Origin of the sequence: Streptomyces sp. NPDC002779, assembly GCF_042888685.1 — a bacterium.
GTDB lineage: Bacteria > Actinomycetota > Actinomycetes > Streptomycetales > Streptomycetaceae > Streptomyces.
On record NZ_JBIAQC010000012.1, the window covers coordinates 56437 to 166723 of the forward strand.

A 110287-nucleotide genomic window follows, 5' to 3' on the forward strand; every position below is an offset into this window, starting at 1 on the left:
CCGCCGCCGGGCAGCAGGTCCTCGACCCAGCCCGTGACGCGCGCGGTGCCATTGTCGACGCACAGGGATATCTCGCCGCGGCCGAAGTTCCGCGTGTCGCTCTCGGTGACGCAGGAGGCCGGTGCGGCTGCGCCGGCCTGCGGCGCCGCGGCGAGACCCGCCACGGCGACGGCTCCCGCGACGCACGCCGTGCGCAGGGCTCGGCGTGCGGTGTGGATACGGTTCATGTCCGTTGTCCCTTCTGATGAAGCGCCAGGTGTCAGGTGCGCTGCGCTTCCCACGGCTCGGGGATGCGGGCTCGCCCGGCCGCGCCGAACCGGAGGGTCTCGCGCAGCCGTTCGGGGCGGGTGGTGTCGCCGGAGCGGGCGATCTCCCGCAACTCGCGGGCCAGGAGTCCGGCCTCGGCGGCCCAGCCGTCCAACTGATCGGCGACGGGACCGGCGTTGGCGGTGAGGATCTCCGTCCACAGGTCCGGGTTGCCGTCCGCGATCCGGGTGACATCGCGCAGGTCCTGCCCGGCCAGCCGTACAGCGGACTCGTCGCCGTCGAGCAGCCGGGCCGCGGCGAGCGAGGCGATCAGGTGCGGGGCGTGCGAGACGAGGGCGACGGCCCGGTCGTGGGCCTCGGGGTCGAGCAGCACTGAGACGGCTCCGCACAACGCGACCAGTTCCAGGGCGCAGTTGAGGGCGAGGATGTCGGTGGCGTCGGTCGGTGTCAGCGCCCAGGGGCGCCCCTCGAAGAGATCCGCGCGGGCCTCCCTCGGCCCGGAGCCGCCCGCGCTCACGACGGGGTGCCCGCCCACCAGCGAGGTCAGATCACAGCCATGCGCCCGCGCCTCGTCGTACAGCCGGACCTTGACGCCGGAGACCTCGGTGTAGACGCGGGCCGTGCCCAGCTTCTGGTGCTCGGCCAGCACGGGCGCGCCCCTGCCGGGCGGCGCCACGATCACCGCGATGTCGGCCGGCTGCGGCGGCGCCCCGGCGATGCCCGCGCCGCGCTGCTCGGCCCTGTGCGCGGCGTCGGGGTCCGCGTCGATCAGGTAGGTGGCTACGCCGTGCCGGCGCAGTGCGAGCCCGACGGAGCAGCCGATCGGCCCGGCGCCCACGATGGCGGCGGTGCGCATGCCGTCGTCCTTTCTCGGCCGGAGGGACCGGCCCGGGGGCCGGTCCGCGGCGGGGCTCAGCCGAAGATCTTCACGGCCTGGTAGTAGGTCCAGGCGGTGCTGTTGCAGTTCGTCTGCTTCTCACCGGTGTAGGCGACGCACACGCGCTTCATGTCCTCGTAGAAGGCGCTGTCCAGGCGGCTCTTGTTGGCCTCGAAGGTGCCGGCCGCCTTGTAGTTGCGGTAGCCGAAGTCGTGCCGGACACAGGACAGTTCGAAGGGGAAGCCGAACGGGTTGTTGGGCGCCTGGGTGCAGCCGTCGTTGGACCAGTCGAACTCGTAGGCCGCCCACGCGGCCTGGTTCTGGCGGGCGGCGTTCCAGGCGTTGTAGCTCGCCACGTCGGTCTGTGTGAAGGAGGCGAGGACCTGCGGCTTGTCGGCGGGCGCGGCCTGGGCCGGTGCGGCGGCGACGCCGACGGCGAGGGCACAGCCGGCCAGGGTCACGGACACGGTGGTGCGGCGACGCATGCGGGAACCTCCGAGGAAGCGGACAGCAAGTGCTCCCAATGTCGCCACGGCCGATATGGGGGACGTATCACGCGGTTATCACCGGTCACGCGAACGACGTCGGCCTGCGGACCGTGGGACGGTCCGGAGGCCGACGTCGGGGGGGTACCGCGGGCCGGTGGACGGGGGTGGCCACCGGCCCGCGGAGCGGTCAGGCGTCGCGGCGGCGCAGCACGGCGTAGCCGCCCACGACCGCGGCGAGCGCCCACAGGATCAGCACCACGAGCGCGGTGCCGCCGCTGTAGGGGTCGGTCTCCTGCGTCATCAGCACGGTGCCCGCCTCGCTGGGCATGTAGTCGCTGGCGGTCTCCAGCCACTTGGCGCCGACGACACCCATGAGCTGAGGCAGCGCCAGCAGCATCATGATGAGCGTGGTGATGGTGCCGGCGGCGCTGCGCAGCACCGTGCCCACGCCGATGCACATGGTCGCCAGCAGGGCGAGGTAGGCCGCCGCGCCGAAGGCGGTGCCGATCAGCTCACCGCCGGTGTACTCGCCGTACTCCCCCATGAAGGCGGCGGCGGCCACGCTGGCCAGAACGCTGAGGACGAAGCCCACCACGGCCACGACCGAGGTGACCACGAGCGTCTTGGACAGCAGCATCCGGCTCCGCCTGGGCACGCTCTGCAGGGTGGTGCGCATCGAGCCGCTGGAGTACTCGCTGGTCAGCGCGAGCGTGGCGAGCACTACCACGGTCAGTTGGGAGATCAGGAACGCCTGGGAGGCGTGGTGCGGGGCGGGCATGGTGACGTCCACGCCCTTCTTGGCGCTCGCGTCGGCGGACATGCCGACGATCACTGCGAACCCCACCGTGAGCACCAGCGCGACGAGCAGGTTCCACCACGTCGCGCGCACGCTCCACAGCTTCGTCCACTCGAAGGAAAGGGCGCCTTTGAATCCACCGCCGGAGACGGGTCCGACGAGCCTGGGGGCCGTTGTCGCTGTCATGTCTGCTTACGCTTCCTGGTGATCCGCTGCTTGGTTTACGTGTGCCTCGGCGGCGTGGGAGAGGGAGGGCGAGCCGTACTCCACGCTGGCGGCGGTGAGTTCCATGTACGCCTGCTCCAGGCTGGCCTTGCGCAGGCTCAGTTCGTGGACCGGGACGCGGTGCTGGAAGGCCAGGTCGCCGATCTCCTCCAGGGTGCCGCCGACGACGATGAGTTCCTCGGGGGCACCGTCGGTGCCGCGCTCCACGCTCATGCCGAGGCTGAGCAGTTCGCGCCGCAGCACGTCCGGCTGGGGGGTGCGCACCCGGACGGCGTTCAGTGAACTGCCCGCGATGACCTCCTCGATCGGAGCGTCGGCGATGACCTTGCCGCGGCCGATGACCACCAGATGGTCGGCGGTCTCCTGCATCTCGCTCATCAGATGGCTGGAGACGAACACCGTGCGGCCCTCCGCGGCCAGCTCCCGCATCAGCTCACGCACCCAGCGCACACCGTCGGGGTCCAGGCCGTTGACGGGCTCGTCGAACAACAGCACCTTGGGGTCGCCGAGCAGCGCCCCGGCGATGCCGAGCCGCTGGCCCATGCCGAGCGAGAACGATCCGATCCGCTTCTTGGCCACCTCGCCGAGGCCGACGGTCTCCAGCACCTGCTTCACCCGCGAGGCCGGGATGCCGTTGCTGCGCGCCATGCCGAGCAGATGGTGGTAGGCGGAGCGGCCCGGATGCCCGGCCCGTGCGTCGAGCAGGGCACCCACCTCCCGCAAGGGGTGCTTCAGTTGCGCATACGGCTTGCCGCCGACGAGTGCGCGGCCCTCCGTCGGCTCGTCAAGACCGACGATCATGCGCATGGTCGTCGACTTGCCCGCCCCGTTCGGTCCGAGGAAACCCGTCACCTTTCCGGGATTGATCCCGAACGAGAGGTCGGACACGGCCGTCTTGTCCCCATACCTCTTGGTCAGTCGGTCCACAGTGATCATTACCCGCCTGCTCCTTCCGCAGTCACACCACACAAACTAGGAGCGGCGGCCCCTGGGAACATCTGGCGTTCGGCAACGACTGACTCGACTTTCGGCAGGTTCGTGGCCCGCACCGGCTCTTGTAACGTGCAGGAATGCACCTGTTACAGGCCGTCCGACGGCGAGCGGACCCCGTGCTGCACAGCCTCGGCGCCGAGCGGCCCTTCACCCGGCGCGGCGACCTGCTGCTGCTCGCCGTACTGCTGGCCCCTTCCGCCATCAACGTCGAAGGGCTCGCCGCCTCACCGGTCAGCTGGTCGGCCGTCGCCCTGCTGATCACGGCCGCGGTCGCGGTGCGCCGGGCCCTGCCCGTGCTGTCGCTGGCGCTGGCCGGGTCGATCGTGCTGTTCTACGTCGCCCTCGGCTCGAACCTGTGGACGGCCGGGGCGACGGTGGTGCTGAGCTTCGTGGCGGGCCGCCGGGTCACCCGGCTCTGGCACGCGCACTTGGTGTTCCTCGGGGTGGCGGCCGCCGGGATACTGCTGGTGAATCTGTTCGCCGAGCCCAAGGACTGGCTGAGCCTGCTCCTCACCGAGTTCTTCACCTGCGTCCTGCCCTGGTGGGCGGGCAACTGGTGGCGCCAGCGCTCCGATCTGACCCGGGCCGGCTGGGAACGCGCCGAACAACTGGAGTGGAAAGGCCGCTTCGTCGCCGAACAGGCCCGGCTGAGGGAACGGGCCAGGATCGCCCAGGACATCCATGACTCACTGGGCCATGAGCTGAGCGTGATGGCGCTGCTGGCCGGAGGGCTGGAGCTGGCCCGGGGCCTGACGGACGAGCAGCGGCAGACCATGAAGCAACTGCGGGAGCGGTGCACCATGGCCACCGAGCGGCTGCACGAGGTCATCGGGCTGCTGCGGGAGGACCCCATGCCCTCGCTGCGGCCCGCCCACGAGTCGATCGCCGACCTGGTGCGGCGCTTCGAGCGGTCCGGGATGCCGGTGCGGTTCATTGAGGACGGCGGGGGCCTGCGGCGACCGCCGCTGCTGGCCGAACTCGCCGCGTACCGCGTGGTGCAGGAGGCGCTGACCAACGCGACCAAGCATGCCGCGGGAGCGCCGATCACCGTACGGTTGAGCCACCGGGCGGACGACACGGTGGTGTCCGTGTTCAACGAACCGCCCTCCGGCGGGGGCGAGCCCGCGGCGCCCGGCAGCCGGATGGGACTGATCGGTCTCGACGAACGCGTCCGGCTGGCCGGCGGCACCCTGCGGGCCGGCCCCCGCAGGGGCGGCTTCGAGGTCCGCGCGGAACTCCCGCACGAGCCGTCCGCTCGCGCACTTCCGGTGGAGGAGGCGCACGGTGAGGACGCCGGAGGGACCGGCCCGGACGCGACAGGGCCGGATGCCGACGGCACACGGGGCGGCCCGGACCCCCTCGGTCCGGAGGAGGAAGAGCTCCTCGACTCCCCTGCGAAGGGTGCGCGGTCGCGGCGCAGTGCCTCGCGGACGGCGCTCGCGCGGGCAAGGGCGCGGGTGCGGCGCAACGCGCGGCGGGCCGCACTGCTGCCGGTGCTGCTCGGTGCGGCGCTCGTGCTGGCGCTGACCGGCCTCTACGTCTTCACATCGGCGATGACCTCGCTCTCCCCCGAGGACTACTCCCGCCTGCGGCTGGGCGAATCACGCCAGGACCTGGCCTCGGTCCTCCCCGAGCGGCGCATCCGCAAGCCGCCGCCGGTCGTCACCGAACCCCCCGCGCCCCTGGGGACCGCGTGTGAGTACTACCGGGCGGCCGACAGCGTCCTGAGCTTCACGGACACGCTGTACCGCCTGTGCTTCAAGGACGATGTTCTGGTGGCCAAGGACACCCTGTGAAAAACGGAGTTGGGATGATTCGCGTACTGCTCGCCGACGACGAGACCATTATCAGGGCCGGGGTCCGCTCCATCCTGACCACCGAACCGGACATCGAGGTCGTGGCCGAGGCCGCGGACGGCCGTGAGGCGGTGGAGCTGTCCCGCAAGCACCGGCCGGACGTGGTCCTGCTCGACATCCGCATGCCGGAGATGGACGGTCTGGCGGCCGCCGCGGAGCTCAGGGCCACCAACCCGGACAGCGCCGTGGTCATCCTGACCACCTTCGGTGAGGACAAATACATCGAGCGCGCCCTCGACCACGGGGTGGCCGGCTTTCTGCTGAAGGCCTCGGACCCGCGCGACCTGATCTCCGGGGTGCGGGCCGTGGCCTCGGGCGGCGCCTGTCTGTCCCCGCTGGTGGCGCGGCGGCTGATGACGGAGCTGCGCCGGGCCCCCACGCCGCGCGCGGAGGCCTCCGGGGACCGCACCATGCTGCTGACCAAGCGGGAGCAGGAGGTGCTGGCGATGCTCGGCGCCGGCCTGTCGAACGCGCAGATCGCCGAGCGTCTGCATCTGGTCGAGGGGACGATCAAGACGTACGTCAGCGCCATCCTCAACCAGCTCGGGGTCCGCAACCGGGTGCAGGCGGCGATCATCGCCTATGAGGCGGGGCTGGTGAACAAGGACGACCTGGAGTAACCGGTCCGGGCGGGCCGCCGCGCCGTCAAGTGCGGTGCGACGGGCCGCCGTTCACCCCTGGCCGAGGGCTTGCGTGTGGTCCTTGACGAAGCGGGCGAGCCGGGTCGCGCCCTCGGCGGCCTGCTCGACGGTGACGCCGCTGCACGACAGCCGGATACGGCGGTCGCCCGCGTCGTCCAGGTGGAAGTAGCGCATCGGCGTCCAGATGACGCCGTAGGTCTCCGCCGACCGGCGCAGTGCCGCCTCGTCGGCGGCGAAGGGGACGTCGAGGGTGAGGAAGAAGCCGCCGTCGGGGTCGTTCCAGTGCACCCCGGCCGACTCGGGCTCGCCGGGCGGCAGTTCACGGGCGAGGGTCTCGCGCAGGACGCCCATGGTGGCCTGGTAGTGCCGGGCGGCGGGCTCGTTGGCGGCCCGCAGGCCTCCGCCGGCGCGCAGCAGGAGTCCGGCGACGGCGGCCTGGCTGAGGCTGGAGGTGTTGACCGTGACCATGCTCTTGACCTTGGCCAGTTCGTCGGCGAGGAGGCCCGGCGCCCCGCCGTCGGCGCTCTGGACCGGCTGGTCGGCGACGACGAACCCCACCCGGGCGCCCGGGAAGGCGGTCTTGGCGAAGGAGCCGAGGTAGATGACGCGACGCGCGGTGTCCAGCGCCTTCAAGGTCGGCCGCCGGACGGTGCTGAAGACCCCGTACGGGTTGTCCTCGAGCAGCAGCAGCCCGAGCCGCTGCGCCGCGGCCAGCAGCGCCGTGCGGTCCTCCGCCCGCATGCTGACGCCGCTGGGATTGGAGCAGTCGGGCACGACGTACAGGGCCTTGGCCCGGCGGCCCTGCCGCTGCAGTTCCAGCACGGCGTCTTCGAGGCCGTCGAGACCGGGTCCGTGCGGGGTGCCGGGCACCGGGACGACGTCGATGCCGAGCAGGCCGGCCGCTCCGGTGATGCCGACGTAGCAGGGGCTGTCGACCAGCAGCACGTCCTCGGGCCCGGTGAACAGGGCGCGCAGGGTGAGCAGGACGGCTTCCTGGCAGCCGACGGTCACCACCACGGAGGCGGGGTCGACGCTCATGTCCTCGTCCACCCGCAGCATGTCGGCGACGAGTTCGCGGATCTGTCCGGCTGTCTCGCCGTACTGGTAGAGCGCGGTGCGTACGCGGTCCTCGGACAGGCCGCGCCCGCGCAGGTGGTCGAGGTAGGTCTCGATGAGCGTGGGCACGTCCGCGACGTCGAAGTCCCCCTCGTAGGGGCGGCCGGGGGCGAAGGAGATGGCCTGCGGGTAGCGCAGGGTGACCTCATTGAGGAAGTTCATCGTGTCGAGCAGCGGCTCGGACAGGCTGTGGTGCAGGGCGGCCCGGGGCAGTGCCGCCGCCTGGTTCGCGGTGTCCGCGGTGATCGTCATCCCTGGCTCCAGTCTGGGTACGGCCGGCGCGGCGGCAGGAGGGTGTCCGGGCCGATGGTGTCCGCCGTGGCATGACCGGTGAGCACCATCGTCTCGGCGAACTCCTCGGTCAGCAGGGCGAGCATCCGGCGTACTCCGGCGGCTCCGTCGACGGCCAGGGCGTAGAGCGCGGGCCGGCCGACGAGGACGGCGCGGGCGCCGAGGGCCAGCGCGACGAGGATGTCGGCGCCGGTGCGGATGCCGCCGTCCAGCAGGACCGGGCAGCGGCCGCGCGCGGCGGCCACCACCTCGGGCAGCGCCTCCAGGGTGGCCGGGGCGCCGTCGAGCTGGCGGCCGCCGTGGTTGGACACGACGATCCCGGCGACACCGGCGTCCACGGCCGCCTCGGCGTCGCGTGCGGTGAGGACGCCCTTGGCGAGCACGGGCAGTCCGCTCTCGGCGCGCAGCCTTCCTACGGCGGACCAGTCCAGGGAGCGGTCGAAGGCGAGCCTGCTGTGCGCGCCCGGTGCCGCCGCTCCGGTGGCCGCGGTTCCGCTGAGGTTGGCCGGGGTGATGTGGTCGGGGATCCGGAAGCCGTTGCGCAGATCGCGCAGTCTGCGGCCGGTGAAGGGGGTGTCGGTGGTGAGCACGAGGGCCTGGTAGCCGCTCGCGCCCGCCCGGCGGGCCAGGTCGAGCGTGGTCGCGTGGTCGCGGAAGCAGTACAGCTGGAACCAGAGCGGGGCGGCGGCGGCCGCGGCCACCTCCTCGAGGCGGCGGCTGGAGAAGGTGCTGACGACCATGGGCAGGCCGAGGCTTCCGGCGGCCCGTGCGGTGGCCGGCTCGCCGTCGGGGTGGGCGAGTTCGTGGTATGCGACCGGGGCGATGCCGAGGGGGGCCTCCCAGCGGGAGCCGAGCAGCTCCACGGAGGTCTCGGCCTCCTCGATGCCGGGCAGGGCCCGGGGACGCAGCCGTACCGCCTCGAAGGCCGCCTCGTTGGCGACCAGGGTCCGCTCCCGGCCGGCCCCGCCGGCAATGAAGTCCCATACGTCGGCGTGGAGTTCGCCCCGTGCGCGGTCCGCAAAGTCGGCCAGGGTGAGGAGCTGGGCCGCGGCGGGCGCGCCCCGGTGCCGGGGCACGGACGCGGTCGTCATCGGCCGGCCACTTCCCGCTCCCGCTCGACGGCCTCGTACAGCGCCTTGATGTTGGAACTGCCGAAACCCCGGGCGCCGTGGCGCTGGATGTACTCGTAGAACAGCGTGCTGCGCGGGTAGGGCGAGCGGGTGAAGATCTGCAGCAGGTAGCCCCACTCGTCGCGGTCCACCAGGACGTTGGTCTCGCGCAGGTCGGCGATGCGGTCGGCCATCCCGCTGACGCGTTCGGTCAGCAGGTCGTAGTAGGTGCCGGGGGTGCGCAGGAAGGCGACGCCGCGGTCACCGAGGGAGCGGACGGCGCCCACGATGTCGTCGACGAGGAAGGCCAGGTGCTGGACGCCGGGGCCGTTGTGGGATTCCAGGAAGCGGTTGATCTGGCCGGGCAGCCGGGTGTCGTCCGGCTCGATGAGGGTGAAGGTGATGCCGCCATCGGCGTTGCGCACGACGATGGAGTCCATGGCCTGGCCGCCCACCTCGATGTACTCGGAGGAGTAGTAGGGCGTGTCGAAGGCGGCCTCGTAGAAGTCGGCGGTCTTGCGCAGGGTGCCGGGCTCCAGGCAAACGGCGACATGGTCGAGGGCGGGGCGCGGTCCGCCGGCTTCGGCGGCGGCCGGCAGCAGGGCCCAGACGCGGTCGGGCGGCAGCAGCGGGAGGCCCTCACCGGCCGCGACCAGGGTGTGGCGGATGTCGCCGAAGCCGGAGACCGTGGCGTACTGGGAGTCGCCGCCGGTCAGGGCCGGGGTCGGCGCGCGCAGCGCGGTGGCGCCGGCCAGAACGGCCCGGTCGTAGGCGGAGCGGACGTCGGCACAGCTGAAGGCGAGGTCGGCGATGGAGTCGCCGTGCGCCTCGACGAAGCGGGCCACGGCAGTGCCCTCGCCCAGCGCCTGGGTGACGACCAGGATCACCTCGCCGCTGCGCAGCGCCGTGGAGCGGCGGTCGGGTGTGCCGGTGGCAGGGCCCGCCGCGGCCACCGGCACGAAGCCGAGGTTGTCGGTGAGGAATCCTGCGGCCTCCCGGTCGTCCGCGACGTACAGCTCGGCGTAGGCGATGGCGTGGGGCGGCATGGGGCTCTCCAATACAAGAACGGGAGAATCACGGAAGCACCATCGGGAATACAATTCCCGGAGTCACGTTCAGGGAATGCCGACGGATAGCTGGTAACGACAGTCGGGAACACTCTACAAACGCCCCGTATAACCTCGCTATCGGCTCGATATCAGGCCTCTGAGCTGTGGTTATCCATCACCGATAACCATGTTGACCGTCTCTTGGAAACCTTGCTAGCGTCCCCGTTCGTCTTTGTTTTGACGACGTCTCACCAGCGCCTCGATGACTTTCCGCGCGGCGCGGCACGGAAAAGGCCGGGGTTTTCCGGCGGATGATTGTGAGGAGACAGGTGTCCGAGCTCCCGACCCTTCGGCACGAGCTGACGGCCGCCCAGCGCGAGGTGTGGCTGGGCCAGCAGCTGGACCCCGAGGGCACCAGCTACAAGACCGGTTCCTGCCTGGAGATCGACGGCCCGCTGGACCACGCCGTGCTGACCGAGGCGCTGCGGCGCACGCTGGCCGAGACGGAGACGCTGTGCTCCCGCTTCCTCACCGACGAGCAGGGGGAGCCGTACCGGGAGCACTGCCCGGACACCCCGGTGCGGCTGCCGCACTTCGATCTGACCGGGCACGCGGACCCCGAGGCGGAGGCGATCGCCTGGATGGAGCGCGACCGGGCCACGCCGGTCGCGCTGGACCAGCCGGACATCAGCCGCCACGCGCTGTTCACGCTGGCGCCCGGCCGGCACATGTACTACCTGGGCGTCCATCACATCGTGCTGGACGGCACCAGCATGACGCTGTTCTACGAGCGGCTCGCCGAGGTCTACCGGGCGCTGACGCGAGGTGATCAGGTCCCGGAGCACTCCTTCGGCAGCATGGACCGGATGGCCGCCGACGAGGTGGCCTACCAGGAGTCGGCGCGGCACGAGCGCGACCGGGCGTACTGGACCGGGCTGTTCGCCGACCGTCCCGAGCCGGTCCGGCTCACCGGGCGCGTGAGCCCGCACGCCCTGGCCGGGACGCTGGCCAGCGTGCGGCTGGGGCCGGAGCGCACCGGGGTGCTGGAGGAGACGGCGCAGGCGGCCGGCTCCTCCTGGGCTCGGGTGGTGATCGCGTCGGTGGCGGCGTTCCTGCACCGGATGACGGGCGCCCGGGACGTCGTGGTGTCGGTCCCGGTCACCGGCCGGTACGGCGCCAACGCCCGGACGACGCCGAACATGGTCTCCAACCAGCTGCCGTTGCGTCTGACCGTCGACCCGGAGGCGAGCTTCGCCACCCTGCTCGACGAGGTCTCCGCGGCCCTGCGCGGCCTGATGGCGCACAGCCGCTATCGGGGCGAGGAGCTGGGCCGCGAACTCGGAGTGCGGGGCGGCGCCGGGGTGTTCGGGCCGACCGTGAACGTCCTGCCGTACACCCGGCCGGTCGACTTCGGCGGTCCCCTCGGCCTGATGCGCAGCCTCGGGTCCGGCCCCACCACGGACCTGAACTTCGTGCTGACCGGCACCCCCGAGTCGGGCCTCCGGGTCGACTTCGAGGGCAATCCGCAGGTGTACGGCCACCCAGAACTGGCGGATCTTCAGGACCGCTTCGTCCGGCTGATGGAGGACCTCGCCGGCCACCCCGAGCGGCCGGTCGGCCGGTCCGCGGTGCTCACCGCCGAGGAGCGGCGCCGCGTCCTTGAGGAGTGGAACGACACCGGCCGGGAGATACCGGACGACACCCTCACCGCGCTGCTGGACCGGCAGGCGGCCCGCACCCCGAACGCGGAGGCCCTGACGTACGAGGGGACCTCCCTGACCTACGCCGAACTGCACGCCCGCGCCGACCAGCTCGCCGCGAAGCTGGCCGAACGCGGCGCGGGGCCCGAGACGTTCGTGGCCGTCGCGCTGCCCCGCTCGGTGGAACTGGTCGTCGCCCTGCTCGCCGTACTCAAGGCGGGCGCCGCGTACGTGCCCGTGGACCCGGGGTACCCGGCGGACCGTATCGCCACCGTCCTGCACGACGCGGACGCGATGCTGGTGCTGACCGGCCGGGACACCGAGGACCGGCTGCCCGCGGACGGCACTCCGCGGCTGCTGCTGGACGGACCGGACGCGCCCGGCACGCCCGCCGTCGCTCCGGCCCCGGACCTCGACCCGCGCCACCCCGCGTACGCCATCTTCACCTCGGGCTCCACCGGCCGCCCCAAGGGCGTGGTCGTCCCTCACCGGGCGATCGTGAACCGGCTGGCCTGGATGCAGGACACCTACCGGCTCGGCCCCGACGACCGGGTGCTGCAGAAGACCCCGTCGGGCTTCGACGTGTCGGTGTGGGAGTTCTTCTGGCCGCTGCTGACGGGCGCCACGCTGGTGGTCGCCCGGCCCGACGGCCACCTCGACCCGGCCTATCTGGCCGAGACGATCCGGCGCGAGCGGATCACCACCGCGCACTTCGTGCCCTCGATGCTCGACGTGTTCCTGCGCGAGCCGTCCGCCGGAGCGCTGTCCGGGATGCGCCGCGTGTTCTCCAGCGGTGAGGCGCTCCCTGCCGAACTTCGTGCGCGTTTCCAGGCGTTGACCGACGTTCCGCTGCACAACCTGTACGGTCCGACGGAGGCCGCCGTCGACGTCACCTACTGGCCGTGCGCCGAGGACACCGGCTCGCGGCCGGTGCCGATCGGCCGCCCGGTGTGGAACACCCGGATGTACGTGCTGGACTCCGCCCTGCGCCCGGTGCCCTCCGGGGTGCCCGGCGAGCTGTACATCGCCGGTGTCCAGCTCGCCCGCGGCTACCTGGGCCGCCCCGGCCTGAGCGCCGAGCGGTTCACCGCCGACCCGCACGGCACGCCCGGCAGCCGCATGTACCGCACCGGAGACCTGGCGCGCTGGAACCGCGACGGCAGCCTCGACTACCTCGGCCGCGCCGACCAGCAGGTCAAGCTGCGCGGCTTCCGCATCGAACTCGGCGAGATCGAGGCGGCCCTGACCCGGCAGCCGGAGGTCGCCCAGGCCGCCGTGCTCCTGCGCGAGGACCGGCCCGGCGACCAGCGCCTGGTCGCCTATGTCGTCCCGGCCGGGGAAGAGGGACCCGACGCGGACTCCCTGGCGGCGCGGCTGCGCGAGCTGCTCACCGACTACATGATCCCCTCGGCGTTCCTCACGCTCCCGGACCTGCCGGTGACCCCGAACGGCAAGCTGGACCGCAGGGCCCTGCCCGTCCCCGAGGCCCCCGAGCGCGGCGCGGGCCGGGCACCGCGCACCCCGCGCGAGGAGCTGCTGTGTACGCTCTTCGCCGAGGTCCTCGGCGTCGAGGCGGTCGGCATCGACGACAGTTTCTTCGACCTGGGCGGCCACTCGCTGCTCGCCACCCGGCTGATCAGCCGCATCCGCACCGCCCTGGGCGTCGAGGTGTCGATCCAGCGGGTGTTCGAGTCTCCGACGGTGGCGACCCTGTCCCGCGCCCTGGACGGCGAGGGCCGGGCGCGTACGGCCGTGACGGCCCAGCGGCGTCCCGAGCGGCTGCCGCTGTCCTTCGCGCAGCAACGGCTGTGGTTCCTGCACCAGTTCGAGGGGCCGTCACCGCTGTACAACATCCCGGCCGCGCTGCGGCTGACCGGTCCGGTGGACGCCGTAGCGCTCGAAACGGCGCTCGGGGACGTGGTCGCCCGGCACGAGAGCCTGCGCACCGTCTACGCCGAAGATGAGCACGGCCCTCACCAGGTCGTCCTGCCCGCGTCCGCCGCGGCGGTCCGCCTGGAGCGCACCGACACCGACGCCGCGCACCTGGACAAGGAGATCTCCCGGGTCGCCCGCACCGCGTTCGACCTCGCCCGTGACCTCCCGCTGCGCGCCGCCCTGCTGCGCACGGCCCCGGACGAGCACGTGCTGATGCTGGTGCTGCACCACATCGCCGGCGACGGCTGGTCCCTCGCGCCGCTCGCCCGCGACCTGGGCACCGCCTACGGCGCCCGGCTGGCGGGGGCGACGCCCGACTGGGCCCCGCTGCCGGTGCAGTACGCGGACTACACCCTGTGGCAGCAGACGCTCCTGGGCGCCGACGGGGACCCGGAGAGCGAGGGCGCCCGGCAGCTCGCGCACTGGCGGCGGGTCCTGGGCGGGCTCCCGGAGCGGCTGGAGCTGCCCGCCGACCGGCCGCACCCGGCCCGCCGCGACAACACCGGCGACCGGATCGACCTCACAGTGCCCGCCGAACTGCACCGGCAGCTCGCCGAGTTGGCCGCCGAGAGCCGCGCCAGCGTGTTCATGGTGCTCCAGGCCGCGCTGGCCGCGCTGCTGACCCGGCTCGGCGCCGGTGAGGACGTGCCGCTCGGCTCCACCATCGCCGGACGCACCGACGCGGCCGTGGAGAACCTCGTCGGCTTCTTCGTCAACACGCTGGTGCTGCGCACCGACACCAGCGGCGACCCGGCCTTCCGCACCCTGCTCGACCGGGTCCGCGACACCGACCTGGCCGCCTACGCGCACCAGGACCTGCCGTTCGAGCGGCTGGTGGAGGCCGTCAACCCGGACCGGGGCGCCGGGCACCATCCGCTGTTCCAGGTCATGCTGACCTTCGACACCACCCAGCAGGACGCCCTGGGCGAGCTGGGCCGGCTGCCCGGTCTGCGCACCGAACTGGTCCCCGTGCACACCGGACTGTCCAAGTTCGACCTGGCGTTCGCCTTCGACGAGCGCCGGGACGCCGACGGCGGTCCCGCGGGCATCGACCTCGCCGTGGAGTTCAGCACGGAGCTGTTCGACGCCACCACCGCGCGCTCGACGGCCGAGCGGCTGCTGCGGCTGCTCGCGCAGGCCGTCGCCGACCCGGGCCGGCGGCTGGGCGACCTGGACGTGCTGGTGCCGGGCGAGCACCGGACGCTGCTGGTGGACACCAACCGGCCGGACGCCCGGACCCCGGCGCCGCGGGCGACGCTGCCGGAGCTCTTCGAACAGCAGGCGGCCCGGCACCCGGACCGCCCGGCGCTCACCTTCGAGGGCACCTCGCTGACCTACGCCCGGCTCAACGCGCAGGCCAATCAGCTGGCCCGGCTGCTCGTCGAGCGCGGTGTCGGCCCCGACGACCTGGTCGCGCTGGCGCTGCCGCGCTCGGCGGAGCTGGTCGTCGCACTGCTCGCGGTGGTCAAGTCCGGTGCCGCCTATGTACCGCTCGACCCCGGCTACCCGGCCGACCGGCTGGCCCACGCCCTGTCCGACGCGGCTCCCGTCATGCTGCTGACCACCGAGGAGGCGGCGGCCCGGCTGCCCGCCCACGAGGTGCCGACGATCGTTCTGGGCGCGGGCGAGGCGGACGGGTACGCCCCGGACGACCTCCGGGAGGGCGAGCGCGTCCGGCCGCTCGACGAGCAGGACACCGCGTACGTCATCTACACCTCGGGCTCCACCGGGCGGCCCAAGGGCGTCGCCGTGCCGCACCGCAATGTCGTGCGGCTGTTCTCGGCCACCGATCACTGGTTCGGCTTCGACGAGCGGGACGTGTGGACGCTCTTTCACAGCTACGCCTTCGACTTCTCCGTCTGGGAGCTGTGGGGCGCGCTGCTGCACGGCGGCCGGCTGGTCGTCGTACCGCACTCCGTGAGCCGCGACCCGGCCGCGTTCCTCGCCCTGCTGGAGCGCGAGCGGGTCACCGTGCTCAACCAGACGCCGTCGGCGTTCCACCAGCTGGCCGCCGCCGACCGCGAGCACACCCGCGAACTCGCCCTGCGCTACGTGGTGTTCGGCGGCGAGGCACTGGATCTGACGCGGCTCGCCGACTGGTACGAGCGGCACGCCGACGACGCCCCGGTGCTGGTCAACATGTACGGCATCACCGAGACCACCGTGCACGTCTCCCACTTCCCGCTGGATCGGGCCACGGCCGCGGCCGCCTCGGCGAGCACCATCGGCGTCAACATCCCCGATCTGCGGGTGTACGTCCTGGACGCCCGGCTGCAGCCCGCGCCGCCGGGCGTCACCGGCGAGATGTACGTCGCCGGGGCGGGTCTCGCCCGCGGCTATCTGGGCCGCCCGGGGCTGACCGCCGACCGCTTCCCCGCCGACCCGTACGCCGCCCTGTTCGGCGAGCCGGGCGCCCGGATGTACCGCACCGGCGACCTGGCCCGGCGGCGCGCCGACGGCGGCCTGGACTACCTCGGCCGCGCCGACCACCAGGTCAAGATCCGCGGCTTCCGGATCGAACTCGGCGAGGTCGAGGCGGTGCTCGCCGCCCACCCCGCCGTCCGGGACGTCGCCGTGCGGCTGCGCGAGGACACCCCCGGCGACCGGCGGCTCGTCGCCTACGTGGTCACCGACGGGCACATGGCCGACCGGGCACTGCTCGACCACGCGGCGACCCGGCTGCCCGAGCACATGCTGCCCTCCGCGTTCGTCGCGCTGGACGCGCTGCCGCTGACGCCCAACGGCAAGCTGGACACCCGGGCGCTGCCCGCCCCCACCTACACGGCGGCGGTCGCCGGACGCGCTCCCCGCGGCCCGCGCGAAGAGCTGCTGTGCGCCTTGTTCGCCGAGGTCCTCGCGGTCCCGCGGGTCACCGTCGACGACGGCTTCTTCGACCTGGGCGGCCACTCGCTGCTGGCCACCCGGCTCGCCGCCCGCATCCGCGCCGCGCTCGGTGTGGAGCTGTCGGTTCGACAGCTGTTCGACACGCCTACGGTGGCCGGTCTGTCAGCCGCCCTGGACGGTGCCGAGCACGCCCGGGAGCCGCTCACGGCCGGACCGCGCCCGGAGCGGCTGCCGCTGTCGTACGCCCAGCAGCGGCTGTGGTTCCTGCACCAGCTCGAGGGCCCCTCACCGACGTACAACATCACCGGAGCGCTGCGGCTGACCGGCGCGCTCGACACCGACGCGCTGCGGCGCGCCTTCGTCGATGTGATCGCCCGGCACGAGAGCCTGCGCACGGTCTTCGCGCAGGACGAGCGGGGTGCCCGGCAGATCGTGCTGGACGCCGCGGGCGTCCGCTTCCCGCTGCCGGTCGTCGAGACCACCGAGGCGGAGGTGGCGGACCGGCTGGAGCGGGCCGCCCGCCACTGCTTCGACCTGGAGCGCGACCTGCCCGTGCGGGCCGAGCTGTTCCGGGTGTCCGAGGCCGAGCACGTTCTGCTGCTGATGGTCCATCACATCGCGGGGGACGGCTGGTCGCTGGGCCCCCTGATGCGCGACCTGGCGACCGCGTACACCGCCCGGGCCGAGGGCACGCGGCCCGCCTGGGCTCCGCTGCCCGCGCAGTACGCCGACTTCGCGCTGTGGCAGCGCGCCTCGCTCGGCGACGCGGCGGACGCCACGACGCTCGCCGGGCGGCAACTCGCCCACTGGAAGCAGGCGTTGGACGGCCTTCCCGAACGGCTGGAGCTGCCCACCGACCGGCCCCGGCCGGCCGTCGCCACGCACCGGGGCGGCCGGATGCCGCTGGCCGTGCCCCCGGCGGTCCACCAGGCCGCCGTCGCCCTGGCAGGGGAGTCGCGGACCAGCCTGTTCATGGTCCTTCAGGCGGCCCTCGCCGCCCTGCTGTCCCGGATGGGCGCGGGTGACGACATCCCCGTCGGCACGCCGGTGGCGGGCCGCACCGACGACGCCCTCGACCAGCTGGTCGGCTTCTTCGTCAACACGCTGGTGCTGCGCACCGACACATCGGGCAACCCCACCTTCCGTGAACTCCTGGACCGCGTCCGGGAGACCGACCTGACCGCCTACGCCCATCAGGACCTGCCCTTCGAGCACCTCGTGGACGTGCTCGCGCCGGCCCGGTCGCTGTCCCACAACCCGCTGTTCCAGGTGCTGCTCAGCCTGGACACCACCCAGCAGAACGCCCTGGGCGCGCTGGCCGCGACCGGCCTCGGCGCGACCCCGCTGACGGTGGAGACCGGCGTCGCCAAGCTCGACCTGGCTCTGGAGCTCGCCGAGCACCGGGACGCCGACGGGACCCCGGCGGGCCTCGTGGGCGCCGCCGAGTACAGCGCCGACCTGTTCGACGAGGAGACGGTCGGCGCCCTGGCCGACCGGTTCCTGCGCCTGCTGACCACCCTCGTCGCCGACCCCGACCGGCGCATCGGCGACGTCGAACTGCTCAGCGACGCCGAACGGTACCGGGTGCTGACCGAGTGGAACGACACCGCCCGCCCCGCCGAAGCCCTGACCTTCGCCGCCTATGTGGAACGGCACGCCGCCGAGGCGCCCGGGCGGCCCGCCGTCGAGTTCGCGGGCGAGGTCCTCGACTACGCCCAACTCAACGCGCGCGCCAACCGGCTGGCCCGCCGACTGCTCCACCTGGGCGCCGGGCCCGAGAAGTTCGTCGCCACCGCCCTGCCCCGCAGCACCGACCTGGTCGTCGCCGCCCTCGCCGCGTTCAAGGCGGGCGCCGCCTATCTGCCCGTCGACCCGGCCTATCCCGCCGAGCGGGTCGCCCATGTCCTCGCCGACGCCGCCCCGGTCGTGCTGCTGACCTCCGCCGCCGTCGCCACCGGCCTGCCCGAGAGCGGCGTACCGCGGCTGCTGCTGGACGACACCGGTACGGCCGAGGAACTGGCCGCACTGCCCGCGCACGACGTCACCGACGCCGAGCGTCCCGTCGCACTGCGCCCCCAGCACCCGGCGTACATGATCTACACCTCGGGCACGACGGGCCGCCCCAAGGGCGTGGTCGTCACCCACACCGGTCTGCCGGGCCTGCTGGACATCTTCGTCCGCGACTGCGCGGCCGGACCGGGCAGCAGGGTTCTCCAGCACCTCTCCCCCGGCTTCGACGCCGCCTTCTGGGAGCTGGCCATGGGCCTGCTCACCGGCGCCACCCTGATCGTCGCCCCGCAGGAGACCACCCCGGGCCCCGAGCTCGCCGCGCTGGCGACCCGGCACTCCGCGACCCATCTGAGCCTGACGCCCGGGGTGCTGGGCCTGATGGCCGAGGGATCCCTGCCCGACGACACCACCCTCGTGGTCGGCGCCGAGACGAGCCCGCCCGAGCTGGTGGAGCGCTGGTCCGCGGGCCGCACCCTGCTCAACTCCTACGGTCCCACCGAGACCACGGTCTGCTCCACGATGAGCCGTCCGCTCTCCGGCGCCGTCACGCCGCCGATCGGCTCCCCCGTCGCGGGCACGGCCGTCTACGTCCTGGACGCCTCGCTGCGCCCGGTCGCACCGGGTGTACCCGGCGAGCTCTACGCGGCCGGACCGCACCTGGCCCGCGGCTACCACGGCCGGCCCGCGCTCACCGCGGAACGGTTCGTCGCCGACCCGTTCGGCACGCCGGGCTCCCGGCTGTACCGCACCGGTGACCTGGTGCGGTGGCTGCCGCACGGCGAGCTGGAGTATCTCGGCCGTGCCGACGACCAGGTCAAGATCCGCGGCCTGCGCATCGAGCCGACCGAGATCGAGGCGGTCCTCACCGAACGCGCCGAGCTGTCCCGGGCCGCCGTCGTCGTCCGCGAGGACCGCCCGGGCGACCGCCGCCTGGTGGCCTACGTCGTCCCGGAGCCGGGCCACGCCCCGGACGCCGCCCGGCTGCGCGCCGAGCTGCGCGAAACGCTGCCCGACCACATGATCCCGACGGCGTTCGTCGCCCTGGACGCGCTGCCGCTGACGATCAACGGCAAGCTGGACCGCAAGGCGCTGCCCGCCCCCGACTACTTCGCCCAGCGGTCCGGCCGCCTTCCGGCGACCGCTCGCGAGCGGCTGCTGTGCGACCTGTTCGCACAGACCCTCGGCGTTCAGGCCGTGGGCGCCGACGACGGCTTCTTCGACCTGGGCGGCGACAGCATCCTGTCCATCCAGCTCATCGGCCGGGCCCGCGCGGCCGGGCTCACGCTGTCGGTGCGGGACGTCTTCGAGCAGCAGACCCCGGCCCTGCTCGCCGGGACGGCCACCGAGGAAGCCGCAGGCGGAGACCGTCCGGCCGTCGTCTCCGGCTCGCCGTGGGGCACCGCGCCCGCGACACCGATGATGCGCTGGTTCGCCGAACTGGGTTCCGACGCAGCCCCGTTCAACCAGTCGGTCGTCCTCACCACTCCGGCCGGCCTGGACCCCGACGCGCTGCGCGCCGCCCTCGGCACCCTCCTCGACCACCATGACGCCCTGCGCCTGCGGGTCGCCGAGGACTGGACGGTCACCGTCCCGGAGCCCGGCTCGGTCGGCCCGGAGCTGAGCCTCTTCGACGCCTCCGGCCTGGACGAGCAGGCGCTGCGTGCCGCCGTGGCGGAACAGGCCCGTGCCGCACGCGAGAGGCTGTCCCCCGCCGACGGCCGTATGCTCCAGGCCGTCTGGCTGGACCGCGGCCCCGGGCACGAGGGGCTCCTCGTCCTGGTCGCCAACCACCTGGTCGTCGACGGCGTCACCTGGCGCATCCTCCTGCCCGACCTGGTCACCGCCTACGAGGGCGGCGACCTGGCACCCACCGGAACCCCGTGGCGGCAGTGGGCGGACGCGCTCGCGCGGCTCGCCGAACACCCCGGCACCGAGGCCGAACTGGACCACTGGCGCACCGTGCTCGCCGACGCTCCGACCGCCCCTCGCCTGGACCGCACCCGCGACCTGCATGCCACGGCGGGCGAGCTCAGGGCCGAGCTCGACGCCGACACCACGCGCGAACTCCTCACCCGGGTCCCGGGCCTGTGCCGCGCCACGGTCAACGACGTGCTCCTGACGGCCTTCGCGGTCGCCGTCGCCGAGTGGCGGCGCGGGCGCGCCGAGGACCCGGACGCCCCGATCGTCGTCGACCTGGAGAGCCACGGCCGCCACGAGGACGCCGTGCCCGGCAGCGAACTCAGCCGCACCGCGGGCTGGTTCACCGCCATGTACCCCGTACGGCTCGCCGCGCCCCGCGCCGACGGCACCGACGCCCCGATGATCCGGGCGCTCAAGGCGGTCAAGGAGCAACTGCGCACGGTACCCGGCGACGGCCTCGGCCACGGCCTGCTGCGCCGGCTCAACCCGCGTACCCGGGACGTGCTCGCCGCGCTGCCCGAGCCGCAGTTCGGCTTCAACTACCTCGGCCGGCTCGGACAGGACGACACCGGCGGCTCGTGGCCGATCAACGGAGGCGACGTGGCCGGCATCGACGGTGCCATGCCGCTTGCCCACCCCGTCGATCTCAACGCCGTGGCCCTGGACACCGGTTCGGGCATCCGGCTGCGGGCGACCTGGACGTACGCGTCCGCGCTGCTCACCGACGAGGACGCCCGGCGGCTCTCCGACGCCTGGTTCCGGGCCCTGCGCGACCTCGTCGCGGAGACCGGCCGCCCCGGAGTGACCGCACTGACGCCGTCGGACCTCGCCCACCCCGGGCTTGGGCAGGACGACATCGACCTCTTGGAGCAGGCCGTCCCCGGCCTCCAGGATGTGCTCCCCCTGGCCCCCCTCCAGGAGGGCTTCCTCTTCCTCAACCTCTACGACCAGGACGCCCGGGACGTCTACGTCGGCCAGATCTCCTTCGACCTGGAAGGCACCTTCGACGCGGCCCGGATGCGCTCGGCGGCCCATGCCCTGCTGCTGCGCCATCCCAACCTGCGCGCCGGTTTCCGGCAGACCGCCTCGGGCGCATGGGTGCAGACCGTCCCGGCCGACGTCCAACCCGACTGGCGCGAGGTGGACCTGAGCGCACTGCCCACCGCCGAACGCTCCGCCGAGTCCGACCGCCTCGCCGCCGAAGACCGGGACCGCCGCTTCGACCTCACCCGGCCCCCGCTGCTGCGACTCACCGCGGTACGCCTGTCCGCCGATCACGTCCGACTGGTGATGACGAACCATCACATCCTGCTCGACGGGTGGTCGTTGCCACTGCTCTGGCAGGAGCTCACCGCACTGTACGCCGCCGGCAACGCCTCCGCCCTGCCCCGGGTGCGCCCCTACCGTGACTACCTGGCCTGGCTGGGCGAGCGCGACCGGGACGCCGCCCGGGCAGCCTGGCAGCACTCCCTGTCCGGCATGGAGGAGGGCTGCCTGCTCGCGCCGGGCGCGGGCGAGGTCGACGCGGCCCCGCTGAGCGTGCCGTTCGGCCTGGACGCGGTCGCGACCGAGGCGCTGACGGGGTGGGCGCGGTCGACCGGGGTGACCATGAACACCGTGGTGCAGGGCGCGTGGGCTCTGGCACTGGCCCAGGCCACCGGCCGGGACGACGTCGTGTTCGGCGCCACCGTCTCCGGCCGCCCGCCCGAGCTGAACGGCGTCGAGCGCATGATCGGCCTGTTCATCAACACCCTTCCCGTGCGGCTGCGCCTCGACCACTCCGAGACCCTCACCGGCCTCTTCCGCCGCCTCCAGCACGAACAGACCGCACTCCTCGACCACCAGTGGCCGGGCCTCACCGACATCCAGACCTGGACCGCACACCCCCAACTCTTCGACACCGCCATGGTGTTCCAGAACTACCCCGTCAGCGCCGACGCGACGAGCCTCGACCTCGACGGCCTGCGCGTCACCGGGTTCCACGCCGTGGAGCACACGGACTTCGTAGCCAACCTGGTCGCCCACACGCGGGACTCGGCACTGAGTCTGCGGCTCGACTACCGGGCCGATGTGTGCGAGGAGAGCCTGGCGCGAGACTTGACGGACCGGGTGGTGCGGGTGCTGGAGGCGCTGGTCGCCGATTCGACCCAGCTCGTGGGACGCCTGGAGACGCTCGAACCCTACGTGCGGGAACGGGTGTTGGTGGAGTGGAACGGGGTCGCCACCGAGCTGCCGGACGTGCCGCTGCATGAACTGGTCGCCCGGCAGGCAGAGGGTGCGCCGAATGCGGTGGCCCTGGTCTGCGACGGTCGTTCGCTCTCCTACGGTGAGTTGAACGGCCGTGCCAACCAGCTCGCGCGTTATCTGATCGCGCAGGGTGTGGGGGCCGAGCAGTTCGTGGCGGTGGCGTTGCCGAAGTCGCTGGACGCGGTGGTGGCCCTGCTCGCCGTGGTGAAGGCCGGGGCCGCCTATCTGCCGGTCGACCCGGAGTACCCGGCCGAGCGGATCGAATACATGCTCAGGGACGCCGCGCCCGTGCTGACGCTCACCGAGCCGATACCGGAAACGGAGTGGGCCGGGTACGACATGGCCGACATCGCAGACTCCGAGCGGCGGATGCCGTGGGCTTCGCGCCATGCCGCCTACATGATCTACACGTCCGGATCCACCGGACGGCCCAAGGGTGTGGTCATCGACCATCACGCGCTGGCCACCTACCTCCACCGGGCCGGTAGCGCCTACCCCGCGATGGCAGGCTCCACCGTCCTGCACTCTCCCCTCGCCTTCGACCTGACCATCACCGCCCTGTGGACCCCCCTGACCAGTGGCGGCACCGTCCAGCTGACCTCGCTGGAAGAGAGCAACAGCCAGCCGACACTGGTCAAGGCCACCCCGAGCCACCTGCCGATCCTGGCCAGCCTGCCCGACAGCGCCTCGCCGTCGCAGACGCTCGTCCTGGGCGGAGAAGCCCTGCACGCGGATCAGCTCACCACCTGGCGCGACCAGCACCCCGACGTTGAGGTGATCAACGCCTACGGGCCCACCGAATCCACCGTCAACATCACCGAACACCGCCTCAACGGCACCCAGCAAGGACCGGTGCCCATCGGCCGGCCCTTCGCCAACACCGCCGTCTACGTCCTGGACTCGGCGCTGCGCCCGGTCGCCCCCGGCGTCACCGGCGAGCTCTACCTCGCAGGCCACCAACTCGCCCGCGGCTACCACCACCGCCCCGCCCTGACCTCGGAACGCTTCACCGCCAACCCCTACGGCGGCCCCGGCAGCCGCATGTACCGCACCGGCGACCTCGCCCGCTGGACCACCAACGGCCACCTCATCTACGCAGGCCGCGCCGACCACCAAGTCAAACTCCGCGGCCACCGCATCGAACTCGGCGAAATCGAAGCCGCCCTCGTCAGCCAGGGCGCAAAGCAGGCCGCCGTCATGCTCCGCGAAGACACCCCCGGCGACCAACGCCTCGTCGCCTACATCGTGACGGACGGCTGGGACGAATCCGCGGCCCTGGCAAGGGTCGCCGAGCAGTTGCCCGACTACATGATCCCATCAGCGGTCGTCACCCTCGACGCCCTCCCCCTCACCCCCAACGGCAAACTCGACCGCAAAGCCCTCCCCACACCCACCTACACCACGAAGGGCCGAGCCCCGCGCACCCCCCAGGAAGAGATCCTCTGCACTCTCTTCGCCGAGGTCCTCTCCCTCCCCCAAGTCACCATCGACGACAACTTCTTCGACCTCGGCGGCCACTCCCTCCTCGCCACCCGACTCACCAGCCGCATCCGCGCGGTCCTGGGCGTCGAACTCAGCATCCGTCAGCTCTTCGAAACACCCACCGTCGCCGCACTGGCCGCGGAGCTGGACAGCGCCGAGCACGCCCGGTCCGAGCTCACGGCGGGTCCGCGCCCTGAGCGCATCCCCCTGTCGTACGCCCAACAACGCCTGTTGTTCCTGCATCAGCTGGAAGGGCCCAGCCCGACCTACAACACGGTCACCGCCCTCCGGCTCACCGGGGTCCTCGACGAAGAAGCCCTCCGGCAGGCCCTCGGCGACGTGGTAGCCCGGCACGAGAGCCTGCGCACGGTCTTCGCCGAGGACGAGCAGGGTGCCCATCAGGTCGTCCTGCCCGCGGACGTCGCCGAGGCTCCGTTCACCGTCGTCGAGGTCGCCGAGGAGGAGATCGAGGCGAGGCTCGCCGAGGTGGCGGCGCACTGCTTCCGGATCGACTCCGAACTCCCTGTTGCCACACGGTTGTTGCGCGTGTCGGCGGAGGAGCATGTGCTCGTCCTCCTGGTCCATCACATCGCCAGCGACGCCTGGTCACGCGGCCCGCTGGCCCAGGACCTCACCACCGCCTACACCGCACGCCTCACCGGCCACGCACCGGACTGGCCCCCACTGCCGGTCCAGTACGCCGACTACGCCCTCTGGCAACACCAACTCCTCGGCGACGACACCGACCCCGACAGCCTCGCCGGACGCCAGCTCGCACACTGGAAGAAAGCCCTCGCCGGCCTCCCCGAACAGCTCGACCTGCCCACCGACCGGCCCCGCCCCGCGGTCGCCGACTACCAGGGCGACCGGGTCGTCTTCGAGATTCCGGCGGAGCTGCACGAGCGGCTGACCGCGTTGGCGCGTGGGTCGCACACCAGTGCGTTCATGGTGATGCAGACGGCGCTCGCGGCGCTGCTCACCCGGCTCGGGGCGGGCCACGACATCCCCATCGGCACTCCCATCGCGGGCCGCACCGACGACGCCACCGACCGGCTCATCGGCTTCTTCGTCAACACCCTCGTCCTGCGCACCGACACCAGTGGCAATCCCACGTTCCGCGAGCTCCTCGACCGGGTCCGCACCACCGACCTCACCGCCTACACCCACCAGGACCTCCCCTTCGAGCGCCTCGTCGAGGTCCTCAACCCGGCGCGCACGCTGTCCCATCACCCCCTCTTCCAGGTCCTGCTGACCTTCAACAACACGGATCACGAGGGGGCGTTGAGGGACGTCGCCGACCTTCCGGGCCTGCGGGTCTCGCCACAGACGGTGCAGCGGACGGCGTCGAAGTTCGATCTCTCCTTCGCGTTCGCCGAGTCGTTCGACGATGCCCGCCGGCCGGCGGGCATCAACGGCGCGTTGGACTTCAGCACCCAGCTCTTCGAACGCACCTCCGCCACGAAGCTCGCCCAGCGATTCCTTCGCGTCCTGGAGGCCATGACCTCCTCGCCCGGCCTGCACATCGGCGACGTCGAGATCCTCGACGCCGACGAACGCGAGCGGGTGTTGGTGGGGTGGAACGGGGCCGCTACCGAGTTGCCGGACGTGCCGCTGCATGAACTGGTTGCGCGGCAGGCCGCGCGGACGCCGGACGGTGTGGCGGTGGTGAGCGACGAAAACACGCTTTCCTATGGCGAGTTGAACGGCCGTGCCAACCAGCTCGCGCGGTATCTGATCGCGCAGGGTGTGGGGGCCGAGCAGTTCGTGGCGGTGGCGCTGCCCAAGTCGCTGGACGCTGTGGTGACCCTGCTCGCCGTGGTGAAGGCCGGGGCAGCCTATCTGCCGGTCGACCCGGAGTACCCGGCCGAGCGGATCGAATACATGCTCAGGGACGCCGCGCCCGTGCTGACGCTCACCGAGCCGATACCGGAAACGGAGTGGGCCGGGTACGACACGGCCGACATCGCAGACTCCGAGCGGCGGATGCCGTGGGCTGCGCGCCATGCCGCCTACATGATCTACACGTCCGGGTCGACCGGGCGGCCCAAGGGTGTGGTCATCGACCATCACGCGCTGGCCACCTACCTCCACCGGGCCGGTAGCGCCTACCCCGCGATGGCAGGCTCCACCGTCCTGCACTCTCCGCTCGCCTTCGACCTGACCATCACCGCCCTGTGGACCCCCCTGACCAGTGGCGGCACCGTCCAGCTGACCTCGCTGGAAGAGAGCAACAGCCAGCCGACACTGGTCAAGGCCACCCCGAGCCACCTGCCGATCCTGGCCAGCCTGCCCGACAGCGCCTCGCCGTCGCAGACGCTCATCCTGGGCGGCGAGGCCCTGCACGCGGATCAGCTCACCACCTGGCGCGAGCAGCACCCCGACGTGCAGATCATCAACGCCTACGGACCCACCGAATCCACCGTCAACATCACCGAACACCGCCATAGCGGCACCCAGCAAGGACCGGTACCCATCGGCCGGCCCTTCGCCAACACCGCCGTCTACGTCCTGGACTCGGCGCTGCGCCCGGTCCCGCCGGGTGTGACGGGTGAGCTCTACCTCGCGGGCCACCAACTCGCCCGCGGCTACCACCACCGCCCCGCCCTGACCTCGGAACGCTTCACCGCCAACCCCTACGGCGGCCCCGGCAAACGCATGTACCGCACCGGGGACCTCGCCCGCTGGACCACCGACGGCCACCTCATCTACGCAGGCCGCGCCGACCACCAAGTCAAACTCCGCGGCCACCGCATCGAACTCGGCGAAATCGAAGCCGCCCTCGTCACCCAGGGCGCAAAGCAGGCCGCCGTCATCCTCCGCGAAGACACCCCCGGCGACCAACGCCTCGTCGCCTACATCGTCACCGACACCTGGGACGAAACCGCAACCCGCACAGCCCTGACCCACCACCTGCCCGACTACATGATCCCGTCGGCGGTCGTCACCCTCGACGCCCTCCCCCTCACCCCCAACGGCAAACTCGACCGCAAGGCCCTTCCCGCACCCACCTACACCACGACCGGCCGAGCCCCGCGCACCCCCCAGGAAGAGATCCTCTGCACCCTCTACGCCGAAGTCCTCGGCCTCGAACGCGTCACCATCGACGACAACTTCTTCGACCTCGGCGGCCACTCCCTCCTCGCCACCCGACTCACCAGCCGCATCCGCTCCACCCTGGGCGCCGAACTCAGCATCCGTCAGCTCTTCGAAACACCCACCGTCGCCGCACTGGCCACCCAACTGACAGACGCCGACACAGCCCGCACCCCCCTCACCCCACACCACCCCCGCCCAGACCGCATCCCCCTCTCCTACGCCCAACAACGCCTCTGGTTCCTCCACCAGTTCGAAGGCCCCAGCGCCACCTACAACATCCCCACCACCCTCCGCCTCACCGGCACCCTCAACACCCACGCCCTCCACCAAGCCCTCAACGACCTCATCACCCGCCACGAAAGCCTCCGCACGACCATCGCCGAGGACGAGCACGGTCCGCACCAGATCGTGCACTCGCCGCAGGACGTGCCGCTGACCGTCGTGGAGACCGACGAGGAGGAGCTGGCGGCGAGGCTCACCGAGGCCGCGCATCACGCGTTCGATCTCGGGGACGAACTCCCGGTGCGGGCAACAGTGTTCAGGGTTACCGCGACCGAGCATGTGCTGCTCCTGCTGATCCACCACATCGCCAGCGACGCCTGGTCGCGCGATCCGCTGGGCCGTGATCTGACGGCGGCGTACACCGCGCGCCACGCGGGCCGGGCTCCGGAGTGGGAGCCGCTCGCGGTGCAGTACGCCGACTATGCCCTGTGGCAGCACCAGCTCCTCGGCGAGGACACCCACCCCGACAGCCTCGCCGGACGCCAGCTCGCACACTGGAAGGAGACCCTCGCGGACCTTCCCGAGCAGCTCGACCTGCCCACCGACCGGCCCCGCCCCGCGGTCGCGGGCCAGGCGGGTGACCGGGTGGAGTTCGCACTCGACCCGCGCCTGCACCGTCGTACGGCCGAATTGGCGCGGGCGACGAACACGAGCACGTTCATGGTGCTTCAGGCGGCGCTCGCGGCCCTGCTCACCCGGCTGGGTGCCGGGGAGGACATTCCGCTCGGCACTCCGGTCGCCGGGCGCACGGACCGGGCGGCCGAGGATCTGATCGGGTTCTTCGTCAACACGCTCGTGCTGCGCACCGACACCAGTGGCAACCCGGCCTTCCGCGAACTGCTGGAGCGTACGCGGCGCGCCGACCTGGCGGCCTACGCCCATCAGGACGTGCCCTTCGAGCGGCTGGTGGAGGCGGTCAACCCGGCGCGGACCCTCGCGCATCACCCGTTGTTCCAGGTGATGCTGATCCTGAACACCGCCGACGCCGACCCGCAGGCGTCGCTCGCGCTGCCGGGGCTGCGGGTCACCCCGGAGCGCAGCCGGCTGGGCGCGGCGAAGACGGATCTGGCGTTCGCGCTGGTGGAGACGCGGGACGGGACTGGGCAGGGGGCCGGGATCACCGGCGCGCTGGACTTCCGCACCGATCTGTTCGACCGTACGACGGCACAGTCGCTGGTGGACCGGTTCGTGCGGCTGCTGGAGGCGGTCGTCGCCGATCCCGGCGTCCGGCTGTCCGAGGTCGACGTCCTGGCGGCCACCGAGCGGCGTGAGCTGCTGGGCGGGGCGGCCGGGACGGTGCTGGACGGGCTCGACGCGACGCTGCCGGAGCTGTTCGCGGCTCAGGCGGCCCGCACCCCGGACGCGCCGGCGGTGGTGTCGGGGTCGACGACGGTGTCGTACCGCGAACTCGACGAGCGCGCCAACCGGTTGGCGCATCTGCTGCGCCAGGAAGGCGTGCGGCCGGGAACCCCGGTGGTCATGCTGATGGAGCGGTCCGTGACGCATGTCGTGGCCACGCTGGCCATCGGCAAGGCGGGCGGAGCGTACGCCCCGCTGCATGACACGTATCCCGTGGAGCGGATGCGGTACGTGGTGCAGGACACGGCGGCCACGCTGGTTCTCACCGACCGGGCGGAGGCCGCACGGGCCGGTGAACTCGGCGTCCGGGTCGTGGTCCTGGACGAGCACGGCGCCCCGGCCGACGCGCACCGTGAGGAGGTCCCGCGCACCGGGCTGCGGCCGGACGATCTCGCCTACGTGATGTACACCTCCGGCTCGACCGGACGGCCCAAGGGCGTGGCGGTCACCCAGCGCGGCGTCGTGGACCTCGTACGGGACCACTGCTGGCGGCCCGGCACGCACGCGCGGGTGCTGCTGCACGCGCCGCACGCTTTCGACGTGTCCTGCTACGAGATGTGGGTGCCGCTGCTGTCCGGCGGCACGGTGGTCGTGGCACCGCCGGGGCAACTGGACGCCGCCTCGATCGTGGAGTTGATCGCCCGGCACGACATCACGGCGATCCATCTGACCGCCGGGTTCTTCCGGGTCGTCGCCGAGGAGGCGCCGGAGTGCTTCGCCGGGGTGCGGGAGGTGCTGACCGGCGGTGACGTGGTGTCCCCGGCGGCGGTCGCCCGGGTCCTCGAGCACTCCCCCAGCCTGGTGCTGCGCCATCTGTACGGTCCGACGGAGACGACGCTGTGCGTAACGCAGCACGAGGTACGAGCGCCGTACTCGGCCCGTACGACGCTGCCGATCGGGCGGCCGACCGGCAACACCCGGGCATATGTGCTCGACCGGTACCTCCAGCCGGTGCCGGCCGGGGTGGCGGGCGAGCTGTTCGTCTCCGGCAGCGGCCTGGCGCGCGGCTATCTGCACCGGCCCGAGCTGACCGCCGAGCGCTTCGTCGCCGATCCGTTCGGCACTGTCGGTGAGCGCATGTACCGCACCGGTGACCTGGTACGCCTCAATGCGGCGGGCGAGCTGGAGTATCTGGCGCGCGCCGACGACCAGGTCAAGATCCGCGGCTTCCGGGTGGAGCTCGGCGAGGTCGAGACGGCACTGGCGGCGCACGAGGAGGTCGCGCAGGTCGCGGCCGTCGTCCGTGAGGACCGGCCCGGCGACCGGCGCCTGGTCGCCTATGCGGTGCCAGCGCGGCATGCGCCGGAGGTGGACCCGGCCGGGCTGCGCGCGTTCGTACGGCAGTTCCTGCCCGACTACATGGTCCCCTCGGCGGTGGTCGTCCTGGACGGGCTGCCGCTGACCGCGAACGGCAAACTGGACCGCCGGGCGCTGCCCGCGCCGGACTACGCGGCGGCATCGAGCGGGCGGGCCGCCCGCACTCCGGTCGAGGAGCTGCTGTGCACGCTGTTCGCGGAGGTCCTGGGCCTGGACGCGGTGGGTGCGGACGACGGCTTCTTCGACCTGGGCGGCGACAGCATCCTGTCCATCCAGCTCGTCAGCCGGGCCCGCGCCGCGGGACTCACGCCTGCCGTGCGGGACGTCTTCGAGCACCAGTCGCCAGCCCGGCTCGCCGAGGCACTGGAACTGCGCGGCACCGGCCCAACGGCCGCGGCGCAGGTGCCGCAGGTCGATCCGTACGGTCCGGTGCCGGCCACGCCCGTCATCGCGCGGGTCGCCGAACTGGGCCTGGGCGGCGATGACTTCAACCAGTCCGTGGTGGTGTCCGTGCCGCCCGCGCTGGACGGGGAGCGGCTGGCCGCGGCCCTGCGGCGGGTGCTGGATCACCATGACGCACTGCGGCTGCGCACCGGCCCCGACGGGACCATGGAGGTGTGCCCGCCCGGCGCCGTGCCCGTCGAGGACGTCCTCACCCGTGCGACGGCCGACGCGGCCGTCTCCTCCGACGTCGAGACGCTGGCCACAGAGCTCGCGGAAGCCGCCCGGGACCGCCTCGCGCCGGCCGCGGGCCGCATGCTCCAGGCCGTCTGGGTGGACCGCGGGGACCTGCGCGACGGCCTGCTGATCCTGGTAGCGCACCATCTGGTGGTCGATTCCGTCACCTGGCGCATCCTGGTGCCGGATCTGGCGGCCGCCTACCAGGGCGACGCACCGGCCCCGACCGGCACCTCCTGGCGGCAATGGGCCACCTCGCTGCACCGGCTCGCCGCCGAGCCGGCCACCGAGGCCGAGCTGGGGCACTGGCGGGACACGCTCGCCGTGGACACGGAGCGGGCGCTCCGCGTGGACCGGGAGCGCGATCTGCACCGCACGGCGGGCCGGATCAGCCTCACCCTGTCGGCCGAGATCACGCGGGCCCTGCTCTCCCGGGTGCCGGGCGCCGTCAACGCGAGCGTCGAGGACGTGCTGCTGACGGCGTTCGGGCTGGCCGTCGCCGAGTGGCGGCGCGTCCGCGGCGAGGACCCGGACGCCCCGGTCGTCGTCGACCTGGAGAGCCACGGCCGCCACGAGGACGCCGTGCCCGGCAGCGAACTCAGCCGCACCGCAGGCTGGTTCACGGCCCTGTACCCCGTACGGCTCGCGCCGGACGTCGCCGACTGGACCGCCCTGCGCCAGGACACTGCCGCCCTCGGCGACGTACTGAAACAGGTCAAGGAACAGCTACGGTCCGTGCCCGGACACGGCCTCGGCCACGGTCTGCTGCGCCATCTCAACCCGCGTACGCGGGACGTACTCGCCGCGCTGCCCGAGCCGGAGTTCGGCTTCAACTACCTGGGCCGCCGTACGGCGGCGCCGTCCGGCCCGGCGGAGCACTGGAGCGTGATCGGCGGCGGGGTCGCGGCCTTCCGGCCCGCGGCGCCGATGGCGCACGTGGTGGAGATCAGCGCCGTGGCGCAGGACGGGGAGGACGGGCCCCGGCTGCGCGCCGACTGGACGTACGCAAGCCGCGTGGTCCGCAACGAGGACGCCCGGACCCTGGCCGAGCTGTGGTTCCGGACCCTTGAAGCCCTCGTGGAGCTCGCCGACCGCCCCGACGCGGGCGGCCTGACCCCGTCCGACGTGACCCTCGCCTCCCTCAGTCAGTCCGAGATCGAGGAGTTCGAGGCCGACCTTGATTCCGAGTGGGAGAGTGAGCAGTGAGCCGGCAACCGACTCGTTCGCGTAGCAAGATCGAGGACATCCTTCCGCTGTCCCCGCTCCAGGAAGGCTTCGTCTTCCTCAGCCTGCTCCACGAGGGCGGTCTCGACCCGTACGTCAGTCAGGTCGCCTTCGACTTGCACGGCCGGTACGACGACTCCCGGATGCGCCGCGCCGCCCGGGCCCTGCTGGAGCGCCACCCGAACCTGCGTGCCGGTTTCCGGCAGCGCCGCAACGGCGCCTGGGCCCAACTTGTGCTGCGGGAACCTGAGTTGTCCTGGCAAGAGCACGACCTCGGCGCCCTGCCGACGGAGGATCGGGAGCTCGCGGCAGGCCGACTGGCCGCGGAGGAGCGCGCCCGGCCCTTCGACCTCGGCCGCCCGCCGCTGCTGCGCTTCACGGCCCTGCGGCTGTCCGCCGACCATGTCCGCCTGGTGATGACGAACCATCACATCCTGCTCGACGGCTGGTCACTGCCGGTTCTCCTCAAGGAACTCATGGCGCTCTACGACACCCAGGGCGACGTCTCCGCCCTGCCCCGGGTGCGCCCCTACCGCGACTACCTGGCCTGGCTGGGCGAGCGCGACCGGGACGCCGCCCGGGCAGCCTGGCAGCACTCCCTGTCCGGCCTGGAGGAGGGCTGCCTGCTCGCGCCGGGCACGGTCGAGGTCGACGCGGCCCCGGAGAACGTCTCCCTCAGCGCGGGAGAGGCTCTCAGCGAGTCACTGGCCACCTGGGCGCGGGCGACCGGCGTGACCATGAACACCGTGGTGCAGGGCGCGTGGGCTCTGGCACTGGCCCAGGCCACCGGCCGGGACGACGTCGTGTTCGGCGCCACCGTCTCCGGCCGCCCGCCCGAGCTGAACGGCGTCGAGCGCATGATCGGCCTGTTCATCAACACCCTTCCCGTGCGGCTGCGCCTCGACCACTCCGAGACCCTCACCGGCCTCTTCCGCCGCCTCCAGCACGAACAGACCGCACTCCTCGACCACCAGTGGCCGGGCCTCACCGACATCCAGACCTGGACCGGACACCCCCAACTCTTCGACACCGCCATGGTGTTCCAGAACTACCCCGTCGAGGAGGGCTCCCTCGACACCCCGGCCGACGGCACCCGGCTCCGCGTCACCTCGGCCGAGATCAAGGGCGGCACGCACTTCGCCGTCAACGTCGTCGCCACGATGCGCGGTACGGACCTCTCCTTCCGCGTCGACTACCGCCCCGACCTCTTCGACGCGACCGACGCACGCGACTTCGGGGACCGGATGCTGCGGGTGCTGGAAGCGCTGGTCGCGGAGTCCCATCAGCTCGTGGGGCGGTTGGAGACGCTCGAACCCGACGTGCGGGAACGGGTGTTGGTGGGGTGGAACGGGGCCGCTACCGAGTTGCCGGACGTGCCGCTGCATGAACTGGTTGCGCGGCAGGCCGCGCGGACGCCGGACGGTGTGGCGGTGGTGAGCGACGGGAGCACGCTCTCCTATGGCGAGTTGAACGGCCGTGCCAACCAGCTCGCGCGTTATCTGATCGCGCAGGGTGTGGGGGCCGAGCAGTTCGTGGCGGTGGCGCTGCCGAAGTCGCTGGACGCTGTGGTGTCGCTGCTCGCCGTGGTGAAGGCCGGGGCCGCCTATCTGCCGGTCGACCCGGAGTATCCGGCCGAGCGGATCGAGTACATGCTCGAAGATGCCGCGCCCGTGCTGACGCTCACCGAGCCGATTCCTTACGAGGTGTATGCCGGGCAGTCGGCCGCCGAGGTCGACGACTCCGAGCGGCGGATGCCGTGGGCTTCGGGACATGCGGCTTACATGATCTACACGTCCGGGTCGACCGGACGGCCCAAGGGTGTGGTCATCGACCATCACGCGCTGGCCACCTACCTCCACCGGGCCGGTAGCGCCTACCCCGCGATGGCAGGCTCCACCGTCCTGCACTCTCCGCTCGCCTTCGACCTGACGATTACGGCGCTGTGGACCCCCCTGACCAGTGGCGGCACCGTCCAGCTGACCTCGCTGGAAGAGAGCAACAGCCAGCCGACACTGGTCAAGGCCACGCCGAGCCACCTGCCGATCCTGGCCAGCCTGCCCGACAGCGCCTCGCCGTCGCAGACGCTCATCCTGGGCGGCGAGGCCCTGCACGCGGATCAGCTCACCACCTGGCGCGAGCAGCACCCCGATGTTGAGGTGATCAACGCCTACGGGCCCACCGAATCCACCGTCAACATCACCGAACACCGCCTCAACGGCACCCAGCAGGGGCCGGTGCCGATCGGCCGGCCGTTCGCCAACACCGCCGTCTACGTCCTGGACTCGGCGCTGCGCCCGGTCCCGCCGGGTGTGACGGGTGAGCTCTACCTCGCAGGCCACCAACTCGCCCGCGGCTACCACCACCGCCCCGCCCTGACCTCGGAACGCTTCACCGCCAACCCCTACGCTCTGCCCGGCAGCCGCATGTACCGCACCGGGGACCTCGCCCGCTGGACCACCGACGGCCACCTCATCTACGCAGGCCGCGCCGACCACCAAGTCAAACTCCGCGGCCACCGCATCGAACTCGGCGAAATCGAAGCCGCACTGGTCACCCAGGGCGCAAAGCAGGCCGCCGTCATGCTCCGCGAAGACACCCCCGGCGACCAACGCCTCGTCGCCTACATCGTCACCGACACCTGGGACGAAACCGCGGCCCTGGCAAACCTCGCCGAGCAACTCCCGGACTACATGATCCCGTCAGCCATCGTCACCCTCGACGCCCTCCCCCTCACCCCCAACGGCAAACTCGACCGCAAGGCCCTTCCCGCACCCACCTACACCACGAAGGGCCGAGCCCCGCGCACCCCCCAGGAAGAGATCCTCTGCACGCTCTTCGCCGAGGTCCTCTCTCTCCCTCAAGTCACCATCGACGACAACTTCTTCGACCTCGGCGGCCACTCCCTCCTCGCCACCCGACTCACCAGCCGCATCCGCTCCACCCTGGGCGTCGAACTCAGCATCCGTCAGCTCTTCGAAACACCCACCGTCGCCGCACTGGCCACCCAACTGACAGACGCCGACACAGCCCGCACCCCCCTCACCGCACACCACCCCCGCCCAGACCGCATCCCCCTCTCCTACGCCCAACAACGCCTCTGGTTCCTCCACCAGTTCGAAGGCCCCAGCACCACCTACAACATCCCCACCACCCTCCGCCTCACCGGCACTCTCGACACCGAAGCCCTCCACCAGGCACTCAACGACCTCATCACCCGGCACGAAAGCCTCCGCACGACCATCGCCGAGGACGAGGAGGGCTCTCACCAGGTCCTGCTGGACTCAGCCGAGGTACCGTTCCGCACCGTAGAGGCTACCGAGGACGACGTGGACGGCCGTGTCGCCCAGGACGCCGCGGAGCCCTTCGACCTGAGCACCGAGATCCCGGTGCGGGTGACGCTGTTCAGGATCTCCGCGACCGAACACGTACTCCTCCTGCTGGTCCATCACATCGCCAGCGACGCCTGGTCACGCGGCCCGCTGGCCCAGGACCTCACCACCGCCTACACCGCACGCCTCACCGGCCACGCACCGGACTGGCCCCCACTGCCGGCCCAGTACGCCGACTACGCCCTCTGGCAACACCAACTCCTCGGCGACGACACCGACCCCGACAGCCTCGCCGGACGCCAGCTCGCACACTGGAAGAAAGCCCTCGCCGGCCTCCCCGAACAGCTCGACCTGCCCACCGACCGGCCCCGGCCGGCTTCGGCGTCGTACGACGGGGGCCGGGTGCCTCTGGAGGTGCCCGCGGAGCTGCACGGGCGGATCGCGGAACTGGCACGGGACACGAACACGACGGTGTTCATGGTGGTGCAGGCGGCTTTGGCGGCGCTGCTCACCCGGCTCGGCGCGGGCCAGGACATTCCCATCGGCACACCGATCGCGGGCCGCACCGACGACGCCACCGACCGGCTCATCGGCTTCTTCGTCAACACCCTCGTCCTGCGCACCGACACCAGTGGCGACCCGGCCTTCCGCGAGCTGCTGAGCCGGGTGCGGGCCACCGATCTGACCGCCTACACCCACCAGGACCTCCCCTTCGAGCGTCTCGTCGAGGCAGTCAACCCCACCCGTTCGATGGCTCACCACCCGCTGTTCCAGGTGCTGTTGACCTTGCACAACACGCATGCGGCGGGGGCCGAGGAGACGACGTCCTTCGCGGGGCTGCGCGCGCAGGTGCGGGGCACGGACACGGTGTCGGCGCGGTTCGATCTGTCGTTCGCGCTGGCCGAGCGGTTCGGTGACGGCAACAGCTGCGCGGGGCTGGGCGGCAGCATCACTTACAGCACGGCGCTGTTCGACCGGGAGACCGTGGAGGAGCTCGCCGGGCGGCTGGTGCGGCTGCTGAGTGCGGCCGTGGCCCATCCGGACCGGCCCATCGGGCAGTTGGAGGTCATGTCGGCGGACGAGCGGCGCCGGGTGCTCGGGGAGTGGAACGACACGGCCCGGGAGGTGCCGACCGAGTCGGTGCCGGAGCTGTTCGAGCGGCAGGCGGCGCGGACGCCGGAGGCGGTGGCCCTGGAGTTCGGTGGAGACGTGCTGTCGTACGCCGAGCTGAACGCGCGGGCCAACCGGCTGGCGCGGTGTCTGGTGGCGCGGGGTGCGGCTCCGGGCCGGTTCGTGGCTGTGGTGCTGCCGCGCTCACTGGACCTGGTGGTCACGCTGCTGGCGGTGCTGAAGTCGGGGGCGGCGTATCTGCCGGTCGATCCCGGCTATCCGGCGGACCGGGTGACGTACATGCTGGACGACGCGACACCGGCGCTGACCTTGACCGAACCGGTCGGCGAGGCGGAGCTCGCGGGGTACTCCGTGTCCGACCTGAGCGCGGCGGAGCTGCGCGGGCCGGTGGCGGCGGCGCATCCGGCGTACGCGATCTACACCTCGGGGTCCACCGGGCGGCCGAAGGGCGTGGTGGTGCCGCGGGCTGCGCTGGGCAACTTCCTGGCCGACATGGGGGCGCGCGTCGCTCCCGGCGCGCTGGACCGGCTGCTGGCGGTGACCACGGTCGGTTTCGACATCGCGGGTCTGGAGCTGTTCCTGCCGCTGCTGCACGGCGCACGGCTCGTGCTGGCCGACGAGGAGACGGCGCGCGATCCGCGGGCGCTGCTGCGGGCCGTCGAGCGCACGGGGGCGACCCTGGTGCAGGCGACGCCGAGCCTCTGGCAGGGTGTGGCGGCCGAGGCGGCGGGCGAGCTGGCCGGGGTGCGTGTGCTGGTGGGCGGTGAGGCACTGCCCGCGGAACTGGCGCGGTCGCTGGCCGGGCAGGCCCGGTCGGTGACGAATCTGTACGGTCCGACCGAGGTGACGATCTGGGCGACGGCCGCGGAGGTGACCGGGACGAACCGGGTCACCATCGGGCGGCCGCTGGCCAACACGCGGGCGTATGTGCTGGATGCGGCGCTGCGGCCGGTGCCGGTGGGCGTGCCCGGTGAGCTGTATCTGGCGGGGGCGCAGTTGGCCGAGGGCTATCACCGGCGTCCCGGGCTGACCTCGGAGCGCTTCGCGGCCGATCCGTACGGTGCTCCGGGCGCGCGCATGTACCGCACGGGCGATCTCGTGCGCCGGGAGCGGGACGGGGCGCTGCGCTATCTGAGCCGGGTCGACCAGCAGGTGAAGCTGCGTGGCTTCCGGATCGAGCTCGGCGAGGTCGAGGCGGAGCTGGCGCGGATGCCCGCGGTGGCGGAGGCCGCCGTGACGGTGCGCGAGGACCGGCCGGGGGATCAGCGGCTGGTGGCGTACGTCGTCGGCGGCGGCGCGGTGCCGGGCGCGGGCGAGCTGCGGGAGCATCTGCGGTCGCGGCTCCCGGAGTTCATGGTGCCGACGGCCTTCGTGATGCTGGACGCGCTGCCGCTCACGCCGAACGGAAAGCTGGACCGCAGGGCGCTGCCCGCGCCGGACGAAGCGGTGGAGGAGGCCGGCCGGCCGCCGCGCACCCCACGCGAAGAGATCCTGTGCGGTTTGTTCCGGGAGGTGCTGGGCACCGCGCGGTTCGGCATCGACGACAGCTTCTTCGACCTGGGCGGTCACTCGTTGCTGGCGAGCCGACTGGTGAGCCGCGTTCGGGCCACGCTGGATGTGGAGCTGTCGGTGCGGCAGTTCTTCGAGACGCCGACGGTCGCCGGACTGTCCGCCGCGCTGGAGGCTGCCGGGCGGGCCCGTACGCCGCTGACGGCGCGTCCCCGGCCGGAGCGGGTGCCGTTGTCGCCCGCGCAGCAGCGGCTGTGGTTCCTGCACCGGTTCGAGGGGCCGTCGGCGACGTACAACGTGCCGACCGCGCTGCGGCTGTCCGGGCCGCTGGACCGTACGGCGCTGGAGCTGGCGGTCGGGGATCTGCTGGAGCGGCACGGGAGCCTGCGCACGGTGTTCGCCGAGGACGAGGCGGGGGCGCGGCAGATCGTGCGGCCGGTGGAGCGTGGGCGCGAGCCCCTGGAGGTGCTGGAGGCGACCGAGGAGAGCGTGGCGGCCCGGGTGGCCGATGCCGCGCGCCACGCCTTCGATCTGACGGCGGAACTGCCGTTCCTGGTCCGGCTGTTCCGGCTGTCCGAGGACGAGCACGTGCTGTTGCTGCTCATCCATCACATCGCCTGCGACGGCTGGTCGATGACGCGGCTGGCCCGTGATCTGACCACCGCCTACGCGGCGCGCCGCGGCGGTACGGAACCGGGGTGGCACCCGCTCGCGGTGCAGTACGCGGACTATGCGCTGTGGCAGCACGAGGCGCTGGGCGACGAGGCGGACCCGGAGAGCGTCGCCGGGACCCAACTGGCGTACTGGAAGGAGGCGCTGGCGGGCCTGCCTGAGCAGTTGGAGCTGCCCACGGACCGGCCGCGTCCGGCGGTCGCGGGCTACGGCGGCGACCGGGTCGAGTTCACCGTGCCGGCGGCGCTGCACCGGCGGCTCGGGGAACTGGCGCGGGCCACGCACGCGACGACGTTCATGGTGGCCCAGGCCGCGTTCGCGGCGTTGCTGACCCGGCTGGGCGCGGGCGAGGACATTCCCATCGGGACGGCGGTGGCCGGGCGCGACGACGCGGCGACCGAGGATCTCGTCGGGTTCTTCGTCAACACCCTGGTGCTGCGCACGGACACCGGCGGCAACCCGAGCTTCCGTGAGTTGCTGGGCCGGGTGCGGGAGCGCGATCTGGCGGCGTACGCGCATCAGGACCTGCCGTTCGAGCGGCTGGTGGAGGCGCTCAATCCGGTGCGCAGCCTCGCCCATCACCCGCTGTACCAGGTGATGATCACGTTCAACAGCGCGACGGAGGCGCCGGGCGTGGTCGCGGACGCGTCGGGTGACACGGGCCTCGCGGTGACGCGGATGGCGGCCCGGACCGAGGTGGCGAAGTTCGACCTGTCGCTCACCCTGGGCGAGGGGTACACGCCGGCCGGGGAGGCGGCGGGGATGCGGGGTTCGCTGGAGTACCGCACCGAGTTGTTCGACCGGGAGACCGCCGAGTCGATCGTGACGCGGCTGCTGGGCGTGCTCGGCTCGGCGGTGGCGGACCCGGATCTGCCGATCGGCGGAATCGGCCTGCTGGATCCGGCCGAGCGGCACCGGCTGCTGGTGGAGTGGAACGAGACCGCTCGTCCGCAGCGGGAGGCGACCCTGCCCGAGCTGTTCGAGGAGCAGGTGGCGCGGACTCCGGGACGCCCGGCGTTCTCGGCGGGCGGTACGACACTGTCGTACGCGGAGCTGAACGCGCGCGCCAACCGGCTGGCGCATCTGCTGGCCGAGTGCGGGGCGGGCCCGGAGCAGGTGGTGCTGATCTCGCTGCCGCCGTCGGTGGAGCTGGGCGTGGCGGTGCTGGCGGTACTGAAGACGGGTGCCGCGTACCTGCCGGTGGACCCGGGGTATCCCGCGGACCGGGTGGCGGTGATGCTGGAGGACGCCGACCCGGTGTGCGCGCTGACCTCGTTGTCCGTGCCCGGGGAGCTGTTCCCGGCACAGTTGGCGCGGCTGGTGCTGGACGATGCGGAGGTGGCCGAGCGGCTCGCCGAATACCCGGAGCACGATCTCGCGGACGAGGACCGTACGCAGCCGTTGTCGCCGTGGAACGCGGCGTACGTCATCTACACCTCGGGCTCGACCGGGCGTCCGAAGGGGGTGCTGGTCGAGCATCAGCCGGTGGTCAACTACCTCGCGGTGTCGGCCGAGTTGTACCCGGGTGTGGCGGGTGACGCGCTGGTGCACTCGCCGCTGTCGTTCGACCTGACGGTGACCGGTCTGTTCGCGCCGCTGCTGAACGGCGGGTGTGTGCACCTGGCCGACCTGGAGGAGCTGCACGAGCGGGCGTCGGCGGGGGAAGTGCCGCCGGAGCTGCCGCAGATGACGTTCCTGAAGGCGACGCCGAGCCATCTGCCGCTGATCACCGGGCTGCCCAAGACCTGTGTGCCGCGCGGTGAACTGGTGCTGGGTGGCGAGTCGTTGACCGGGCGGGCGGTGCGGTCGCTGCTGGCGGCGCACCCGGGGGCGCGGGTGCTCAACGAGTACGGTCCGACGGAGACGATCGTCGGCTGCACCACGTGGGACGCCTCGTCGGCGGAGGACCTCACCGACGGGGTGCTGACCATCGGCCGTCCGTTCCCCAACACGCGGATGCTGGTCCTCGACCGGTTCCTCCAGCCGGTTCCGGCGGGAGTGCCGGGCGAACTGTACGTGTCCGGGGTGCAGTTGGCGCGCGGCTATCTGAGCCGGCCGGGGCTGACTGCGTCGCGGTTCGTCGCGAACCCCTTCGAGGCGCCGGGCGTGGGGGCACCTCCCACGCCTTTCGGGCAGGGGGGGAGGATGTACCGGACAGGCGACGTGGTCCGCTGGAACCGGCACGGTGAGCTGGAGTTCATCAGCCGCGTCGACGACCAGGTCAAGATCCGCGGCTTCCGGGTGGAGCTGGGCGAGGTGGAGGCGGCGCTCGCCCGTCATCCGGGGGTGGCCGAGGCGGTGGCCGTGGTCCGGGAGGACCGCCCCGGCGACCGGCGGCTGGTGGCCTATCTGGTCGAGGCGGACGACTCGGCGGCCGTCGACGCGGAGGTGCGCGAGCACCTGTTGGCGTCGCTGCCGGACTACATGGTGCCGGCGGCGTTCGTCCGGCTGGACACACTGCCGCTGACCGGGAACGGCAAGCTGGACCGCAAGGCGCTGCCGGCGCCGGACTACGCGGCGCTCAGCACCCGGCGGGCGCCGCGCGATCCGCGCGAGGAGGCGCTGTGCGCGCTGTTCGCCGAGACGCTGGGCCTGGACGCCGTCGGCATCGACGACGGGTTCTTCGACCTCGGCGGCGACAGCGTGCTGTCGATCCAGCTGGTGAGCCGGGCGCGCGGCCAGGGCCTGGTCCTGGGCGTGCGGGACGTTTTCGAGCACCAGACGGTCGCCCAGCTCGCGGAGGCGCTTGCGGCGGCACAGCCCGAGAGCGTCCCGCAGGAGGCCCAGGAGGAGCACGGGCCGGTGCCGCTGACGCCGATCATGGGCTGGTTCGCCGAACTGGGCGGCCCCGTCGAGCCGTTCAACCAGTCGGTGGTCGTGGCGGTGCCCGCGGAGCTGGACCAGGGCCGACTGGTGGGCGCGCTTCGGGCGGTGCTGGACCGGCACGACTCGCTGCGGCTGCGCGTCAGCGCCGACTGGGCGATGTCGGTCGCCGAGCCGGGCACCCCGGACGCGGCCGGTCTGCTGACCCGGCATCACGCGCCGGGCCTGGCGGACGCGGACGCGCACGGCGTGCTCACGGAGCTGGCGTCCGCGGCCCGTGACCGGCTCGCCCCGGCCGAGGGTGTCGTACTCCAGGCGGTGTGGCTGGACCGGGGGCCCGAGCAGTACGGCCTGCTGGTGCTGGTCGCCCATCACCTGGCGGTCGACGCGGTGAGCTGGCGTCTGCTGGTGCCGGACCTGGCCGCCGCCTACGAGGGCCGCGAGTTGAGCCCCCCGGGCACGGGCTGGCGCCGCTGGGCCACGACCCTGCGGGACCTGGCCGAGGACCCAGCCGTCGAGTCCGAGCTGGAGTACTGGGCGGACGCGTCCCGCACGGCCGGGCCCGAACCGGCGCTGGACGCGGACCGCGACACCCACGCCCGCGCCGGGCAGGTCGTCCTCGACCTGGACGCCGGGACCACCGAGGCGCTGCTCACCTGGGTGCCGGGCGTCTTCCACGCCGACGTGGAGGAGCTGCTGCTGACCGCGTTCGGACTGGCCGTCGCCGACTGGCGGCGCGGCCGTGGGCACAGCGCCGACGCGCCCGTCGCGGTGGACCTGGAGAACCACGGCCGGCACGAGCACCTCGCACCGGACACCGATCTCACCCGTACGACGGGCTGGTTCACCGCCCTGTACCCGGTGACGCTGAGCCCCGAGGTCACGGACTGGGCGGAGGTCTGGGACGGCGGCGCGGCGACCGGGCGGGCGCTCAGGCGCGTGAAGGAGCAGTTGCGCGCAGTGCCGGGCGACGGCCTCGGCCACGGGCTGCTGCGCTACGTCAATCCGCGCACCCGGGCGCGGCTGGCGGCCCTCCCGGTGCCGGCCTTCGGCTTCAACTACCTGGGCCGGTACACCGGTGGCCGGGCTGCGGGCGGCGCCGGGGAACCGAACGCGTGGAGCGTGCTGGGCCGCGGTGTGGCGGGCCAGCATCCGGACACCGCGCTGGCGCACCCGGTCGACCTGGTGGCGGGCGCCCACGACACCGAGCAGGGTCCGCGGCTGCACTGCGTGTGGACGTATCCGTCGGCCGTACTGGCCGAGGAGGAGATCCGGCGGCTGGGCGAGGGCTGGTTCCGGGCCCTGCGGGCGCTGGTGGAACACGCGGGCCGTCCGGAGGCCAGCGGTCTGACGCCGTCGGACGTCTCCCTCGCCGCGCTCAGCGAGGACGACATCACACGACTCGAAAGCGAATGGGGTTCCCTCTGATGTCCAAGTCCGGCTTGCAAGACATCCTGCCGCTGTCCCCGCTGCAGGAAGGCATGCTGTTCCACAACCTGTTCGACGGCGAGGAGCTGGACGCCTACAACGTCCAGGTCTTCGTGGAGCTGGCGGGCACCGTGGACACCGACCGGCTGCGGGGGGCCATCGAGGCGCTGCTGAAGCGGCACGCGAACCTGCGGGCCGCGTTCCGGCACGAGGGTCTCAAGCGCCCGGTCCAGCTCATCCCCCGTGCGGTGACACTGCCGTGGCGGGAGGAGGACCTGAGCGGGCTGCCGGAGGCCGAGCGGGAGGCCGTGGCGGAGCGGATCGCCTCCGAGGACCGCTGGCGCCGATTCGACCTGGGGAAGCCGCCGCTGATGCGGTTCACCCTGATCCGCCTCGGCGGCGGCCGGACCCGGCTGGTGATGACCAACCATCACATCCTGCTCGACGGCTGGTCCATGCCGGTGCTGCTGCGTGAGCTGATGACGCTGTACACGGTGCGCGGCGACGGGTCGGCGCTGCCGCGGGTGCGGCCCTACCGGGACTATCTGGCGTGGCTGGAGTCCCGGGACCGGGAGGCGGCCCGGCTGGCCTGGACGCAGGCGCTGGAGGGCTTCGACACACCGAGTGTCGTGGCGCCGCAGCGCGGGGCGCTGACCGCGGCGCCGGAGCGCGTCCACTTCGAGGAGGACGCGGCCGTCAGCGCGGCGCTCACCCGGTTCGCACGGTCGCACGGGGTGACCGTCAACACGGTGATCCAGGGCGCCTGGGGGCTGGTGGTGTCCCATCTGACGGGCCGGGACGACGTGGTGTTCGGGGTGACCGTGAACGGCCGGCCGCCCGAGCTGCCCGGGGTCGACACCATGGTCGGTCTGTTCATGAACACGCTGCCGCTGCGGGTCGCGCTGCGTCCGGCGGAGCCGCTGTCGCAGTTCCTGCGGCGGATGCAGGCCGAGCAGACCCGGCTGATCGACCATCAGTGGATGGGGCTCGCGGAGATCCAGCGCTGGGCGGGCTCGGGCGAGCTGTTCGACACCGCGATGGTGTTCGAGAACTATCCGCTGGACTCCAGCCGGAGCCGTCCCACGGCACCGTCCGCGGGCACGGATCTGCCGACCGTCTTGAAGATCCACTCCCGGGACCAGATGCACTACCCGCTGGGGCTGCTGGCGCTGCCCCGCGAAACGCTGCGCTTCTCTCTCGGATATCTGCCGCAGGTGTTCGACGCGGCCAGTGTCGAGCAGGTGGTCGGGGTGTTCCGGCGGGCCCTGCACACGGTGCTGGACAGCCCGGACCTGCCGGTGGGTGCCGTGCCGCTGCTCGATCCCGGGGTGCGTCGCACGGTCGTGGAGCGGTGGAGCGGCTCGGACGCCGGGCGGCCCGGCGAACTGTTCACCCGCCTGTTCGAGGAGCAGGTCGCGCGGACACCGAACCGGCCGGCGCTGGTCGCCGCCGACGGCCGGCTCACCTACGCCGAGCTCAACGCGCGGGCCAACCGGCTGGCCCGGCGGCTGGTCGAGCTGGGCGTGGGACCCGAGCGGTATGTGGCGATCGTGGTGCCGCGCCGCACCGACCTGGTGATCGGCATGCTGGCGGTGCTGAAGGCGGGCGGGGCGTACGTACCGGTCGACCCGGACTATCCGGCCGACCGGATGCGGCACATGATCGAGGACTCTGCGCCGGTCCTGGTGCTGACCACGAGCGACATGGACGCGGTCGTCGGCGAGGAGTGCGGCTGGCCGCTGACGTTCGTGCTGGACAACCCGCGGCTGAACCGCACCCTGAGCCGGCACCCGGGCGGCGATCTGACCGACGCGGACCGGGCCACTCCCCTGCTGCCGCACCATCCGGCCTACGTCATCTACACCTCCGGTTCCACCGGCCGCCCCAAGGGCGTGGTCACCGAGCACCGGGCGCTGACGGCGTTCGTCCGCCACGGCCGGGCCGAGCAGGGACCGCATGTGCGGGGTCTGTCGGTGATGCAGGCCTCGGCGTCGTTCGACCAGAGCGTCGGGTCCCTGCACACCCCGCTGATCAGCGGCGGCTGCGTGCGGCTCGCGGACCTGCCGACGCTGGCGGAGGCCGCGGCGGTCGAACCGGACTTCCGCCGGGCCACGTTCCTGAAGGCCACCCCATCGCATCTCGCGATGCTCTCCACGATGGACCGCGAGGTGTCCCCGTCAGGGCTGCTCACGCTGGGCGGCGAACAGTTGCGCGGCGACCACCTCACGGCGTGGCGGGCGGAGCACCCGGAGGTGACCGTGGTGAACGTCTACGGCCCCACGGAAGCCACCGGCCACTGCCTGGAGCGCTGGATCAAGCCCGGCACCGAGATCCCCGAGGGCCCGGTGCCGATCGGCACCCCGCACGCGGGCGTGCGGGTATACGTCCTGGACTCCGCGCTGCGGCCGGTCGCGCCCGGCGTGGCCGGCGAGGTGTATCTGGCGGGCGAGCAGCTGGCCCGCGGCTATCTCAACCGCGCCCGGCTGACGGCCGAACGCTTCCCGGCCAACCCCTTCGGCGCCCCGGGCAGCCGGATGTACCGCACCGGCGACATCGCCCACTGGACCGGCGACGGCGAACTGGTCTTCGTCGGGCGCGCGGACACCCAGGTCAAGCTGCGCGGCTACCGGATCGAGCTGGGGGAGATCGAGTCCGCGGTCGCCGCCCAGCGGGGCGTAGTGCGCTGCGCCGTGCTGCTGCGCGAGGACACCCCCGGCGACCAGCGGCTCGTGGCGTACGTCGTCACCGATCCGCAGCGCTGGGACGAGACCGCCGCCCTGACGGGCCTGGCGCGGCGGCTGCCGGACTTCATGATGCCGTCGGCGCTCGTCCCGCTCGACGCGCTGCCGCTGACCACGAACGGCAAGCTGGACCACAAGGCCCTGCCCGCCCCGACCTACTCCACGGCAGGCGGCGGCCGGGCCCCGCGCACTCCGCGCGAGGAGATCGTCTGCGCGCTGTTCGCCGAGATCCTGTCGGTGTCCGACGTGACCGTCGACGACAACTTCTTCGACCTCGGCGGCCACTCCCTGCTCGCCACCCGGCTCGTCAGCCGGATCCGGTCCACGTTGGGCGTGGAACTGTCCATCCGGCAGTTCTTCGAGACGCCGACGGTCGCCGCCCTGTCCACTGTGCTGGACGGTGCGGGCCGGGCCCGCACGCCGCTCACCGCACGGCCCCGGCCGGAGCGCATCCCCCTCTCCTACGCCCAGCAACGCCTGTGGTTCCTGCACCAGTTGGAGGGGCCCAGCCCTACGTACAACATCCCGACCGCGCTGCGGCTGACCGGCCCGCTGGACCGGCGGGCGCTGGAAGCGGCGCTGCGGGACGTCGTCGCCCGCCACGAGAGCCTGCGCACGGTCTTCGCCGAGGACGAGGACGGTGCGCACCAGATCGTGCTGGGCCCCGAGCGGGCCGAGCTCGTCTTCGAGACCGCCGACACGAGCGAGGACCGCTGGGAGGAGGATCTCGCCCAGGCGTCCCGGTACTCCTTCGACCTGAGCACGGAACTCCCCGTCCGGGCCCGGCTGCTGCGCGTCGGTGACACCGACCACGTGCTGCTGCTGCTCATCCACCACATCGCGAGCGACGCCTGGTCGCGCGGCCCGCTGGCCCGCGATCTGGCCGCCGCCTACACCGCGCGCTGCACGGGCCGGGCGCCCGACTGGCAACCGCTGCCCGTCCAGTACACCGACTACGCGCTGTGGCAGCGTGAGGTGCTCGGCGACGACGGGGACGGCGACAGCGTCGCCGGGGCCCAACTGGCGTACTGGAAGCAGGCCTTGGCGGGCCTGCCGGAGCGGCTGGAGCTGCCCGCCGACCGGCCTCGTCCCGCGGTGGCGAGCCAGGCGGGCGACCGGGTGGAGTTCACGCTCGGCGCCGAACTCCATAAGCGCCTGGGCGAGTTGGCGCGGTCCACGGACACCACGCTGCACATGGTGCTCCAGGCCGCGCTGGCGGCCCTGCTGACGCGGCTGGGCGCCGGCGAGGACATTTCCCTGGGCACGCCGATCGCGGGGCGCACCGACGACGCCACCGATCAGCTCGTCGGCTTCTTCGTCAACACCCTGGTGCTGCGCACCGACACCGGCGGCGACCCGACCTTCCGCGAGCTGCTGGCCCGGGTCCGGGCAGCCGACCTCGCCGCCTACACGCACCAGGACCTGCCCTTCGAGCGCCTCGTGGAGGTCCTCAACCCCGCCCGCTCCCTCGCCCATCATCCGCTGTTCCAGGTGGTGCTGGCCGTGCAGAACGCCGGTCCGCGCCCCGGCGACACGGCCGGTCTGCCGACGCTGCCGGGCGGCCTGGTGGTGTCCGGGCTCGGCGGGACGGCCACCGCGGCCAAGGTCGACCTCGGCTTCTCGGTGGTGGAGCGCAGGGCGGAGGACAACGCGCCCGCCGGCGTCGGGGGCGTGCTGGACTACAGCACGGACCTGTTCGACCGCCGGACGGCGCAGTCGCTGGTCGACCGGTTCGTGCGGCTTCTCACCGACGCGGCCGCGCGGCCCGAGGCGACGCTGAGCCGGCTGGAGGTGCTCGGCGCCGAGGAGCGGCAGCGGGTGCTGCACGAGTGGAACGACACCGCCAGGAACCTCGCGCCCACCACCTTGCCGGACAGCTTCGAGCGGCATGTGCGGGAGCAGCCCGACGCCGAGGCCCTGGTGTTCGACAGCGCCTCGCTGAGCTACGCCGAGCTGGACGCCCGTGCCAATCGGCTGGCGCGGCTGCTGGTGGCGCGGGGCGCCGGGCCGGAGCGGCTGGTGGCGCTGGCGCTGCCGCGCTCGGCGGAGCTGGCCGTCGCCGTCCTCGCGGTGACCAAGGCGGGCGCCGCCTATCTGCCGCTCGACCCGGGTCATCCCGCCGGGCGGATCTCCGACACGCTGGCGGACGCCGCGCCCGTGGCCCTGCTGACCACGAGCGCCGTCGCGGCGGAGCTGCCGGAGACGGACGTACCGACGCTCGTGCTGGACTCGGCCGGGACGCTGGAGCAGCTCGCGCAGGCGGACGCGGCCGCTGTCACCGACGCCGACCGGCTGTCGCCGCTGCGGCCCGCGCATCCGGCGTACGTCATCTACACCTCGGGAACCACGGGCCGGCCCAAGGGGGTGACGGTGACGCACGCGGGCCTGCCCGGGTTGGTGGACATCTTCACCGCGCAGTGCGGGGTGGTGCCCGGCAGCCGGGTCCTGCACCACCTCTCCCCTGGCTTCGACGGCGCCTTCTGGGAGCTGACGATGGGGCTGCTGACCGGGGCGACGCTCATCATCGCTCCCCCGGAGCTCACCCCGGGGCGGGAGCTGGCCGAGCTGGCGGTGCGGGAGTCGGTCACGCACGCCGCGATCACCCCCGGTGTGCTCCAGCTGATCCCGGAGGGGGCGCTGCCGGACGGCATGACCCTCGTCGTCGCCGCCGAGAGCTGCCCGCCCGAGCTGGTCAAGCGCTGGTCCTCCGGCCGTCTGATGCTCAACTCCTACGGCCCGACGGAGGCGACGGTGTGCGCCACCATGAGCCGCCCGCTGGCCGGGCCGGTCGCCCCGCCGATCGGCGGCCCCATCGCCGACACCGCCGTGTATGTGCTGGACGCCGCCCTGCGGCCGGTCGCCCCGGGCGTGCCGGGTGAGTTGTACGTCCGGGGCCCGGGTCTCGCCCGCGGCTACCTGGGCCGCCCGGCGCTGACCGCCGACCGCTTCGTGGCCGCTCCGTTCGGGGCGCCGGGCGGGCGGATGTACCGCACCGGTGACCTGGTGCGGTGGAACGCGGACGGGCAGCTGGAGTACCTGGGCCGCACCGACACCCAGGTCAAGGTGCGCGGCATGCGCGTGGAGCCGGCCGGGATCGAGGCGGTCGTGGCGCGCCGGCCGGGGGTGCGCCAGGCCGCCGTGCTCGTCCGCGAGGACACGCCCGGCGACCGGCGGCTGGTCGGCTATGTGGTGCCGGAGGAGGGCGCGGTCGTGGACGGCGCGGCGCTGCGCGGGCAGGTCCGCGAGGTGCTGCCCGAGTACATGGTGCCCGCCGCGTTCGTGGTGCTGGACAGGCTGCCACTGACCGCGAACGGCAAGCTCGACCACCGGGCGCTGCCCGCGCCGGAGTTCCGGGCGGGCGACGGCCGTGCCCCGCGCAGCCCGCGCGAGGAGGCGCTGTGCCGGCTCTTCGCCGAGGTGCTGCGCCTGGACCTCGTGGGACCCGACGACGGCTTCTTCGACCTGGGCGGCCACTCCCTGCTGGCGGTACGGCTGGTCGAGCGGATCCGTGCCGAGCTGGGCGCGGAGGTGGCCGTACGGGATCTGTTCGCGGCCCCCTCGGCCGCCGAACTCGCGGCGCGGCTCGTCTCGCGCGGTGACCGCGAGCCGATGGAGCGGCTGCTGCCGCTGCGCGCGACCGGCTCCGCACGGCCGCTGTTCTGCATCCACCCCGGGTCCGGGATGAGCTGGTGCTACTCCGGTCTGGTGCGCCATCTGCCCGCGGAGATCCCGGTCTACGGCATCCAGGCCGCGGGCCTCGACGGCGACAGCGGGCTGCCCGCGACGCTGGAGGACATGGCGGCCGAGTACGTCGACCTGATCCGGCAGGCGCAGCCCGAGGGGCCGTACCGTCTGCTGGGCTGGTCGCTGGGCGGCAACGTGGCCTTCGCCATGGCGAACGAGCTGCGCGCCCGCGGCCAGGAGGTCGAGCTGCTGGCGTTTCTGGACGCCTACCCGCGGCGGGCGTCCGCCGGGCCCGAACCCGCCCTGGCCGAGGTCTTCGCCCACAACCTGCGTGACGCCGGCTTCGAGGTCCGCGAGGAGGAACTGGCCTCGGGAGCCTTCCCGGTGGCCCGCTACCGGGCGTTCCTGGAGGCCAGCGGCGATCCGATGGGCCGCCTCGACGAGTCCGAACTTGCCGCCGTGCTCAAGGTGTTCATGAACAACGCCCGGCTGATGCGCGGCCATGCGCCGGGCCGCCACGACGGCGACGTCCTGGTGCTGACCGCGGAGCGGGTCTCCGGCGAGAAGCTGGCGCGCCGGGACCACGAGTCGTGGCGGCCGTACGTGTCGGGCCGTATCGACCGGGTCGGCGTCGACGCCGACCACCTCGGCCTTGTGCAGTCCGACGCGGCGCTCGCCCGGATCGCCGAGGCGCTGGCCGAGCGGATCGGCTGAACTCCCGCGGGGCGGCGTCACCGGACGCCGCCCCGCCTTTCGTCCCTGCCCGCCACTCCTCACGGAAGGTCACCGCCGTGCCGTTCCTCGACGTCAATGGCGTCCGGCTCAACTACTACGACAACTCACCCCCTGGGACCGGGACTTCGGCGCCGCCCGTGCTGCTGGTCATGGGCTCGGGCGGCAGCGGCCGGGCCTGGCATCTGCACCAGGTACCGGCATTGGTCGCCGCCGGGTTCCGGGTGATCAGCTTCGACAACCGCGGGATCGCCCCCAGCGACGAGGGCGCGGACGGGTTCGGCATCGACGACCTGGTCGCCGACACCGCCGCGCTGATCGAGGAACTGCGGCTGGGCCCGTGCCCGGTGGTGGGAATCTCGATGGGCGCACACATCGCCCAGGAACTCGCCGTGTCCCGGCCCGAACTGGTCGACCGGCTGGTGCTGATGGCCACCCGCGCCCGCTCGGACGCGCTGCGTACGGCGCTGTGCCGGGCGGAGATGGAGCTGTACGCCCAGGGTGTCCGGCTGCCCGCCGCCTACGAGGCGGTGGTGCAGGCCATGCAGAACCTCTCCCCGCGCACCCTCGACGACGACCAGCGGGCGCGCGACTGGCTGGACGTGCTGGAGCTGACGCGGGTGTCGGGCCCCGGGCACCGGGCTCAGCTCGCGGTGGGCGCCATGCCGGACCGGCGTCCGGCCTACCGGGGCATCCGGGCGGCCACCCGGGTCATCGCCTTCCAGGACGACCTGATCGCCCCGCCGGCGCTGGGCCGCGAGGTCGCCGAGGCCATCCCCGGCGCGGAGTTCGAGATCGTGGCGGACTGCGGGCACTACGGCTATCTGGAGGCGCCCGAGGCCGTGAACAAGCTGATCCTGGAGTTCGTGGGGCGGTGAGAACACGGCAGGACAGGACGAAGGGCCTCCCGGCCGAAGCCGGGAGGCCCTTCCGTCGTCACGGTGTCACTTGATGAGCAGCTGGTGCGCGGCCAGTTCGCGGTACAGGGGGTTGGTGTCGGCGAGTTCGTCGTGGCGGCCTATGGCGACGACCTCGCCGTGTTCCAGCACCACGATCTGGTCGCTGTCGACGACGGTGGACAGCCGGTGCGCCACCACGAGCAGGGTGCGGTCGGTGGTGACGGAGCCGATTGCGTCCCGCATCAGCACCTCGTTGCGGGCGTCCAGATTGCTGGTCGCCTCGTCCAGCAGCATGATCGGTGGGGCGGCGAGGAAGGTGCGGGCCAGCGCCAGCCGCTGGCGTTCGCCGCCGGACAGCAGCACACCGCCCTCGCCGACCTCGGTGTCGAGGCCCTGCGGGGCCCGCATGACGATGTCCTCCAGGTTGACCGAGCGCAGCACCTCGCGCATGTCCTCGTCGGTGGCGTCGGGCGAGGCCAGGGCGAGATTGTCCCGGACGGTTCCGGCGAGGACGGGCGCCGACTGCTCGACGTAGCCGAGCTTGTGGCGCAGAGCGGGCCGCGGCAGGTCGCGTACGTCGGTGCCGTCGACGCGGACGGTGCCCGAGGTGACGTCGTAGAACCGCTCGACCAGGGACAGCAGGGTGGACTTGCCCGCGCCGGAGGGGCCGACGAGCGCGGTGCGGGTGCCGCGCGGCACCACCAGGGACACGTCCTTCAGGACGGTCTCGCCGCCCTCGTAGCCGAAGGTGACCTGGTCGAACTCGATCGCGGGCGGTTGCGGGGCGGTCGGCTCGGGCTCGCCGCGTTCGCGCACCGACAGCAGGGCGGCGGGGGTTTCGGCGAGGTCGGACTCCTGCGGCAGCTCCATGACCTCCTCGATCCGGTGCAGGGCGCCGAGGCCCGACTGGAGGCGGGAGTAGGCGTTCAGGGCGCGGCCGAGCGGGAACCACAGCGTGAACAGGAACAGCAGGAAGGAGACCAGGTCGCCGACCTCGATGGCGCCGGAGGCCACGCGGGCGCCGCCGACGCCCAGGACCACCAGGAACGCGACCTGGACAGTGGTGGACGTGATCGGGTTGATCAGCGACTGGAGGCGCGCGATGCGCAGTCCGGCGTCGTGGGCGTGCCCGGCGAAGGCGTCGACGGCCCGTGCCTCGCGCTCCTCGGCGCCGCTGGCCCGGATGGTGCGGACGGCCGAGATGGCGCGCTCCACCGCGGAGGTCATCTCACCGACTCGGTCCTGGGCGTCCCGGGAGGCCCCGCGCACCTGCCGGGACAGTCCCACCACGGCCAGGACACCGGTCGTCAGGCCCAGGGCCGTCGCCCCGAAGAGCAGCGGGTCGATCAGGAGCATCATCACCGCCGAGCCGCCCACCAGCAGGACGTTGGTGACGATGTCGAACAGCCCGGAGGTGACCACGGCGCGCAGCAGGGTGGTGTCGGCGCCGACGCGGGAGAGCAGGTCCCCGGTGCGGCGCCGGTCGTACTCGGCGATGGGCAGCCGCAGCAGCCGGGCGACCAGTCGGCGGCGGGTGCCGAGGACCAGGCCCTCGGCCACGCGCTGGAGCAGATAGTCACGGAACCCGCTGAGCACGGCCCCCGCGAGCAGGGCCGCCACGAGCAGCCCGACCAGCCCGGCCACTCCTTCGTCGGCCTCCATGCGGGTCAGCACGTCGCGGATCAGCAGCGGCTGACAGAGCGTCAGCAAGGTGACGGCCAGCGACAGGAGCCCGACGGTGCCGAGGACCGGCCAGTGGCCCTTGAGGTGGGGCAGCAGCGTGCGCAGACCCACGTCCCCGGTCCGCCCGCCGGCCGTCCCGGCGGGTGCCGCCGTCCGCGTGGGCGCGGGCGCGGGCCGCTCCCTGGTCTGCGTGCTGGTCATCGCTCTGCCACCTTCTGTCTCGGTCCGGTCGGTCGGCCGTACGACGGGTCAGCCGGCCGCGCCGAGCACATAGCCGTCGGCCGGGCGCAGCGCGCGGGAGCGGCGCAGATCGGTCAGCACGAAGGTGCGCTGGAGCCAGCGGTCGGTTCCGTCGTAGCGGGGGGTGAACTCGGTGCGGCCGTGCACGGTGACCCGGTTGTCGACGATCGCCAGCTCTCCGGGCTGGAGCCGGTGGGTGGCCGCGGTGCGGTCGAAGTGGTCCTGGAGCACCCGCAGCGCCTCGGCGGCGCGCTCGGTGGCCGGGCTGGTAGCGGCGATGTCGACCCGGATGTCCGGGTCGTGGGGGTCGCCGGTGAGCACCGGGGCCGGGGCGGTCTCGACGTCCCCGAGGCCGAAGGAGGGCGGCGGGGCGGTGACGAACTCCGGTGCCCACAGCGCCCGTACGGTCTCGGCGGGCAGCAGCGGCAGCACCTGTCGGATGCAGGCGGTGCGCAACCCGGCCCGGCCCTCGGGGTCGGCGCGCAGGCACAGCAGCATCACGAAGTCGGGGCGGTGCTCGTGGAAGGCGTTCTCGTTGTGGAAGGTGAGCAGGGTGGAACCGGCGTTGCCCTGGAACTCCTCCATGCCGGGCACGGGGACGACGTCCTGGACGAGGGCGCCGCCCTTCTCGGGGCGGAACGCTCCGGGGTCGCCGAGCCCGGAGGCGATCATCAGCAGCAGCGCTGCGGCCAGGGAGGGCTCCCGCTGGACCGATCCGTTCACGCTGGGGGTGGGCGGGAGTTCCATCGCGTCGACCGGGAGTCCGCGCAGCACCAGTGCCCCCTGCGGCCCGGAATACCGGCGGAATTCCGCGAGAATTCGGCGGGGCGCCGGCGGCAATTCGTGCCAGGAATTCCGGGCGGCCGCCACCCACTCCGGATCATCGGGCCGACCCGAGGTGCGGCCCGCGAGTTTCCAGGCGATTTCCTCGACGAGCTGCGTGTCCTGGCCGGTGAGGGTCATGTCGTAGGGCGCAGTCGCACGTCCGGTATTCACAGCCATCGTCGGACAGCCTCCGTCCACATCGCTATCGGGTGCACTCCGGACGCTAGGGCGGGGCGTTATCGGCCGCGTATCGGTTCAGCATGTCCGGAGATGCTCTCCGAATTTCCACCCGGCGTTCATGGGCGCAGTTCGGCCAGGTCCAGGAGCAGGTCCTTCACCTCGGTCGCCGCGATCACGTCCCGGACCGGGGCGCCGGCGTCGGAGACCAGCAGCACCGGGCCGTCCTGGGGGTCGCCGGGCAGGCGTCCATGGCTGCCGCGCACCCGGGAGCCGTCCAGGGGGATGACGTTCATCGTGTAGCGCAGGCCGAGCTTCTTGCGGGCCAGCGCCTTCACCGCGCGCAGCTTGACCAGCGGATCGGTGTGGTCGAAGGCGAGTTCGGCCGGGTCGTAGCCGGGTTTGCGGTGGATGTCGACGGTGCGGGCGAAGTCGGGGGCCCGGAGGTCGTCGAGCCAGTAGTAGTAGGTGAACCAGGAGTCCGCGGCGGCCACGGCGACGAGATCGCCGGCGCGTTCGTGGTCGAGGCCGTGTTCCTTCTTGCCGGTGTCGTCGAGGAGCTCGGCCACGCCGTCCACGCCGCGCAGCAGCTCCGCGACCCGGAGCCGGTCGGCGGGGTCTCGGACATAGACGTGGGCCACCTGGTGGTCGGCGACGGCGAAGGCACGCGAGGTCCAGGGGTCCAGGTACTCCATGCCGTCCTGAGTGTGCACGTCCAGCAGTCCGGCGCGGCGCAGGGCGCGGTTGAGATGCACGGGCCGGGTGACCGGGGTGATGCCGTACTCGCTGAGGACGACCACCGTGACGCCGTCGCGGCGGGCGTCGTCCAGCAGCGGGGCGAGGGTGCGGTCCAGTTCGGCGGCGGCGCGGCGGGCGGGCCTGCCGTGCGGGCCGTGCCGCTGGAGGTCGTAGTCGAGGTGCGGTACGTAGACCAGGCTGAGGTCCGGTCGGCGGGTGCGCAGCAGATGGCGGGCGGCGTCCACGATCCACCGGGAGGAGGCGATGCCCGCGCCGGGCCCCCAGTACTGGAACAGCGGGAAGTCGCCCAGCTGGTCGGTGAGTTCGTCGTGGAGCGCGGGCGGGCGGGTGTAGCAGTCGGGTTCCTTGCGGCCGTCGGCGTAGTAGACGGGCCGCGGGGTGACGGTCCAGTCGACGTCGGCGCCCATGGCGTACCACCAGCAGACGTTGGCCACGGTGTAGCCGGGCCGCAGCGACCGGGCGGCGTCCCAGATCTTCTCGCCGCCCACGAGCCGGTTGTGCTGGCGCCACAGCAGGACGTCGCCCAGTTCGCGGAAGTACCAGCCGTTGCCCACGATGCCGTGGCCGGCGGGGAGGCGGCCGGTGAGCAGGGTGGACTGGACGGAGCAGGTGACGGCGGGCAGCACGGTCTCCAGCCGGGCGCGCCGGCCCTGCGCGGCGACCTCCGCGAGGTGCGGCATGTGGGGCAGCAGGCGTGGGGTCAGGCCCACGACGTTCAGCACGAGCAGCCGTTTCACGGGGCGTCCTCCAGCGTCAGGCCGAGGTCGATCAGGGTGTCCCGGGTCCAGGCGAGTTCGCCGGCGATGCCGTCGACCAGGTCGGTTCCGGTGGGTGCGCCGGGCAGCACCGGCCAGGTGTAGGTCTCCACCTCGACGTGGTCGGTGCGGGCCGTGCCGCCGCCCAGCAAGGCGGTGAGCGCGGCGGTGAGTTCGGGGCGGGTGCTGCGCAGCGGCGGCGGCAGCTCGCGCTGCACGGGCACGTGGTAGTGGATGCGCCAGGGGCCTTCGGCGGGCAGCGCGCCCGCGAGTGCCTCGGGCAGGTCGTCCACGGCCAGGGGCGCTCCGGCGGCCGCTTCCCGGGTCTGGTGCAGGAACCGCCGTTCGTCGAAGGCCGCCACCGCGGCGCGCGCGGCGGGGTCGTCGGGCCGGTCCACGTGTACGGCGCAGGAGGCCTGCGTCTTGACCACCGGCAACCGGGCGGCGGCCAGCCGGGCCAGGGCGGGGCCGGGTTCCTCGTGTGCGACGGCGAGATGGCAGGTGTCCAGGCAGACGCCCAGCCACTCCCGGTCCACCGAGTCGAGCAGCCCAGCCGCCTGGCCGGTGGTCTCGATCAGGCACCCCGGTTCGGGTTCGAAGCCGACGCGGACGCTGCGCCCGGTGTCGGCGGCGATCTTGGCCAGGCCCTCGGCGAGCAGGTCCAGATGGCGGCGGAGCAGGTTGTGGCGGTCCGGGGCGAAGGGCTCGCGCCAGGCGAGCGGAAGGGTCGAGACCGAACCGCGCGCCGCGTCGGCGGGCAGCAGCCCGGTGAGCACGCGGGCGCAGGCCAGGGTGTGGGCGAGCCGGGCCGGTTCGGTCCAGTCGGGCCGGTAGACCGCCTTCTTGACGGTCGGGGCGTGGAAACCGGTGTAGGGGAAGGCGTTGAGCGTGACGACCTCCAGGCCGCGCCGGTCCAGCTCCGCGCGCAGGGCCCGCACCGCGCCGGGGTCGGTGTCGAGGACCGTCACGACGGGGGCGGCCAGCCACAGGCCGAGGCCGATCCGGCCGGCCCCGAGCCGTGCGCGGACGGGCTCGGCGAAGCGGGAGAGCTGGGCGACGATGCCGTCGAGCTCCTCCGCGGGGTGCACGTTGGTGCAGTAGGCCAGGTGGACGGTGGTGCCGTCGGGGTGCCGCAGACGCACGTCGGGACGCCTCCTACCTCTCCCCGCGCCGGATGGAGCTGCCCTCGAACTCCGCGGCGGGCGCGGCGTCAGGGGCGTCGAGCTCCAGGCGTCCGCTCCGGCCGTAGAAGGCGACCGGGTTGCGCCACAGCACCTTGTCCACGGCGTCCTCGTCGAACCCGGCGGCACGCATGGCGTCGGCGGTGCGGCGGGTCTTGAGCGGGTCGCTGCGGCCCCAGTCCGCGGCGGAGTTGACCAGCATCCGGTCCGTGCCGTACTCGCGCAGCACCGCGACCATGCGCTCCTCGCTCATCTTGGTGTCGGGGTAGATCGAGAAGCCCGTCCAGCAGCCGCTGTCGGCGACCTCGGCGACCGTCACCTCGTTGAGGTGGTCGACCACGACCAGCGACGGGTCGATGCCGGACTCGCGGATCACGTCGAGCGTGCGGCGGGTGCCCTCGGCCTTGTCCCGGTGCGGGGTGTGGACGAGGACGGGCAGCTCGTACTCGACGGCGAGCTGGAGCTGGGCGGCGAACGCCTTGTCCTCCTGCGGGGTCATCGAGTCGTAGCCGATCTCGCCGACGGCCACGACCCGGTCTCGGACCAGGTAGCGGGGCAGCACGTCGAGGACCTCGGTCAGCCGCGGGTCGTTCGCCTCCTTGGGGTTGAGGGCGAGCGCGCAGTGGTGCCGGATGCCGAACTGCTCGGCGCGGTAGGGCTCCCAGCCGAGCAGGGCGTCGAAGTAGTCGGTGAAGGAGCTGACGCCGGTGCGCGGCTGGCCGAGCCAGAAGGAGGGTTCGACCAGCGCGCGGACTCCCGCGGCGGCCATCGCCTCGTAGTCGTCGGTGGTCCGGGAGGTCATGTGGATGTGGGGGTCGAAGATGCGCGTCACGTCGTGGCCTCCGTCGGTGCGGGATGGGTCGTGAGGAAGGCCAGGACATCGGGCGGGACCGGCCTGGCCGCGGCGCGGCGCTCGGTCGCGAAGTCGGCCATCATGCGGGCGAGTTCGGCATCGGCACGCTCGTCGAGACCGGCCACGCCGGCCAGCGGGATCCCGACGAACACACACTTCAGGACGGCCTGCCGGAAGGCGTGGGCGTCCAGGTGGCGGGCGCCGTAGGGGCCGAGGGCGGCGGCGATCAGCCGCGGGTCGTTGGTCCGCAGGGCGTCCTCGGTCAGCCGCAGCGCCCGGTCCCCCAGGCCCGAGGCCTGCTCCAGCAGGGGCAGTGACCTGAGCACGGCCCGCCGTTCGGCCGCCCCGCCGAGGCGGTACAGCCGCGTGGCCACGGCCGCGAGCTGCTCGCCGCGCAGCGGCAGCGCGGCCAGCAGCAGGGCGCGTACGGCGTCGTCGACCGTCCATCCGGCCTCGCCCTCGCCGGTGTCGAGCGGGTCGCGTCCGCAGCGCCGGGCGGCCACGGCGAACAGCCCGTCGACAGCGGTGACATCGTCGCTCACCGCTGTCCGGGCGTCCGCCAACCAGATGCGGGCCCGCTCGGGCAGCAGCGCCTCCAGACGTGTCATGCCACGGCCTCCTTCCGCACGGCGGCCCGCGCCGAGTGCTCCGCCGTGCGCAGGAAGGCCAGCGAGTCCGCGGCCACGGTCACCGCGGCGTGGCTGTGGCGGGGCAGCTCGACGGCGACCAGGCCGCGGTAGCCGGTGTCGGCCAGCGCGGCGAGCACGGGCGGGAAGTCGATCTCGCCCGTGCCGAACTCCAGGTGCTCGTGGACGCCCCGGCGCATGTCGTCGATCTGGACGTTCACCAGCCGTCCGGCGACCCGCCGCACGCAGTCGGCGACCGACTGGGGTTCCAGGCAGCGGCAGTGTCCGATGTCCAGGGTGAGGCCGAACACGTCCGGGTTGCCCAGCCTGCGGCTCAGCTCGTCGTAGGCGTCGAGCGTGTCGACGAACATGCCGGGCTCGGGTTCAAAGCCCAGCGGCACCCCGGCCCGTTCGGCGGCCTCGACGACCTGGGCGCAGCCCGCCAGGAGCCGGTCCCAGACGGTGTGTTCGGGCAGGTGCGGGTCGGGGGTGCCGCTCCAGAACGACACGGCCTCCGCGCCGAGTTCGGCGGCGATGCGCACGGCGCGCAGCAGCAGGTCCACCCGGCGTTCGGTGCCCTCGTCGGACATCAGCACCGGCTGGTGCTTGCGCCAGGGGTCGAGGACGTAGCGGCCGCCGGTCTCGACGACGACGGCGAGGCCGAGCCGGTCCAGGCGGGCGGCGAGCCGCCGCACCCGCTGGGACAGGTCATCGGCGAACGGGTCGAGGTGACGCGGGTCGAGGGTCAGCGCCACGCCCTGGTAGCCGAGGTCGGCCAGCACCATGAGGGCGTCGTCCAGGGTGTGGTCGCCGAAGCCGTTGGTGCCGTAGCCGAAGCGCAGCGGGAGGGGCGGGGTGGGGCCGGGGGTGGTGGTCATGTCGGGGACACCTTTCTGCCCAGTCGGCGGGCCAGCGGCAGACCCGCGGCGAGCGCGGCACCGAGGGCACCCCGGCCCGCGGCGGCGGTCAGCGCGGCCTGGAGCGGCAGCAGGCCGTGGATGCCGGCGCCCACCGCCTGCCGTACCCGCAGGGACGACGGGGTGCGGGCGGCGGCGATCTGCGCGCGGGCCCCCGCGGCGGTGTAGACGGCCGTGCACACGGCCGCGGCCACCTGGTCGGCGGGCCGGGCGCGGCGCCCGCGGGCGAGGGCGGCGGCGCCGACGGCCAGACCGCCGGCCAGCGAGGTCAGCGGCACCGCGCGGGGCGCGCCGTGCACCTCGTACCGGCTCAGCCGGGTGAGCAGGGCCGTGTGCAGGCCGACGGTGGCGGCCGTGGGCAGCGCCCGGCGCAGTCCGCCGGGGCCCGCGCCGGCCAGCACGTCGAGGGCGCGGGCGGCCGCCATCGCCGGGGCGGCCGCCCGGGTCGGTTTGAGCGCGAGGTCGTACGCCCAGACGGTCCCGGCGAGCGGCAGTGCCGTGAGCAGCCCGCGCCGTCCCTGGGCGAGGACGGCGAGGCCCAGGCCCGCTGCGGTGAGCGAGCCGGCCGTCGCGAGGGCGGCCGCGGGGCTGATCTGCCCGCTGGGGATGGGGCGTTCGGGCCGCTCCACGGCGTCGAGGTCGCGGTCGGCGTAGTCGTTCAGGGCCATGCCGGCCCAGTACAGGCAGACCGAGGAGGCCACCGTGCCGAGGGTCGACGGCCGCAGCGGCCGCCCCGCCGCTGCCGCCCCGGCGAGCACGTCGCCGGGGACGGAGAGCGCGGCGGGGGCGCGCACCAGCCGCAGCAGGGTCCGCGCGGAGGGCGCCACGTCAGCGCCCCACGGCGTCGCCGAGGCCGCGGGCCCAGTCGACGAGGGCGGCGTACTGCGCCTCCAGGCCGTGTTCGCCCCCGCCCAGCGGGTCCTTGAAGAAGAAGCCGAGCTCGGGCAGCGGGCCCGCGAGACCCGCGCGGTGGGCGAGGGCCGTGAACCGCGCCAGGTCGAGCACGAGCGGGGCGGCCAGGGCGGAGTCGCAGCCCTGCCAGGTGAACTGGAGGGACATGCGCACGCCGAGGAAGCCCTCGAAGGTGACGTGGTCCCAGGCGGTCTTCCACTCGCCGAGGTCGGGCACGTGGTGGATGTGTACCCCGCCCTCGACCGGATGACCGAGGACGCCTTCGAGGACGAGCGCCTTGGAGTCGGTCTTGCTGGCCGCGCTCGCGGGGTCGGCGAGGGTCGCCCCGTCGCCGCCGCCGAGCAGGTTGGTGCCGGACCAGGACCGCACCCGCAGGGCACGGTGGGCGAACATGGGTGCCAGCGCCGCCTTGAGCAGCGTCTCCCCGGTCTTGCCGTCCCGGCCCGCGTACGGCAGCCCCCGCTCCCTGGCCAGTTCGTCCAGGGCGGGCAGCCGCGCCCCCGTCGACGGGGTGAAGTCGACGAAGGCGCAGCCCGTCTCCAGCGCGGCCCACGCGTACAGGGCGCTGTCGGGCAGCACCGGCTCGCCGCGCTCCAGCGCCGCGCGCAGCAGGCCGAGCGAGGCGTGGGCGGGGTGCGGCTCGGCGGGTGGCTGCGTGGAGGAGACGTTGACGACGACGACCCTGTCGAGGCGGTGGCGTTCCCGGAACCGGGTCAGGTCGGACGCGACCGCGTCCGCCGCGGTCCGCCCGGCGGGACCCTCGGTGTGCGGGGCGGGACGGATCTCGGCGTCCGCCGCGCCGAGTTCCCCGGCCACCAGGTCCGGCAGTCCGGCCGGCAGGACGCCCTCCTCGGCGAGCTGGCCGGCCCGTTTGGCGAGCGGGGTGTCGACGACGTCGTGTCCGCCGAACACCAGCTCGTCGAAGCCGGGCAGGGGCAGATCACGGAAGGGGCCGAGGGTGCTGACGCACCCGGTGGCGGGCATCAGCCCGGCGCGCAGCGCGGCGGCGCCCGCCACGGTGGTCGTCGCCACCGAGCCGCGGGCACCCACCAGCCAGATTCCGGTACGCATGAAAGTCCTCTCAGGGCCGCCCTCGGCCGGTCAGCTCATGCCTTCGGGAAGGGGGTAGGACTGGAAGTCGCGGTCCAGGCGGGTGAGCGAGCGCGGCAGCCACTTGGCGGCCTCGCGGGCCACGGTGGCCTGCGGCAGGGGCTCCTTGACGTTCCACTGGTCGGGCTTGGCAATGGTCTGGATCGCCCAGGCCATGGCGTTGATCGGCGCGATGCGCTCCCAGCGGTGGCGGTCGATGCCCAGCAGGGTCATGGCGCGCATGAAGATGAACCAGATGTGGTACCCGGGCGGCGGGTTGCCGTTCATGGTGTGCACCGGGCGCTCACGGCGCGGGTCGTAGAGGACGCCCTGCGCGAAGTCGGCGAAGGCGCCCACGAGTCCGCGGCCGTACGGCCGGTAGAGGGCGTCGAAGACGCCGAGCTGTGCCGTGGACAGCACCTGGAGCGGGCCGCGGATCGGGGTGACGTACTCGGTGAAGTTGTGCGGGTAGTCCCGGGACTTGGCCATGCTCATCCAGGTGTCGAAGATGGCACGCTCCCACTTGTCGCCGAGGGCGGCGGCGATGTCGGCGTAGGCCTGCTCCAGCTCCGGACCCGAGTTGTAGAGGGTGACCTCGTCGAACTGGTACCAGAGTTCGTTGGCCCGGCGGTCGCCGAGCATGCCCGGCACGTCGGGGAACTCGGCGTGGCCGGGGGCGGTTTCGACGGCGAGGGCGCCCGGGGCGGCGAGGAGCTGACCGCCGGCACCGAGGCCGAGGGCGGCGGCGGTGCCCAGGGAGGTACGCAGGACGCTTCGCCTGCCAAGGTTTTTCTGCACGGTTCTTCCTGTTCTGTCGTGAGCGGGTGGGACGGAAGGTGGTAGGACGCGGGTCGGACTCAGACCGGTAGACCGGCCGGGGAGATGGCTGCCGGGAGGTCCGCCTCGGCGTCGTGGCGCTGGATCCAGGAGACGTCCTGGACCAGGGACGCCATGGAGTCCTTGGGCGCGGTCCCGTCCGCCGCGGGGCGCAGCCGCTGCGAGCCGCTGTCGCGGGAGCCGAGCTGGACCCGGGCGGTGTGCGGGCGGCGGACGTCTTCGTAGCCGCGCAGCGCGTCGGCGATCCGCTCGCGCGAGCCGGCGGCCGGGGAGGTGTGCGGGGCGTCCAGGAAGTGGGCGAGGACGGCCGCGTCCTCGACGGCCTGGCCGACGCCCTGGCCGTGGTGGGGCAGCATCGGGTGCGCGGCGTCGCCGAGCAGGGTGACCGCGCCGCGCCCCCAGAAGGGCAGGGGTTCGCGGTCGTACAGCTCCCAGCGCCGGGTCTCCCGCACGGCGGCCACCAGGGCGGTGACGTCGGGGTTCCAGCCGGAGAAGGCCGCGGCGAGGGCGACGGGATCGCCGGGCGCGCTCCAGGACTCCAGGTGCTCCTCACCGCCCGGGACCACGGCGACGAAGGTGAGCTGTTCCCCGCCCCGCACCGGGTAGGCCAGCATGCGGGCGTCGGGGCCGGCCCACACCAGCACGGTGTCGTCGGGCAGTCCGGGCACGTCCCGGCGGTCGACCAGCCCGCGAAGTGCGCTCTGCCCGGCGAAGACAGGCAGGTCGGGGCCGTGCAGCCCGCGGCGGACCACCGAGTGGACGCCGTCGGCGCCGATCAGGACGTCGGCTTCCTCGACGGCGCCGTCGGCGAACTCCAGCCGGACGGCGTCGCCGTCGTCGGTGAACCGCGCCAGCCGGCGGCCGAGCCGGACCGTGCCGGGCGGCAGCAGTCCGGCGAGCAGGGCGTGCAGGTCGGCGCGGTGGATGGTGTAGTACGGCGCCCCGAACTCGGCGCGCCAGGCCTCGCCCATCGGCCTGCGCACCAAGGTGGTGCCGCCCGCCCACTCCCGCACCTCCATCGCCGCGGGTTCCACGCCGCGCGCCCGCAGGGCCTCGCCGAGGCCCCAGCGCTCAAGGATCCGGGTGCCGTTGGGGGTCAGATGCATCCCCACGCCGACTTCGCCGAGCGCGGGGGCCTGTTCGTGGATCCGCACCTCGTGACCCGCCCGGGTCAGGGCGACGGCCGCGGCGAGTCCGCCCATTCCCGCGCCGACGATCGCGATCCGTACCTTGGGCACCGGATGTTTCCTTCCGTATCGGTGACAGAGCGTTGAGGGGAGGGCCTGCGGGCGCTCAGGCCCGTGCGTCGCACACGGGTTCCGTGTCGGACCAGACGAGTGCGGCCGAACCCCAGGTGAGGCCGCCGCCGAAGGCGGTCAGCACGAGGCGGTCGCCCTCCCGGACCTGGCCCGCGGCAGCCGCGTCGGCGAGGGCCAGCGGGATGGAGGCGGCGGCGGTGTTGCCGACCTCGGCGATGTTGGAGATGACGCGCTCGGGGGGCAGCCCGAGGCGCTTGGCGACGGAGGCGAGGATGCGCTGGTTGGCCTGGTGGCCGACGAAGGCATCGATGTCGTCGGTGCTCCAGCCCGCGGCTTCGGCCACGGACCGGGCCGACTCGGTCATCGTGGTGACGGCGCGGGTGTAGACCTCGCGTCCCCGCATGGTCAGGTGGTCGGCGCCGGGCGGGATGGTGATCAGGTCGGCTCCGGTGCCGTCGCTGCCGAGTTCGGCATGCAGCAGCGCGCCAGGGGTGTCCCGGTGACCGCGTTCCAGGACGACCGCTCCGGCGCCGTCGCCGAAGACGACGGCCGTGCCCCGGTCGGCGGGGTCGACGATGGAGGAGTAGACGTCCGCGCCGATGACCAGGGCGCGCTCGAAGGTCCCGGCGGTGATCATCGCGGCGGCGGCGGTGAGGCCGTAGACGAATCCGGAGCACACGGCGGACAGGTCGAACGCGGCCGCCCGGAGGCCCAGTCGGGAGGCGACCGTGGGGGCGGTGGCCGGGCAGCGCCGGTCGGGTGTGGTGGTCGCCAGCAGGACCAGGTCGCAGTCGTCCCGGCCGGCGGACTTCAGCGCGGCGCCGCCTGCGGCGACGGCCAGGTCGCCGGTGCCGGTGCCGGGTGCGGCACGGCGACGGCGTTCGATGCCGGTGCGGCTGTGGATCCAGGCGTGGTCGGTGTCCAGGTGCCGGGACAGGTCGTCGTTGGTGACGACGGACTCCGGCAGACAGGTGCCGAGTCCGGTGACGACGGCCGCCGGGGCGGGGTGCGGGCCGGTCATGCGGGGGTGCCTCCTTCCCGTGCGGTCATGGGAGCGGCAGCGGCCCGAAAATCCTCGTGGGCCGCGGTCACATGGCGTTCGGCGAAGTCCGGGCGGGCGATGGGGGCGGTGATCAGTTCGTCCGGTACGGCGAGGGTGCCGAGGAGCTCCAGCCCGTCCAGCGGGGCCGCGGCGGCCGCCTGGCGGGTGTCCTCCAGACGCAGGACGGCGTCGGTGTCGAGGATCCCGGCCCGCAGTCCGGTCAGGGCGTGCTCCAGCAGACAGGCAGCCGCGTACTGGCCCAGCAGCCGGGTGCCCAGCGGGCCTTCGGGGTGGGCGGCCCAGTGGCCGAGCGCCAGCGTCTGGCAGACCGCGCGGGTCCAGCGGGTGCTGGCCTCACCGGGTCCCGACTGCTCGACGCGGTCGAGGAGGACGTCGCAGATCTGCCGCATCAGCAGCACGGTCTCGGCGCCGCCGGCCACCGCGACCGCCTCGTCCAGCACGGCGTCGAACTCCTTGCGGTGGCGCAGGGCGTAGCGCGACGCCTGATAGCCGAGGACGGTGTTGTCACCGCCGAAGGTGACGGCGATCTCGTAGTCGTGCAGCAGCGGGGCGATCTGGTTGTCGTCGTGGTAACCGAGGCCCCCGCACAGTTCACGGGTCTCGGCGAGGGTGTGCCGCGCGTCGCCGGTGCAGCCCGACTTGCCGCAGGAGATCAGGGCGTGCACCACCTGGTCGCGGGCGGGTGGGTCCTGGGCCGCGCGGGCCACGGCGACCGAGGTCAGCGCCGCCATGGCGTGGCGGGCCGCGAGCGCCCGGCAGACGGCGGTGGACAACCGTACGCGGTAGTGGGCATGGCCGATCAGCGGTGCCCCGAACGCCTGCTTGACGACCGCGAACCGGGTGGTGACGGCGCATGCGAGGAGCTGGGCGTGGGCGGCGCCCACGGACGGGAAGAGCCGCTCGTGGGTGAAGGTGGCCAGGCACTCCTCGAACCGCCGGTGGCGGGGCAGCGGGGAGCGGTAGGTCCCGTCGGAGCCGACGGCGGCCCACCGGTCCATGAGCGCGGACAGCGGCAGACGACAGTCGGTGAAGGTCAGCACCCCGGTCTGATTGGCCGTCACCCCGCCTTTGGGCTCGGCGCGCCCGATGCTCACCCCGGGCAGCACTCGGCCACCCTCGCGCAGCGGCACCCGGAACCAGTGGTGGCCCTCGTCGCGGCCGCCCACGACCAGGCGGCCCAGCACCATGGCCACGTCGCCGGTGTGCAGGCTGTTGCCGATCCACACCTTGGCGTCGGCGGGGCTCGGAGTGTTCAGCACCAGGGTGCGGTGCGTCGGGTCGAGGACGGCGGTGGTCCGGACCCGCTTGAGGTCGGAGCCCGCGTGCAGTTCGGAGGCGGCGAAGCAGTACACCTTCGCCATCCGGTCGATCTCCGGCCCGTAGGAGCGGAGCTGGCCGGGGCCGCCGTGGCTGAGCAGCGCGTCGCCCGCGATCTGGTGCGAGACCAGGACGTTGAGCAGGGACAGGTCGTAGGCGCCGATCCAGCCCATGGTGCGCAGGAAGCCGGGGAAGGCGTCGCTGTCCCCGCGGCCCAGCCAGTCCGAGTTGGCGGTGAGTCCGGCCCCGTTGAGGAGCCGTGCCCGGCGCAGCGTCAGCAGACTGTAGTCGTACAGGCTCTGGCCGGCCGGACGGACGGGGGCGAACTCGGGCCCGGCCAGCACTCGGGCCAGTTCTTCTTCGCGATGCGTCATGGACTCCCCCAGGATCGGGTCGCTCGGTTCGGTGGCGGCGGCGGGTCAGGCGTCGAGCACCAGGGCGCAGTTGCTGCCGCCGAACCCGAAGGACGTGCTCACGGCGACGGTCGCGTCGTGCCGGCGGGCGCCGCCCAGCACCAGGTCCAGGTCGGGCAGGAGCGGGTCGGACCGTTCGGTGTGCGCGATCGGCGGCAGGATCCCGGTGCGCAGGCTGCGCAGGGTCAGTACGGCCTCGATGGCACCGGCCGCGCCGAGCGTGTGGCCGAGCAGCCCCTTGTTCGCGGTGACCGACGGGCGGTGCGGGAAGAGCCGCGCGATGAGCCGGCCCTCGGTGAGGTCGTTCGCCGGCGTCGAGGTGCCGTGGGCGTTGACGGTCTGCACGTCGGCGGGGCTCAGGCGGGCCTGTTCCAGCGCCTGGCGGACGGCGGCCTCGGCGCCCGCGCCCTCGGGATGCGGTGCGGTGGGGTGATGGGCGTCGGAGGTGCTGCCGTAGCCGAGCAGCCGGCCCAGCACCTCGGCGCCCCGGGCCCGTGCCTTGGCGGGCTTCTCCATGACGACGGCGGCCGCGCCCTCGGAGATGACGAAACCGTCGCGGTCGGCGGAGAACGGCCGGGAGGCGTCGGGCCCTTTCTGCTGGGACAGGGCGCCCATGCGGGCGAAACCGGAGACCACCAAGGGCGTCACACCGGCGTCCGTGCCGCAGGCGATCACCGTGTCGCACAGTCCCGCGTCCAGCAGGGTCTTGCCCAGGCCGATGGCCGCCGCGCCGGAGGCGCAGGCCGCGACCACGGTGTGGCTGGGGCCGGTGATCCCGTGGCGCAGGCTGATGGCGCCCGCCGCCATGTTGATCAGCGAACGGGGGTGCAGATACGGCGAGACGATCCCGGGACCGCCGCGGCCGAGCCGCTCCTGCTGCTCCTGCAAGGTCGTCACGCCGCCGAGTCCACAGCCGACGACGACGCCGACCCGGTTGCCGTCCCAGCTGTCGGGGTCCAGGCCCGAGGCGGCGAGCGCCTCCTCCACGGCGGCGAGGGCGAAGCGGATGAACGGGTCGGTGCGCGCGGTGCCCCGCCCCGCGAGCTGCCCGGGACGCAGGGGCGGCACCCGCAGGCTGTGCAGAACGCCGGTGTCCTCCAGCGGCTCGGGGTCTCCGGCCGGCAGCGAGCGGGCCGCGCACAGCGCGTCCCAGGTGGCGTCGGTGTCGGTGCCGGCCGGGGTGACCAGTCCGGTGCCGGTGATGGCGACGGGGCCGTCGGTCACGCCGCTTCCCGGCCCGGTGCGGCCAGGGCGACGATGTCCCCGACGGTGAGGTCGGCCATGCGGGTCTCCTCGCCCTCCAGATCGACGCCGGTCTCCTCCTTGATGCGGACGATGAGCTCGGCGACGGCAAGCGAGTCCAGTTCCAGGGTGCGCAGGCTGACGTCGTCCGCGATCTCCGCCGGATCGACCTCCAGGTCCTCGGCCAGGATGCTGTGCACGAGCGTCTTGGTGTCGGTGCTCATTTCTGTCGTCACCTCTGTCGGTTGTCGGGTTGCTGACCGGCGCTGCGCGCGAGGTCGGATCCACTGTGCTGGCGCCTGATATGAGCCACGTATCGCGCCGTTATCGCGTGTGCGAGGGCACGGGGCCGGGTGTGCCGGAGGGCCTGAGCGGCCCCGGATAGGCGTGGAAGCCCTGCCCGGTCTTGCGGCCGAGCCGCCCCTCGGCGACCAGTCCGGCGAGCAGGGCGCAGGGGGTGAAGCGGTCGTCCTCGGTGAGGGTGCGCAGCACGTCGAGCGTGTCGACGACGGTGTCGAGGCCGATGAGGTCGGCGGTGCCGAGCGGGCCCATGGCGTGTCCGAAGCACTCCTGGAAGACCCGGTCCACGGTCGGGGCGTCGGCGGTGCCCGCCTGGACGACCGCGGCCGCGTCGTTGACGGTGGCCATCAGGACACGGTTGGAGACGAAGCCGGGGCCGTCGGAGACGACGATGCCGTGTTTGCCCATCCCGGCCAGCAGGCCCAGGGCGCGATCGAGGGTGTCGGCGCCGGTGCGCGGGCCGCGGACGACCTCGACGGCGTCCTTGGCCCAGGCGGGGTTCATGATGTGCATGCCGAGGACCCGGTCGGGCCGGGCGGTGTGTGCGGCGAGCCGGTCGATGGGGATGGCGGAGGTGCACGAGGCGAGGACCGCGCCGGGCGGGCAGAGGGCGGCGAGGTCTTGGAAGAGCTCCTCCTTGAGCGGGATGCGCTCCGGGGCGCACTCGACGACGAAGGACACGTCGCCGAGCTGCCGGAGCTCGTCGGTCCAGCGCACGCGCGGGGGCAGCAGGCCCGGCGTGTCCCGCGGGGCCTTGCGCAGGAGTACGGCGGCCCGGGCGCCCTCGCGCAGTCGTGCGGGGCCGTCGGCGAGGGCGCGGGGGTCGGGGTCGACGACGATCACGTCATGGCCTGCGGCGGCCAGGCACTGGGCCACCCCGACGCCCATGGTGCCGGCGCCGACGACGCCGACGCTGAGCGGGGGTGGTGGCGGCGCGGTCTCGGGTTGCATCGGCTCTCCTCCGAGCGGGGTCAGCGGGGTCAGGGCTGGGCGACGACGCGCACCGCGCCGTCCGGGGCGGGGGGAGTGCGGGCGGGGTCGTAGCCGAGGAGCATGCCCGTCTCGGTGCGTTCGAGGACCTCGAAGCCGCTGAACCGCAGGTTCACCAGCATCACGCGGTTGACGTCGGTGGGCACGAACTCGGCGAGGGGGCGGCGGCCCGCGGCGAGCGCGTCGCGCAGCAGGTGGCCGATCAGGGCGGGGCCGATGCCCCGGTTGATCACCCGGCAGGACAGCAGCAGGAGTCTCAACAGGCTGGTCCGCTCGTCGAGTTCGCTCAGCGCGAGGCCGACGGTGCCGTAGGAGCCGAACCGGTCCTCCAGGCTCGCCACGAGCACCTGGTGCCCTTCGGAGGTGCACAGGTCCCGCAATTCCGCCATGTCGTAGGTGCGGCCGGTGGTGTTCAACTGGTGGGTTCGGACCGTGAGTTCGTGGGCGCGGTCGAGGTCGTCGGCGGTCGCGGGGCGCACGGTGAGGACCAGCCCGAGCGAGGCGAGGAACTCCTGCGGCGGTCCGGTGTGGTTCTCCTGGGCCTGTCGGCGCCGCGCTTCGCTGCGGTAGAGCCGGCGCCGGGCCCGGCTCTCGCCGGTGACGTACGGCGGCCGGTAGTCGGGCAGCCCGGGCAGCAGCGGGGCGTGTTCGGCGGGATGGCAGCGTACGACGGGCAGGGCGGCGGCGACCTCGGCGCGTTCCACGGCGTCGTTGTCGATGAACGCGATGGTGTCCAGGCCGATGCCGAGGGTCCCGGCGATCCGGCGCACCGCCTCGGACTTGGTTCCCCAGCCGATCTCCACGACGGTGAACAGCTCGTCCAGGCCGAGGCCGGTCAGATGGGCGACGGCGGTGTCGTGGTCGCCGCGGCTGGCGACGGCGTGCAGGATGCCCCGCGCGTCCAGGGCCTTGAGCGTGGCGACGGCTCCGGGAGCTGGGCGGGGGGTGTCCCCCTCCAGGACCGTGCCGTGCCACAGGGTGTCGTCCAGGTCCCACACCAGGCACTTGACGAGGGGGGCCGGCGGGGAACTCGCGGTTTCGCTCATGCGTGAGCCTCCCGACGGGCGGCGTGGGCAGCAGAGTTGAAGCCGTAGCGGCGCAACAGCCGTTCGGCGATGTGCAGTTCGGCGACGTGCGCGGACCCCTCGATGAGCTCCATGACCTTGGCGTCGCGGAAGAAGCGCCCCACGAGGCTGTCGGGAGCGCAGCCGGCGGCCCCGAGGGTCTGTACGGCGCCGCCGGTGACCCGGACCGCCGCGCGGGCCGCCGCGTACTTGGCGACGACGGTGTCCGCGACCGCCTCGGGCAGGCGCTGGGCGCGTGCGTGTGCGGCCCGGGCGCACAGTTCACGGGCGGCGGCGGTGTCCACGGCGCAGCGGCCCAGCAGGGCGCGGACCACCTCGTGCTCGGCGAGCACGGCACCGCCCTGGGTGCGCCGCGCGGCGTGCTCGGCGGCGGCGTCGAGGACGGCCTCGGCCATGCCCACGCACCCCCAGGCCACGGTGAAGCGCCCGTGGTCGAGCGCGGTGGCGACGACGTGCGAGAGGCCGAGCCCGACAGGTGCGAGGAGGTGGTCGCGGGGCACGCGCACCCGGTCGAGGGCGAGATGCGCGACGGCCGCCGCGCGCAGGCCGAGTTGTCCTTCGACGGGCTCTCTGCGCACGCCCGGCCGGTCGCCATCGACGAGGACCGCGGCGGGGCGTCCGTCCGCGGTGCCCAGGACGAGGAAGGTGTCGGCGGTCCGGCCGAAGGTGACCCAGCGTTTGTGCCCGCTGATCTCGATCTCCTCCCCCTTCTCGGTCACGGAGGCCGTCACGGCGGACAGTTCGGTGCCCGCGTCCCGCTCGGTGGCCGCGAACGCGGCGCGCCGCTCGCCGCGGGCCAGCGGCGGCAGCCAGCGGGCGCGCTGGGCCGGGGTGCCCCAGCGCAGCAACGCGGCGGTGACCATGTCCTGGACGGTGACCAGGGCACGCAGGGCGCTGCACGCCCCGCCGAGGTGCGCGCACACCTCGCCCAGCTCGGCGGGGGTGCCGCCGCCGCCCCCGTGTGCGGTGGGCACGCCGACGCCGAGGAGTCCGGCCCGGGCGGCCTCCGCGACGACGGAGTCGGGCAGTTCACCGACGCGGTCCCAGTCGGCGGCGTCCGCGCTCGCCCGGGCGGCGAGGGCGGCGGCGCTAGCCGTTGGCGGCATCGGTCACCGTCCCCGGGGAACGGTCGCCCGTCTTGGCGGTGACGAACGCCAGGATGTCGGCCGCGGTCCGGAAGTTGCCGACGTCGAGGTCCTCCGCCTCGACGGTGAGCCGGAAGCGGTGCTCGACGAACGCGACGAGCTCCAGCGCGAAGAGCGAGTTGGCGCGCCCGTCGGCGAAGTAGTCGTCGTCGGGCCCGACCGGGCTGCCCAACGCCCGGGTGAGGAAGGCCAGGACGTCCTCGGCCGCTGTTGCCATGGGATCTCCGGAGGTCTGGTGGGTCTACAGCTGGTAGGTGTGCTCGTGGTCACCGCCGGTGGCGACCAGGAGCAGGCTCCAGGCGGCCACCGGGCTGGCGTTGATCAGGACAACCGGTCCGCCGTCGGGCAGTTCCCCGCGGCGCAGGGCCGTGTCGAGGTTGAGCAGGACGTCGGCGGGGCCCAGGTGTCCGTAGTGGCGCAGGTTGTCGCGGCAGGCCGGGAGCAGGGCCATGTCCAGGGCCTCCTCCAGGAAGGCGAAGCCACCCGTCGAGAGGTTCTGGCTGACGTATCCGCGCACGTCCTCGCGGCGCAGGCCGTTGCGCTCCAGCAGCCGCCGCAGCAGCTCGCGCAGCCGGTTGCGGGTCTCCAGGGCGAGCCGGAAGGAGTACGCGGTGGGGTCCCGGCACTCCTCGCGCCAGTCGGCGACGCGGCGGTCGCGGAAGGGCACGTGGAACAGGTCCCAGTAGGCGCCGTCACTCTCCTGGAGGCAGTCGAGGATGCGCAGGTCGCCGGCGCGGGCCAGCAGCAGCGCCTGTCCCGCGTCGCCGCTGACCGTCACGGGATGCCGGTAGCGGGCCGGCGTCGCGGGCTTGCTGCCGTGGACGACCAGGACGTGCTCCAGGTCCGGGTCGGCGGCGAGGAGCCCGCGGGCGGTGAGCAGGGCCGGGGTGATCGACACGCAGCCGAGACCGCCCACGGAGAAGGTGAGGGCCGCGTCGGCGCCGAGCAGGTTCTGCAGCCGGGTGGCTTCGGAGACCATCAGCCGCTCGGGGGCGCGGGACTCGACGACCACGAGCGCCCCGAGGTCCGCGGCGACGACGCCCGCCTCGGCGAGCGCCTGCCGGGCCGCGTCCAGGGCCAGCGCCGTCTCGTCGAGCGCGTCGTCGGCGCGGATCCGGTCGATGCCCAGGGCCAGGCACAATTCGCGCTCCGCCGGGTGGAGCGCGGCCAGTTCAGGCAGGTCGGCGAGGTCGACGCCGCGCTCGGGCAGGTGCCAGGCGGCGGCGCGGATCGCGAGCGGCGCGGCCATCTCAGCCCTGTCCGGCGAGTTCGGCGAAGGCCTCGGCGAGTCGGTCGGCCAAGTCGTTCATCCGGTCGGCGGCGAGCCGCTCGTCATGCACCAGGTGGACCTCCAGGGCGCCGCCCGAGATCGCGCTGGTGACCACCGTTGGCACGTACGACAGCAGTGTGTTCTGCTCCAGGGCCAGCGGCCCGGAGCGGATCCATACCGGGTCCTCCCCCGTGCGCAGTTCCTCGCCGCCGGTCGCCGTGTGCTCGACGAGCAGGTCGGGCTCGGGCAGGCTGCGCAGCACCGCAGTGGCCGGGGTGAGCGGGCTGAGGTGGCGCAGGATCCCGTAGCCGACACCGTCGTTCGGCACGGAGCGCAGGATCTCCGCGGCGGCGGGGACTACCGTGTCGGCGCGCTGTCCGGGGCCGACCGGCAGCAGCACCGGGTGGGCGGAGGTGAACCAGCCGAGCGCGAGGGAGCGGTCGTCGGGACGGTAGGGGCTGGGGGCGCCCGAGCCGACCGTCAGCAGGCAGGCGTCGGGCTGCCCGCGCCACCGGCTCCAGGCGCAGGCGACGGCGGCCGCGGCCGCTTCCCGCCCGGCCGCCCCGGACCTCTTCAGCTCCCGGGCCACCTGTTCCGGGGGAAGCGTACGGCGCAGCACGACCGTGCCGGTGCACGGTCCGGCAGGCCGGTCGGGCAGTGTTCCCGTGCTGCGGCCCGCCTCCAGGACAGCGGTCCAGTGGCCGAGTTCGCCGGCCAGTTCGTCGGACTGCGCCGACTTCAGCAGCCGCTCGGTCCAGTGCCGCCACGCCCGCCGTCGTACGTCGCTCCGGCCCGACGGGGCGTCTGTGGAAGCGCCGTATCGGAGCGCGGAGTTGAGCTCCTCCAGCAGCGGTACGGCCGAGATGTGGTCGTAGGCGAAGTGGTGCACGGTGAGCAGCAGGATGCCGGTGCGACGTGGGCCGCGGTCGTAGAAGCGGGCGCGCAGCATCGGGCCGCGCACCGGGTCGACGGCGGCGGCGAGCTCGGTCTTGTCGGCTTCCAGGACGGCGGGTACGGCATCGTCGTCGAGCAGCGGCAGTGCCCTGACGTCGACGACCGTGGACGTCTCGGCCGCGGCGCGGACCAGACGGTGGCCCAGCGCGTTGCTCCTGAGGCGGAAGCGCAGGGGTTCGTGCAGCCGCACCAGCCGGTCGAGCGCGGCCCGCACCGCGTCCGCACGGACGCCGGGGGCGGTCTCCAGCACCTCGGCGACGATCAGGTCACGTCCGTGGTCCGGCGCTCGGTCCAGGATCGCGTGCATGAGCGGGCTGAGGACGATGGGCTCGTCAGCGTCGTCGTGGGCCGCCGGGGAGGTGGGCGCGGCCAGGGCCGCGAGGTCGCGCAGGGTGGGGTGGACGAGGACGTCGTGCGGGGTGAGGGCGAGCCCGGCGCGCTCGGCCCGGGCCGCTACGGCGACGCTGAGCACCGAGTCTCCGCCGATGGCGAAGAAGTCGTCGTCAGGACCGACGGGCCGCCCCAGCAACTCGGCCCAGATACCGGCGAGGACACGCTCGGCGCTCTCGTCGGAGGTAGGTTCCGTCGGGGATCCGGCGGGGACAAGTCGTGCGGGCACGGCGGCTCCAGGGGTGGCGGGGCGGGGGTTCGGATCCTCAACACCGCCCGCGGGCAAGGCGCCGCGCGGGCTGGATCCCTCAACACGGCCTGAGGTCAGGGCCCGTCGGGGCTGCGGGTCCTCAAGACCTCCCGTAAACAAGGGAGAATCCTCAAGATTGCCCGCGGGCAAGGCGCCGCGGGCCAGCTTGCCGTTGGCCGTGCGCGGGAGGTGGCGGTGGGTGAGGATGCGGGCCGGGAGCATGGCGGCGGGCAGCAGACGGGCGAGCCGGTCGCGCAGGTCGGCCTCGGCGGGCAGGGCCTCGCCCGCGATGTGCGCGACGAGCCGGGGTGCGCCGTGGGTGTCCGGCTCCGCGCCGACCACGGCCTCCCGCACCCCCGGCTGCTGGAGCAACGCGCGCTCGATCTCGGCCGGTTCGATGCGGTGACCCCGGATCTCCACCTGGTCATCGGCGCGCCCCTGGAAGTCGAGCGTGCCGTCGAGACGGACGCTCACGACATCCCCGGTGCGGTACATGCGCGCACCGGGCACTCCGGCGAACGGGTCGGCCACGAAGCGCGCGGCGGTCGGTCCGGGCAGGCCGTGGTAGCCCCGGCCGACGGCACGGCCGCCGAGGTACAGCTCTCCCGGCCGGCCGGGCGGCACGGGCCGCAGACCGGCGTCGAGGACGTGGGCGCGGACACCGGGCAGGGGACCGCCGATGCCGGGGAGCGGACCGGCCTGGTCCGGCGTGACCTCGCCGCACGTGCCCACCACGGCGCACTCGGTGGGCCCGTACATGTTCAGCAGCCGGAAGGACGTGCCCGGAGCGGGCCGGACCCGCAGCCGGTCACCGCCGGTGGCCAGCACCCGCAGTCCGGGCACCGGCACGTCAGGGGCCTCCGCCAGGACGAGTTCCGCCATCGGTGTGGGCAGACAGGCGACCGCGATCCGCTCGTCGGCGAACCCGCGGAGCAGCGCGGCCGGCGTACGGAGAGCGTCGTCGGCGAGGTACAGGGTCGCCCCGTGGCGCAGGGTCCCGAGGATCTCCAGCACCGACCCGTCGAACCCCGGCGCGAACCCCTGGGCCACCCGGTCCCCCGCCCGCAGCCCGGTCTCCCGCCCGAACCACGCCAGCAGGTTCTCCAGCGCCCCGTGCTCCACTGCGCACCCCTGCGGGCGTCCGGTGGAACCGGAGGTGAAGGCCACGTAGGCGAGCCGACGCACCTGGCCGGAACCACGGGCGAGCGGCACGCCACCACGCCCCGGGCGGCCCGCGTCGTCCGGCGTCACCGCGGTCCTGCCGCCGGCGTGTGCGGCCGTGAGGTCGGGCGGGCCGACGAGGACGGGAGCGTCGAGGTCCGTGAGGATGCCGGCGAGCCGGTCGGGCGGGGCGGCCGGGTCGAGGGGCACGAAGGCCGCGCCCGCCTTGAGCACGCCGAGCCAGCCGACCACCAGGTCCGCGCCGCGCGGCGCGAGCACCGGCACCACCGTGTCCGGCCCGGCGCCGGCCTCCGACAGCCGTGCGGCGAGCAGTTCGGACCGCCGGTCCAGTTCGCCGTAGCCGCAGGTCTGCCCGCCGTGCACGACGGCCGGCCGCTCCGGGTCCTCGGCGGCGATCCGCCGCACCGCCCCCGTCACATCCCCGTCGGGCACTCGCGGCTCGGCACCGGAGACGAGGTCGCTCAGCGGACGGTCCGGGTCCTCGATCGCGGCGGCGATCAGCGCGAGGAATCGGTCGGCGAGCCCTTCCACCGTGGCGCGGTCGAACAGGTCGACGGCGTACTCCACATAGCCGGGCATGGGCCCGTCCGCCTCGTCGCTGAACCCCAGGGTGAGGTCGACCTTGGCGGTGCCGGGCGCGACGCCGGCCACGGCCCCCGCGTCGGTCGTCACGGTGAGGCCCGGCAGCTCCGCGGTGTGCGGGGCCGTGTTCTGGTGGGTGTAGCAGACGGTGTACAGCGGATGCCGGGACGGATCGCGCCGCGGGTTGAGGTCGGCGACGATCCTCCCGAAGGGCACCTCCTCGTGGTCCAGGACGCCGGTGACCGTGGTCGCCGTACGCCGCACCAGGTCACGGAAGCCGGCGCCGCCGTCCACGGGCGTGCGGAACGGCAGGACGTTGTTGAAGTAGCCGACGAGTTCGTGCGTGGTGGGGCTGAGACGACCGCTGGTGGCCGCCCCGACGACCACGTCCCGGTGCCCGGCCCACAGATGCAGCAGGGCGTTCACGGCGGCGAGCATCGTGACGAACGTCGTCACCCCTTCACCCCTGCTGAACTCCCGGACCGCCCGCGCCTGTTCGTCATCGATACACAGCTCCAGCAGATCTCCGGCGTACGACGGGACAGGCGGCCGGTTCCGGTCCGAGGGGAGTTCGGCGGGCCGGAGGCCGTCCAGTTCCGCCCGCCAGAACCGCAGTCCGGCGTCGAGCGCCCCGCCGGCCAGCCGGTCGCGCTGCGCCACGGCGAAGTCGGCGTATTGGACCGGAAGTTCGGGAAGCCGGGCGGGCCGCCCCTCGCGCCGGGCGGCGTAGTGCTCGGCGAGGTCGCGGAAGAACACAGCGGGCGACCAGCCGTCGAAGACGATGTGATGCCAGGTGCACAGCAACAGATGGTCGTCCTCGGCCAGGGTGACCAGGGTGGTCCGCAGCAGCGGCCCTGCCTCCGTACGGAACGGCGTACGGGCCTCCTCGACCGCGATCCGGCGCGCCTCCCGCTCGCGTTCCGCCGCCGGCCGGTCCCGCAGGTCGAGGACGGTGAGGTCGGGCGGTGCGGCGTCGAACACGGCGTAGGGCCGGCCGTCGTCCTCCAGGATCCGGGTGCGCAGCACTTCATGACGTAACGTCACCCCACGCACCGCGGCCCGCAGGGCGTCGATGTCCAGGGCGCCGTGGTAGCGCAGTTGTCCGGGGATGTTGTAGAGCGGTCCCTTGGGCAGCAGACGATCCAGGTACCAGAGCTGTTCCTGGTTGACGGAGAGCGGGAGGCGGCCGGTGCGGGGGACGGCGGTGACGTCCCGGTCGGTCCCGTAGTCCACAGGGCCGTCGGTACCTGCCGCGGTCGCCTTCCTGGAGTCGATGAGCGCGGCCATGTGCCGGACCGTCGGGTTCTGGTAGAGGTCGGCGAAGGTGATGCGCACGCCGAAACGGACCCGGGCCTCGCGGAGCAGGGTGATACCGGCGATGGAGGTGCCGCCGAGGTCGAAGTAGTGGGACTCGGGACTTATGCCGGGAGCGTCGAGGACGCGGTGCCAGATCTCCGCGACCGCCCGCTCCGTGTCGTCGTCGGCGGGCGGGGCCGCAGGGGCGGGCGACGGTGCGGCCGGGCGCGGGGCCATGTCGCCCTGCCGCTGATCCGGTGATCCGTACCAGCAGGGCACGGCCTCGAAGGGATACGTCGGCGCCTCGACCCGCTCCAGGTCCCGGCCGTCGTAGGCACCGTTCCAGTCGACCTGGACGCCGAGTTCGCAGAGCCTGCCGAGCGCGCGCAGCACGCCGTGGCGGCCGGAGTCGGCGGGCAGTGCGATGACCGGCAGTCCGGGCGCCAGCTCGCGGATGCGCCGGGACAGCACACCGTCCCCGCCGAGTTCGAGGAGGACGGCACCCTGCTGCACGAACCCGCGCACGGCGCGCAGCAGGCCCGCCTCGTCGACCTGTTCCGTCAGCGAAGCATCCGCGGCCCGCATCACCGCCTCGGCCCAGTCCAGTCTCCCCCGCGCGACCTGCACCGCGAGGTTCCCCGGCCCCGACCCGACCAACCGCGCGGTGTCCAGACCGAGCGCCCGCACGAGCCGGTACAGCCCCGTCTGCCGCACGAGCAGCCGCCGCACCGGCGCATCCTGCGGCGCCCCATCTCCGGCCTCCGCCAGTGCCGGGAACTCCCCGCACAGCTTCTGCCACGTCCGCTCGTCCGCGTCGGCGACCGTCGCGTCCCCGGAGCAGAGCAGGACCAGCGGCGGGTCCGCGGGAGCCGGTTCGGCGGGGACAGTTGCGGTGCGCAGCGCCCGCGCGAGGTCGGCGGTGTCGCGGGCGACGACGGCGACACGGTGGCGGTGGTGGTCGCGGCCGCGGTTGAGGGCGTGGGCCACCTCGGCGAGCGAGTGCCCGGTGGTCTCGGCGAAGTCGGCGAGTGCGGCGAAGTGACGGTCCAAGGCGCCCGGCGTCGCGGCGGAGACCATGACGAGCTCCCCGCCCCGCACGCCGCGCCCGCCCCGACTCCCGCCGGTCCGGCGGGCCGGTGCCTCCTCGACGACCACGTGCACATTGGTGCCGGTCAGTCCGAAGGAGCTGAGCCCCGCCCGGCGCGGGCCGCCCCCCTCGCCCTCGGGCCAGGGCCGGGCCGTGTCGTTGACGCGGACGGGGCTGCCGGAGCCGAGCAGGGGGTGCGGCTCGGTGAAGCCGGGCGTCGGGTACAGGGTGGTCCGGCGCAGCCCCGTGACCACCTTGAACAGGCCCGCCATGCCCGACGCGTGGTCGAGGTGGCCCAGGTTGGCCTTGACGGCGCCGATCGGCAGCGGCTCCCCCGTCGCCCCGGCGCTCAGGAGGGCCTGCCGCAGTCCGGCCGCCTCCACGGCGTCGCCGAGCGCCGTGCCGGAGCCGTGGCACTCCAGATATCCGGCGGAGGTGACCGGCAGACCCGCGTCCCGCCAGGCCGCCTCGATCACCTCGGCCTGGGCGTCCCGGCTGGGCGCGCTCATGCCGGTCGCTCGGTAGCCGTTGTGGTTGACGGCGGTCCCGCGCAGTACGGCGTGGATGTGGTCGCGGTCGGCCAGCGCCCGGGACAGCGACTTGAGGACGACGATTCCGCCGCCCTCACCGCCGACGGTGCCATCGGCCGCGGCATCGAACGGGCGGCACACACCGTCCGGCGACTCGATGCCCGGCAGCGGCTCGTATCCGGCCAGCGGCCGCAGCACGGTCCGGAGACTCACCCCACCGGCGATCGCAAGCTCGGCCTGTCCGGAGCACAGTTGCTGCACGGCGAGGACGACCGCCGCCAGGCTGCCGCTGCACGCGGTGTCGACGACGTGGCAGGGGCCGGCCAGGTCGAGCAGATAGGCGACGCGGGCGGCGCTCGCCGACGGCAGGGTGCCGAGGATGCGCTGCGGGTCGTCGTCGGGGACGAGTCCGGCGTAGGCGGGGTCGGGTGCGCTGAGGACGACCGCGGTGCGCGAGCCGCGCAGCTCGCCCGGGGCGTGGCAGGCGTTCTCCACCGCCCGGTGCACCAGGTGCAGCGCGAGCCGCTGATGCGGGTCCATGGTCTGCGCCTCATGCCGGGAGAGCCCGAAGAAGGCGTGGTCGAACAGGTCGATGCGGTCGAGGTAGGCACCGGGCGCGTACGAGGTGCCCGGGTCGCCTCCGGCGTACCGCACCCGTTCGGCGCTCGGCGGTGCCACGGCGACCCGTCCGGCGCGCAGATTGTCGTGGAGCATGTCCAGGTCGTGAGCGCCGGGCAGCGCCACCGCGACTCCGACGATCGCCACAGGCTCGTGCCCCATCGCGTCCTCCCGCATCACAGTTCCCAGTCGCCGGTGCCGTCGTCCACGGCATCCGGTCCCTCGTCCGCCGCGCGCTCAGCCGTTCCGACGTCGACTTGGTCAACCGGCGCGGGAGCGGGGCCCGACGGTGGCCCGCCCCGCTCGTCCAGGAGTTGGGCCATCTCCTCCACGGTGGAGTGTTCGAGGAGGTCCGCGATCGGGATCGGTTCGCGCCCGGGCGGGTTGAGTCGTGCGGCCAGTTCCAGGAGGCTCAGGGAGGTTCCGCCGGCCTCGAAGAACTTCTCCCGCGCGCTGATGCCGTCCCGGCCGACGAGCCGGGCCCACTCCCGGGCGACCCAGCGCTCGGTCGCGCCCCGCGGAGCGCGGCCGGTGACGGGCCGGGTGGGCGGCGCGGCGTCGAGGCGGTGGCGGTCTACCTTGCCGTGCGGGGTGAGCGGGAGGCTGTCCCGCACCAGCCATGCCGAGGGCACGAGGTGGCCGGGGAGCCGCCGGGCGAGGTCCGCGCGGACGGCGTCAAGCGCGTCCTGAGTGCCGTCGACGGAGGTCGCGGGGACCAGATGGGCCGTCAGGCGTCGTGTGTGGCCGGTGCCGTCGGCGGTGACGGCGGCCTGGGCGACGGCCGGATGGGCGGTCAGCGCCGCCTCGACCTCGGCGGGTTCCACCCGGAATCCGCGCACCTTGACCTGGTCGTCGACCCGCCCGAGGAACTCCAGCCCGCCGTCGCCCCGGCGGCGGACCCGGTCGCCGGTGCGGTACATACGGGCGCCCGACGGCCCGTACGGACTGGCCGTGAACCGCAGGGCGGTCTGCGCGGGCTGCTCCCGGTATCCGCGGGCGAGCCCGGCGCCCGCCAGATACAGCTCGCCCGCGGCGCCGGTCGGCACCGGCCGGAGCCGGGCGTCCAGCACATACACGCGCGTGCCGGGCACGGGGGTGCCGATCGGCGGTTCGCCGTCGCCCGTGAGCGGGCCGCTGACGGTGGCGCACACCGTGCTCTCGGTGGGCCCGTAGGCGTTGAAGACCTTGTTCCGCACGGCGAGCCGGGCGGCGAGCGCGGCGGGCAGGTGCTCGCCCGCGGAGACCACGGCCGTCGCGCGGGGCAGTGCCCCGTCGGGCAGCATGCCCAGCACCGCGGGCGGCAGCGTGACGTGGGTGACGGCCTCCCGGGCCAGGGTCCGGGCGAGCTCACGGCCCGGCCGGAGCCGTGCGGCGGGGGCCAGGACGAGGGTGGCGCCGGTGAGCAACGCCGCGCACGTCTCCCAGAAGGCGGCGTCGAAACTCGGTGCCGCGAACTGGAGGACGCGGCTGCCGGGACCACCGGCGCCCGTGCCGCGCACCGCGGCCAGCATGCCGGTCACTCCCCGGTGGGTGACGTCGACTCCCTTGGGACTGCCGGTCGATCCGGAGGTGAAGATCGTGTAGGCGGTGCTGTCCGGCCGTACCGATACCACGGGCGCGGTGTCCGGCAGGCCGTCGAGCAGGACCCCGTCGAGAGCGACGACACGCACCGTACCGGGCCGCCAGGGGGCGTCCTCGCCCGTCCGGGTCAGCAGGAGTGCGGCGCCGGAGTCAGCGACGGCGTGTGCGGCGTGCTCGCCGGGGTGGTCGGGGTCCAGGGGCAGGAAGGCGGCTCCGGCCTTGAGGACGGCGAGTTGGGCGGCGATCCGGTCGATGCCGCGGGGCAGGGCGACCGCGACGAGGGCCTCTGGCCGGGCACCGCACTCGATCAGGTGGTGCGCGAACCGGTTGGAGCGCGCGTCCAGCTCCGCGTAAGTGACCCGTTCCGCCCGCTCCCCGTCGCCGTACGAGAGTGCCGTCGCGTCCGGCGTACGAGCCGCTTGGGCCGCGAACAGGTGGTGCACGCAGGCCGGTTCGAGCGCACCGGGTGTTCCGGCGGGGTCGCGCGGCGCGCTCTCGCCGGTCAGGGGTACGGCCGCCACCGGCGCGTCCGGCGCGACGGCCTCCAGGGCGAGCAGCGCGGTGCGGAGCTCGTCGGCCAGCCGGGCGATCTCGTCCGGGGTGAACACGGTGGTGTCGTAGTCGACTTGGAGCACGAGAGCACCACCGGAGTGCACGAGCAGCGACAGCGGATAGTTGGTGGTGTTGTCGGTGTCGAGGCGGACGACGCGGACCGTGCCCACGCGCACGACGGCCGGGTCGTAGGGGATGTTGTCGAAGGCGAGGGCGGTGTCGAACCGTCCGGCGGCGCCCGGCAGTTCGGACAGCGGGAAGGTGGCGTGCCGTCGTGCCTCGACCTGACGGTCCTGGACGGCGCGCAGCCAGTCCAGCAGCGGGGCGCGCTCGTCGACGCGGATGCGCACGGGCAGCGTGTTGACGAGCAGCCCGATCATGCTCCCGGCGTCCGGCAGGTCGGCTTCGCGGGTCGAGACGGTGGCGCCGAACACGACGTCGTCCGTGCCCGCGTGCCGGGACAGCAGCAGTGCCCACGTGGCCTGGACGAGGGTGTTGAGGGTGAGCCGGTGGCGCCGGGCGAAGGCGCGCAGCCGCTCGTGCTCGGGCAGCGGGATCGTGAGGGTGTGCTCGGCGTGCGGCCCGCTCCGGCCGCCCGGCGCGGGACGGCGGCCGTACGGGAGCGGCGTCGGCGCGGTGCGACCGTCCAGCTCCGCCTGCCAGTGGGCGCGGCTCTCGGCCTGGTCGCGGTCGCGCAGCCACTGGACGTAGTCCGCGAAGGGCCTGCGCGGCACGACGGCCGGGGCACGTCCGGCGGCGAGGTCCTCGTACGCGGCGAGGACGTCGGTGAGGATCTCCGACACGCTCCAGCCGTCCACGAACAGGTGGTGGGTGGTCCACAGGACCGTCATCTCGTCGTCGCCGGTGCGGGCGAGGGCCAGCCGGTGCGGCGGTGCCTGCCGCGGATCGGGGTCCTGCGCCCGGTCCCGCTCGGTCAGTGCCGCCAGCGCGTCCCGCCGGGCGTCCGGGCCGAGCCCGCGCCAGTCGTACGCCGTGACGGGCACCCGGAACTCCGGGTGCACGATCTGCTCCGGCCGCCCGCCGTAGGGCAGGTGCACGGTGCTGCGCAGGGCCGGCGACTGATCGACGACGTGCTGCCAGGCGCGGGCCAGCGCGTCGGCGTCCGTGATGCCCGCGAGGGTCAGGGTGATGCGGCGTGCATAGAGGTCCCGCCCGGCCAGGGAGTGGTAGAGCAGCCCGGCCTGGAGGGGGGTCAGCGGGTAGCGGTCGCGTCGGACGGGGACGCTCTCGGCCGCGGGCACGACCGCACGCGCCGCCTCGGCCAGGGCGCGCACCGTGGGCCGCTCGAACACGTCCTTCGGGGTCACCGCGAGACCGGCCGCGCGGGCCTCGGCGACGAGCCGCACGCTGGTGATGGAGTCGCCGCCGAGGTCGAAGAAGTCGTCGTCGACACCGACGCGTTCGACCCCCAGGGCCGCCGACCAGACGCCCGTCAGGGTCCGCTGCACCGGCGTCTCGGGCGGCGCGTACGCCGACTCCGGCGCGCGGGCGGGCCCGGGTCGGGGCAGGGCGCCCCGGTCGATCTTGCCGCTCGCGTTGAGGGGCAGGGCAGGTACGGCGACGAAGGCGGACGGGATCAGGGCGGCGGGCAGGGTGCGGCCGAGCAGACGGCGCAGGGCCGTGCCGGCGGGGGCGTCCCGGCCGGGGCGCGGCACGACGTAGGCCGCCAGCCGTGCCTCGCCCGCCTCGTCGCGCCAGGCCGTGACGAAGGCCTCGGCTACATCGGGGTGAGCGCGCAGCGCCGCCGCCGTCTCGGCCGGTTCGACGCGGTGGCCGCGGATCTTGACCTGGTCGTCGACGCGGCCCAGGTGGGTGAGGGTGCCGTCGGCCCGTGGCCGCACGATGTCGCCGGTGCGGTACATGCGGCTGCCGGGCGGACCGAACGGATCGGCGATGAAGTGTGCCGCGGTCTGCGCGGGCTGCCCCAGGTAGCCGCGCGCCAGACCGGCCCCGGCGATGTGGAGTTCCCCCGGCGTGCCGACGGGGACGGGGCGGAGCCAGGGGTCCAGGACATGGTGCCGCGCACCCGCCACGGGCCGCCCTATGGGCACACCGTCCGCACCGGCCACCGGTTCCGCGGCGCCGCGCGGCACCAGGTGGGCGGTGGAGCACATCGTGGTCTCGGTCGGCCCGTAGAGGTTGCCGAAGGAGTGTCCGGCCGCCCAGGCCCGCGCCGTGTCCGCGGGGCACACGTCGGCCGCCGAGCAGACGAGCACCGAGTCGGGCACCGCGGCGGGGTCGAGGGTGCCGAGCAGGGCGGGCGGCAGCATCAGTACGGTCGTACCGTCGGCGCGGACCCGGCGGGCCAGCGCCTGCGGGTCGAGCCGCTCCTCGGGCAGGCTGAAGCACACGGCCGCCCCGGTCAGCAGAGGCATGAGGATCTGCCACAGGCCGCCGTCGAACGCGCAGGACAGATGCTGGAGCATCCGTGCGCCGGACCCCAGTCCGAGCGTGCGTCGGCTGTCGGCGGCGAGGGCGGTGAGCCCGGCGTGCGGGATCTGCACACCTTTGGGCCGCCCGGTCGACCCGGAGGTGTGGACGACGTAGGCGAGGTGCTGCGGCAGAACCGGCCGCCGGGGCGCGGTGCCAGGGTGCCGGGCGATCGCCGTGCGCTCCTCCTCCGCGTCAAGGCGTACGAGGGGCGCGGCGCCCTCCGGCAACAGGGCCGCGTGCTCGCGGTCCGTGACGATGACGAGCGGTGCCGCGTCGGCGATCACATCGGCGCGCCGCCGCGGCGGGTGGCCGGGGTCCAGGGGCAGGAAGGCGCCTCCGGCCTTGAGTACGGCGAGCGCGGCCACGACGAACTTCGGGCCCCGGTCGAGACAGATTCCGACGACGGTGTCCGGGCCGACGCCCAGGCCGACGAGATGCTGCGCCAACTGGTTTGCGGCGTGTTCGAGTTCGCCGTACGTCACGTGCTCCCGCCCGTGTACGACGGCGGTCGCGCCGGGATCGCGGCGTACCTGTTCGGCGAACACCTCGTGCACACAGCGGCCGTCCTCGGCGGGGCCGCCGTCCAGCCGGAGGGCCGGATCCCGCCGCTCGGCGCCGGTCAATTGGGGCAGCTCACGCAGCGGCCGGTGCCCCTCCCGCCCGAGCCGGTCCAGCAGCTCCTGAAGGGCGCTCGCCAGCCGCTCAACCGTAGCCGCGTCGAACAGGTCCGCGCGGTACAGGAAGTCCGCCCGCAGCCCGTCGTCCGCGTCCCGGAACTCGACGGTCAGGTCGAAGTCGGCGGCCACGGCGGGCACGTCGTCCTCGGTGACGGTCAGGCCGGTGAAGCTCCGCGGCCGGGCCGGGGTGTTGGCCATCACGATCAGTACCTGGACCAGCGGGTCCTGACCGGAGTGGCGGTCCGGCGCGAGTTCCTCGACGAGCCGGTCGAAGGGAAGTTCAGCGTGGTCCACGGCCCCTGCGACCATGTTCCTTACCCCACCCAGCAGTTCGGCGAAGCTGTGCCGCTCATCCACGCTGCCGCGCAGCACGACCGTGTTGGCGAAGAACCCGACCAGCCCCTCCAGGTCCACGTCGTCGCGCCCCGAGACGACGGTCCCGACGGCGATGTCCTGTCGGCCCGTGCGCCGGGCCAGCAGCAGCATGCAGGCGGCCAGCAGCGTCACGTACAGCGTGGCGCCCTGCTCGCGGCCCAGCGCGGCGAGCCGGTCGCGGAACGGCGGGGGCAGAGTGCGCCGGAGGCGGCCCGCGGAACCGGTGCGTGCGGTGCGGGGCCGGTCTCGGGGCAGTTCGAGAGGTGCCATGCCGTCCAACTGCCGCCGCCAGTAGGCGAGGTGGCGATCGGCGCGGCCGTTCTCCGTCAGACGGTGGTGCTGCCGGACGGCGTGGTCCGCATGCCGCAGAGGCAACGGCGGGAGGTCGGGCGCCGTCTGCGCACCGGCCACGGCGGCCGAGTAGCAGATTCCGAGTTCGGCGGCCAGCACTTCGTAGGACCAGTCATCGGTGATGATGTGATGCGCCGTCAGGGTCAGGAGGTGCTCGTGCTCGCCGAGCCGGACGAGCCGGGGGCGCAGCAGCGGCAGTTCGGCCAGATCGAAGGGGCGGGCCAGGTCGGCGTGTTGCAGTCGTTCGGTCGCGGCCTCGCGCTCCAGCTCCGGGAGCCCGCTGAGGCCGCTGTGCGCCAGCCGCAGCCGGGCCCTCGGATGCACGACCTGGACACAGCGGCCCGCCTCGCTGACGAACGTCGTGCGCAGCCCTTCGTGGCGCGCGACGACCCAGTTCAGCGCGACGTCCAACGCGACCGGGTCCAGCGCTCCGACCAGCCGTAACGCCAGGCTGACGTGGTAGGCGGGGCCGGGATCGTACTGGTGCAGGAACCACAGCCGCCGCTGAGCGTGGGAGGGCACCAGCCGAAGCAGGGCGTCGCCTTGAGCACGGGGGTCGCGGGGCGCGGTGGCAGGACGCTCGTCGGCTCGGTCCCGGCCCTCGGTGCGTGTGGCGTCCGTCTCCGTGGCCAGGGCCGCCAGTGTGGGGGCCCGGAACAGGGCGCCGGGCGGGAGCGGGGCGCCGAGGGCGGCGCGGGCGCGGGCGGCCACCTGCATGGCGAGGACCGAGTCGCCGCCGAGGGTGCGGAAGAAGTCGTCGTGCCGTCCGATGCGCTGCACGCCGAGGACCTCGGACCAGACGCGGGCCAGCATCCGCTCGGTGTCGGTGCGCGGGGGCTCGAAGCCAGCGTCGGCCGACCGCGGCGGGCGGGGGTCGGGCAGCGCACGCCGGTCGGTCTTGCCGCCGGGCAGCCGCGGCAGCCGGTCCAGTGCGACGAAGACCGTCGGCACCATGTGCTCCGGCAGCCGCCCGGCGAGACGGTCACGCAGCCGGGTGGGGTCGGGTTCTGCGCCGTCCTCGGTCACCACATAGCCGACGAGCCTGCGCCGCCCTCCGTCGTCCTCCTTGACGGCGACCGCCGCGTCCCGCACGCCGGGGCTCGCGACCAGCGCGTTCTCCACCTCGGCGGTCTCCACCCGGTGGCCGTGGATCTTCACCTGCCCGTCGGTGCGGCCCAGGAAGTCGAGGTGCCCGTCGGCCCTGCGCCGGACCAGGTCGCCGGTGCGGTACAGCCGCTCACCTGCGGCACCGCGGGGGTGGGCCACGAAGGCGAGCGCGGTCGCGCCGGGCCTGCCGTGGTAGCCGCGCGCCAGCCCAGGCCCGGCGATGTACAACTCCCCGGTTCCGCCCGCGGGTACGGGCCGCAGGGCCGCGTCCAGGACGTGGACGGTGGTGCCGGCGATGGAGGGCCCGACCGGGACGGTCGTCGCGCCCTCGATCACCTGCTCGTCCAGGAACAGGACACAGGAGTCCACCGTCGTCTCGGTCGTGCCATAGGCGTTGACCACCGTGCTGCCCGGCGCGACAGCAGCCAGCAGTTCCCGGCAGTCCTCGGCGAGCCAGCCCTCCGACCCGACGGACAGCAGACGCATCGGCGGGATGCGCGTGCCGCGCGAGGCGGCCTCCCGGGCCAGCAGCTTGGCGAGCGAGGGCACCAGCTCCATGGCGGTGCCCCCACTGCGCGTCACGAGTTCGAACAGCCGGGACGGATCGGTGATCACGTCCTGTTCGGCGATGACGACGGTGCCCCCGGCGAAGACGGAACGCAGCAGGTCGGCGAGGAACAGGTCCACGGAGAGCCCACTGACGGACACCAGCTTCAGGGCGGCCGTACGGAGCCCGTACAGCCGTTCCCAGGCGCTGTGCAGACTGATCAGGTTGGCGTGGGTCACGAGTACCCCCTTGGGGGTGCCCGTGCTGCCGGATGTGTACATCAGGTAGGCGAGGGAGGCGGGCGCCGGGCGGGCCCGTACCCCAGGCGGTGCCGACCGCTCGCGCAGCTCCTCCAGCAGAACGGGGCGGGGGCCGTGCGGCAGGAGCGGGGTCAGGCGGCGCCGGGTCACCACGAGGCCCAGGCCTGCGTCCTCGGTCGTCCGGCTCAGCCGCTCGGGCGGATGGACGGGGTCGAGGGCCACGTAGGCGCCTCCGGCCTTGAGGATGCCCAGCACACCCACGACCATGTCGAAGCCGCGCTCCACGCAAAGGCCGACCAGGACGTCCGGTCCGACGCCGAGACGGACGAGCTGCCCGGCGAGCCGCTCGGCGCGCTCGTCCAGTTCCCGGAAGTCCATCCGGTGCGCGCCGTGTACGACGGCGATCGCGTCCGGCGTCCGGGCCGCCCGCCGCTCGAACACCTCGTGCACGTGCAAAGGCTCCGCACCCGCCGCCATGAACCCTCCGCACACCTTCGGCCGCTGTCCGCCCGAACGACCGGGCGCCTGAATGCGGAATCGATGATGGTGCACGTAGATATCGACCCGGCTATGTCCTCGTTATCCCGTTCGCCGTCGAAGGCGGTGCGCGTCGAGCGAACGCATCGAGGGGCTGTTCCGAAGTGTTCGGAACAGCCCCTACCGTGACCAGGGCCTCCCGGAGTCAGACGGCCCGGTTGCAGTCAGTCCGCGGCCGAGACCCTCACGCGCCGGGAGAAGCCGCCCGGGTGCACACGAGGTGGGCGAAGAAACCGCCAGGAGTGGCCCGCGGTGCATGCGCTGCACGACGGCTCGGAGGAGGCCGCGTATGCGAACCCAGCGCTCTTCGGACGCCTCCTGGAGGCTGCGCTCTCTTCGAGCCCGAGGCCGCCGTCCTCAGCACCAACTTCGGCGGATCGCCGCTATGGCCCGGAAAAACGTCCGGAGTACCTCCTGCTCCCCCGCACTGGCGCCAGTCGCGACGGCGTACTCGAGCCCCCAGCGGCCGATCTGGCCACCGCCCTCAGCAGCCTTCAGCGCTGATCAGCTCCAGCCGAACCGGCGGTCCACCACCGCGGTGAACTCGGCGAAGCTGAGTGCGGCGTCGCCGTTCTGGTCGGCGGCGTCGAACAGAGCGGAGGACGCGTCGGCATCCCGCACCCCCCAGGACGGGATGACGCCCGTGGCGGCCAACGACGGTCCCTTCCTCCGCAGGGCCACGATCACCTCCTCACGGGTCAGCAGCCGCACGCCGAACCACCCGGGTTCCCCCACCCCCACCAGCAGCCCATCGGCCCAGAACCCTACCGGCAGGCGCACCCGCGTCTCAGCCTCGTGCGCTTCGCGGACTGTCTGCATGCGATGACCGCCCGTAAGCGTGCTTGTGTCCGGGCGCGGAGCCGTCAGGCCGGTCTCCGAACTGAAGACGCAAGGGTGCACCGCCCCTAAGGAGGGCGGCGCAGCCCGATTGCAGTGACGGCCGTGACTGCCTCTCAGGCGCGGCTCGGGGACGGCTCCGATGCAGCTGCAAAGCGGGGATGGTCCACGGCCGAGAGCAGGTAGCCGGCCGCCACTGCCGCCACAGCCCTCGCCACTGCTCTTGGGTCCGCGCCTCGGCTCGTCCTGTTCCATCGATGGCGTCAGCCGCTCACGTGCAGCCCGAAACCCCTGCGACCCGCCGGTTCCAGCCCCTCCTTCAGGTGCAGCGAGGGGATCTCGTAGTCGCCGAAGTTCTGCCGCCGGAATGCGATCGGCTCGGTCGATTCCAGGGTGAGCAGGCGCTGTTCGAAGGCCTTGGCGACGTCCGCATAGTCTTCGCCGGTCATCCGGTCAGCGCCGTACAGCACGAACGGCGGCAGCACCTCGATGCCCGGGTAGTAGAGGATGCCGTGCTGGATCGGGAACAGCAGATCGTCGATGGGGCCGTTGATCCCGCGAGCGGCGTAATGCGACTCCGGGCCGCCGGCGGTCACCGACAGCAGAGCCCGCCTGCCCGCCAGGGTGCCTTCGCCGAAGCGCTCGCCGTACTTGGTGTCGCTGTGCTCGCCGACGCCGTAGGCGAAGTGGTACGTGAAGACCCGGTCCACCCAGCCCTTGAGGATCGCGGGCATCGTGTACCACCACAGCGGGAACTGGAAGATGATCGTGTCGGCCCACAGCAGCTTCTCCTGCTCGGCGCGGACGTCCGCGGTGAGCGTCCCGGAGTCGAAGGCCCGGCCCGAGTCCAGGGCGACCTTCAGCGGACGCGAGGCGCTGGTGCCGTAGTCCGCGGCGTCCACGACCGCCTTCCAGTGCATCGCGTACAGGTCACTCACCCGTACCTCGTGCCCGGCGTTCGACAGCGTGGACACCGCGAGGTCCTTCAGGGAGCCGTTGAGCGACTTCGGCTCCGGGTGGGCGTAGACGATCAGCGTCTTCATGGGAACTCCTTCGGATCGAATGCCTCCGATCCTGGACGCCACGGCGCCCGGCGTTCAGGGGCTCATGTTCCGTCGGACGGGACTTCCTGGTACCGGCAGGACCACCTTCACGGGCCCCCGCCGAGGCCATACTGGGCACATGGACGATCTCGCGGGCTTCCTGCGGACCCGGCGTTCCCGGGTCGACCCGGCGGCTGCCGGCATCCCCACCGACAGCCGCCGCCGGGTCGAAGGGCTGCGCCGCGAAGAGGTCGCGCACCTGTCCGGAGTCAGCGTCGACTACTACGTCCGCCTGGAGCAGGGCCGCGCGACCCAGCCCTCCGAGCAGGTCCTCGACGCCCTCGCCCGCGTCCTCGGCCTCGACGAGACCGAACGCGGACACCTCTACCGGCTCGCCCGGCAGCGCCGTCACCGCGCGAAGGCACCAGGCGGGCGGGTCCGGCCGGAGCTGCTGCGCGTCCTGGACCTGGTATCCGACGCACCCGCGCTGATCATGAACCACCGCACGGACGTACTCGCCGGAAACCGCCTCGCCACACTCCTCTACGGCCGCCCGGTGCCGGGCCTGAACACCGCACGGCACATCTTCCTCGAGGAAGCCGAGCGCGGACTTTACGCGGACTGGGAGAACTGCACCCTCGACGTGGTCGGGCATCTGCGCCTGGCCGCCGGCAAATACCCCGAGGATCCCCGCCTCGCCTCACTCATCGGCGAGCTGGCGATGGGCAGTGAACGCTTCCGCCGCCTCTGGGCCCGCGCGGACGTACGCGCCCGCACACATGGACGCAAGGCCTACCGGCACCCCCTGGTCGGACTGCTGGAACTGCACCAGGAGAACTTCGCGCTGCCCGACGAATCAGGGATCGAGCTACTGGTGCTGTCCGCGTCCCCCGGCAGCCCCGCCGAGGACGGACTGCGCCTGCTCGCCGGCCTGGGCGCTGACGACGGCAATGACCATCCCCCAGTGAACGCCCAGATTCGCGAGTAACTCAACGACGCCCCCCGCCACACAAGAGGCGGGGATGATGCCGGCTGCTGTCGGGGCTGCTGGACAGTTCGTTTTCTGTGTGCGGCGGGGTGCCTCCCAAAGTGCTGTACATCAGCTGTCCATTCCCGGGCTCTGGTCCACTTGTTGTAGCGGGCGGCCGACCGGAGAAGCGCCCCCGCCGCGAGATCGTCGACGCGATCCGGTACGTCGTCGCTACGGGCTGCAAGTACGGCCGCAAGCGCCATCTGGTCGTCGACACCCGCAGCCTTCCCTTCATGGTCGTGGTCACCCCCGCGGACCTGCACGACGCCGCAGCCGCAGCCGCGAAGGAAGCCCTGTTCCCCTGCGCCTGATGCACCCCGCGATCACGATCGTGCGGACCGCCTCTGCCTATGCTGGGAAGCTCGTCGACTGGGCGAAACAGCACCTCAACCTCACCATGAAGCCTGTCAGCCGTCCCAAGGACGCCCCCGGCTTCGACGTGCTGCCCCGCCGCTGGGTCGTCGAGGTGTCGCGCTGGGACCGTGGTCAGCGGGCCGCGTCATCTGGGCGCTGAGAGTCATTCAGTGAGGGTGATCGAACGAAGGTCAGCGTCCAACATGCGAATCAGTTCACCCACCCGTCCACCGCCACCTGGTGCCGCTGGGAAGCGTTTGAGCACCTCCACGACGACCGGTGTCGCACGATGCACCGCTCGCTCAATATGTTCGGCACCAACGCCCCGATTGTCGCCAGCGACGAGCTCGGCTGCTCTGGCCGCGTGAGCGCCGGCACCGAGAATGTGCTTGACCTGGGTGGCCTTCGCCAGCGGATGCAAGTACGCGGCGCCGGCCGCGGACATCGCTGCCCGCGCTGCCTCGCGCGCAGCCGCGGTTTCCGCACTCTTGGCTGCCTTGAGGGCCGCCCACGCTGTGTCGCGCAAAGACTTCCCTCGCTCACCACCCCGGGCGAACTCCCACGCGGCACCGATAGCGTCTCGAGGCCGCGAGTCGTCGGGCTGGTCTGCCTCGAATATTCCGAGCACCACTTCCGCGCACACCGCCGCGAACGCGGTGACCTCACGAAGATCTTGCTTGCTCAGAGCGATCTCGCTCTCGTCCTCTGCCATGAATCCATCCTCGACCATCGCGCTGGACAGCAAGGTGGCAGGGGAGCTCCGGGCTGCTGGGGCGTGGTCCGGCCTCTTCGGCAATCGGTGCGGGCGTCTGCGATCTCGGTGACCAGCCGCTCCTGCAGGTACTCCCCTCAGGCTGCGTGCAGGAAGCATCTGCGGATCCGCCGCCCGGCACCGATCCTGGTGGTCTGCTGTCATCCAATCGAGGCGTTTGACGGCGAACCCGGTCGTTTCGTCCTTCCCGTCAGCGAACCTGGTCGTACGAGGTGACGCACCGAAGGGGCGGAAGCACTGATGGCACAAGGCGTTGTGAAGTGGTTCAACGCGGAGAAGGGCTTCGGGTTCATCGCCCAGGACGGGGGTGGTCCGGACGTGTTCGTCCATTACTCCGCGCTCGGGGGCAGTGGCTTCAAGAGCCTGGACGAAGGCCTGCGGGTCGAGTTCGAGACCGTTCAGGGCCAGAAGGGCCCGCAGGCGACCGACGTTCGCATCCTGTAGCCGATCGACATGAGGTCGCCCGGCTTCTCGCGTAAGACAAAGAAGGTGGACCGGGCCACGAGGCTGCAGACGTGATCAACATGTCTGCGGCCGCCGCCAGTGCTTCGCTGCGGCCTTGCGCGCCACCCCGGTCAGCCGCCGGCCGCAGCCGGTTCCGTCCGCCACCTGACAGGCTGGCCATCTGCGCATACACCCCCGGCGGGCCGCTGACGGCCGGGCAACCCGTGCGAGAAGCCGCCTGGAGCAGCCGTGGCCAGGGCTGATCCGGTCAGGAGAGTGCTGTCGTGGTCTCGGCGACTCCGATGTTCTGGCCGTAGCGGAAGAGGCCGGTCGGGTCGTAGTGGCGCTTGACGCCGGTGAGGCGTTGGTAGTTGGCGCCGTAGTAGGCGTGCTGCCAGTCAGGCAGGTCCGGGTCCGGCTCGCCCTGCCGGAAGACCCCGCACTGGCCACGCTGACCTACCTGCGCCGCCATGGCGTGCGTGCCACCGTCATCGGGGGCGATGACCTGTCCAACACCCAGTTCGGCTCCCGCCTGGCCGCCTCCGACCTGGAACGGACGGCACCCGGCTCGATGACCGGACGGTTCTACGCCGCCTCACCCCAACTCGCCGACAGCCTCACCGGAGCCGGCTTGACCTGGGCAACCGCCTTCCGGGACCGCTACGGCACCATGCCCTCCTGGAAGGCGATGTCAGGACAGACGGCGGCCGACATGGCCGTGCACGCCATCAGCCGGGCAAAGATCCACCATGCCCACGTGAGCGAACGGGACAGGACAGCGATCCGCGACGCGCTGGCCGCCATGAACACTCCGGGCAAGGGCATCCCAGGCCTGTACGGGCGGGTCTTCTTCGACCGAACCCGCTCCCTGCACCTGCCCGTCACCATCGGCATCGTCCAGTCCGGAGACATCGTTTCCGCTCCCGTCCAGCTGACCGAGTACAGCCCGGAGGAGGATGTCGACGTGGCCCAGGAACTGGCCGCCAAGCGGGCCGTCTCCTTCGAGGGCAGGGTGCTGGCCCGTCAGCAGATCGTCTACACCGGTATCAACGTCAACCGGATCAGCACGCTCGACACCCGCGAAGGCACCTTCAGGGCGGACATCTTCCTGTGGTTCCGCTACAGCGGCAGCGACGAGGCCACGGACGTGGAGTTCCCCAACCTGGCGGATGACAAGTTCAAGTGGACCGCCCCCGTCCGCACATCGTCCGCCAACGGTGTGAAATACCGCCTCTACCAGGTCGTCACCACCTTCAGCACCTCGCTGGACTTCCACCGCTTCCCCTTCGACCAGCAGCATCTCGCCATCACCTTGCAGAACCGCATCCAGCCCTCCTCCCGCGTCGTCTACGTCGTGGACCGGGCCCTGGTGAAACAGGACCGCGTGGAGGCACTGAACAGCGGCAAGGACGTCCGGCAGACCATCGACGGCCTGCCCAACTGGACGGTGCGCGATCTGAGTCTGTACAAGGCCGCCGTGGGCAGCACCGCGCGGCTCGGCGACCCGGACCTGTCGCAGGGCGAACACGGCGTTCACTACGCCCAGTACGTCGCCAACGTCACAGTGGCCCGCGACGTGGCACCCTTCCTCGTCAAGAACCTCCTGCCGCTGCTGCTCAGCGCCGCTGTCACCTACGCCACCCTCTTCTTTCCACGCGACCCCCGCTACACCAGCACCCGCGTCTCCCTGGAGGTCACCGCCATGCTCAGCGCCGCCGTGCTGCTGACCAACGTCACCAACTCCCTGCCGGACATCGGATACACGGTGGCACTCGAGTGGGCCTACTACTCCTTCATGTTCCTCGTGGGCACATGCGTCTTCATCTCGCTCGCCGGCGCCTGGCTCCAGGAACACGACAACATACGGGCCTGGAACCGGCTCGCGCTTGTCTCCCGCGTCTACTATCCGGTGTTCTGCGTGTCGGTCTTCCTCGTCTACGTCGCCCAACTCGGCTGAATTCGCTGCGGTGACGTGGTGAAGACGCCGAACCACGATCCACTGGTGCACCATCTGCGAGCTGCCGCCCGAGGAATCGACCTGCTCGCCCTCGCCGCCGGCGCGCTGTTCGCCGTCACGCTCGCGGTCGTCGCGCATCGACACCAGCGACTGGACTTCGCAGATCCCGGCCCCGCACTCGGCGCCGTCGTGATCACCGGACTGGCCCTGCTCCTGCTGGCCGGCCTCGCCGGCATCCGCCGACTGAGGGTCCACCGCCTGTGGCTGGCCAGCGCATGGACCGCCGCTGTCCTGCTGACCGGCACCGTACTCATCTGGTACGCGGTGATGACCGACACCTCGCACACCCTCGCCCGCGGCACGCAGGTCACCAGCATGCGCGACACCGACGCCTACCTCACCCGCCACACCCCCGCACCGGTGCACCACGTGCGCGTGCCCACGGGTGTGTTCATCCAGGCCCTGCGCTTCACGGGCCCTTACGACGTCGAGGTGAGCGGATACATCTGGCAGCGGTACGCCGACTCGGTGCCGGCCGCCATCGAACGCGGCGTCGTCCTGCCGGAAGCCGACGACTCCTACGAGCCCCGCAAGGTCTACGACGTCCACCGCGACGGCGAGCACGTCATCGGCTGGTACTTCAACGTCCAGATCCGGCAGGTGTTCGACTACCGTACCTACCCCCTGGACGAACAGGACGTGTGGCTCCGCCTGTGGCACCCCGACTTCGAGAGCAGAGTCCAGCTCGTCCCCGACCTGGCCGCGTACCCGCCCTGGCGCGCGCCGGCCGCGTACGGCCTCGACGCGAACTTCGTCCCAGGCAACTGGGCCGTCAAGACCACCTCCTTCAGCTACGACACCCCGCGCTACTCGGTGAACTTCGGACAGGGCCGCCAGTACCGCCAAGAGGCGCATCCAGAGCTGTACTTCAACATGCACATGGCCAGAGAGTTCGCCGCACCGCTCTTCGGGCGGATCATCCCCCTGGCCTTCATCGCCGTCCTCGTCTTCGCCTCCCTCTTCGTCACCACGAAGAACACCCGGCGCTTCCCGCTCGCCGGATTCGACGGACTGACCGTGGTCGAATTCGCGGCGGCCATGCTGCTGGTGCTGACCGTCGACCACAACACCGCACGGAACGAAACCGGCTCCCACGGCATCACGTACATCGACTACGTCTACTTCTGCCTCTACTTCATGACCATCGCCGTCGTCTGGAACGCACTGCTGCTCTCCCGCGGCCCCCACCTCGCACTGATCCAGTGGCGGGACAACCTGGCTCCCAAACTGCTGTACTGGCCCGTCCTCGCCTTCCTCCTGTGCTCCATCACGGCTCTCACGTTCCTGCTGTGAAACGCGACGGGTCGGGGCGGCCCCGACGATGGGCTCGGGGCCGCCACTCATGGGCCGGTCAGCCGGACGCGATGCTTTCGGGGTCGTCCGCCGGGGTGCCGACGCGGAGCCACCGATAGCCGTACGGCGGCAGGTCGACGTGGAACTTGCCGTCCTTGCCTGCCTTGAGACCGGTGTGCTGCTCGTCGAGCAGGTCGGTCAGCCGTCCGCCGGATCCGGCCTCGGCCAGTTCCAGCCGTACGGTGTGAGGCCGGTCCGCGAAGTTGTGTACGGCCAGCACGGTGCCGTCGCCGTCACTGCAGACGTGCGCCAGCACGGCGTCCTCCCCCGTCGTGAGCAAACGGTAGTCACCCCAGGCCAGTTCGGGGGCCTCCCGGTAGCGTTCGACGAACAGACGGATGCGGCTCAGCAGGGAAGCAGGATCGCGGCTCTGCTCGTACACGTTGATCTTCTGGGGACCGAACGCGCCGTCCGCCAACGGGTTGGGGAAGGCGTCCGGCTCGGCGGTGGAGAACCCGGCGGCCTTCTGCGGGGTCCACTGCATCGGGGTGCGTACGGCCTGGCGTCCCTCCGCGGCCAGGTTCTCGCCCATGCCTATTTCCTCGCCGTAGAAGAGCACGGGGGTGCCCGGCAGGGTGAACAGCAGGCTGTAGGCCAGTTCGACGCGGCGCCGGTCGCCGTCGACCATGGGCGGGAGCCTGCGGCGCAGCCCTCGGTCGTACAGCTGCATGTCCTTGTCCGGGCCGAAGGAGGCGAACACTTCGGCCCGTTCGTCGTCGCTGAGTTTGTCGAGGGTGAGTTCGTCGTGGTTGCGCACGAACGTGGCCCAGTGGGCGTCGCGCGGTGCCGCGGGGCGCTCGCTCAGTGCGGCGGCCAGCGGCCTGGCGTCGTGGCGTGCCATCGACAGGTACATCTGCTGCATCGCGACGAAGTCGAAGCACATGGTGAGTTCGTCGCCGCGGTCCGAGGAGGGGTCGCCGAAGAAGCGGGTGGTGTCGTCGTAGGGCAGGTTGACCTCGCCGAGCAGGACCGCCTCGCCGTTGCGGCGGCCGAGGAAGGCACGCAGGTCGGCGAGGTACTCGTGCGGGTCGGGCAGCTCTCCCGCGTCGCTCTGTCCGTCGGTCTCCAGCAGGAAGGGCACGGCGTCGACCCGGAAGCCGGACAGGCCGAGCTGGGTCCAGAAGCCCATGATGCGGGCTATCTCGTCACGGACGTCGGGGTGGGCGACGTTGAGGTCGGGCTGCTGCTTGTAGAAGCGGTGCAGGTAGTACTGGCCGCTGCCCTCGTCGTACTCCCACAGGCTGTCCTCCGCGTCGGGGAAGACCACGCCCTCGGGGCCGTCCTTGGGGGGCTCGTCCTTCCAGACGTACCAGTCGCGGTGGACGGAGTCCCGGCTGGAGCGGGCGTCCTTGAACCAGGGGTGGTCCTCGGAGGTGTGGTTGACGACGAGGTCGGCGATCACGCGGATGCCGCGGTCGCGCGCGGTGCGGACGAACTCGGTGAAGTCGCCGAGGGTACCCAGGCGCGGGTCCACGCCGTAGAAGTCCGTGATGTCGTAGCCGTCGTCACGCTCCCGCGTGGGGTAGAAGGGCATCAGCCACACGCAGGTCACGCCGAGGCGCACCAGGTGGTCGATGCGCTGGGTGAGCCCCGCGAAGTCTCCGATGCCGTCGCCGTTGCCGTCCTGGTACGTCTCGACGTCCAGGCAGTACACCACCGCGTTCTTCCACCACAGGTCGGACGTGCGGGTCAGACGCATCGGTACTCCTTGGCCGTGGCGGGGATCGGGCGGGTCACGTCGAGTCGCGGCAGTACCTCGGCGCCGAACGCGTCGATGAACGCGGCCTGTTCGCGACCCACGTGGTGCAGCATCACGGCCTCGAACCCCAGGTCGGCGTACTCCTGGAGCCGGGCGGCGTGCCAGCCGAGGTCGTTGGAGACGTTGACCGTGCTCGCGACCTGCTCGGGGGTGACGTGCTCGCTGACGACGTCGAACAGTTCCGCGGAGTCGAGGTCCCAACTGACCGGCGGGGAGTGCACGTTGGTCCGCCACTGATCGTGCGCGAGGGCGAGCGCCTCGGCCTCGTCGGGCGCCCAGCTCAGGTGCACCTGGAGGTGGAGGGGCCCACGGCCGCCCGCGTCACGGTACGCGCCGATGATCTCGCGCAGGCGTTCGCGCGGGGCGTTGACCGTGATCAGTCCGTCCGCCCACTCGGCGCACCAGGCCGCGGTGGCAGTGCTGCACGCGGCTCCTATCAGCGGCGGTTCCTCGGGCGGCAGCGTCCACAGCCGGGCCCGGTCCACGCTCACCAGCCCGTCGTGGCTGACCTCCTCGCCCCGCAGCAGCGCCCGGATGACGTCGACGCACTCCCGCAGGCGCGCGGAGCGGATGTCCTTGCGGGGCCAACCCGCGCCGGTGATGTGTTCGTTGGAGGCCTCTCCGGTGCCGAGCGCGGTCCAGAACCGGCCCGGGTTCATGGACGCGAGGGTGGCGATCGCCTGGGCGACGACGGCGGGGTGGTAGCGCTGGCCGGGCGCGTTCACCACACCGAACGGCACCTGGTCGGTGGCCTGGAGGGCAGCTCCGAGCCATGACCAGGCGAAGCCGGACTCCCCCTGACGCACGCTCCACGGCGAGAAGTGGTCCGAGCACATGGCGGCGGAGAAGCCCGCCTGCTCCGCGCGCACCACGGCGTCGAGGAGATCCGCGGGTGGAATCTGCTCGTGCGAGGCGTGAAATCCGTAGACAGTCATGGCAACCGACTACCCCCCGGACGGCCCCTCAACGGGCGCCGACCCCACGGGTATCGGCGCCGTCGGAACTCCCGCGCCGCATGATGCGCGTGGTGGGGGTGAGGGGCGCGGGAGAGGACCTTGGGAGGTGCCCTCGCAGGACGACCACGGGAAAGCGCCCTCGGGCGACCTCAGCAGGCCCGCTCCGGCGAGAACCGTCTTGCGCCTTGCGTTCCTCAGCGCTGACGGCTTCGTGTCCGGCCGAGCGCCGCCGCGTCTCCGCAGGCCCCGGGCTCGCAGGTCCGCGTGTCAGGCGCTCGCGTGGCGACGGACGGCCGGCCTGCGGGGAGCCGCGTGGTGGGCGGGCCGGTCGCCGTCCTTCGACCGGTGCTGCCTCAGCCACAGGGTCGTCGCGGACAGCAGACCGGCGAAGACGACCAACAGGAGTACGGGCACCCACATCTGCCGGCTACCGGGGTTCTGCCAGCCTCCCCAGGCGGCGGTCGCCGCCCAGAGAAGAGCGCCCAGCGCGTAGAAGGCTCGGATGCGGCGCATCTGCCGTACCGCCCGCAGGAACTTGGAGTGATCGTTCTTCGGTGCCATGCGCGGCGTGTACCCCCTATCTCTCGACTCGATCAGCCTGAGGGGGACTTGTCGCAGCGGGGGCAGGGGACGACGACCTGAGGCCGGCTGTCCTTGACGGCCGGAGCCCCATACGGCCCCTCGGCCACACGTCTCCGGCCCCCGACGCTGTGCGTCGGGGGCCGGAGGCCGGTCATGTGGGTCACTCCGTCGTGCCGCTGTCCCGGTAGGAACGACGAGCCGCGTCGGCGGCCTTGTCGGTATGGGCGTCGTACTTGTTCCCGGTCCGCTCGTCGACCATGCGCTCAGCGCGCGTCACGCCCTTGTCGGCCTGGTCCGGGTGGCCCTTCGCCATTGCCTTGGCCTTGTTCGCCATGTCACCCAGCTTGCCCATGGGATACCTCCCGCGATAGCGCGTGCGTCGTACCCGGCGGCGAGTACCCGGGGAGCTGGGGGCAAACCATCCCGAACGGACCGGCAGGCGAACCACGCGGACGGACATGGACGGCCGGGCAGCGGGCACTCGGCAAGACCCGGACGGTCCGCCCTGTCGCCCCCTCCCCCTCTCGTCTCGGGAGCGGAACGCAGCAAACTGTCGACGTCGTGAGCAGGAGGAACCCGCCCGTGGTTGATTCAGTGAGGCCGGCTACACCGGCCGCGGACCCCGAGGGCACGTCCGTGCCGTCGGAACTGCTCGCGGGGCTGCTCGTGGACGAGCAGCGGCCCGAGCAGCCCATCCTGCTGGCCGGCGACGGCAATCCCCTCGACACCTGGCGCGAGAACTATCCCTACGAGCAGAAACTCCCGCGGAAGCCGTACGAGCGGGAGAAGCGGATCCTTCAGATCGAGCTGCTGAAGCTACAGAAGTGGGTGCGCGACACCGGGCAGCGCGTCGTGGTGGTGTGCGAGGGGCGGGACGCGGCCGGCAAGGGCGGCACGATCAAGCGGTTCACCGAACGCCTCAACCCGCGCGGAGCCCGGGTGGTGGCGCTGGACAAGCCGAGCGAGAGGGAGGCCGGGCAGTGGTTCTTCCAGCGCTACGTCCCCCATCTGCCCGCTCCCGGGGACATCGTCTTCTTCGACCGGTCCTGGTACAACCGGGCCGGTGTGGAACGGGTGATGGGTTACTGCACCCCTGCCGAGTACCGGCACTTCCACGCCCAGGCGCCCGTTTTCGAGAAGCTGCTCACGGACGACGGCATCACGCTGGTCAAGTTCTGGTTCTCGGTCTCGCAAGGTGAACAGCGCACCCGGTTCGCGATCCGCCAGGTCGATCCCGTACGGCAGTGGAAGCTGTCGCCCACCGACCTGGCCTCGCTCGACCTGTGGGACGCCTATACGAGGGCGAAGGTCGACATGTTCCGCGCCACGGACACGCCGTACGCGCCGTGGACCGTGGTGAAGAGCAACGACAAGCGTCGGGCCCGGCTCGAAGCGATGCGGCATCTGCTGCTGCGCTGCGACTACACGGCCAAGGACGAGGAGGCGGTCGGGTCAGCCGACCCGCGGATCATCGGCGCCGCCAACACTCTCCTGGAGAGCGGGGAGGAACCCACGGACCTCTCCCCCACCCCGCTGTCGCCTCAGAGCAGCGGCCCCGGGCAGCACCCGGAAGAGGAGGACTGAACGTCAGCGCGGCACCGCCGTGCGACGCACCGCCCGGATCCCCTCACCATCGTGACGGAATTCGTTGCACGGGGGACCACGGGCGGCGATACGCAGCCCTACGAGAGGATTCTCTTCTACGCCGGCGACCCTGCGGCCGCCGAAGCGCCAGACGGCGTTGCCGCAAGTAGGTCATAGGCGGTTGCCCGACCAGGGCATGGAAGCGCCTGGCGAGGTGTGCGCGTGACACGCCGGATTTCGCCGCGAGTGCGGGCAGGGTCCACGGGTGGGCGGGGTCGGCGTGCAGCAGGCGCAGTGCCGGGGCGAGTACGGGATCGCTGTAGGCGAGGTACCAGTTGGGGATTTGGGCGCCAGGGCGGGTGAACCAGGCGCGCAGGGCCGTGATCAGCATCAGGTCCATCGTCCGGTCCAGGAGGATCTGCTGCCCGGGTTCCGCACGGGTGATCTCCTCGAAGAGCGCGTGGCTGACCGGGCAGTTCCCTACGGACGCCTCGATGACGGCAAGGGGCGGCAGGGCCGAGAGCAGCCGGCCGGGCGCACGGGTGTCGACGGTGTAGAGACCGTTGATCAAAAGGGTGCGGTCCGGCTCTGCGGCGTACCGGACGTCCGGACCAGGGATCTGCGGGGGAAGCAGTTCCTCGCCCTGTGCCGTCGTACAGCGACCTCCGGCCTGGATCACCACGTCCGGTTCTGTTACCGGGGCGTTGGCGTTCACATACGGCACGCCCCCGCACACCACCGCCACATCACCGGGGCCGAGCCGGACCGGGGCGCCGCCTTCAAGGGTGATCCAGGCGCAGCCGTGGATCAGGACCGCCAGGGCCAGTGGTGAGCCGTCCTCGAAGCGTGCCGCCCAGGAGCCGGTCAGCAAGGACTGGTTGACGACCGAGCCACTGGTCCGTACCCCGTTAAGGAGATCGGCCAGCGGATCGATGCCGGTCAGTCCCGAGGGATCCGTGCCGGCCAGCGTAGACGAACCGGTATGGACGTGAGCCTGTGCGGTATGGGCGCGGCAGTCGGCGACTGGTTGAGTCGAGGCCATGAACGACGAGATCATCCTGGTGACGGGTGCTACGGGCAAGACCGGCCGGCGGGTGGCGCGGCTGCTGCAGGAACGGGGCGTGAGGGTTCGCACGGCCTCCCGTTCCAGCACACCGTCCTTCGACTGGACGGACCGCACCACCTGGGAGCCCGCGCTGCGGGAAGTGGCGGGGATGTACCTCGTGGTCCCCGACTTCGGCAGCCCGCAAGCCGCCCAGGCCATCGGTGCGTTCGCCCGGCAGGCCGCAGCGGCAGGAGCACAGCGGGCGGTGCTGCTGTCCGTGCCCGAGGGCGGGGCGGGAACACGCCCTTGCCGCAGAACGGGCCCTGGAACACTCTGGCTTGGACTGGACGGTGCTGCGACCGCGGTGGTTCTTCCAGAACTTCAGCGAGGACTTCCTCTACCACCCCGTGCTGATCGGCGAGGTACGACTGCCCGCCGGGGACGGCATGGAGGCATTCGTCGACGCCGAGGACATCCCCGACGTGGCCGTCGCCGCCCTCACGGAAGCCGGGCACGCCGGGTGGCACTATGAACTCAGCGGCCCCAGACCATGACCTTCCGCGACGCGGTCGAGGAAATCGCCCGTGCCACCGGCCGTGACATCCGCTACGTGCCACTGACCCTGCAGCAGTACGCGCAGGAACAACGCGCACACGGTGTACCCGAGGAATGGGTGCAACTGTCCATCAACCTGTACGAGTACATCCGCACCGGTGGCCTCGCCTCCTTGAGCGACGGCATCCAGCGAGCCCTCGGCCGCACCCCGAGGAACTTCACCGATTACGCCACCACTACCGCCGCAGAGGGCGCCTGGTCCACACCACGTTCATCTGACCTCTGACGCCTGCCCCTTCCCGGCAGCAGAGCTCCGTAAGCCGACCTCCCCACCCGCACGTGCATGCTGCGGCCCGGCCGACTCGAGGGCCGTCCCATGGGGTTCCTCAACGACGCAGACCCTGCGACCGACCGCCCCTGACGGATGGCCACCAGCACTCGCCACTGCCATCAGGGGGGCGGTTGCATGGAGTTTGAAGCAATGGCCTACTCGTCGGCGCGGGCCACAAGCAGCGGCTGGAAGAAGCCTGTCTCCTGCGGCATCCGCCATCGGGCGTCGACAAAGCCGGCCTCGGCGGCGAGGCCGGCCAACCGGACCTGGCTGAGGGCCCAGTAGGTGGTCCGGCGGACCGCGACGCGCCATTCTCCGCCTGCCGGAAGGAGTTGGAAGTGCTCCAAGTCGTAGTGCTCACCGTCGTCGTGCCATTGCCAGAGCTGGAAGGTGACGGTCCGTGCTCCGCCGTCGGCGCAGTCGGTCCGGTGGACTTGTGGAGGCGTCGAAACGGGGTGCTCGCGCGGCAGATCGTCGTAGGGGCGTGTGCTGACCAGCAGCAGGCCCTCTGGGCGCAGCACGCGGCGCATCTCGGCCAGGGCGGCGTGCACATCCTGCTCTGTCAGCAGGTGGGGAAAGCGAGTTGTCAGCGCAGACGACGACGTCGAACCGGCCATCGGCAAACGGGAGACGCCGCATGTCGGCGGCTGCTGTGCGCAGGCTGAGGCATTGGCGGGTAGCCTCCCGGGCAACACGGGCTACGGCGCGAGGGCTGAGATCGTTGCCGGTGACACGGTGCCCGCACAGCGCCAAGCCGATGGCCTGCGTGCCGGTGCCGCAGGAACAGTTCGAGCACCTCGACACGATCCCGACCGATAACGGCGTTGAGGGCGTCGTCCTGCCGGCGCATGCCAGCGTCCCACACGCAACCTCTACCGCGACGGCTGTCCCCGAGGACACCACCCAGCCACCCTCATGACCCGGTTCCACCACGTGGTGGCGGGGCGCGGCGGGGGACGCGGCAAGGGCTGTTACGGCGCTTATTGACCCCCAGCGCTCAGGTAGCGCACCGCCAGGTGCCGCGCTCAGGTTCACAGTGTGGTGTGCGCTCAGTCCACCCGTCCCTATGGGGCGATACTCCATGAGCCGCGTGACTGAACGGACAGCAGACCAGCCTTCCTCGGGGCGACGGCCGTAGCCGTGAACGGCCCGTCGCCCCGGCACAGGAGCGACCCGAGCCTGAAGTCCGGCCGAAGGCTGTGGAGTGAGAAAGCGCCCCCGTCGTGCTGGGTGATCCGCAGGGGCACCTGGCCGCCAGGATGCCGCACGACGTAGGAGCCGGTCGATCCCAGTTCTCCCTCCAGAAGCGGAATCTCCTCCTGCGGATGCAGCCAGAACTGCCACCTTCCCCTGGTATGCACTTGGAGGCGTATCTCATCCCGGCCGTCGGCCTCGACCGGAACGATCGCCCGCGTCAGCAGGGAGCCGTGCGTGAGGATCTGCCTGGGTCTCCTGTTGTCGTCGGGCGGGCTGGTGAGCTCAACCCACGAGTTCGTGGTCCGCTCCAGGTGGACCACCAGCAGAGCGGGCTTCCGAGGGTCAGTACGGACCAGTTGGACTCCCGTATTGCCGCGGCTCTCCCGGCGCTGCCGCACACCCGTGTGCTCGGGCCAGGTCTCGTAGGGATCGGGAGAGGCGAGGGGGAAAGGGCGGGGCGGAAGAGCTGAGGTCGGCCGACGCCCCATACGTCTCTGCGCGCCCGCGTCGGCGGCGCCGGCCAGGTTCGGGACCGGCCCGGTCTGCGGGGCGAGCCGTTGCTCCCGCAGCCCGTTCTCGATCGCTGGCCTCCCCTCGGCCAGGCGTACGGCATCAGCTGCGCACACAGCGATCATCCGGGCCGCACCCTCGGAAGGAGCCCAGCGGACCTCCTCGGTCGACTGTCCGTGACGGGGGTCGAAGAAGCACAGGGGACGCCGCTGCGGGCGTGGCCGTCCTTCGACCACGGCGTCCACGCAGGCCAGCGCATGGCGCCCCTCGTCGAGGGCGCGCAGCACATCGGCGGCGTCCCGGAGGTTTCGATCGCCGACAAAGTTCTGCTTGGCCTGCTCGTAGGCGTCCAGCGCCCGTTGGTAGTCAGCGAGGAGACCAGGGTCATCCTGATGCCGACCCGGCACGAAGGGATGCCCGGCAAGCATCTCGCCAAAGGCGGTGATCTCCGCATCGACCAGGGCAAGTTCATCCTCGCGTCTGCGTCCGCTGAACAGACCGGCGATCGCCCCCACTATCCCGTCAGCCATACATGTGATCGTAGTCGTGTCGGCCGGGTCGGGTATGTCACCTGTCGCCCGCTGTTCCTCTTCCCTGCCAACCCAAGCGCTCATCCGCCAAGGCAAGTGCTCAGTCACATCCCGGCCTCAGCTGTTCGGGAAGGGCCTCTACAGGTCGAACTCCACCTGCTCGATGTCCGTGAACCGGACCTCCTCCAACTGCTCGGCCCGGTGGCCGCCGTCCTGGAAGTACACCTCCTTGAGCGCCTCGGCCACGATCTCCTGCATTGTGGCCTCGCTGGTGCAGCCTCTTGTGCGGCAAAGAGGTGGGCCCGCTAGACAGTACGACGCCCAGGAAATACACCGTCGACTCCCCCGCCTGGCTGCCCTCTGCCTCAGGGCCGCGCAGCAGGGAGGCGACGGCGCGCGGTGTTCGTCTCACGCGGCGTTCCGCAGGGCTGCTCGGCGCGCACTGGGACGGCGTGGCAGGCGCAGCGCGTCGTGCAGAGGGGTGCCCAGCGCTGCCCAGGTGTGGAGGCCGGTCGCGGTCGGCCCAGTACACCCGGTGCCGCTCGCCCCACGCCCACCTCCAGCCGGGGCGTGGTCGAAGGGGCCGCATCGGGGATGTCAGCGGCCCGACCACGCCGTACGCCCATAACGGCCCAGGCGGTTCCCCGGCAGTTGCGAAGGCCGGCTCCCCACCTACCGCGACAGTCGTCCCAGCGGAGTTGGGGGCGCGGCGCACAGGTCGGCCGAGTCAGGGGCCCACGCACGGAGAAGGCACACCGGGCAGCTTGTTGTCCGGATGGGCGATGAAGTAGCTGGCCATCCAGCCGTAGGTGCCGCGGGTGTGGTTGTCGACGAAGACCCAGTACGGGTTGGAGCCGACCGTCTGGCCCAGCGTCTGGCAGTGGACCTCCAGCCGGTCGCCCGGCTGCGCCTGACCTGTGACGTCCGGGCAGTTGGTGGTGGAAGGACTCTCCCCGCAGGCCCATCCGTTCACCCGTTGCAGGTCGTTGCGCATATTGACGTCGGACGCCCAGGTGGTGAAGAACGAGCCCGCGGCCAGCTCACCAGAGGCCGCCTGCCCCACCGGGCGCATGGGATGGGACTCTTGGGCAGACGCCGTACCGGCGCCGAGTACCAGAGTGCCGAGCAGAGCCGCGCTGCCGCCCAGACGGGCGACACGGCCAAGTGCCGTTGCCATGAGGGTTTCCCTTCCAAGGGAGCCGAGTGCGCGCCGGCCTGATCCGGCCGGCGGGAGTGAACTACGCCACCAAGACGGGATCGCGGCCCGCCCTGTATGAGACGTGCCCGGAGGAAAACCGCCCGCCGCAGTACTCATACGACAACGCCCTTAGGCCGGTCCCAGTGACGAGGCGGCGCTACGCCGCCCCGGCCGACCGCGACCCCTTGAGGTCCCGTATCCGACGGAGCGTTCAACGATGTCCCTGCTCAAAACCCGTGTCGCCGCCGCCGGCATCGCCGCCGGCGCCGCTTTCACCCTGCTCGCCTCCGCCACAGCAGCCGAGGCCCGTCCCGACGCGTTCTATGTCTCGCTGCAGCCCAACAGCAACATCCGCACCGCTCCCAACACCCAGAGCCAGATCCGCGTCAACACCGGCCCCACCGTGGACCGGTACCACATGTACGGTCTCTGCTACGTCCGCGGCGAAACGGTGACCGCGGGTGGATACACCACCAACGTCTGGTACGCCGGCAACATATACGACAGCCAGGGCGCCCAGTACAACGGCTATTACGTCTGGGGCGGCAACGTCAACGTCGGCACCGACCCCGCCGACACCGTCGACCCCTGCTCCTAACCACCGCCCACCACCCCACGCCGCCTCCCAAAAAGCAAGACAGTCCCTACCAGGCTCTGCCGCCACACCCTCAGCGATCTGATCCGACGTCACCGGACATCCAGCCGCCGAAACTGCAAACCCGGCCAACGGCAGGTGGTGGATGGTCAGGTGCCGGCTGTGTGGCGGCCGGGAGAGGTGATCCTCGGTCTGTACGAGGTCCGGGATGTGATCCGCAGTGGGGGGATGGGTCTGGTCTACCGGGTGCTGCACCGTGGGTGGAACGTGGAACTTGCGGTGAAGGCTCCACGGTCCCAACTGGTGTCCACCGGGAGGGGGTTGCGTGATTTCGAAGCCGAGGCGGCGACGTGGGTGGGGTTGGGAGAGCATCCGCACACGGTGAACTGTGTGTATGTGCGCAGGCTGGGGGGCGTGCCCAGGGTGTTTGCCGAATGGCTGGACGGGGGCAGCCTCGCTGAGGCCGTTCGGGAAGGGCACCTCTACGCGGGCGGTCGCCGGGATCGGCTGCGCCGGATTCTCGATATAGCCGTCCAGACCGCGTGGGGGCTGCAACACGCCCACCGGCACGGCCTCGTGCACCAGGACGTCAAGCCCGCCAACGTGCTCCTCGATCGCGAGGGCACGGTCAAGGTGACGGACTTCGGTCTGGCCAGGGCCCGTGCCGCGGCCGGGGAGAGCACGGCAGTAGTGCCGGGCGCCAGCGTGCTGGCCGGGTTCGGCGGGATGACCCCGGCGTACTGCTCGCCGGAGCAGGCAGAGGCTGCCATCTGGACTGCGGACTCCGGGCGGCCGAGAACCCGCCTCACGCGGGCGACCGACACCTGGTCGTGGGCGCTGACCGTGCTGGAGATGTTCATGGGGCGCCCGCCGTGCCGGTACGGGCAGACCGCCGCGGAGGTGTTCACCGCCTACGTCGCCGACCGGAGGAACACCGTACCGGACGGTCTTGTCGCGCTGCTGCAACGCTGCTTCGCCTGGGCACAGTGGCCTATATGCCGCGCACGCAGGTCGTGGACTACAAATACGCCAAGCCGGAGGTCGATGTCTGGGCCACGGCGGCGACCTTGTACCGCATGCTGACCGGGACCACGCCGCGTACCTTCCCGCCGAATGCGGACCCCATCATGGTGCTGCTTCGGGATGCGGCTGTGCCGATCAGAGACCGCGACCCGTCGATCCCGCGCCGCCTCGCCGACGTGATCGACGAGGCGCTGATCGACAGTCCGCGCATCGTGACCACGACCGCGGAGTCCTTCCGGCAGGCGCTGGAAACAGCCATCTGAACGACACGTCCTCGTGACAGCAGTGGCCTTGGCCATGCCGCTCAAAAGCCGTTGGGTGCGGATCCCTGAAGTGACGGTCGGGGTCGAGCAGTGAGGTTGCAGTTCTGCTGGTTGGGGCTGGGGCGGAGGCGTTGATGTTCCCGGGCCGATGGAGGACCCCGGTGCTGTGCTGCCTACCGTCGCAGTCGCCGCGTCAGGGCCTGGCGAGGAACGGCGGGAACGCCGCTTTCGCGATGCCGCCTTTCGTCACCCTCACCACGGTCTTCGGGGCGCCGATCACGCCCTCCGGCAGGGAGAGGGTGAGGAGATACAGACCTGGTTCCACATGGGCGAAGCCGAACCAGCCCGAGCCGTCGCTGAGCCGCGTGGTCACCCGGCCGTCACCGGTGAGCGGGGCGAGCCTCACCGGTACCTGGTCCAGCGGACCGCCGCTGCGGAGCAGGAGCCTGCCGGTGACGTGCCCGTTCAGGGGTGCCGTCTTCCACGGCATGCCGGGTACGGCCGCCTCGTCCTTGAACGGCGCGTCCTCTCCCTGAGTCAGCGCCTGCTCCAGCTTGGCCCGCTCGGCCGCCAGGCCGTTGGCCGCCACGTCCTTGCTGGGGGCGGCGTACGAATAACCGCTCCAGCCGGCCGCGGTGTTGCCTGCCGCGCTGGGCCTCAGCGCCTCCCTGACCTGGCTGAGCGAGTCCGCGACGCTGTTCAGGTACAGCGCGGGTCCGTTGACCGCCTGCCGCTCGCCCTGGTGGTCGGCCAGGAACTCGGACCACTCGGAGAACATCCGCGCCTGGTCCGGATTCCAGTTGCGCTTGTAGTTCATGGTCACGGCGGTGTCCATGATCCCCTCGGCCAGCCATCCCGCCCAGTCCTGGAGGACCTCGGCGTACGTGCGTGTGGCCCGCCAGCCGCCGACCGCCTGCGGCCCGTGTCCGTAGGTGATGGCGTCCATGGACAGGCGGGCCCGCGGGTCGATCTCCCAGACTCCGAGGTAGATCCTGCGCACCAGCTGGGTGACCTGGCTGCGCCGCCAGTCGCTCCAGGCGGTGTCGGACGGGAGGGGTACGTCCGTCCGGCCCGTCGCCTGCTGGAAGCGGGCGACGGACACGGCGTTGTAGCCCCAGTCGCTGTGGGTGGTGGTGGAACTGCCGTCCGGGTAGCGGACGTAGTCGAGGTTGACGCCGTCCACGTCGTAGTTGCGCACGATGCTCTGGATGCCGCGGACGATGTAGTCGACGGCCGCCGGATGGCCGGGGTCTACATAGGCGTTGGCACCGACCAGTTCCTGGCCGTTGGCCTTCTTGTTGAGCCAGCGGTCGGCTCCGGTGGCGTTCCGGCCGTGCTGGTTGAAGACGTGGTCAGGGGAGCGGGGCGGGGTGCTGCTGTTCCACATGGTGTTGACGTTGACCCAGGCGTGCACCTGCAGTCCGGCCGCGTGTCCCTGTCGGATCACTTCCGCCAGCGGGTCGTAGGGCTCCGGGGCGATCGCGGCGTCGGTGCGCGGGTACAGGGCGTTGTTGCAGAAGCAGTCGTACCGCCGGGCCGTCTGCACGATCAGGACGTTGGCGTTGACGTCCAACGCGTCCTCGACCAGGGCCGTGACCTGTGCGGGTGTGTAGATGCCCGGGTTGAACGCGTCCACCCAGTAGCTGCGCCACTGGGCCGGTGCCGCCGCGCCGTCGTGGGCGCGGGCGTGGGCGGCCGGCGCGGTGAGCGCGCCGAGGAGCAGGCCGAGGCCCGCCGCCAGGGTCGTGAGTACGCGAGGCAAGCGCATGTCGAGGTGTCCCCTCGGGTGGAGTTCGTCGGCTGCGGGCGTACGTCGTGGGATGGCGGTGGGCCTTGGCCGGCTCTAGGCGAACGTGGCGCCCCAGGTGGCCGGTCCGACGACGCCGTCCACGCTCAGTCCCTTGCGCGACTGGAAGCTGCGGCAGGCGGAGTCGGATCCCGGCCCGTACTGGCCGTCCACGGTGAGGGAGTAGCCGTGCGCGCTGTTCATCCGGTACTGCCAGGTCGCCACGCTGGCGTGCACGAAGGTCGGCGGCTGGCGGAAACTGACGCCGGGGTAGGGCAGGGGGCCGCCGCCGGGGTTGACCTCGCCGCTGAGCACCCTGGCGTACAGGTTGCCCGGGCAGGCGGTCGCGTGGTGGTCCCGGTGGCCGGTGATGGCCCGCGCGGCGCCGCCCGACACCCGCAGGCGGTTGATGCCGTGGCGGATGGCGTCGATGAGCCCGGCGGTGATGGTGTCGTAGCTGCTGCTGGAGCCGCCGGTCAGCGCGCAGACCGCGTACCAGTCGTCGTTGCCCTGCGTGGTGCCCTGGGCGGCGGTGCGGACGTACTCGCCGCGGCCTTGGAAGACGTAGCCATGGACACAGGCGAGGTGGCTGTAGGCGATGTCCGACCAGCCGTTGTCGTCCATGTGGAAGTTCTGGATGCCCCGCACCTGGGCGGCGCAGTCGGCGTGATCGGCCTTGGCCACCTTCACGGCGTCGACGTGATGGACGACCACACCGCCCTGCGCCGGGGTGATGTCGCTGCTGACGCTCCTGGGCGCCCTGGCGCCCCACTGGGAGCGGGTGACGAACGTGGCCATCAGCTCCGCCCTCCCTTATCCAGGGCGCAGTTGACGGCGGCGTTCAGGGGTTCGGTGTGGGCCCCGCGCGCGGCTTCGGGGCCGTGGACGGCGCCGGGGTGGCGGGGGTGCGTGACGATGGGGAGTTCACGGCGTCCCGGCGGCAGGGGGGTCCCGGCACGCGCGGGTCCGGAACATATGGCGGGCAGCGCGAACGCACCGGCGGCTGCCGCCAGCAGGGTCGTGCGGCGAGACGGGCCGTGGGTCAACGGTCCTCCAAGGGGTGGGGAGGTACAAGCAATTGTTGATACGTTGACAGGTTCCAGTCAAGACAGCGGTAGTCGTCGTCCGACGTACCGGCATGGAAGTTGTTCCGCTGTTGGTGGCCGTGGATCGACTGGCGCCGCTGGCCCGTGGGGCGACTCGGTTGCTGCCGCTTGGGCCGACGGTGGCCTGGGAGGGAAAAGCGGGGTGTCGCCGTTGATTCGGAGACGCTGGGGCGCTGCTGACCCTTCGAAAGCTCGGTTTGGTCCTCGGCGGGGTCATGGGCCAGTGCCGAACTGCTAGCGGGTGTTCTGCGGGAGGTGCAGGGGGGTGTCGGCGTGCGCGGGAGCACTGGCAGTTGTTCCGGCCCTAGTAGGGCTTGGTCAGCTTCGTTTGTGAGTGGCGTGTCTGTTGGGCTGTTGGTGTCGTTGTGATGGTGTGACACCTGGTGAGATGGCCGAGGT

General features: G+C 72.5%; 59 protein-coding genes and 5 pseudogenes (1 of these 64 cut by a window edge). 18 read left to right on the forward strand and 46 right to left on the reverse strand.

Features of this window, described 5'->3' with window-relative positions; all coding sequences use genetic code 11:
* The 5 genes from ACFYW5_RS29450 to ACFYW5_RS29470 form a co-directional block, all read right to left on the reverse strand.
* Positions 1-227, reverse strand: the 5' portion of a protein-coding gene (locus tag ACFYW5_RS29450; protein WP_389420138.1) for a hypothetical protein. The gene continues 208 nt to the left of window position 1, outside the view; only the first 227 of its 435 coding nucleotides appear in the window; the start codon lies at positions 225-227; the stop codon falls past the left edge of the window.
* A 32-nt stretch (positions 228-259) separates the two neighbouring features.
* Positions 260-1123: a prephenate dehydrogenase gene (locus tag ACFYW5_RS29455; protein WP_389420139.1), complete on the reverse strand. Its 864-nt coding sequence runs from the start codon at positions 1121-1123 to the stop codon at positions 260-262.
* Between the two features lie 56 nt (positions 1124-1179).
* Positions 1180-1629 (reverse strand): phospholipase, encoded by a 450-nt coding sequence (locus tag ACFYW5_RS29460; protein ID WP_389420140.1) that lies wholly within the window; start codon positions 1627-1629, stop codon positions 1180-1182.
* 190 nt (positions 1630-1819) lie between these two features.
* Positions 1820-2614 carry an ABC transporter gene (locus tag ACFYW5_RS29465; protein WP_389420141.1) on the reverse strand — a complete coding sequence of 265 codons (795 nt, stop codon included), beginning with the start codon at positions 2612-2614 and terminating at the stop codon, positions 1820-1822.
* Between the two features lie 6 nt (positions 2615-2620).
* Complete coding sequence (locus ACFYW5_RS29470; RefSeq protein WP_389420142.1) at positions 2621-3589, reverse strand: ABC transporter ATP-binding protein; 969 nt, start codon at positions 3587-3589, stop codon at positions 2621-2623.
* 134 nt (positions 3590-3723) lie between these two features.
* On the opposite strand from ACFYW5_RS29470, the gene ACFYW5_RS29475 reads away from it, so the two are divergent.
* Both ACFYW5_RS29475 and ACFYW5_RS29480 read left to right on the forward strand, forming a co-directional pair.
* Entirely contained in the window at positions 3724-5442 is a 1719-nt protein-coding gene (locus ACFYW5_RS29475) for a sensor histidine kinase (RefSeq protein WP_389420143.1), read from the forward strand.
* Between the two features lie 14 nt (positions 5443-5456).
* Positions 5457-6122, forward strand: a complete 666-nt coding sequence (locus ACFYW5_RS29480) for a response regulator (protein WP_389420144.1) — start codon at positions 5457-5459, stop codon at positions 6120-6122.
* A gap of 51 nt (positions 6123-6173) precedes the next feature.
* Here the strand turns inward: ACFYW5_RS29480 and ACFYW5_RS29485 are convergent, their stop codons facing one another.
* From ACFYW5_RS29485 to hppD, 3 genes are read right to left on the reverse strand one after another with little or no spacing between them, the layout of a single operon-like run.
* Positions 6174-7511: a PLP-dependent aminotransferase family protein gene (locus ACFYW5_RS29485; RefSeq protein WP_389420145.1), complete on the reverse strand. Its 1338-nt coding sequence runs from the start codon at positions 7509-7511 to the stop codon at positions 6174-6176.
* Entirely contained in the window at positions 7508-8641 is a 1134-nt protein-coding gene (locus ACFYW5_RS29490; protein WP_389420146.1) for an alpha-hydroxy acid oxidase, read from the reverse strand. Before ACFYW5_RS29490 ends, ACFYW5_RS29485 begins: the two co-directional genes overlap by 4 nt.
* The gene (gene hppD / locus ACFYW5_RS29495) at positions 8638-9705 is read right to left on the reverse strand and encodes a 4-hydroxyphenylpyruvate dioxygenase (protein WP_389420147.1); all 1068 of its coding nucleotides are present in this window, start codon (positions 9703-9705) and stop codon (positions 8638-8640) included. Before hppD ends, ACFYW5_RS29490 begins: the two co-directional genes overlap by 4 nt.
* Before the next feature lie 332 nt (positions 9706-10037).
* Here hppD and ACFYW5_RS29500 point away from each other — a divergent pair, with 332 nt between their 5' ends.
* From ACFYW5_RS29500 to ACFYW5_RS29515, 4 genes and pseudogenes are all read left to right on the forward strand, one after another.
* Positions 10038-31784 (forward strand): non-ribosomal peptide synthase/polyketide synthase, encoded by a 21747-nt coding sequence (locus ACFYW5_RS29500; protein ID WP_389420148.1) that lies wholly within the window; start codon positions 10038-10040, stop codon positions 31782-31784.
* A pseudogene (locus ACFYW5_RS29505) lies at positions 31781-42694 on the forward strand (amino acid adenylation domain-containing protein); the annotation flags it as partial. The gene ACFYW5_RS29500 and the pseudogene ACFYW5_RS29505, both read left to right, overlap by 4 nt.
* Entirely contained in the window at positions 42694-49833 is a 7140-nt protein-coding gene (locus tag ACFYW5_RS29510; RefSeq protein WP_389420149.1) for an amino acid adenylation domain-containing protein, read from the forward strand. The pseudogene ACFYW5_RS29505 and the gene ACFYW5_RS29510, both read left to right, overlap by 1 nt.
* Positions 49834-49910: 77 nt before the next feature.
* Positions 49911-50729, forward strand: a complete 819-nt coding sequence (locus tag ACFYW5_RS29515; RefSeq protein ID WP_389420150.1) for an alpha/beta fold hydrolase — start codon at positions 49911-49913, stop codon at positions 50727-50729.
* A gap of 66 nt (positions 50730-50795) precedes the next feature.
* On the opposite strand, the gene ACFYW5_RS29520 is transcribed toward ACFYW5_RS29515, so the two are convergent.
* The 24 genes from ACFYW5_RS29520 to ACFYW5_RS29635 form a co-directional block, all read right to left on the reverse strand.
* Positions 50796-52634, reverse strand: coding sequence for an ABC transporter ATP-binding protein (locus tag ACFYW5_RS29520; RefSeq protein ID WP_389420151.1), 1839 nt, complete (start codon positions 52632-52634; stop codon positions 50796-50798).
* A 48-nt stretch (positions 52635-52682) separates the two neighbouring features.
* Positions 52683-53675, reverse strand: a complete 993-nt coding sequence (locus ACFYW5_RS29525; RefSeq protein WP_389420152.1) for a TauD/TfdA family dioxygenase — start codon at positions 53673-53675, stop codon at positions 52683-52685.
* Between the two features lie 119 nt (positions 53676-53794).
* Positions 53795-55171 carry an alkaline phosphatase family protein gene (locus ACFYW5_RS29530; RefSeq protein ID WP_389420153.1) on the reverse strand — a complete coding sequence of 459 codons (1377 nt, stop codon included), beginning with the start codon at positions 55169-55171 and terminating at the stop codon, positions 53795-53797.
* On the reverse strand, positions 55168-56331 hold the full coding sequence (gene eboE / locus ACFYW5_RS29535) for a metabolite traffic protein EboE (protein ID WP_389420154.1): 1164 nt from the start codon (positions 56329-56331) through the stop codon (positions 55168-55170). The genes ACFYW5_RS29530 and eboE overlap by 4 nt, the downstream gene beginning before the upstream one ends.
* Positions 56332-56344: 13 nt before the next feature.
* The gene (locus tag ACFYW5_RS29540; RefSeq protein ID WP_389420155.1) at positions 56345-57202 is read right to left on the reverse strand and encodes a TatD family hydrolase; all 858 of its coding nucleotides are present in this window, start codon (positions 57200-57202) and stop codon (positions 56345-56347) included.
* Positions 57199-57831 (reverse strand): EboA domain-containing protein, encoded by a 633-nt coding sequence (locus ACFYW5_RS29545; protein WP_389420156.1) that lies wholly within the window; start codon positions 57829-57831, stop codon positions 57199-57201. The genes ACFYW5_RS29540 and ACFYW5_RS29545 overlap by 4 nt, the downstream gene beginning before the upstream one ends.
* The gene (locus ACFYW5_RS29550; RefSeq protein WP_389420157.1) at positions 57828-58727 is read right to left on the reverse strand and encodes a sugar phosphate isomerase/epimerase family protein; all 900 of its coding nucleotides are present in this window, start codon (positions 58725-58727) and stop codon (positions 57828-57830) included. Before ACFYW5_RS29550 ends, ACFYW5_RS29545 begins: the two co-directional genes overlap by 4 nt.
* Positions 58724-59593: an SCO3242 family prenyltransferase gene (locus ACFYW5_RS29555; protein ID WP_389420158.1), complete on the reverse strand. Its 870-nt coding sequence runs from the start codon at positions 59591-59593 to the stop codon at positions 58724-58726. The genes ACFYW5_RS29550 and ACFYW5_RS29555 overlap by 4 nt, the downstream gene beginning before the upstream one ends.
* Before the next feature lies 1 nt (position 59594).
* On the reverse strand, positions 59595-60749 hold the full coding sequence (locus ACFYW5_RS29560) for an inositol-3-phosphate synthase (RefSeq protein WP_389420159.1): 1155 nt from the start codon (positions 60747-60749) through the stop codon (positions 59595-59597).
* A gap of 30 nt (positions 60750-60779) precedes the next feature.
* A complete protein-coding gene (locus tag ACFYW5_RS29565; RefSeq protein ID WP_389420160.1) occupies positions 60780-61565 on the reverse strand; it encodes a hypothetical protein in 786 nt (261 codons plus the stop codon).
* A 59-nt stretch (positions 61566-61624) separates the two neighbouring features.
* On the reverse strand, positions 61625-62842 hold the full coding sequence (locus ACFYW5_RS29570) for an FAD-dependent monooxygenase (protein ID WP_389420161.1): 1218 nt from the start codon (positions 62840-62842) through the stop codon (positions 61625-61627).
* Between the two features lie 55 nt (positions 62843-62897).
* A complete protein-coding gene (locus tag ACFYW5_RS29575; protein WP_389420162.1) occupies positions 62898-63884 on the reverse strand; it encodes a beta-ketoacyl-ACP synthase III in 987 nt (328 codons plus the stop codon).
* A complete protein-coding gene (locus tag ACFYW5_RS29580; protein WP_389420163.1) occupies positions 63881-65617 on the reverse strand; it encodes an acyl-CoA dehydrogenase family protein in 1737 nt (578 codons plus the stop codon). Before ACFYW5_RS29580 ends, ACFYW5_RS29575 begins: the two co-directional genes overlap by 4 nt.
* Before the next feature lie 45 nt (positions 65618-65662).
* Positions 65663-66880, reverse strand: a complete 1218-nt coding sequence (locus ACFYW5_RS29585) for a beta-ketoacyl-[acyl-carrier-protein] synthase family protein (RefSeq protein WP_389420164.1) — start codon at positions 66878-66880, stop codon at positions 65663-65665.
* The gene (locus ACFYW5_RS29590) at positions 66877-67122 is read right to left on the reverse strand and encodes an acyl carrier protein (RefSeq protein WP_389420165.1); all 246 of its coding nucleotides are present in this window, start codon (positions 67120-67122) and stop codon (positions 66877-66879) included. The genes ACFYW5_RS29585 and ACFYW5_RS29590 overlap by 4 nt, the downstream gene beginning before the upstream one ends.
* A 100-nt stretch (positions 67123-67222) precedes the next feature.
* Positions 67223-68149, reverse strand: a complete 927-nt coding sequence (locus ACFYW5_RS29595) for a 3-hydroxyacyl-CoA dehydrogenase family protein (RefSeq protein WP_389420166.1) — start codon at positions 68147-68149, stop codon at positions 67223-67225.
* Positions 68150-68178: 29 nt separating this feature from the next.
* Positions 68179-69234, reverse strand: coding sequence for an HAD-IIIC family phosphatase (locus ACFYW5_RS29600; protein ID WP_389420167.1), 1056 nt, complete (start codon positions 69232-69234; stop codon positions 68179-68181).
* Positions 69231-70379: an acyl-CoA dehydrogenase family protein gene (locus ACFYW5_RS29605; protein ID WP_389420168.1), complete on the reverse strand. Its 1149-nt coding sequence runs from the start codon at positions 70377-70379 to the stop codon at positions 69231-69233. The genes ACFYW5_RS29600 and ACFYW5_RS29605 overlap by 4 nt, the downstream gene beginning before the upstream one ends.
* On the reverse strand, positions 70363-70635 hold the full coding sequence (locus ACFYW5_RS29610; protein ID WP_389420169.1) for an acyl carrier protein: 273 nt from the start codon (positions 70633-70635) through the stop codon (positions 70363-70365). The genes ACFYW5_RS29605 and ACFYW5_RS29610 overlap by 17 nt, the downstream gene beginning before the upstream one ends.
* Before the next feature lie 24 nt (positions 70636-70659).
* On the reverse strand, positions 70660-71667 hold the full coding sequence (locus tag ACFYW5_RS29615) for a 3-oxoacyl-ACP synthase (protein ID WP_389420170.1): 1008 nt from the start codon (positions 71665-71667) through the stop codon (positions 70660-70662).
* A 1-nt stretch (position 71668) separates the two neighbouring features.
* Positions 71669-78739, reverse strand: coding sequence for an amino acid adenylation domain-containing protein (locus ACFYW5_RS29620; protein WP_389420171.1), 7071 nt, complete (start codon positions 78737-78739; stop codon positions 71669-71671).
* A gap of 14 nt (positions 78740-78753) precedes the next feature.
* A complete protein-coding gene (locus ACFYW5_RS29625; RefSeq protein WP_389420172.1) occupies positions 78754-86931 on the reverse strand; it encodes an amino acid adenylation domain-containing protein in 8178 nt (2725 codons plus the stop codon).
* A gap of 591 nt (positions 86932-87522) precedes the next feature.
* Positions 87523-87837, reverse strand: coding sequence for a hypothetical protein (locus tag ACFYW5_RS29630; protein WP_389420173.1), 315 nt, complete (start codon positions 87835-87837; stop codon positions 87523-87525).
* A gap of 281 nt (positions 87838-88118) precedes the next feature.
* Positions 88119-88898 (reverse strand): NAD(P)H-dependent oxidoreductase, encoded by a 780-nt coding sequence (locus ACFYW5_RS29635; RefSeq protein WP_389420174.1) that lies wholly within the window; start codon positions 88896-88898, stop codon positions 88119-88121.
* A 139-nt stretch (positions 88899-89037) separates the two neighbouring features.
* Between ACFYW5_RS29635 and ACFYW5_RS29640 the strand changes: the two genes are divergently transcribed.
* Positions 89038-89886 (forward strand): helix-turn-helix transcriptional regulator, encoded by an 849-nt coding sequence (locus ACFYW5_RS29640; protein WP_389420175.1) that lies wholly within the window; start codon positions 89038-89040, stop codon positions 89884-89886.
* Between the two features lie 152 nt (positions 89887-90038).
* Positions 90039-90400 (forward strand): annotated as a pseudogene (locus ACFYW5_RS29645) (transposase); the annotation flags it as partial.
* A gap of 45 nt (positions 90401-90445) precedes the next feature.
* Here ACFYW5_RS29645 and ACFYW5_RS29650 read toward each other — a convergent pair.
* Complete coding sequence (locus tag ACFYW5_RS29650) at positions 90446-90994, reverse strand: putative immunity protein (protein ID WP_389420176.1); 549 nt, start codon at positions 90992-90994, stop codon at positions 90446-90448.
* A gap of 300 nt (positions 90995-91294) precedes the next feature.
* On the opposite strand from ACFYW5_RS29650, the gene ACFYW5_RS29655 reads away from it, so the two are divergent.
* Positions 91295-91498, forward strand: a complete 204-nt coding sequence (locus tag ACFYW5_RS29655; protein ID WP_389420177.1) for a cold-shock protein — start codon at positions 91295-91297, stop codon at positions 91496-91498.
* A gap of 268 nt (positions 91499-91766) precedes the next feature.
* Here ACFYW5_RS29655 and ACFYW5_RS29660 read toward each other — a convergent pair whose 3' ends face one another.
* Positions 91767-91970 (reverse strand): BBE domain-containing protein, encoded by a 204-nt coding sequence (locus ACFYW5_RS29660; RefSeq protein ID WP_389420178.1) that lies wholly within the window; start codon positions 91968-91970, stop codon positions 91767-91769.
* Positions 91971-91973: 3 nt separating this feature from the next.
* Between ACFYW5_RS29660 and ACFYW5_RS29665 the strand changes: the two genes are divergently transcribed.
* Together ACFYW5_RS29665 and ACFYW5_RS29670 are read left to right on the forward strand one after the other, a co-directional pair.
* Positions 91974-93455 carry an ABC transporter substrate-binding protein gene (locus ACFYW5_RS29665; RefSeq protein WP_389420179.1) on the forward strand — a complete coding sequence of 494 codons (1482 nt, stop codon included), beginning with the start codon at positions 91974-91976 and terminating at the stop codon, positions 93453-93455.
* 45 nt (positions 93456-93500) lie between these two features.
* Positions 93501-94808: a hypothetical protein gene (locus ACFYW5_RS29670; RefSeq protein ID WP_389420180.1), complete on the forward strand. Its 1308-nt coding sequence runs from the start codon at positions 93501-93503 to the stop codon at positions 94806-94808.
* Positions 94809-94866: 58 nt separating this feature from the next.
* On the opposite strand, the gene ACFYW5_RS29675 is transcribed toward ACFYW5_RS29670, so the two are convergent.
* From ACFYW5_RS29675 to ACFYW5_RS29690, 4 genes are all read right to left on the reverse strand, one after another.
* The gene (locus ACFYW5_RS29675; RefSeq protein WP_389420181.1) at positions 94867-96567 is read right to left on the reverse strand and encodes an alpha-amylase family protein; all 1701 of its coding nucleotides are present in this window, start codon (positions 96565-96567) and stop codon (positions 94867-94869) included.
* Complete coding sequence (locus tag ACFYW5_RS29680) at positions 96558-97562, reverse strand: TIGR03885 family FMN-dependent LLM class oxidoreductase (protein ID WP_389420182.1); 1005 nt, start codon at positions 97560-97562, stop codon at positions 96558-96560. Before ACFYW5_RS29680 ends, ACFYW5_RS29675 begins: the two co-directional genes overlap by 10 nt.
* A 288-nt stretch (positions 97563-97850) precedes the next feature.
* A complete protein-coding gene (locus tag ACFYW5_RS29685; RefSeq protein WP_389420183.1) occupies positions 97851-98144 on the reverse strand; it encodes a hypothetical protein in 294 nt (97 codons plus the stop codon).
* A gap of 181 nt (positions 98145-98325) precedes the next feature.
* Positions 98326-98517, reverse strand: coding sequence for an antitoxin (locus ACFYW5_RS29690; RefSeq protein ID WP_389420184.1), 192 nt, complete (start codon positions 98515-98517; stop codon positions 98326-98328).
* A gap of 242 nt (positions 98518-98759) precedes the next feature.
* On the opposite strand from ACFYW5_RS29690, the gene ppk2 reads away from it, so the two are divergent.
* Positions 98760-99749: a polyphosphate kinase 2 gene (gene ppk2 / locus ACFYW5_RS29695; RefSeq protein ID WP_389420194.1), complete on the forward strand. Its 990-nt coding sequence runs from the start codon at positions 98760-98762 to the stop codon at positions 99747-99749.
* Positions 99750-99792: 43 nt separating this feature from the next.
* Here ppk2 and ACFYW5_RS29700 read toward each other — a convergent pair whose 3' ends face one another.
* The gene (locus ACFYW5_RS29700; RefSeq protein ID WP_389420185.1) at positions 99793-100791 is read right to left on the reverse strand and encodes a cupin domain-containing protein; all 999 of its coding nucleotides are present in this window, start codon (positions 100789-100791) and stop codon (positions 99793-99795) included.
* Between ACFYW5_RS29700 and ACFYW5_RS29705 the strand changes: the two are divergent.
* The 3 genes and pseudogenes from ACFYW5_RS29705 to ACFYW5_RS29715 all read left to right on the forward strand — a co-directional run.
* Positions 100790-100945: pseudogene (locus ACFYW5_RS29705) on the forward strand (NAD-dependent epimerase/dehydratase family protein); the annotation flags it as partial. The gene ACFYW5_RS29700 and the pseudogene ACFYW5_RS29705 overlap by 2 nt on opposite strands.
* 187 nt (positions 100946-101132) lie before the next feature.
* Positions 101133-101348, forward strand: a complete 216-nt coding sequence (locus ACFYW5_RS29710; protein ID WP_389420197.1) for a hypothetical protein — start codon at positions 101133-101135, stop codon at positions 101346-101348.
* Positions 101345-101635 (forward strand): hypothetical protein, encoded by a 291-nt coding sequence (locus ACFYW5_RS29715; protein WP_389420186.1) that lies wholly within the window; start codon positions 101345-101347, stop codon positions 101633-101635. Before ACFYW5_RS29710 ends, ACFYW5_RS29715 begins: the two co-directional genes overlap by 4 nt.
* Positions 101636-101835: 200 nt before the next feature.
* On the opposite strand, the gene ACFYW5_RS29720 is transcribed toward ACFYW5_RS29715, so the two are convergent.
* The 5 genes and pseudogenes from ACFYW5_RS29720 to ACFYW5_RS29740 all read right to left on the reverse strand — a co-directional run bounded on the left by ACFYW5_RS29720 (position 101836) and on the right by ACFYW5_RS29740 (position 105094).
* Entirely contained in the window at positions 101836-102297 is a 462-nt protein-coding gene (locus tag ACFYW5_RS29720; RefSeq protein WP_389420198.1) for a class I SAM-dependent methyltransferase, read from the reverse strand.
* 13 nt (positions 102298-102310) lie between these two features.
* Positions 102311-102763, reverse strand: a pseudogene (locus tag ACFYW5_RS29725) (class I SAM-dependent methyltransferase); the annotation flags it as partial.
* Positions 102745-103917 carry a hypothetical protein gene (locus tag ACFYW5_RS29730; RefSeq protein ID WP_389420187.1) on the reverse strand — a complete coding sequence of 391 codons (1173 nt, stop codon included), beginning with the start codon at positions 103915-103917 and terminating at the stop codon, positions 102745-102747. The gene ACFYW5_RS29730 and the pseudogene ACFYW5_RS29725, both read right to left, overlap by 19 nt.
* 138 nt (positions 103918-104055) lie before the next feature.
* Positions 104056-104219: pseudogene (locus ACFYW5_RS29735) on the reverse strand (XRE family transcriptional regulator); the annotation flags it as partial.
* Between the two features lie 425 nt (positions 104220-104644).
* Positions 104645-105094, reverse strand: coding sequence for a hypothetical protein (locus tag ACFYW5_RS29740; protein WP_389420188.1), 450 nt, complete (start codon positions 105092-105094; stop codon positions 104645-104647).
* Positions 105095-105332: 238 nt separating this feature from the next.
* Here ACFYW5_RS29740 and ACFYW5_RS29745 point away from each other — a divergent pair, with 238 nt between their 5' ends.
* From ACFYW5_RS29745 to ACFYW5_RS29755, 3 genes are all read left to right on the forward strand, one after another.
* A complete protein-coding gene (locus ACFYW5_RS29745) occupies positions 105333-105713 on the forward strand; it encodes a hypothetical protein (RefSeq protein ID WP_389420189.1) in 381 nt (126 codons plus the stop codon).
* 177 nt (positions 105714-105890) lie between these two features.
* Complete coding sequence (locus ACFYW5_RS29750; RefSeq protein ID WP_389420190.1) at positions 105891-106793, forward strand: serine/threonine-protein kinase; 903 nt, start codon at positions 105891-105893, stop codon at positions 106791-106793.
* Positions 106787-106996: a hypothetical protein gene (locus ACFYW5_RS29755; protein WP_389420191.1), complete on the forward strand. Its 210-nt coding sequence runs from the start codon at positions 106787-106789 to the stop codon at positions 106994-106996. The genes ACFYW5_RS29750 and ACFYW5_RS29755 overlap by 7 nt, the downstream gene beginning before the upstream one ends.
* A 193-nt stretch (positions 106997-107189) precedes the next feature.
* Here the strand turns inward: ACFYW5_RS29755 and ACFYW5_RS29760 are convergent, their stop codons facing one another.
* Positions 107190-108764 (reverse strand): glycoside hydrolase family 10 protein, encoded by a 1575-nt coding sequence (locus ACFYW5_RS29760; RefSeq protein ID WP_389420192.1) that lies wholly within the window; start codon positions 108762-108764, stop codon positions 107190-107192.
* 75 nt (positions 108765-108839) lie between these two features.
* A complete protein-coding gene (locus ACFYW5_RS29765) occupies positions 108840-109580 on the reverse strand; it encodes an N-acetylmuramoyl-L-alanine amidase (RefSeq protein ID WP_389420193.1) in 741 nt (246 codons plus the stop codon).
* Positions 109581-110287: the final 707 nt, after the last annotated feature.

Bases quoted from the DNA above. Each gene is read 5' to 3' on its own strand.
- ACFYW5_RS29650 (WP_389420176.1), bottom strand. From the start codon at position 90,994: ATGGCAGAGGACGAGAGCGAGATCGCTCTGAGCAAGCAAGATCTTCGT.
- ACFYW5_RS29605 (WP_389420168.1), bottom strand. From the start codon at position 70,379: ATGCCGCCAACGGCTAGCGCCGCCGCCCTCGCCGCCCGGGCGAGCGCG.
- ACFYW5_RS29755 (WP_389420191.1), top strand. From the start codon at position 106,787: ATGCTGACCGGGACCACGCCGCGTACCTTCCCGCCGAATGCGGACCCC.
- ACFYW5_RS29510 (WP_389420149.1), top strand. From the start codon at position 42,694: ATGTCCAAGTCCGGCTTGCAAGACATCCTGCCGCTGTCCCCGCTGCAG.
- ACFYW5_RS29720 (WP_389420198.1), bottom strand. From the start codon at position 102,297: ATGGCCGGTTCGACGTCGTCGTCTGCGCTGACAACTCGCTTTCCCCAC.
- ACFYW5_RS29745 (WP_389420189.1), top strand. From the start codon at position 105,333: ATGTCCCTGCTCAAAACCCGTGTCGCCGCCGCCGGCATCGCCGCCGGC.
- ACFYW5_RS29760 (WP_389420192.1), bottom strand. From the start codon at position 108,764: ATGCGCTTGCCTCGCGTACTCACGACCCTGGCGGCGGGCCTCGGCCTG.
- ACFYW5_RS29575 (WP_389420162.1), bottom strand. From the start codon at position 63,884: ATGACCGGCCCGCACCCCGCCCCGGCGGCCGTCGTCACCGGACTCGGC.
- ACFYW5_RS29545 (WP_389420156.1), bottom strand. From the start codon at position 57,831: ATGACACGTCTGGAGGCGCTGCTGCCCGAGCGGGCCCGCATCTGGTTG.
- ACFYW5_RS29700 (WP_389420185.1), bottom strand. From the start codon at position 100,791: ATGGCCTCGACTCAACCAGTCGCCGACTGCCGCGCCCATACCGCACAG.
- ACFYW5_RS29490 (WP_389420146.1), bottom strand. From the start codon at position 8,641: ATGACGACCGCGTCCGTGCCCCGGCACCGGGGCGCGCCCGCCGCGGCC.
- ACFYW5_RS29680 (WP_389420182.1), bottom strand. From the start codon at position 97,562: ATGACTGTCTACGGATTTCACGCCTCGCACGAGCAGATTCCACCCGCG.
- ACFYW5_RS29620 (WP_389420171.1), bottom strand. From the start codon at position 78,739: ATGGGGCACGAGCCTGTGGCGATCGTCGGAGTCGCGGTGGCGCTGCCC.
- ACFYW5_RS29715 (WP_389420186.1), top strand. From the start codon at position 101,345: ATGACCTTCCGCGACGCGGTCGAGGAAATCGCCCGTGCCACCGGCCGT.
- ACFYW5_RS29480 (WP_389420144.1), top strand. From the start codon at position 5,457: ATGATTCGCGTACTGCTCGCCGACGACGAGACCATTATCAGGGCCGGG.
- ACFYW5_RS29470 (WP_389420142.1), bottom strand. From the start codon at position 3,589: ATGATCACTGTGGACCGACTGACCAAGAGGTATGGGGACAAGACGGCC.
- ACFYW5_RS29635 (WP_389420174.1), bottom strand. From the start codon at position 88,898: ATGAAGACGCTGATCGTCTACGCCCACCCGGAGCCGAAGTCGCTCAAC.
- ACFYW5_RS29740 (WP_389420188.1), bottom strand. From the start codon at position 105,094: ATGGCAACGGCACTTGGCCGTGTCGCCCGTCTGGGCGGCAGCGCGGCT.
- ACFYW5_RS29615 (WP_389420170.1), bottom strand. From the start codon at position 71,667: ATGGCCGCGCCGCTCGCGATCCGCGCCGCCGCCTGGCACCTGCCCGAG.
- ACFYW5_RS29520 (WP_389420151.1), bottom strand. From the start codon at position 52,634: ATGACCAGCACGCAGACCAGGGAGCGGCCCGCGCCCGCGCCCACGCGG.
- ACFYW5_RS29675 (WP_389420181.1), bottom strand. From the start codon at position 96,567: ATGCGTCTGACCCGCACGTCCGACCTGTGGTGGAAGAACGCGGTGGTG.
- ACFYW5_RS29580 (WP_389420163.1), bottom strand. From the start codon at position 65,617: ATGACGCATCGCGAAGAAGAACTGGCCCGAGTGCTGGCCGGGCCCGAG.
- ACFYW5_RS29610 (WP_389420169.1), bottom strand. From the start codon at position 70,635: ATGGCAACAGCGGCCGAGGACGTCCTGGCCTTCCTCACCCGGGCGTTG.
- ACFYW5_RS29690 (WP_389420184.1), bottom strand. From the start codon at position 98,517: ATGGGCAAGCTGGGTGACATGGCGAACAAGGCCAAGGCAATGGCGAAG.
- ACFYW5_RS29465 (WP_389420141.1), bottom strand. From the start codon at position 2,614: ATGACAGCGACAACGGCCCCCAGGCTCGTCGGACCCGTCTCCGGCGGT.
- ACFYW5_RS29765 (WP_389420193.1), bottom strand. From the start codon at position 109,580: ATGGCCACGTTCGTCACCCGCTCCCAGTGGGGCGCCAGGGCGCCCAGG.
- ACFYW5_RS29590 (WP_389420165.1), bottom strand. From the start codon at position 67,122: ATGAGCACCGACACCAAGACGCTCGTGCACAGCATCCTGGCCGAGGAC.
- ACFYW5_RS29550 (WP_389420157.1), bottom strand. From the start codon at position 58,727: ATGACCACCACCCCCGGCCCCACCCCGCCCCTCCCGCTGCGCTTCGGC.
- ACFYW5_RS29600 (WP_389420167.1), bottom strand. From the start codon at position 69,234: ATGAGCGAAACCGCGAGTTCCCCGCCGGCCCCCCTCGTCAAGTGCCTG.
- ACFYW5_RS29685 (WP_389420183.1), bottom strand. From the start codon at position 98,144: ATGGCACCGAAGAACGATCACTCCAAGTTCCTGCGGGCGGTACGGCAG.
- ACFYW5_RS29655 (WP_389420177.1), top strand. From the start codon at position 91,295: ATGGCACAAGGCGTTGTGAAGTGGTTCAACGCGGAGAAGGGCTTCGGG.
- ACFYW5_RS29455 (WP_389420139.1), bottom strand. From the start codon at position 1,123: ATGCGCACCGCCGCCATCGTGGGCGCCGGGCCGATCGGCTGCTCCGTC.
- ACFYW5_RS29660 (WP_389420178.1), bottom strand. From the start codon at position 91,970: ATGGCGGCGCAGGTAGGTCAGCGTGGCCAGTGCGGGGTCTTCCGGCAG.
- ACFYW5_RS29595 (WP_389420166.1), bottom strand. From the start codon at position 68,149: ATGCAACCCGAGACCGCGCCGCCACCACCCCCGCTCAGCGTCGGCGTC.
- ACFYW5_RS29460 (WP_389420140.1), bottom strand. From the start codon at position 1,629: ATGCGTCGCCGCACCACCGTGTCCGTGACCCTGGCCGGCTGTGCCCTC.
- ACFYW5_RS29640 (WP_389420175.1), top strand. From the start codon at position 89,038: ATGGACGATCTCGCGGGCTTCCTGCGGACCCGGCGTTCCCGGGTCGAC.
- ACFYW5_RS29630 (WP_389420173.1), bottom strand. From the start codon at position 87,837: ATGCAGACAGTCCGCGAAGCGCACGAGGCTGAGACGCGGGTGCGCCTG.
- ACFYW5_RS29485 (WP_389420145.1), bottom strand. From the start codon at position 7,511: ATGACGATCACCGCGGACACCGCGAACCAGGCGGCGGCACTGCCCCGG.
- ACFYW5_RS29475 (WP_389420143.1), top strand. From the start codon at position 3,724: ATGCACCTGTTACAGGCCGTCCGACGGCGAGCGGACCCCGTGCTGCAC.
- ACFYW5_RS29525 (WP_389420152.1), bottom strand. From the start codon at position 53,675: ATGGCTGTGAATACCGGACGTGCGACTGCGCCCTACGACATGACCCTC.
- hppD (WP_389420147.1), bottom strand. From the start codon at position 9,705: ATGCCGCCCCACGCCATCGCCTACGCCGAGCTGTACGTCGCGGACGAC.
- ACFYW5_RS29730 (WP_389420187.1), bottom strand. From the start codon at position 103,917: ATGGCTGACGGGATAGTGGGGGCGATCGCCGGTCTGTTCAGCGGACGC.
- ACFYW5_RS29560 (WP_389420159.1), bottom strand. From the start codon at position 60,749: ATGCGTACCGGAATCTGGCTGGTGGGTGCCCGCGGCTCGGTGGCGACG.